Here is a 101,418-nt window from a genome sequence, read left to right as displayed (position 1 = left end):
TCTTTCAGGCGCACCGCCTCTTCAACGGCGATTTCGTCAAACGGGTTCATGCTCATCTTCACGTTGGCAATGTCCACTCCGCTGCCGTCCGATTTCACGCGGACTTTCACGTTGTAGTCCACCACGCGTTTGACTGGGACCAGGATTTTCATCAGAAGGTTTCCTTGTGGATTGGAGAAATAAATGCGGATATGCGCGCCGGCATGGCGGCCTTACTCGGAGGCAATTCCCTTGTCGCGGATCAGCTGGCCCCAGCGGGTGTAGTCCTGCTGCACGCGCTGGCCCATTTGCGCCGGGTCCTGGAAATTGGCGATGGCGCCCGCGTGCAGCAGCTTGTCCTGGATTTCCTTGTCGGCCAGGATCTGCTTGACCTCACCCGCAATGCGCTCGACCACGGCCTTGGGCGTGCCCGCTGGCGCCAGCAGGCCGCCCCACGACACGGCGTCGTAGCCCTTGATACCCTGCTCGGCAATGGTTTTCACATCGGGCAGCATGGCCACGCGCTGTGGCGAGCCCACGGCGATGGCGCGCAGCTTGCCCGCCTGGATGTGCGGCAGTGCAGCCACCAGGTCGGCATACATGATGGGCACCTGGCCGCCAATGGTGTCGGTGATGGCCGGCACGCCGCCCTTGTAGGGCACGTGCTGCATGTCAAAAGCCGCCATCTGCTTGAGCAGCTCCATGCTCAGGTGGCCAAAGCTGCCGGCGCCCGAGCTGGTGTAGTTGAGCGGCGTCTTTTGCGCCTTGGCGTTGGCGATAAGGCTCTTGAGGTCGGTCACATCGGGCAGCAGTTTGGGATTGACCACCACCACGATGGGCAGGTCATACACCGTGGCCACGGGGGTGAAGTCTTTCACCGTGTCGTAGCCTGCCTTCTTGTACAGGTGCGGCGCCAGCAGCGTGGGCGTGGCCAGCATCATCAGCGTGTAGCCGTCGGGAGCGCTTTTGCTGACCTGGGCGGCGGCAATCGACCCGGAGGCGCCCGCCTTGTTCTCGACGAGTACGGTCTGCTTGAGACGCTCGCCCAGCTTCTGGCCGACGATGCGCGACGCCGTATCGGTAGGCCCGCCCGCCGGGAAGGGCACGATCAGCTTGATCATCTTGTCGGGCCAGGCGGCCTGCTGCGCCATGGCGCTGCCCAGCAACAGCGGAACGGTGGCCAGCGCCAACGCGGCGCGGCGGGTGAATCGGGTCAACGATGGAGTGGGAGAAAAAGGCATGCTGCCTCCTTGTCAGTGGGTGGGATGGAACGGGTCAGTCGAGGCGGGTGCCAGCTACTTCAAAACAGACTCTGGCCACTCCCTGGAATGCGTCAGAAGCACTCATTTTTGAATCAATCCAGCGGCGGCAGCGTCAGCACGCCCTTGTCGCGCAGGGCCTGCAGTTCGCTCTCGGGCAGTTGCAGCAGCTGCTGCAGCACCTCGCGCGTGCCCTCGCCCAGCGTGGGCGGGGCGTTGCGGATGGGCAGGCGCTGGCCGTCCATGCGATAGGGCGGCGCAAACACCGGCGTGGTGCCCACCACCGGGTGGGGCATGTCCTGCACCAGCTGGCCGCGGCGGGTGCGCTCGCTGGTCAGGGCTTCGTGCAGGCCTGCCACCTTGCCGCAGGGGATGCCAGCGGCGGTGAGGCGCTGCAGCAGCACTTCGCGCGGGAAGCTGGCAACCAGCTCCTTGAGCTTGGGCCCCAGCTCCAGGCGGTTCTTGGCGCGCTCCACGTTGGTGGCAAAGCGCGGGTCTTCGACGATGTCGGGGCGCGCTATGACCTGGCGGCAGAACTTGTCGAACTGCGCGTTGTTGCCCACGGCGATGATCAGCGGGCCGTCGGCGGCTTCGTACATGCCGTAGGGCACGATGGACGGGTGGGCGTTGCCGTAACGCTCGGGGTCGTGGCCCAGCTTGAGCGCGTCCAGCCCGTAGTAGCCGGTCACCATCAGGCCGCAGTCGTACAGCGCCATCTCGATATGGCGGCCCAGGCCGGTGCGCGTGCGCTGGAACAGCGCGGCCAGCACGGCCTGGGCCGCGTACATGCCCGTCATCAAATCGACCACGGCCACGCCGAACTTCAGCGGCGGCTGGTTGGCCTCGCCGTTGAGGGCCATCAGGCCCGCCTCGCCCTGGATCACCAGGTCGTAGCCGGGGCGCTTGGCCTCGGGGCCGGAGCTGTCGTAACCGGCCACCGAGCAGTAGATCAGGCCGGGCTTGAGGGCCTTGAGCTGCTCGTAGCCCAGGCCCAGTTTTTCTGCACCACCGGTCTTGAAGTTCTGGATCACCACATCGCACCGGGGCAGCAGGTCGTGGATGATTTTCACCCCCTCGGGCGTCTGCAGATCGACGGTGATGGACCGCTTGCTGCGGTTCATGCTGTTGTAGTAGGTGGTTTCGGTCTTGCCGATGCGCAGGCCCCAGTCGCGCGTGTCGTCGCCGCGGCCGGGGTGTTCCACCTTGATGACGTCTGCGCCAAAGTCGGCCAGCACCATGCCGCACATGGGTCCTGCAAAAACGCGCGACAGATCCAGCACGCGCACGCCTTGCAGCGGCAGGTCTTGGGTCTTGGCTTCGGTCATGAAACGTCTCCTTGCAATGGTTTCAGCGGGGTGTGCGCAGCCGCGCAAAATCGGGGGTGCGCTTTTCCAGAAAGGCGCCTATGCCCTCGCGCGACTCTTCGGTCTCCTGCGACAGCGGCATGTACAGCGCCTCCAGATCGAGCTGCTGCTCCAGCGTGTTGCGCGGCGCCATGCGGCACAGGTGCTTGATGCGCGCGGTGGCCAGCTCGGGGCCTGCGGCAATCTGCTGCGCCAGGGCCAGCGCCGTGTGCAGCGCCTGGCCGGGTTCGGTCAGGCGGTTGACCACGCCCAGCTGGTGCATGCGCTCGCCGCTGACACGCTCACCCGTCAGGCACAGCTCGGTGAGCACCTGGCGCGACACAAACTCGGCCAGCAGCGCCGTGGCGCCACCGTCGGGCGTCAGGCCCACCTTGACGTAGGCCACCGAGAACTGTGCATTCTTCGCCGCCACCAGCATGTCGCCGGCCAGCGCCAGCGACAGGCCGGCACCTGCGGCGGCGCCCTCCACGGCCATGATCACGGGCTTGGGGCAGTCGCGCAGGGCGCGCACCAGGTTGTGCAGAAGCTCCAGGCGCTGGCGGCGCTCGGCAATGGGCAGCTCGCGCCGGTGGACGAGCTGGCGCAGGTCGCCGCCGGAGCAGAAATGCCCACCCTCGCCAGTCAACACCACGGCGCCTATGGAGGTGTCGCACGCCGCCGCGTGCAGCGCCTGCGTGAGTCCAGCATAGAAACCCGGCGTGAGCGCATTGCGCGCGCCGGGGTTGTTGTTGGACAGCACGAGCACCGCGCCATCGCGGCGGGTGAGCAGGGCGCTGTCCGGCGCGTTATCCAGGGCGTTGTCGGTCACGGGCATCTCCTATGCTATCCATTTTGTAGCTATTTGCGCTTTCTGCGAAAGGGCCTTGCGCTATTTTTATCTTGAACCCCCTCTTCAAACAAAGAGAGGGACTCAAGAGACCGGCCTCAGGCAGCCAGTGCCATCCAGCGCGCCAGATGGTGGTCCATGTCGCCAAGCTGGTGGTCGATCATCACCAGGCGCTTGGCGTAGTGGGCCAGCGGCAGCTCCCAGGTCACGCCGATGCCGCCGTGCAGCTGGATCGCCTCCTCGGCAATCAGCGTGCCGATCTTGCCCACGCTGTACTTGGCGGCAGACAAGACCTTTTCCCGCGCCACGCGGTCGGTGTCGTCCATGGCGGCGGCGGCGTTGATCACGGCCGAGCGCGCCTGCTCCACCTCCAGCAGCATGTCGGCCATGCGATGCTGCAGGGCCTGGAAGCTGCCAATCGGCACGCCAAACTGCTTGCGCGTGCGCAGGTATTCGAGCGTGTCGCCCTTGGCCTTGTCCGTGGCGCCCAGGCTCTCGGCCGCCAGCGCCAGCAGGCCAAAACCGGTGATGCGCTCCAGCAGCGCGTGGCCCGCGCCCTCTGCACCCAGCAGCGCGTCTGCACCCACCTGCACGCCGCTCAGGACCAGCTCGGCCGCGTGGCCGCCATCGATGCGGCCATAGCCGCGCGCCGTGATGCCCGGGGTGTTGCCCGGCACCAGGAACAGCGAGATGCCAGCCTGGTCGCCTACCGCGCCACTGGTGCGCGCGCTGACCAGCAGCAACTGCGCCTGGTCACCAAACAACACCACGGCCTTGGCGCCATCCAGCACCCAGCCGTTGCCGTTCTTCCTGGCGGTGGTGGCAACGCGATTGAGCTCGTAGTGGTTGGCGGGCTCGTCGTGCGCCAGCGCGGCCAGCGTGGAGCCACCGATGATGCCTTCGAGCTGCGCCTTTTGCGCCTCGCTGCCCGCCTCGGTCAAGGCACGGCCGACCAGCAGCGCGCCCAGCAGGGGCTCGGCCACCAGATGGTTGCCCAGGGCCTCGAACACCAGGGCGATGTCGGGGCCTTGCCCGCCAAAGCCGCCCTGCTCTTCCGTGAACAGCGCGCCGATGGCGCCGATCTCGGCCAGCTTGGCGTAGGTCTCGGCGCTGTAGCCGGTGCTGCCATAGGCCGTGGTGTTGCGGTATTCGGCCGGGTATTGCTCGCTCAGGTAGCGGCCCAGGGCGTCCGCCAGCATGCGGCGGTCTTCGTTGTGTTCAAAGTTCATGGCGATTCCTTCACAGCCCCAGGAGCATCTTGGAGATGATGTTGCGCTGGATTTCGTTGGAGCCGCCGAAGATCGACAGCTTGCGGTAGTTGAAGTAGGCGGCGGCGGCGGTGGCGGCCTCCTTGGGGCCGACGGGCGCATCCTGGTACTCGGCAAACTGCGCCTCTTCGATGAAGGGCAGCGCGTACGGCCCCATGGCGCGGCGCGTCAAAGACAGCAGCTCCTGGCGGATCACCGTGCCGCGGATCTTGAGCATGGAGCTCTCAGCCCCCGGCACGCCGCCGCCCTGCACCGCTGCGATCACACGCAGATTGGTCGTGGCCATGTTGTTCAGGTCGATCTCGACCTGCGCCATGCGCGTGGCGAACTGCGGGTCCTGGTTCAAAGGCTTGCCATTGCGCTGCACGCGGCTGGCGATGGCCTTGAGCTTTTCCAGCGCAGCCATGGAGAAACCCACACCGGCGATGCCCGTGCGCTCGTAGGTCAGCAGGTACTTGGCGTAGGTCCAGCCCTTGTTCTCCTCGCCCACCAGGTTCTCCAGGGGCACCTTCACGTCGGTCAGGAACACTTCGTTGACCTCGGCATCGCCGTCCAGGGTGCGGATGGGGCGCACCTCCACGCCGGGCTGGTTCATGTCGATCAGCACAAAGCTGATGCCCGACTGGGCCTTGGCCTGCTTGTCGGTGCGCACCAGGCAGAACATCATGTTGGCGTGCTGGCCCTGGGTGGTCCAGGTCTTCTGGCCGTTGACGATGTAATGGTCGCCCGCGCGCACCGCCGTGGTCTTGAGGCTGGCCAGGTCCGAACCCGCGCCGGGCTCGGAATAGCCCTGGCACCACCAGTCATCGCCGTTCAGGATGCGCGGCAGCCAGTGCTTTTTCTGGGCCTCGTTGCCAAACTTGATCAGCACCGGACCCAGCATGGACAGCCCAAAGGGCACCAGGCGCGGGGCGCCTGCCATGGCGCATTCATCGTCAAAGATGAACTTCTGGATGGCCGACCAGCCGGTGCCGCCATGCTCGGCTGGCCAGTGGTAGGCCAGCCAGCCCTTCTTGTTCAGGATGGCGTGCCAGCCCTCCTGGTCGGCGCGCGTCAGGCGCTGGCCAGCCTTGACCTTGGTGGCCAATGCGGGCGGCAGGTGGTCTGTGAGAAACGAGCGCACCGCGACGCGGAACGCCTCTTCTTCGGGAGTGAATTGCAAATCCATTTCTTGCCTCTTAGAAAATCTCGAACAAACCGGCCGCGCCCATGCCGCCGCCGATGCACATGGTGACCACGCCCCACTTGACCTGCTCGCCGCGCGCCTTGCGGCGCTGGCCTTCCAGCAGGATGTGGCCTGCCAGGCGCGCGCCCGTCATGCCGAAGGGGTGGCCAATGGAGATGGCGCCGCCGTTGACGTTCAGGCGATCCATGGGAATGTCCAGCCTGCGCTGGCAGTACAGCGCCTGCGAGGCAAACGCCTCGTTCAGCTCCCACAGGTCGATGTCCTGCACCGTCAGACCCGCGCGCTCCAGCAGGCGCGGCACGGCGAACACCGGGCCAATGCCCATCTCGTCGGGCTCGCAGCCCGCGATGGCAAAGCCGCGGAAGGCGCCCAGCGGTTGCAGGCCGCGGCGCTCGGCCTCGGCGGCCTCCATCATCACGCAGGCGGCCGCGCCATCCGACAGCTGCGAGGCGTTGCCCGCGGTGACGAACTTGCCCGCGCCCTTCACGGGCTCCAGCTTGGCCAGGCCGGCCAAGGTGGTGCCCGGGCGGTTGCAGTTGTCCATCCTGGCGACGACCTCGCGGTGGGTCACCTCGCCGGTTTCCTTGTTCTTCTCGGCCATGGTGGTGGCGCAGGGCACGATCTCGTTATCGAACACGCCGCTCGCCTGGGCCGCCGCGGTGCGCTGCTGGCTTTGCAGCGAGAACGCGTCCTGGTCCTCGCGCGTGATGCCGTAGCGCTGGGCCACCACGTCGGCGGTGTCGATCATTTCCATGAACAGCTCAGGCTTGTGCTCCACCAGCCAGGGGTCGAGGTGGGCGGCGCCGCTGCGACCGGCGGGGTTCATGAGCGAGATGCTCTCCACGCCGCCGGCGACCATGGCCGGAACGCCCTCCAGCACGATGCGCCCCGCCGCCACGGCAATCGCCTGCAGGCCCGAGGAGCAGAAGCGGTTGATCACCGTGCCGCCCACCGTCACCGGCAGGCCCGCGCGCAGCGCGGTCTGGCGGCCGATGTTGCGGCCCGTGGTGCCCTCGGGGTAGCCGCAGCCCCAGATCAGGTCCTCGATCAGGCCGGGCTCGATGCCAGCGCGCTCGACCGCGGCGCGCACCGCGTAGGCGCCAAGCTGGGGGCCTGGGGTGGTATTGAATTCGCCGCGGTGCGACTTGGCCAGCGGCGTGCGGGCGGTGGAGACGATGACGGCTTGGCGCATGGGATGCTCCTTGGATGGGTGGTTTTTCTCTTCAATCAATGGCTGCTTGCGCAGTGTGGACGGGCGCTGCATGCCACACTCCCCCTCTCCCGCCAGGGGGAGAAGGAGTGCGTGAACTCAGCCGCGCTGGTTCAGGCTGGCGAAGTTGCGGCCCTCGGCCACCAGCTTCTTGAGCAAGGCGGCGGGTTGCCAGAACTGCGCATCTTCCTTGGCAAAGGCCTCGATGTCGGCCAGCACCTTGTCCAGGCCCTGCATGTCGGCCCATTGCATGGGGCCGCCGCGATAGCGCGGAAAGCCATAGCCGGACAGGAAGGTCACGTCGATGTCGAGCGGGCGCAGGGCGATGCCCTCCTCCAGCACCTTGGCGCCTTCGTTGACCATGGCCGCCATGTAGCGGCGCATGATCTCCTCGTGCGAGAAGGTGCGCGGCGTGATGCCTTTCCTGGCGCGCTCGGCGTCCACAATGGCCAGCACTTCGGGGTCTTGCTGGCCCATGCGCGCGCCTTCGGGGTACAGGTACCAGCCGCGGCCGGTCTTCTGACCGTACCAGCCGCGCTCGGCGATGCGGTCGGCAATTTCCACATAGCGCGCCTTGGGGTCGCGCGTGGCGGCCTTGCGCTTGCGCGTGGCCCAGCCGATGTCACCGCCAGCCAGGTCCGACACCTGGAACGGGCCCATGGGATAGCCGAATTCGCGCACGGCAGCGTCGATCTCGTAGGGGCTGGCGCCGTCCTCCAGTACATGGTTGGCGGCGTCCCGGTACACAGCCAGGATGCGATTGCCGATGAAGCCATCGCATACACCGGCGCGCACCGGCACTTTCTTGAGCTTCTTGGCCAGCTCGAAGGCGGTGGCGACCACGTCGGCGCTGACCTTGGCGGGCACCACGATTTCCAGCAGCTTCATGATGTTGGCCGGGCTGAAGAAGTGCAGGCCGATCACGTCCTGCGGGCGGCGGGTGGCGGCGGCGATGGCGTCGATGTCCAGGTACGAAGTATTGGTGGCCAGCACCGCGCCGGGTTTGCACACGCGGTCCAGCTCCTTGAAAACGGCTTTCTTGACTTCGAGGTCTTCAAACACGGCCTCGATCACCAAGTCCACATTCGCCAGATCGTCGTAGGAAGTGCTGCCGGTGTAGCGCGCCATGACGGCGGCCTTGGCCTCTTCGGCCATGCGGCCCTTGGCAACCAGGCCGGTGTAAACCTTTTCCACATTGGCACGGCCCCGGGCGATGGATTCGGCATCGCGCTCGACCATGGTCACGGGGTAGCCCGCATCCAGGGCCGAGACGGCAATGCCCGCGCCCATGGTGCCGCCGCCAACGATGCCAATGCGGGCGAACGCGCGCGGCGCGGCGGCCTGGGCCTCGGGCACCTTGACCACTTCGCGCTCGGCAAAAAAGGCATGGATCAGGCCGGCGCGCTGCGGGCTGTCCAGGCATTCCAGAAACAGGGCACGCTCGCGGGCCATGCCTTCGTCAAACGGCAGCTGCACCGCCGCCTGTACGCATTCGATGATCTTGAGCGGCGAGAACAGGCCCCGGATCTTTTTCGCCGTGTCGGCCTTCAGCGCCGCAAGCTCGGCCAAAGCTGCGGCCGGGTCGGCAATGGCGATATCGCGCGTGCGCCGCACGGGCGCATTGCGCGCGAGCAGGCCGCTCAGGTAATCCAGGCCGACGGCCCGGGCATCATCGCCCTCGGCCAGTTGATCGACCAGGCCCGCAGCCAGCGCGGCCTTGGCCGACAGGTGCTGGCCGCTGAGCATCAGCTCGGTGGCGGCTTTCACGCCCATCAGGCGCGGCGCGCGCTGCGTGCCACCCGAGCCGGGCAGCAGGCCCAGCGTCACTTCGGGCAGACCCAGCTTGGCGGCGGGCAAGGCCAGGCGGTAGTGGGCCGACAGCGCCACTTCCAGGCCACCACCCAGGGCTGCGCCATGCAGCACCGCGACCACCGGCTTGGTGCAGTCTTCAATGCTGCGGCACACCTCGGGCAGCGATGGCGGCATGGTGGGTTTGCCAAATTCACGGATGTCGGCGCCCGCAATGAAAGCCTTGCCCGCGCCCACCAGCAGCACGCCGGCCACGCCGCTGTCGGCCTGCGCGGCCGCCATGGCGGCGGCGAGGCCCTGGCGCACGGCCACGCCCAGCGCGTTGACCGGCGGGTTATTCACCGTCACGGCCAGAATGGAACCCACGCGGGCGGTGGTGACAACGGAATCGGGGGTGGCTGCGCCCATGCGGGAGTCTCCTGGTGGTTGGGAAAGAGCCCACTATTGTTGATGCGCCAAACAATCTTGACAATTACATTAACGGTTGACAGACTGTCAAACAATCTTTGACATAAGCCGCTTTTTTAAGCATCCCACACATGGAAATCACCTCCCTGACCGTGCTGGTGGACATTCTGGATGCGGGCAACCTCAGCCAGGCGGCGCGCAACCTGAAGATGTCGCGCGCCAATGTGAGCTACCACCTGAGCCAGCTCGAAAAATCGGTGGGCGTGCAGCTGGTGCGCCGCACCACGCGCCGCGTCGAGCCCACCGAAGTGGGCCTGCGCCTGTACCAGCATGGCCGCGCCATCCAGAACGAGATGCTGGCCGCGCGCGAGACCATCGCCACGCTGGGCCAGGGCCTGCAGGGCCGCGTAGGCCTGAGCGTGCCCAGCGGCTACGGGCAGATGGTGATGTCGGACTGGCTGATCGACTTCAAGCGCCTGTACCCCGGCATCGTGCTCGATGTGCGCTTTGAAAACCGGGTGGACGATCTGATCCGCGACGAAGTGGACATCGCCATCCGCGTCATGCCCGAGCCCCCGCCCACGCTGGTGGCGCGCGACATGGGCACGGTGCGCTACCTCGCCTGCGCCTCGCGCGGCTATGCCCTGGCGCACGGCCTGCCCACGGGACTGGAGGCGCTGCGCACCGCACCACTGATCACGGCCGGCGTCGTGGGGCGCCAGCTGCGCCTGCGCGCCTACCAGGGCGAACGGCGTGAAGAGGTGACGCTGGAGCCCACGCTGATTTCGGAGCATTTTCCGTTCCTGCGCCAGGGCATTCTGGCCGGGCTGGGCGTGGGGCTGGTGCCCGACTATGTGGTGGAGGACGCCGTGGCCAGCGGCGAGGTGCTGACCACCCTGGACGAGTGGCGCCTGAGCATCTTCGGCACGCAGATGTTCATGCTCTACATGCCCGACCGCCACCAGACGCGGGCGGTGCGCACCTGCATCGACTACCTGCTGGGCCGCGCCCTGCCGGCAGCCGATCCGCCAGCACCGGGCCTGCCGGCACCGTGACCCCGCTGGTACGGGAAGCGCGAGCAACGCCCATTTCATGAGCAATCATCAGATCCGCCCCTCCTGCACCGCATGGCAGGCGATGCGGATGCCGCCCAGGCCCAGCAACTGGGGCCGCTCGGCGCGGCAGCGCTCGTTCGCATGCGGGCAGCGCGGGTTGAACGCGCAGCCGGACGGCGGGTTGAGCGGGTTGGGCACTTCGCCCTGCACGGGGTTGCGCGCCTTGCCGGTGTCGTGCATCTTGGGGATGGCATCGAGCAGCATGCGCGTGTAGGGGTGGCGCGGGGTGTCAAACAGGGTGTGCTTGTCGGCCAGCTCCACCAGGCGGCCCAGGTACATCACGCCCACCTGGTCGCTCACATGCCGCACCACGGCCAGGTTGTGGCTGATGAACAGATAAGTCAGGTGGCGCTGGCGCTGCAGGTCCTTCATGATGTTGAGCACCTGGGCCTGCACCGACACATCGAGCGCGCTGGTGGGCTCGTCGCAGACCAGAAACTCGGGCTCGGTAGCCAGGGCGCGCGCAATCGAGATGCGCTGGCGCTGCCCGCCCGAAAACTGGTGCGGGTACTTCACCATGTCGAGTGCCGACAGGCCCACCGATTGCAGCAGCTCGCCCACCCGTTGCTGGAGCACGGCCTTGTCGGTGATGAGGCCATGCTCGCGCAGCGGCTCGGCCACGATGTCTTCCACCAGCCAGCGCGGGTTCAGGCTGGCATAGGGGTCCTGGAAGATCATCTGGATGCGCCGGCGCATGGGCTTGGCGTTGCCGCTGTTGAAGGCGGCATGCGCATCCTGCCCGTCAAAGGTGAGGCCGCCGCGCGTGGGCTCGTACAGGCCCACGAGCAGGCGCGCCACGGTGCTCTTGCCGCAGCCCGATTCGCCCACCAGGGCCAGGGTCTTGCCTTTTTCGATTTCAAAGCTCACGCCATCCACCGCGTGCAGCAGCGTGCGCGGCTTGCCTTCGAGCACGCGGTTGAGCCAGGGCGCCGAAACGTCGAAGGTCTTGGCCAGGTCGTGTGCCTGCACCAGGGGCGTGCGGGCCGGTGTCGTTGCACTCATGCGGCCACCTCCGGGGCATGCAGCCAGCAGGCCGCGCGGGTGGCGCCTGCGGGCAGCAGCTCGGGGCGCTCGGCGGTGCAGCGGTCAAAGCGGCGCGGGCAGCGCGGGTTGAAGGCGCAGCCTGGTGGAATGGCGTTCAGGCGGGGCATGGCACCGTCGATCTGGTTCAGGCGCTCGCGGTCCTGCGCCATGTCGGGAATGGAGGCCATGAGGCCGGCGGTATAGGGATGGGCGGGGTGGTTGATGACCTCGTGCACCGGACCGATCTCGACCACACGCCCGGCGTACAGCACCGCCACGCGGTCACAGGTTTCGGCGATCACGCCCATGTCGTGGGTGATCAGCATCACGGCCGCGCCGCGCGAATGGCAGATGTTCTTGAGCAGCGTGATGATCTGCGCCTGGATGGACACATCGAGCGCCGTGGTGGGCTCGTCGGCCACTATGAGCTGGGGCTCGGCCGCCAGCGCCAGGGCAATCACCACGCGCTGGCGCATGCCCCCCGAGAACTGGTGCGGGTAATGGTCGATGCGCTGCCCGGCCGCCGGGATGCCGGTGTCCTGCAGCAGGGCAATGGCGCGCCGCCGGGCCTCGGCGGCATTCACTGGCAGGTGCGCCTGGATGGTTTCGGTGAGCTGCCGGCCCACGGTGTAGAGCGGATTCAGCGAAGTCAGCGGATCCTGGAAGATCGCGCCAATGCGCCGGCCCCGAATGTGGTGCATCTGCGCTTCGCTCAGCTGGTCGATGCGCTGGCCTTCCAGCCGGATCTCGCCCGACGCCACGCGCCCCGGCGATTCGAGCAGGCCAATGATGGCGGCGCCCGTGAGCGACTTGCCCGCCCCCGACTCGCCCACCACGCCCAGGATCTCGCCGGGGGCGATGGAAAACGAAATATCGTCCAGCGCGCGCAGTGTGCCGCGCCGGCCCGGAAATTCGACAACGAGGTTTTTGACTTCGAGGAGAGACATGAAATGGCGGCCTGCTTCGGAGAGGTGGCTGCGCCTTCAGCGCAACCGAGGATTGAGCGCGTCGCGCAGCCAGTCGCCCAGCAGGTTCACCGACAGCGCGATCAGCACCAGCATCAGCCCCGGGAACACGGTGATCCACCACTCCCCCGAGAACAGGTAGTCATTGCCCACGCGGATCAGCGTGCCCAGCGAGGGCGAGGTGGGCGGCGCGCCCACACCCAGAAACGACAGCGTGGCCTCGGTGATGATGGCCGTGGCCACCTGGATGGTGGCCAGCACCATCACCGGGCCCATCACATTGGGCAGCACATGCTTGCGCATGATGCGCAGCGGGGGCACACCGGTCACGCGCGCGGCCTGCACATATTCCTTGTTGCGCTCGACCAGGGTGGAGCCGCGCACCGTGCGCGCATATTGCACCCAGCCGGTCAGCGAGATGGAGAAAATCAGCACCCCAAAAGCCAGCGATTCGTGCGCATTGGGAAACAGCGCCCGGCCCACGCCCGCGATCAGCAGGGCCACCAAAATGGCGGGAAACGACAGCATCACGTCGCACAGGCGCATCAGCACGGCGTCGATCCAGCCGCCCCGAAAACCGGCCAGCAAGCCCAGCGCCACGCCCACCACCACCGACAGCAGCACCGACGCCAGCCCCACCACCAGCGAGATGCGGGCGCCATAGATCAGGGCCGAGAGAATGTCGCGCCCCTGGTCGTCGGTGCCCAGCAGGTATTTGCGCGAACCTTCGGCGCTCCAGGCCGGGGGCAGGCGTGCATCGCTGAGTTCCAGCGTGGACAAATCGAACGGGTTGTGCGGCGCCACCCAACCCGCAGCCAGCGCGCAGAACACGCACACCACGGCAATCGCGGCCGCCACCATGGCCATGGGCGAAGTGCGAAAGCTGTAGCCAACATCGCTGTCAAGCCAGCGCGCAAGGGTTTTTTTCATCAGAGGAAACCAGAAACAGGCAGCAAGGCCCGGCGCGCTGTGCGGCCCCGCCTTGCGGCCCCTTGGGAAGGTGCTGGGTGGCAGATCAGTTCTTGCTCATCCACTTGTAGAGCATGTAGTTGTCCGCCAATTGCACCAGCTTGACCTTCTTGCTCACGCCCCAGGCCAGGGCCTGCTGGTGCAGTGGCAGGTGCCCCACGTCGGCCGCATGCAGATCAAACGCCTCCTTGATCATGGCGTTGCGCTGGACCTTGTCGGTCTCGGCCTGGATCTTCTTGGTCAGCTCGTCCACCTTGGGGTTGCAATAGGCGCCCAGGTTGAACTGGCCCGCGCCCTTGTCGTCCACGCAGGCCATCAGGGCATTGAGGGCGTTGTGCGCGTCGTAGGTCGAAGGCGTCCAGCCCAGCATGTAAAAACCGGTATCGCGGCGCAGGATCTTGGGGAAATACGTGCCCTTGGTCTCGGCCTGCAGGTTGATCTTGACGTTGATGCGCGCCAGGTTGGCAGCCACCGCCTGGCAGATGCGGCCGTCGTTCACGTAGCGGTCGTTGGGGCAGTTCATGGCCACTTCAAAACCGTTGGGGTAGCCGGCCTCGACCATCAGCTTCTTGGCGGCTTCCACGTCATACGGCAGGCGCTTGGCGTCGGGCTGGAAGCCATTGATGCCCGGGCCCACCATCAGCGCGGACGGGTTGGAGGCGCCGCGCATCACGGTTTTCTTGATGCCCTCGATGTCGATGGCCTGGTAGAAGGCCTGGCGCACGCGCTTGTCCTTGAACGGGTTCTTGCCCTTCACGTTCGAATACAGCAGCTCGTCGCGTTTCTGGTCCATGCCCAGGAAAATGGTGCGCAGCTCCGGGCCGGTGATGGCGCGGGTGTTGGCGCCGCTGTTCACGCGCTCGATGTCCTGCACCGGCACGGGCTCCATCACATCCACCTCGCCCGACAGCAGGGCCGCCACGCGGGTGGCGTCGTTGCCGATGGGGGTGAAGATGACCTCGGCCGCGTTGCCCTCGATCTTGCCCCAGTAGGAACCATTGCGCGTGAACACCGTGCGCACGTTGGGCTGGCGCTCGCGCAGGCGGAACGGCCCCGTGCCATTGGCGCGGAACGATGCGGCGTTCTCGATGCCCTTGCGGCGGTCCACCGGCGTCAGGGCCTGGTTGGTCTCGCACCATTTCTTGCTCATCATGGCCACTTGCGAGATCACGTCCGGAAGAATGGGGAAAGGCGTCTTGGTCTCGATCTCCACCAGAAAGTCGTTGATCTTGCGCACTTGCTTGAAATCGTTGGTGTAGCTCTTCATGTCCGAGCCATCGGCCTGCGTGCGCGCAAAGCTGAACAGCACATCGTCGGCGGTGAACGGGGTGCCGTCATGGAATTGCACCCCCCGGCGCAACTCGAACTGCCACACGGTGGGCGAGGTCTGCTTCCATGCCGTGGCCAGCGCGGGCGCCAGGCTCAGGTCCTTGTTGCGCCCCACCAGCGGTTCGTACACATTGCTGGTCGTGCTCAGCTGCAGCGACTCGTTGAGCGAGTGCGGGTCCATCGAGAGCGCATCGCCCTGGTTGGCAATCCGGATTGTCTGGGCATGTGCTACCAGACTAGTAGCTGCCAGCGCAGACAGCACAAGGGCCAAGCTTGCTTTCTTCTGAAATTTCATGCGAATCTCCTGTGGATGGACGGGAACAAGAACTCAGGCGGTCAACCGCAACACGGCGGAAAATCAGGGTGTCTGCAAGGGCATGGCCTGCTCGATCAGGCTGGCATGCAAGGCCGACCCCAGTGGCAGAACCTCGTCGTTGAAGTCGTAGCGGCTGTTGTGCAGCGCGCTGCCACTGGCGCCCGTGCCCTGCCCCAGGCGCAGGTAGGCGCCGGGCCTGGTCTGCAGCATGAACGAAAAATCTTCTGCCCCCATGCTGGGCTCCAGGTCGCGCACCACATGGTCGGCACCCACCAGCGACTCGGCCACGTCGGCGGCAAACACGGCCTCGCTTTCGGTGTTGATGGTGGCGGGGTACATGCGCTCGTAATGCAGCGTGGCCGTGGCGCCAAACCCCAGGGCAATGGCGCTGCACAGCTCTTTGAGGCGCTGCTCCACCATCTCCTGCACCGCCGGATCGAAGGTGCGCACCGTTCCCACCAGCGTGGCGCTGCCCGGCAGCACGCTGAAAGCGCCCAGGTCGCCCGCCTGGATGGCGCACAGGCTGACCACGGCGCTGTCAATGGGCCGCACATTGCGCGACACAATGCTCTGCGCCGCGGTGATGATGTGCGCCGCCACCAGCACCACGTCCACCGTCTGGTAGGCATGCGCACCGTGGCCGCCGCGGCCGTTGATCTCGATGGTGATGCGGTCTGCCGCCGCCATCATGGGCCCCGGGTTGATGCCCACGGTGCCCGGCTTCATGGCCGGCCAGTTGTGCATGGCAAAAACGGATTGCACCGGGAATCGCTCGAACAAGCCGTCCTCCATCATCACGCGGGCGCCGGCAAAGCCCTCTTCGCCAGGCTGGAAGATCAGCACGGCGGTACCGTCAAAATTGCGGGTTTCGGCCAGGTAGCGGGCGGCACCCACCAGCATGGCGGTATGGCCGTCATGGCCGCAGCCATGCATGAGACCCTGTTTGCACGATTTCCAGGAAAAATCGTTGTGCTCGGTAATCGGCAGTGCGTCCATGTCGGCACGCAGGCCCACCATGCTTCCGCTCGATTGGCTGCGGCCCCGCACCACGGCCACCAGGCCCGTGCGGCCAATGCCCTCGTGGATTTCATCCACGCCGCACAGCTGCAGCGCCTCTTTCACGCGCCGCCCCGTGTACACCTCCTCAAAACCCAGCTCGGGGTGGGCATGCAGGTCACGCCGTAGCGCGGTCAGTTCGGGGTGGAATTGCGCAATATGGGCAAAGGCCCGGCCGCCAACTTTCCAGCGTGGGTTGTGCATCAGTGTCCTCCGGCATGGCCCACGCGCAGGCGCGGATCGACCACAAAATACAGCAGATCCACCACCAGGTTGATCACCACAAAAATCAGCGCAATCAGACACAGATAGGCGGCCATCACCGGAATGTCGGCAAACGTCACGGCCTGGATGAACAGCAGCCCCATGCCCGGCCACTGGAACACCGTCTCGGTGATGATGGCAAAGGCGATCAGCCCGCCCAGCTGCAGCCCGGTGATCGTCATCACCGGCACCAGCGTGTTCTTGAGTGCATGGCCGAAATGGATGGCCCGGCTGGACAGGCCGCGCGCGCGGGCAAACTTGATGTAGTCGGTGCGCAGCACCTCCAGCATCTCGGCGCGCACCAGCCGCATGATGAGCGTGAGCTGAAAAATCGCCAGCGTGATGGCCGGCAGCGTGATGTGGTGCCAGCCCTTGGCCGTCAGCAGCCCCGAGGTCCACCACCCGATCTGCACCACCTCGCCGCGCCCAAAGCTGGGAAACCAGCCCAGCATCACCGCAAACACCAGAATCAGCAGGATGCCGATCAAAAACGTGGGCAGCGACACGCCCAGCAGCGACAAGGTCATGAACGCCTGGCTGATGAAGGTACCGCGCTTGAGCGCCGCATACACCCCCATCGGCACCCCCACCAGCAGCGCCAGCGCGGCAGCCACCAGTGCCAGCTCCAGCGTGGCAGGAAACCGCTCGGCCATCAGGCGCGACACCTTGGCGCCCTGGCGCAGGCTCAGACCAAACTCACCCTGCGCGGCATTCACCAGAAAGTGCCAGAACTGCACAAAAAAGGGTTTGTCGAGCCCCAGATCAGCGCGCAAGCTGCGGATCTGCTCAGGCGTTGCATCCTGCCCCAGCAAAAACACCACCGGGTCGCCCACATACTGAAACAGCATGAAGGCAATGAAGGCCACGGTGACCATCACCATGACCGCCTGTATCAGGCGGCGCAAAATAAATGCAAGCATCGGTAAAGCAAAGAATGTTGGACCATGCTAACAGGGAAGTTTCTGACACCAAACGATGTTTTTCGAGTGCACCAGGCCCCAAACCGCCTGTGCAATTTGCCAACCCCCATGCAGGAACCAGACCAACCGCGCCCGGTCAGCGGGCAGATCAAGCGACAAGTCCGTTGTGGCCCATGCAGAAAAGAAAAAAACCGGATCACTATCGCTAGCGATCCGGCTTCCCCCTTGGAAACCCGCGCCACCCCGTTGCAAGAGCAGCGCTTTTCCCCCACCAGTGATTTAGAAGCGGTGACGCAGACCCACGGTGATACCGGTGCGGCTGCGGGCCTTGCTCGCTGCATCGAGCACCAGCGCGCTGCCGCCACTGATGCTGGTGTGGTCCACGCCGAAGTAGGCGTCGGTGCGCTTGCTGAAAGCATAGTCGGCCACGGCAACGTAGAAGTTGACATTGCCGTTGGATGCGCCCGTGGTCGAACCCGACTGCTTACCGCGGAAGTAGTGCGCACCCAGGTTCAGTTGAGGCGTCAGCTGGTAGCCCACACCCACCTTGAACAGCTGGCGCTTGTCGGCGTCACCCGGCTGGAAGCCGCCATTGCTCTGGCCAGCCCAGAACTGGCCCAGGATCGCTCGGTCTACGTTGTTACGGAAACCCTGGATCGTGCTGGTCACCGTTTCGTATTTCGCCTTGTTCAGGCCGTAGCCGGTGTTGAAGTACCAGGGGCCGGTGCGGTACGAACCACCCAGGGTCCAGGCATCGACATCGGTACCGCCAGGCAGCGTGGTGCGCATGTAACCGCCGCCCAATGCGAAGCCGTTGGCGGCGTAGCGCAGGTAGCCGCCCGCGGTCTTCCACGCGCCACCATTGAGCGTGCTCGCCACATAGGCAGGCACCTGCGCTGCAGAAGCAGGCAGCCCTGCTTCCAGCGCCTTGGTGTCGTTGTTCTCATCAAACGAATATTGCAGCGAACCCACGAAACTGCGGTCTGGCGTTGCAAAGGTGTACTTCAGCATATTGCTGGTACGCGCGCCCATGGCCATGCCCAGCTCAGGCTTGTAGGCTTCCATGTAAGGCGAATAGGGGAACGAAGCGTAGGTGCTGGTTACGACATCGAACAGCACGTTCCACTGGCGCCCGGCGGTCAGGCGGCCATAGGGGCCCTGCAGGCCCACATGGGCGAGCTGGAAAAACGGCGAATTGGCGGCGGGCGTGCCCGAATCGGCGTCGAAACGGTTTTCCAGCGTCACCAGGGCCTTGGAACCACCGCCCAGATCTTCCTCCACGTTGATACCCCAGCGGCTCTGCGACATGCCGCCACCAATCATCTTCGACAGGTTATCTTTGCCGACACCTTCGTTGTTGGTGTGGCGATAGGCCATGTCCACAATGCCCCACAGCTGCACGCTGCTCGTCGGAGCGGTGGCGGTCTGCGCGCAAGCGAAGCTGGAAGCCAGGGCAACGGCTCCGAAGGCGAACAGCTTCTGGATCTCGGTTTTTTTCATGGGTCGCGTCTCTTTCCGTGGTTGAGTGGATGCCAATTGAGTGTAGTAAAGGCACGCCCGTGCGAAAGCGCTTGTTGCACATTGCCTACACAGGCTTTCCCTAATAGAACGATCGTTCACTTATTGAAAAGCCAACCCTCAGCTGCTTCTCAAGTCGCGCATGAGACATGCATCCACCTGCTCTGCCGGCTCACACGCAACGCACCACAGTTGCGCACGCCAACTGGCCGGCACAGAAAAAAGTACGAACGGAAACACACGCCCATAAAAAAGCCGCCCGTCTTGCGACGGGCGGCTTTTGTCATACCTCTATGAAAGCTGGCTCACGCCAGCCATTCATTAGAAAGCGTGGGTGATACCGACTTGCACGCCTTGCTGCGAACCGTTGGTCTTCAAGCTACCTTGGCTGCTAGAGCCCAGGGTGTACAGGTTGGCGCCGTCCTTGTTCTTGATGTAGGCGTAGGTACCATACACCGAGGTGCGCTTGGACAGGCTGTACACATAGCCCAGACCAAACTGGTCAGCTTTTTCCTTGAAACCGGCGAGCTTGTTTTCGTAACGGTTGTACGAAGCACGCACCAGGCCAGGGCCCACAGGAGCGGTTGCAGCCACGTAGTAGCCAAGGCGCTTGTTCTCACCGGCAGCCACGTCAACCTTCGACTCACGGTAGCCAGCCAGCACCTTGGCCACGCCGAAGTCATACGAACCACCCAGGCTCCAGGCGTCGATGTCGCTGGTAGCAACCGAGTTTGCACCGCTCTTCAGGCGTTCCAGACCCAAGCCCAGGCTCAGGGGGCCGTTGTCATACATCAGGCCAGCGCCCATGTAACCGCTCTTGCTGTTGCCGCCAGCAACTTCACCAAAACCGTAGTTCACGCCGACCTTGAAGCCGCTGAAGCTGGGCGACACATAGGTCACAGCGTTGCTGATACGCTGGTTGGTCGTCACAGCCTTAGCGTTGGCGTTGGCATTGGCATTGGCATTGGCATCAACCACGCCGCCGTCAGCCCACAGGCGCGACTGGGCAAGACCCACGCTGCCGAACACGTCGTAACGGGCGGTAGCGTTGTAGGCAGCGGTCAGTTCGCGGCCCAGGCGCACTTCACCGAAGTTGCCTGCCAGGCCCACGGTGGATTGACGCTTGAACTGGAAACCGTTGTCGGTTGCACCGCCGGACTTGCCATCACCGGTGTCCAGGTTGATGCCGCCTTCCAGGACGAAGTTGGCCTTCAGGCCACCGCCCAGGTCTTCCACGCCGCGGAAGCCGAGGCGGCTGGTCTTGTTGTTGCCGGAGGTCACGCCGCTCCAGTTGGAGCCGCCATTCAGGTAGGTCACGCCAGCGTCAGCAATACCATACAGGGTCACGGAAGATTGGGCCATTGCGGCGCCGGAAGCAGCCAGCACAGCCAGGGCAATCAGGGATTTTTTCATTGCGAGTTACTCCAAGGTTAAACATGGGCACCGGTTCGGAGGTCTGGGGCGCAGCGCCAGCACAGTCCCACCGGTTCCCCGGGCCAACCTCCTGGTGGGGAAGTTGGTGTTATTGCACCAGACGGGGCGCGGTTGCGCAAAGGAAATCACCGCGCAGGGTCAATTTCGTTGCGGCATTGCAACAATACACCCTCGTCGCGGAAGCCCTGCGCAACACGGCACCATGCCAATACCAATCCTGGTGCGGCAGAAAATGTCGCAATACAGCGCCTCATTGGCGGCAGCCACCACAGAAGCCATCGCAAACTACCTCAAGACAACCACTTCTGTCTGTAACAACTGTCGCATTCTCTTCAGGCATTCTTGCAACAGACCCGGAACGTTGCAACACTTCGTCGCATTGCCCCTCGCCCAATGTGCAAGCGGGAATGCATTGGCAAAACGCCTGTTTCGCACCACCCTCGCCCATTTTTCTCCCAAGAAATTCCCATGGACCCATTCCTTTGCGCCGCAGACACCGCGCTGCGCACCCTGTTTGCCAAACCCCATGCCGTGGAGGCCTCGCCCGCCGAGCCCTTTGCCGAAACCGCGCTGAATCCCGCGCAAAAGCGCCTGGCGGGCGCGCTGATGCGGGTGAACCATGTGGGCGAGGTGTGCGCCCAGGCCCTTTACACGGCGCAGGCGGCGGTCACGCGCGATGCCCGGTTGCGCAGCCATCTGCTCGAATCGGCCCGCGAGGAAACCGACCACCTGGCCTGGACGCAGCAGCGGCTTGATGCCCTGGGCGCCAGGCCCAGCCTGCTCAATCCGCTGTGGTTTGCGGGCGCCTTCGCGCTGGGCCTGGTGGCCGCCAAGGTGAGCGACCGCGTGAGCCTGGGTTTTGTGGTGGAAACCGAAAACCAGGTGGCGGAGCACCTGCAGGGCCACCTGGAAAGGCTTCCGGCCGAGGATCTGGCCTCACGCGCCGTGGTCAGCCGCATGAAGAACGACGAAGAGCGCCACGCGGCCAATGCGCACGATGCCGGGGCTGTGACCCTGCCAGCGCCCGCCCGCCTGATGATGAAGATGGCCGCCAAGGTGATGACGACCACGGCGCACTACGTCTGAACCGGCGCGGCCACAGAGCCCGCTTACGATCTCAGGCCTCGACGATCTCGAACCCGGTGGTGATGCGTGCCGTTTTGCCCAGCATGATGCTGGCAGAGCAGTATTTTTCGTGGCTCATGGCAATGGCGCGCTCCACCACGGCGGGCGCAAGGCCCTTGCCCGTCACGGTGAACTGCATGTGGATGGCGGTGAACACCTTGGGCTCCACCTCGGCCCGTTGCGACGTGAGCCTGACGCTGCAGCCGCGTACATCGTGGCGGCCGCGCTTGAGGATCAGCACCACGTCGTAGGCGGTGCAGCCGCCCGTGCCCGCCAGCAGTGTTTCCATGGGCCGGGGCGCCAGGTTGAGCCCGCCATTGGCCGGGTTCGCCGCATCGGGGGCGCCATCCATGGCCAGGATGTGGCCACTGCCCGTTTCGGCCACAAAGCCCATCCCCGAGCGCGTTCCGGCGCCGCCGGTCCAGCTGACTGTGCATTCCATGTCTGTCACTCCTTGTTGGTGCGTGGCTTTTTTGACGAAATGGGCCGCCACTTCAAAAATATACGGTGAATTTTGCTGCATTGCAGCACCCGACGCGCTAGAATAGCGCCATGCGTTGCCCTTTCGGAAAGAAAGGGTTGGTAGCCCAAGGCAGCCAACCACTGCAATGCACCGATTGTCTCCTCCATCTCCTCAAAGGATGGATTCAGCCCTGGGCCTTACCGCCTGGGGCTTTTTTTTGCCTGTGCGACAAACACTGCGCCACGCCGGGCCGTCAGGCGTTGCGCCTATGATGGCTGCCCCGCCACCTTCGCTGCGGCGGCGCACACCCTGCCATCCCATGACCCAGCCTCTCACCCCCCTCGATTACCTGAAGAAGATCCTGACCGCGCGCGTCTATGACGTGGCCGTCGAGTCGGCCCTGGAGCCCGCCAGGAACCTCAGCCGCCGCCTGCACAACAAGGTGCTGCTAAAGCGCGAGGACCAGCAGCCGGTGTTCAGCTTCAAGCTGCGCGGCGCCTACAACAAGATGGCCCAGCTGGCGCCCGAACAGTTGCAAAAGGGCGTGATCTGCGCCTCGGCCGGCAACCACGCGCAGGGCGTGGCCATGAGCGCACGCAAGCTGGGCACGCGCGCGGTGGTGGTGATGCCCACCACCACGCCACAGCTCAAGATCGACGCCGTGCAGGCCCTGGGCGGCGAGGTGGTGCTGGCGGGCGACAGCTATACCGATGCCTACGATCACGCGGTGCGGCTGCAGCAAGAGCAGGGGCTGACCTTTGTGCACCCCTTTGACGATCCCGACGTGATCGCCGGCCAGGGCACGATTGCCATGGAAATCCTGCGCCAGCTGCAAAAGCTGGGCAGCAACCAGCTCGATGCCGTGTTCGTGGCGATTGGCGGCGGCGGCCTGGTGGCGGGAGTGGCCAACTACATCAAGGCCGTGCGGCCCGACATCAAGGTGATTGGCGTGCAGATGAACGACTCGGACGCCATGATCCAGTCGGTCAACGCGCACGAACGCGTCACGCTGGCCGATGTGGGCCTGTTTTCCGATGGCACGGCTGTCAAGCTGGTGGGCGAGGAGACCTTTCGCATCGCCCAGGGCCTGGTGGATGAATTCGTCACCGTGGACACCGACGCCGTGTGCGCCGCCATCAAGGACGTGTTCGTGGATACGCGCAGCATCGTCGAGCCCGCCGGAGCGCTGGCTGTGGCGGCCATCAAGCAGTACGTGGCCAAGAACAAGACCAAGGGCGAAACCTACGCCGCCATCCTGTGCGGCGCCAACATGAACTTCGACCGCCTGCGCTTCGTGGCCGAGCGCGCCGAGGTGGGCGAGGAGCGCGAGGCCCTGCTGGCCGTCACCATCCCCGAAGAGCGCGGCAGCTTCCGCCGCTTTTGCGAGGTGGTGGGCGGCCTGCCCGGCGGCCCGCGCAACGTGACCGAGTTCAACTACCGCATCAGCGACGCCCAGCGCGCCCATGTGTTCGTGGGCCTGGCCACGCACGGCAAGGGCGAGTCGGAGAAGATCACCAGGAACTTCGAGCGCCACGGCTTCGAGTCGCTCGACCTGACGCACGACGAGCTGGCCAAGGAGCACCTGCGCCACCTGGTGGGCGGCCATTCGGCGCTGGCGCAGGACGAGCGCCTGCTGCGTTTCGTGTTCCCCGAGCGGCCCGGCGCGCTGCTCAAGTTCCTGAGCCTGATGCAGCCCACCTGGAACATCAGCCTGTTCCACTACCGCAACCAGGGCGCCGACTACGGCCGCATCCTGGTGGGCCTGCAGGTGCCGCCCGAGGACGCTGCGGCGTTTGATGCATTCCTGGCCACGCTGGGCTACCCGTATGTTGAAGAAACGCTGAACCCGGCCTACCGGCTGTTTTTGCGCTCCAAGTAACCACAATATTGCGAAAAATGGCTGCTAGTGATTACCCAATAAGCGCTAGCAGCTATCAATTTTGATAGCCTCCCGGCCCCGCACCATGCAAGCCCTGCGCCACTACCTGCTGGCCGTGCAGTTTTTTACCCGCATTCCCGTTACCGGGCGGCTGGCCGGCTGGGTGGGCTACAGCCCGGCCATGCTGCGCGCCAGTGCCGCGCATTTCCCGGGCATCGGCTGGCTGGCGGCGGCGCTGGCGGCGGGCGTGTATGCCGCCCTGCACGCGGCCCTGGCGCCCAACCCGATGGCGCCGGCCGTGGCGGCGGTGTTCTGCACCATCGCCACGGTGCTGATGACCGGCGGCTTCCACGAGGATGGCCTGGCCGACGTGGCCGACGGCCTGGGCGGCAGCCATGACCGCGAGCGGGCGCTCGACATCATGAAAGACTCGCGCATCGGCGCCTTTGGTGCCATGGCCCTGGTGCTGGCGCTGCTGGCCAAGGTCAGCCTGCTGGCACTGCTGGGTGCGCACAGCCTGCTGGCGGCGGTGGCGGCGCTGGTGGGCGGCCATGTGCTGTCGCGCCTGTGGCCGCTGTTCATCGTGCGCGGACTGCCGCATGTGGGCGACACGGCCCGGTCCAAAAGCAAACCGCTGGCCGACCAGATCTCGGTTGGCGCCCTGGCGGCCGCGATGTGCTGGTGTTGGATGCCGCTGGCGCTGGTATGGCAAGCGCAATCAGCTACATACTTGATAGCATCCTTGACAGGAAGTGCGCTGGCTGCCGCGTGGCTGGCGCACTGGTTCGCGCGGCGCCTGCAGGGTTTCACGGGCGACTGCCTGGGCGCCACGCAGCAGGTCAGCGAGATCGGTTTTTACCTGGGCGCGGCGCTGGCCCTGCGATGGATGTAATTCCGTTTCCAGATCCTTCGTGTCTAGGCGCGAAGCCGCAGACAGTGCTGCAGCACGGCAAGGCGAAGCAACAACGACACGGAGGGTCTGGAAATGGAATGAGCCCGCCCACCGGCGCCCGCCTGTGGCTGGTGCGCCATGCACGACCCCTGGTGGCACCGGGCACCTGCTACGGTGCGCTCGATGTGCCAGCCGACGCCGCAGCCACCCGCGTGGCAGCGCAGCGCCTGGCAGACGCCCTGCCGCCGAAGGCGCAGGTCTTTCATTCAACGCTACAAAGATGTGAGCTGCTGGCACATGACCTTCAAGCGCTCAGGCCCGATTTGACCTCCAATCCCGACGCCCGCCTGCGTGAAATGGACTTTGGCCACTGGGAAGGGCGGACCTGGGAGCACATCGGCAAAACGGCCATCGACGCGTGGACGGCAGCCTTTGCCACCCACGCACCCGGCGGCGGCGAGAGCCTGAGCGCCATGCTGGCCCGCGTTTCGCTGGCCTTGCGCGCCACGCAGCCACAGCCCGCAAAGCAGGCCGCGCAGGATGTGGTGTGGATCACCCACGCCGGCGTGGCGCGCTGCGTGGCCTGGCTGCAGGCCCATGGCGACGGCGTCTGGCCCCGGCCGGAACAATGGCCGGCGGCTGCGCCCGCGTGGGGCGAATGGGAAATCCGGAACCTGGACCGGTTCAGTTCTTGAGGGACATGTCCAGCGTCAGCGTGGCCGGCCCATCGACGCTCGCGCCCAGCCGGGCCTGGCGCGGGTCCAGCGACTGCAGCACCAGCCCCTCGTCCACTGCGGCGCCCACGCGGAACGGCTTGGCCGGCTTGCCGTCCACCGCAATCAGCGCGGCACCACCGCCGCTGCTGCGGCCCGCCAGCACACCGATCAGCGCAAAGCGGCTGGCCAGCGAGGCCACGGGCGCCCGGCCCGCCACCGCATCGGTCGCTGCCGGCACACCCAGCAGGCGCGCCATGGCCTGGGCATCGGGTGCCACGGGCGCGGGGGCCACGGCCGGCACCGCCAGCCCCACGGGCCGTGCCGACAGGCGCAGCCCCCAATAGACCACGCTGGCGCCCGCCAGGGCCCAGAGAGCCAGAGTCCCCAGGCGCACGCCCCATTTGCTGTGTGTATTGGTCACCATGCGGGGATTATGATTCACGCGATCCGACCCTCCCGAGACCGCCTGCAGTGAACAAATCCTCCACCCTCCCCCTGCGCCCCGCCCGCAGCCGCCTGGCCACGCACCTTGCGCGGGGCTTCACCCTGATCGAGCTGATGGTGGTGCTGGTCATCATCGGCGTGCTGGCCGCGCTGATCGTGCCCAACGTGCTCGACCGCGCCGACGATGCGCGCAGCACCGCCGCCCGCACCGACGTCACCAATGTGATGCAGGCGCTCAAGCTGTACCGCCTGGACAACCAGCGCTACCCCACGGCCGAACAGGGCCTGCAGGCGCTGGTCGCCAAGCCCACGGCCGCCCCCATCCCCGGCAACTGGAAACCCTACCTCGAAAAGCTGCCCAACGACCCCTGGGGCCGCCCTTACCAGTACCTGAACCCCGGCATCAAGGGCGAGATCGACGTGATGTCGTTCGGTGCCGATGGTCAGTCGGGCGGCGAGGGCAAGAACGCGGATATCGGCAGCTGGCAGTGACCGGTCTTCTTTCTCCACGCATCCCAGGCCCATGAAACCGGCGCGCCCCCGGCCAGGGACGCCGTGGAACTGGCTTTGCCAGGCCACTGGCGCCGTCCCCCTTCCCGCGCGCAGCGCGAGCCGCGCAGCGGCTCAGGGGGGCTTTACCCTGCTGGAATTGCTGGTGGTCATCAGCATCATGGCACTGGCCACGGCGGGCGTCAGCCTGGCGCTGCGCGACGGCGGGCAGACGCAGCTGGAGCGCGAAGCGGCACGGCTGGCGGCCCTGCTGGAATCTGGCCGGGCCCAGTCGCGCGGCACGGGCGTGCCGGTACGCTGGCGCGCCGATGCGCAGGGTTTCCGGTTCGAGGGCCTGCCCGCCGGCACGCTTCCCACCCGGTGGCTGGATGCCGGCACCACGGTGCGCGGCCCCGCCACCCTGCAACTGGGGCCCGAGCCGCTGATCGGGCCGCAGCAGGTGCTGCTGACCCACCAGGCCCACCCCGAACGCACGCTGCGCGTGGCCACCGACGGCCTGCGGCCTTTCGCGGTGGAGCCACTGCCATGAAAACGCCAGAACAGGGCTTTACCCTGGTCGAGGTGCTGGTGGCGCTGGCCATTGTGGCCATTGCCCTTCTGGCGGGCTTGCAGGCCACCACGGCGCTGACGCGCAATGCCCTGCGGCAATCGGACATCGTGCTGGCCCAGCTCTGCGCCGAGAACGAACTGGTCAAGGCCCGCCTGTCGCGCCAGATGCCGGGGGTGGGCGACAGCAGCCAGCCCTGCGAGCAGGCGGGGCGGCGCTTCGATGTGGCGGTGATCGTGCGGCCCACGCCCAACCCGAGTTTCCGGCGCGTGGATGCGCAGGTGTTCGATGGCGAAAACTCCGTGCTTCGCCTGTCCACCATCGTGGGCAGATATTGATATGGGAATGGCTGGCATGACGCACTGGGGCGCGCGCCGCGCACGCTCTCCCAACGGCTTCACCCTGATCGAGCTGCTGGTGGCCATTGCCATCATGGCGCTGATGGCCATCCTGGGGTGGCGCGGGCTGGACGGCATGGCGCGGGCGCAAGAGACGACACGCCAGCGGGCCGATGAACTGCTGGTGGTGCAGGCCGCGCTCGCGCAGTGGGGCGCGGATCTGGACGCCATCGTGTCCGTGCCCTACACCACGCCGCTGAACTGGGACGGCCAGGTGCTGCGCATGACGCGGCGCAGCAGCGCCCGGCCCGACGAAGGCGCCCTGGTGGTGGCCTGGACCCGGCGCGATGTGCAGGGCGCCAGCCACTGGCTGCGCTGGCAATCGCCCCCGGTGCGCACCCATGCCGACTGGCAACAGGCCTGGCAGCAGGCGGCCCAGTGGGCCGGCAACCCCGGCGAAGCCGAGCGGCGCAGGGAAGTGGTGCTGCTGCCCCTGGACAACTGGCAAATCTATTTTTACCGCGGCGGCGCCTGGTCGAACCCGCAGTCCAGCGGCAATAGCGCGCCCGGCGAGGCCAACGCCGCGCTGCCCGATGGCGTGCGCCTGCAGATCACCATCAGCCCGGGCCAGGCTCTGGCAGGGCAGATCACGCGCGACTGGGTCAACCCGGTGCTGGGCGGCGGCAAGTCATGAGGCACCGCACCGGCTCTTTGCACAACGCCGCAGGCCCGGCCCGCCAGCGCGGTGCGGCCCTGCTGGCGGCCATGCTCACGGTGACGCTGGTGGCCACCTTTGCCGCCGCCGCCCTGTGGCAGCAGTGGCGCGCGGTCGAGGTCGAAACGGCCGAACGCGCCCGGCTGCAGTCGGCCTGGATTCTGGTGGGCGCGCTCGACTGGTCGCGCCTGATCCTGCGCGAGGACGGCATCACCGGCGGTGCCGACCACCTGGCCGAACCCTGGGCCGTGCCGCTGCAGGAGGCGCGCCTGTCCACCTTTCTGGCGGCCGACCGCAACATGACCCAGGTGGACGACGCCAGCACCGACACCACCGACGCCTTTCTGTCCGGCCAGATCACCGACCTGCAGGGGCGGCTGAACCTGAGCAACCTGATCGATGGCGACAAGGTCAACGCAGGCGCCTTGCGCCAGTTTTCTCGCCTGTTCGAGCGCCTGGGCCTGCCTGCGCAGCAACTGAGCCTGCTGGTGCAGGGCCTGCGCGAAGCCAAGGCCAGCCAGGGCGCCAACAGCAGCGCGCCCCTGCTGCCGCCGACCCTGGCCCAGCTGGGCTGGCTGGGCCTGCCCCCCGCCACACTGGCCGTGCTGGCGCCGCATGTCACGCTGTTGCCGGTGCGCACCCCGGTGAACCTGAACACGGCCGACGTGGATGTGCTGTTGGCCGCGATCGACGGGCTGGACATGGCGGACGCGCAAAAGCTGGTGCAGGCCCGGCAGGCGCGCCATTTCCGGGCGTTGACCGATGCCTCCGACCAGCTGGGCGCCAGCATTGCGCTGAACGCCGACGACCATGCCATCGCCTCGCGCTACTTCGAGGTGCGCGGACGCCTGCGCCTGGGCTCCAGCGTGGTGGAAGAACGCTCGCTGGTGATGCGCCAGGGCACCACCGTCACCACGCTGTGGCGCGAACGCGGCGCTTTTGACAGCGCAGGCGCGACCGCTGCGGCGCGCTGAGCGGCCTTGCCGCACGCAGCACTGTCAACTCTGCCCCCTAAAATGGCCCGCAAATCCCGCCCATGAGCACCCTGATCCTTTTCCTGCCCCAGGCACCTTCCGGGTCCGCCACCGCCTACAGCTACACGCTGACCGCCGACGGCCACACCGCACTTCGCCACGCCAGCGCCCCGGCGCCGCTGCTGCCCGAGCCTGCCCGGCCGGGCGGCGAGGTGGTGGCGGTGGTGCCGGCAGCGGCGCTGTCGTGGCAGCGCGTGCAATTGCCCCAGGGTGTGCCGCTGGAGGTGGGCCAGCAGACACCGCGCCTGCGCTCGGTGCTCGAAGGCCTGCTGGAAGACCAACTGCTCGACGAACCTTCCCAGCTGCACTTTGCCCTGCAACCGGGTGCCCGCGCTGGCGAGCCGGTATGGGTGGCCGTGTGCGACCGTGCCTGGCTGCGCGAAGCGCTGCAGACACTGGAGGCCGCAGGCCGGCGCGTCGCACGCGTGGTGCCCGAATTTGCACCGGGCCCCACCGCCAGCGGCGGGCCCGAGCTGTTTGCGCTGGGCAGCCCCGAGGATGCCCAGCTTGTGGTTTACGGCCACGGACCCGATCAGGGCGTGGCCGTGCTGCCCCTGTCCGCTGCGGCATTGGGTCTGATCGGCCCGGCCCCCCGTCCCGGAGACCCCGACGAAGCGATGGCGCCGGTGCGCGCCGAGCCCGCCGTGGCGACACTGGCCGAGCGCACGCTGGGCCGGTCGGTGGTGCTGCACACCACCAGCCAGCGCGCACTCGATGCGGCGCGCAGCGACTGGGACCTGGCGCAGTTCGACCTGGCCAGCACCGGGCGCACCCGTGCCCTGCGCAAGGCTGGCAGCGCCGCCAGCGCCTTTCTGCATGCACCGCAGTGGCGCGCGGCACGCTGGGGCGCAGGCCTGCTGGCCGCCGCCCATCTGGTGGGCCTGAACGCATGGGCCTGGCAGGAGCGCGGTGCGCTCGCCGCCAAGCAGGCGGGTGTGCGCAATGCGCTCACCCAGACCTTTCCCAAGGTGCAGGTGGTGGTCGATGCCCCCGTGCAGATGGAACGCGAACTGGCCACGCTGCGCCAGGCCGCCGGCAGCGTGTCGCCGCGCGACCTGGAGCCCCTGCTCGCGGCGGCAGGCGCTGCCCTGCCCGCAGGCCAGCTGCCCAATGCACTCGAATACACCGCGGGCGAGCTGCGCCTGCGCGGCGTGACGCTGACGGCCGAAGAGCAGGCGGCCCTGGCCACCCGGCTGCAAGCGGCAGGCTACAGTGCCCGCCTGGACGACGGCAGCCTGTTGCTGCGCCCGGAGACCACACCATGAACACCCCCCTCCACACCGTCGTACAAGACCGCTGGAAGGCCCTGGCCCCGCGCGAGCAGAACCTGCTGCTGGCCGCGGGCGCCGTGGTGGCCCTGGCGCTGCTGTGGTGGGTGGCCCTGGCGCCAGCCCTGGCCACGCTGCGCACGGCCCCCGCGCGCCATGCGGCCCTGGATGCCCAGCTGCAGCGCATGCAAAGCCTGCAGGCCGAAGCCCTGCAACTGCAGGCCGCACCCCGCAGCGCCCCCGGCGATGCCGTGGCCAGCCTGCGCGGCACGCTGACCGAGCGCCTGGGCGCCACGGCCCAGCTCACGCTGGCGGGCGACCGCGCCACCATCACGCTCAAGGGTGCGCCCGCCGACGCCCTGGCCCCATGGCTGGCCCAGGCGCGCAGCAATGCGCTGGCGGTGCCGGTCGAGGCCCGCCTCGCACGCAGCGCGCCAGCAGCCAGCCCTGCGGCCCCCACCCCCCTCGGCAATGGGCCCGCTGCAGCCGCACCGCGCTGGGATGGCAGCCTGGTGCTGCTCCTGCCAGCCCGCTGACCGGTTGCCACTTCCGTGTTCCGCAACGTGTCCCTTCCCCAGCGCTCCCGGCCCCGGCGCACCGCCGACGCAGCCCCGCGCGCGCCCTGGGGTTGGGCTACGGCCGGCGTGCTCGCGGGTGTGCTGCCGGCATTGGTGGTTTTTGCGCCGGCGCAGTGGCTGGCCGGGGCGGTGGACCGCGCCAGCCAGGGGCAAGTGCTGCTGGCCCAGGCGCGCGGCACCGTGTGGACCGGGTCGGCCCAGCTGGTCCTGACCGGCGGCGGCGCCAGCCAGGACCGCACCGCCCTGCCCGGGCGCCTGGAGTGGCGCTTGCGCCCCCGCTGGACCGGCCTGCGCGCCCAGGTGCACGCCGCCTGCTGCATGGCTGCGCCCCTGCAGGCCCGCGTGGACGCGCGCTGGGGCGGCGCGCGCCTGGCCATCGCCGATGGCCAGAGCCAGTTCCCCGCCGGCCTGCTGACCGGCCTGGGAACGCCCTGGAACACCCTGCAACCCCAGGGCCAGCTGGCCCTGCAGACCCGGGGCCTCGAAGCCCTGTGGACCGCAGGCCGCCTGGTACTGGCGGGCACGGCGCAACTGGACGCGCGGGCCATGTCCTCGCGCCTGTCCACCCTGCGCCCCATGGGCAGCTACCGGCTCGTGCTGCAGGGCGGCGAAGTGCCCACGCTCACCCTGAACACACTCGATGGCGACCTGCAGCTGAACGGCAGCGGCCAATGGGTGGGCCAGCGCCTGCGCTTTACCGGCGAGGCCAGCGCCACGCCCGAGCGCGAGGCGGCCCTGGCCAATCTTCTGAACATCATCGGACGGCGCAATGGCGCGCGCTCCATCATCACCGTGGGTTGACGCTATGACTTCCAATCTTTCACCCCGACTGCAATTTGCTATCAACACAATAGCTGCATGCGCTTTTTTGGTATGCACAAGCGGTCCAGTTCATGCCCAAACGGCGATAGGAACCGGCACCAGCAGCGTGCGCCCGGGCGAGCCCGTCACGCTGAACTTCGCCAACGCCGAGATCGAGGCCGTGGCCCGCACCATGGCCACCATCACCGGCCGCAACGTGGTGGTGGACCCGCGCGTGAAAGGCCAGCTCACGCTGATCACCGAGCGGGCCGTGACGCCTGCGGCCGCTTTCCAGCAATTTCTGGCGGCGCTGCGGCTGCAGGGCTTCACGGTGGTCGAGTCCGCCGGCCTGTACAAGGTGGTGCCCGAGGCCGATGCCAAGCTGCAGGGCGGCAGCGTGAGCGTTTCGCGGGGCGGTGCGGCGGGACCCGGCGGCGGACAGATCGTCACGCAGATCTTCAAGCTCAACTATGAGAACGCGGCCAACCTGGTGCCGGTGCTGCGCCCGCTGATCAGCCCCAACAACACCATCAACGTGAACCCCGGCAACAACTCGCTGGTGATCACCGATTACGCCGACAACCTGCAGCGCCTGGCGCGCATCGTGGCGGCCATGGATGTCTCGAACGCCAGCGATGTGGAGGTGATCCCGCTCAAGAATGCCGTGGCCGCCGACCTGGCGCCGCTGGTGGCACGGCTCATCGATGGTGGCGGCGCAGCCGGCCCGGCCGCGGCCCAGGGCCAGACCGACACCTCGTTCAAGACCACGCTGCTGCCCGAGGCGCGCAGCAACTCGCTGATCCTGCGCGCCGCCAACCCGGCCCGCGTGGCCCAGGTGCGCGCGCTGGTGGACAAGCTCGACCAGCCGCCCGTGCCCGGCAGCAGCGCGGCCAGCGGCAACATCCATGTGGTCTACCTCAAGAATGCCGATGCCACCAAGCTGGCGACCACGCTGCGCGCAGCCATCTCGGCCACGGGGGGCGGCAACGCCGTGTCGTCGGGCTCTGCGGGAACGAGCGGCCTGTCCACCACGGTGGCGTCCTCCGGCACGGCCGGCACCAGCAGCGCCGGCAACAGCGCCGGGCTGGGCGCCGGCAGCGGCAGCGGCGGCGGCGGCCTGGGCATGGGTGCGGGCGCGGGCTCCAGCAGCAGCGCCAGCGGCAACCAGCCCTCCACCGGCGGGCAGATCCAGGCCGACCCCACGACCAACTCGCTCATCATCACCGCGCCCGAGCCCCAGTACCGGCAGCTGCGCGCCGTGATCGACAAGCTCGACGGCCGCCGCGCGCAGGTGCTGGTGGAAAGCCTGATCGTGGAAGTCACGGCCAGCAAGCTGGCCGAGTTCGGCATCCAGTGGCAGAGCGTGCTGGGCAGCAAGGGCGACGGCGTGGTGGGCGCCATCGGCACCAACTCGGCGGTGTCGGGCGGCAACATCCTGGGCCTGGCCGCCGGCATTGCCACCGGCAGCGCCACGGCCCTGGCATCGCTGGGCGGGGGCCTGAACATTGCACTGGCGCCGCGCGTCAACGGCCAGTACTACCTGGGCGCGCTGGCCAACTTCTTGCAAAACAGCGGCGATGCCAATGTGCTCTCCACCCCCAACCTGATGACGCTGGACAACGAAGAGGCCCGCATCGTCATCGGCAACAACGTGCCCTTCGTCACGGGCTCGTACGCCAACACCACCGGCAACAACTCGGTCAATCCCTTCACCACCGTGGAGCGCAAGGACGTGGGTCTGATGCTGCGCGTGCGCCCCCAGATCAACGAGAACGGCACCGTCAAGATGGCCATCTACCAGGAGGTCTCCAAAATCGACGGCAACACCCTCAAGGACGTGAACGGCCCCACCACCAGCAAGCGCTCCATCGAATCGAACGTGCTGGTCGAGGACGGCAGCATCATCGTGCTCGGCGGCCTGCTGGAAGACAGCTACCAGCAGGCCGAGGACAAGGTGCCGTTGATGGGGGACATCCCCGTGCTGGGCAATCTGTTCCGCAGCGAGAACCGCTCGCGCAAGAAGACCAACCTGATGGTGTTTTTGCGCCCCGTGGTAGTGCGCGATGCCGCCGCCAGCGATGCGCTGATGCTCGACCGCTACGAAGCCATCCGTGCGCTGCAGCAGGTCGCGCAACCCGCGCCCAGCGCCGTGATGGGCTCGGTCTCGGCGGCCCCGGTACTGCCCGCGCTGCGCCCCGAAGCCACACCGCCCGCACCCACGCCCGCGTCGTACGAACCCGCTCCCGTCAGCGCACCCTGAGGCGGCACCACCATGCGCCATCCCCTGCCTTATGCCTTTGCGCGCACCGCCCAGTTGCTGCTGGAGGACGACGGCCAGCAGCTGGTGCTGTGGCACGGCCCCCAGCCCAATGCCAGCGCGCTGTCGGAGGTGCTGCGCAAGCACCCCGTGCAGCAGTTGCTGCCGCTCGACGCCCATGGCCTGGCCCAGCGCATCAGCGCCGCCTATGCGCAGGGTGAATCGAGCGCCGCCACGGTGGTGAGCGAGGTCGAATCCGACGCCGATCTCTCGCGCATGATGCAGGAGCTGCCCGCCGTGGAGGACCTGCTGGAAACGGCAGACGACGCGCCCATCATCCGCATGCTCAACGCCCTGCTCACGCAGGCCGCGCGCGATGGCGCCAGCGACATCCACATCGAGCCCTACGAGCGCCATTCCAGCGTGCGCTTTCGCGTGGACGGCAGCCTGCGCGAGGTGGTGCAGCCCAACCGCGCGCTGCACGCAGCGCTGATCTCGCGCCTGAAGATCATGGCCGACCTCGACATTTCCGAAAAGCGCCTGCCGCAGGACGGCCGCATCAGCCTGCGCCTGGGTACCCGGGCCATCGATGTGCGCGTGTCCACCCTGCCCAGCGCCCATGGCGAGCGCGCCGTGCTGCGCCTGCTGGACAAGAGCGAAAGCAAGATCAGCCTCGAAGCCGTGGGCATGCAGGGGGACACCTTGCAGCGCTTCACCAGCCTGATCGCCCAGCCCCACGGCATCGTGCTGGTGACCGGCCCCACGGGATCGGGCAAGACCACCACGCTGTATGCCGCGCTGAGCCGACTCGACGCCACGCGCAACAACATCATGACGGTGGAAGACCCCATCGAGTACGAACTGCCCGGCGTGGGCCAGACCCAGGTCAACAGCAAGATCGAGCTGACCTTTGCCAAGGCCCTGCGCGCCATCCTGCGCCAGGACCCGGACATCATCATGATCGGCGAGATCCGCGATTTCGAAACCGCGCAGATCGCCATTCAGGCCTCGCTCACGGGCCACCTGGTGCTGGCCACGCTGCACACCAACGATGCCGCCAGCGCCGTCACGCGCCTGACCGACATGGGCGTGGAGCCGTTCCTGCTGAGTTCGTCCCTGCTGGGCGTGCTGGCCCAGCGCCTGGTGCGCAAGATCTGCCCCCACTGCGCCGGCCAGGGCTGCGACGCCTGCGGCCAGACCGGCTACGCGGGCCGCACGGGGGTGTTCGAGATGCTGGTGACCAATGACACCATCCGCGCGCAAATCCACAGCCAGGCTTCCGAGGCCGACATCCGCGCCGCGGCACTGGCCAACGGCATGGCGCTGATGCGCGACGACGGGGAGCGCCTGATCGCCGCCGGCATCACCAGCCGCGAAGAAGTGGTGCGGGTGACGAGGGACTGATCGCCAGGTGCGCGCCGGTGGCCGGCGCCGTTGGACCCCGGTACCGCCACGGGAAGTTCGGGCGTGCAATGCGACATGTTCAACAGCGGCAAGCACCTACGGCATAAGCGCCATTCGCCAAAAAGAGCGTCCAGCGCTTATACAGAAAGCGCCAGAAGCTCTTTTTAGTAGCAACCGTCAGACCGGCTGGATCGGCACATACAGGCTGCCACCGCCGCGCTGGAACTCCTCGGCCTTGGTCTCCATGCCCGCCGCCAGCGCCTCGGCCTCGGCCACCCCCTTCTGCGCAGCGAAGTCGCGCACTTCCTGCGTGATCTTCATCGAGCAGAACTTGGGGCCGCACATGGAGCAGAAATGCGCCACCTTGGCCGAGTCCTTGGGCAGGGTTTCGTCGTGGTATTCCTTGGCCGTCTCGGGGTCCAGGCCCAGGTTGAACTGGTCCTGCCAGCGGAAGTCGAAGCGCGCCTGGGAGAGTGCATCGTCGCGCGAGCGGGCGCCGGGGTGGCCCTTGGCCACGTCGGCCGCGTGGGCGGCGATCTTGTAGGCGATGATGCCCTGCTTCACGTCATCACGGTCGGGCAGGCCCAGGTGCTCCTTGGGGGTCACGTAGCACAGCATGGCCGTGCCCATCCAGCCGATCATGGCCGCGCCGATGGCGGACGCAATGTGGTCGTAGCCCGGTGCGATGTCGATGGTCAGCGGGCCCAGGGTGTAGAACGGCGCCTCGTGGCAGGTCTTGAGCTGCTCGGTCATGTTGGCCTGGATCATGTGCATGGGCACATGGCCGGGGCCTTCGATCATGGTCTGGACGTCGTGCTTCCAGGCGATCTGGGTGAGTTCGCCCAGCGTGTGCAGCTCGGCGAACTGCGCTTCGTCGTTGGCGTCCGAAGCACAGCCGGGGCGCAGGCCATCGCCCAGGCTGAACGACACGTCGTACGCCTTCATGATGTCGCAGATGTCCTCGAAGTGCTCGTACAAAAAGCTCTCGCGGTGGTGCGCCATGCACCACTTGGCCATGATGGAGCCGCCGCGCGAGACGATGCCGGTGCGCCGCTGCGCCGTGAGGTGGATGTAGGCCAGGCGCACGCCGGCGTGGATGGTGAAGTAGTCCACGCCCTGCTCGGCCTGCTCGATCAGCGTGTCACGGAAGATTTCCCAGGTCAGGTCTTCGGCGATGCCGCCCACCTTCTCCAGCGCCTGGTAAATCGGCACGGTGCCAATCGGCACGGGCGAGTTGCGCACGATCCAGTCGCGCGTGGTGTGGATGTTCTTGCCGGTCGAGAGGTCCATCACGTTGTCGGCACCCCAGCGGATCGCCCACACGAGCTTTTCCACTTCTTCTTCAATGCTCGACGTGACGGCCGAGTTGCCGATGTTGGCGTTGATCTTGACCAGGAAGTTGCGGCCAATCGCCATCGGCTCCACCTCGGGGTGGTTGATATTGGCGGGAATGATGGCGCGGCCCCGGGCCACTTCGTCGCGCACGAACTCGGGCGTGATGATGCGCGGGATGCTCGCGCCCATGGGGTTGCCCATCAGGCGCTGCTCACGGCCTGCGTCGGCCATGTACTGCTGCATCCACTCGCGCTTGCCGTTTTCACGGATGGCCACGTACTCCATCTCGGGGGTGATGATGCCTTTGCGTGCGTAGTGCATCTGCGTGACGTTGGCGCCAGCCTTGGCGCGCAACGGCTTGCGCTGCAGGGCAGCGGCTTCGGCGCGCAGCTGGGCCAGGCGGGTGGCGTCCTCGCTCTTTTGCCCGTCGTCCAGCGCCACGGGAGCGCGGCCTTCGTAGTGCTCCACGTCACCGCGGCCGGTGATCCAGCCGCCGCGCACGCTGGCCAGGCCCTGGCGCACATCGATCACGGCGTTCGGGTCGGTGTAGGGGCCCGAGGTGTCGTACACGCTGACCTGCTCGCCGTTGGTCAGCGCAATGTCGCGCACGGGCACGCGCAGATCGGCGTGCAGCTGGCCGGGGATGTAGGCCTTGCGCGAGGCAGGGAATGGTTCGCGGGTGAGGGCGAGCAGTTCGGCGAATTTCTCGCGGGCGACAGGTTCGGGGGCATTCATGGGGCAGTCTCCTGGTTCCGGTGGCGGGGCTGCTCCGGAATGGACCTGCTCCCCCGCAGCTGCACGGGACAGCTGGGGCATGGCGCCCGCGCCAGGCAGCTGGCATGGGGCATGGAGGGATCGGCTCTTCTTCCGCCGGAATGAACCGGATCAAGTTCGTCGGGTTCGCGTCTGGGCCCGCATTTCAGGCCTCCGCATCTCAGTGCATCAGCACACCCCGGAGCAGGCGCGAGTATAGGCCAGCGCGGCGGCGGCTGCTGCCGTGCCGGTTTTCATGCCAGGCGCCCGATGAACAGCACGGCAAAGAAAAAGACCGTCGCGATGAGGGTCCACTTCAGCACCACCAGGCCAAAGCGCTTGTAGCGCGCCTGGCCCGTGCCGGCATAGAACGCAAAGGAAACCGCTGCAGCCAGCAGCAGTGCCATGGCCAGCCAGCGAAACAGCAGCATTTCAGCGACTCCCTGCGCGGCGAAAACTTGCGCAGCGCAAGCCAGGGACGCCAGGCAAGGGCCACCCCGCAGCGAGGGTATCTTCCCCCTGGGGAGAAGCCGCGAAGCGGCTCAGGGGGGATCTCATATTCACCAGGCCCGCGCGGGTTGCAGGAAGCCGCTGGGCGCCTGGCGCTCGTCCTCGAACGTCACTTCTTCCCAGGCGTCGCGCTGCGCCAGCAGCTCGCGCAACAGCAGGTTGTTCATGGCGTGGCCCGAACGGAAGGCACTGTAGGCAGCCAGCAGGGGCTTGCCAACCAGGTACAGGTCGCCCATGGCGTCAAGGATCTTGTGTTTGACGAACTCGTCGTCGTAGCGCAAGCCGTCGCTGTTGAGCACCTTGTAGTCGTCCATCACGATGGCGTTGTCCAGCCCGCCGCCCAGCGCCAGGCCGCTGGAGCGCATCATTTCCACGTCGCGCGTGAAGCCAAAGGTGCGCGCGCGCGCAATGTCACGGCTGTAGTTGCCGGTCCCCAGGTCGAACTCGACCCGCTGGCCCGTGGAGTCGACCGCCGGGTGATCGAAATCGATCTCGAAACTGAGCTTGTAGCCATGGTAGGGCGTGAGCCTTGCCCATTTGGCTGCGGCCCCCTCGCCCTGGCGCACCTCGACCGGCCGGGTCACGCGAATGAAGCGGCGCGGCGCGTTCTGCAACGCTATGCCTGCGCTTTGCAGCAGAAAGACAAACGATGCCGAGGAACCGTCGAGGATGGGGACCTCTTCTGCCGTGATGTCCACATACAGATTGTCGATGCCGAGGCCGGCGCAGGCCGACATCAGGTGCTCCACGGTGTGCACCTTGGCATTGCCCGTGCCAATGGTCGATGCCAGGCGGGTATCGGTCACCGCCGTCGCGCAGATGGGGATGTCCACGGGCTGGGGCAGATCCACGCGGCGAAACACGATGCCCGTGTCGGGCTGTGCCGGCCGCAGGGTCAACTCGACCCGCTGGCCGCTGTGCAGCCCCACGCCAACAGCGCGGGTGATCGTCTTGAGGGTGCGTTGCTGAAGCATCTGAGGATTTTAGTGGGCCAGCCCTGCACAAGCCACCCAGGCCCTTGCTATGACCCTGATAGAAAACGGAGTGCTTCCAACCGGCACGATCCCGACCAGAGACACCGCGCCAGGGCCGCCCCGCAGCGAGGGCATCGTCCCCCTTTCCGGAGCGCGTAGCGAGGCGAGAGAAGGGGCTGAGGGCCGCGGCTCCAAGCCTGCCTGCGCAGGTTTGGACGGTCCCGAAGAGCAGCCACCTCTGGGGGCTGCCCCGAGCGGCGCAGCCGCTCAGGGGGATGGACCGGATCAATCCGCCTGCTTGCGCAGGAAAGCCGGGATCTCCAGATCGTCCATGCCACCCGACGAGAGCGCATCCACGCGGGCGGCCGCCTGCGTGCGGTTGGTGCGCCAGACGCTGGGCACCGACATGCCGCCGTAATCGGCCTGGGAACCACCGACCATGCCACCGGCCACCCCGACGGCACCGCCCATGCCACCGCCAACAGTCATGGGCATCTGGTAGGCCATGTTGTCCGTGCCGGTGCGCAGGCCGCCCTGCACCACCGAAATGGGCTGGCGGCGTGCGTTGGGGCGCGACAGGCCCGTGGCCACCACGGTGACGCGGATCTCGTCGCCCAGGCTGTCGTCGTAGGCGGCGCCGTAGATGACATGCGCATCAGGCGATGCGTAGGCATTGATGGTGCTCATGGCCAGGCGCGACTCGGACAGTTTCAGGCTGCCCTTGGCGGCCGTCACCAGCACCAGCACGCCCTTGGCGCCCGACAGATCGATGCCTTCGAGCAGCGGGCAGGCCACGGCCTGCTCGGCAGCGATGCGGGCGCGGTCGGGGCCGCTGGCGGTGGCCGTGCCCATCATGGCCTTGCCGGGTTCGCCCATCACGGTGCGCACGTCTTCGAAGTCGACGTTCACATGGCCGTATTCGTTGATGATCTCGGCAATGCCGCCCACGGCGTTTTTCAGCACGTCGTTGGCATGCGCAAACGCTTCGTCCTGGGTGATGTCATCGCCCAGCACTTCGAGCAGCTTCTCGTTGAGCACCACGATCAGCGAATCGACATTGGCTTCGAGTTCGGCCAGGCCGTTGTCGGCATTGGTCATGCGGCGGCCGCCTTCCCAGTCGAAGGGCTTGGTGACCACGCCCACGGTGAGAATGCCCATTTCCTTGGCCACGCGCGCGATCACGGGCGCTGCGCCGGTGCCCGTGCCGCCGCCCATGCCCGCGGTGATGAACAGCATGTGGGCGCCCTGGATGGCGGCACGGATGTCGTCCACCGCCGCCTCGGCAGCGTCCCGCCCCTTGTCGGGCTTGCTGCCCGCGCCCAGGCCGCTCTGGCCCAGCTGGATGGTGCGATGGGCCGAGCTGCGGGTGAGCGCCTGCGCGTCGGTGTTGGCGCTGACGAACTCCACGCCCTGCACGCTGCGGGCAATCATGTGTTCGACGGCATTGCTGCCGCCACCGCCCACGCCGATCACCTTGATCTGGGTGCCCTGGTTGAATTCTTCGGCTTCGATCATTTCGATGGTCATGTTGGAGCTCCTGGTTCTAGATTCGTATGCAATTGCCAAATGGGAAAAGGGGGTTGGGTGGAAGAGCATGGCGGTCCGGTACATCGCCATCGCTCACGCGGCAGGAGATGAGGGCTTCCCCGCGCTAACCAGAGTGGATATTTCATGGTCAGAAATTCCCCACGATGAAATCCTTGAAGCGCCCGAACGCGGTCTTCATCGACCCGCTCTTTTGCGCCACCTTGAAGCCACGCAGCCGCGCCAGCCGGGCCTCTTCGAGCAAGCCCATGACGGTGGCGGCACGCGGCTGGGCCACCATGTCCGACAGGGCGCTGGAATACTTGGGGATGCCGCGGCGCACGGGCTTCAGGAAAATATCTTCACCCAGTTCGATCATTCCGGGCATCACCGAACTGCCGCCCGTGAGCACGATGCCAGAGGACAGCACTTCTTCGTAACCCGACTCACGCACCACCTGCTGCACCAGCGAGAAGATCTCCTCGACACGCGGCTCGATCACGCCGGCCAGCGCCTGCTTGGACAACATGCGCGGGCTGCGGTCGCCCAGGCCAGGCACTTCCACCTGCGCCTCGGGGTCGGCCAGCAACTGCTTGGCGTAGCCGCTTTCGACCTTGATGTCCTCGGCGTCCTTCGTGGGCGTGCGCAGCGCCATGGCGATGTCGCTGGTGATCAGGTCGCCGGCGATCGGGATCACGGCGGTGTGGCGGATGGCGCCACCGGTGAAAATGGCCACGTCGGTGGTGCCGGCGCCGATGTCCACCAGCACCACGCCGAGTTCGCGCTCGTCGTCGGTCAGCACGGCCTGGCTGCTGGCCAGCGGGTTGAGCATGAGCTGCTCGACTTCCAGGCCGCAGCGGCGCACGCACTTGATGATGTTCTCGGCGGCACTTTGGGCGCCGGTCACGATATGGATCTTGGCCTCCAGGCGGATGCCGCTCATGCCGATGGGCTCTTTCACATCCTGACCATCGATCACGAATTCCTGCGGCTCCACCAGCAAGAGGCGCTGGTCGCTGCTGATGTTGATGGCCTTGGCCGTCTCGACCACGCGGGCCACGTCGGCAGCGGTGACTTCCTTGTCCTTCACGGCCACCATGCCGCTGGAGTTGAGCCCCCGGATATGGCTGCCCGTGATGCCGGTATAGACGCGCTGGATCTTGCAGTCGGCCATCAGCTCGGCCTCTTTCAGCGCCTGCTGGATGCTCTGCACCGTGGCATCGATGTTCACCACCACGCCGCGCTTGAGGCCATTGCTCGGCGCCACGCCCAGGCCGGCCAGCTTGAGTTCGCCATTGGGCAGCACCTCGGCCACCACGGCCATGACCTTGGCCGTGCCGATGTCCAGCCCCACCACCACGTCTTTGTATTCTCTTGCCATATCAGTGTCTACCCTTCGTTGTCCTGTCCAGTCGCGGCCGCTCCCCGCGGCTATTTCTTCTTTGCGGCCGCTTCCGCGGTCACGGTCGTCACCCCGCGCAGGCGCAGCGCGTAGCCCCCGGCATGGCGCAGGTCGGCCGACTCCAGCGCGTCGGCGCGGCGCCGGTATTGCGCCGCCACCTGCGTCAGCGTGCGGGTGAAGCGCTGCGTGCGCTCCACCACCTCCTGCGGCGTGCCGCCCCCCAGCTCCAGCACGGCGTTGCTGTCGAGCGTGGCGCGCCAGCCACCGCGCCCCGTCAGCTCCAGCGCCTCCACCGCCATGCCCAGCGGCTCGAACACCGGCTGCAGCAGGCCATGCATCCGCAGCACTTCGGCCGAACTGCCCTGGGGGCCCATCAGACGGGGCAAGCCTTCTTGCTCCACATCGCCCACGTTGGCCTCGAACACCTCGCCCTCGCGGTTGACCAGTGCCGCGCCCGTGTCGGGCCCCCAGTAGGCGGCGGCATCGTGTTCCTGCAGCACCACCCGCAGGCCGCGCGGGAATTCGCGCCGCACCAGGGCCTTGCGCACCCAGGGCGCCTGCTCGAAGGCGGCGCGCGCCGCGCGCAGGTCGATGGTGAAAAAGTTGCCCACCAGCTGCGGCGCTACGTTGGCCCGCAAGGTCACGGCGTTGTTGTGCACCAGCTCCCCCTGGACCACGATGCGCGCCACCGAAAAACCGGGGTAGCGCAACACCCAGCGCGTCCCCGCTGCCAGCAGCAGCAGGACGCAGCACAGGAACAGGACCGATGCGGTCAGGTTCATGAGCTTGACGTCCAGCGGTGCGGGCAGCGACTGGTTCATGGCGCGGTGGTCTCCTGCGGTTGGCCTTGCGCGGGGCTGAGCGTGGCGCCCGGCGGCGTGTCCAGCGTGGCCGTGGCGAGCACGCCCACACACAGGTTTTCGTAACTGATGCCCAGGGCGCGGGCCGACATGGGCACCAGCGAATGCCCGGTCATGCCCGGCGAGGTGTTGATTTCCAGCAAAAAGGGCTTGCGGTCACTGGCGCGGATCATGATGTCGGCCCGCGCCCAGCCACGGCAGCCCAGCGAACGGAAGGCCTGCACCACCAGGCGCTGGATCTCGCGCTCCTCGGCTTCGGGCAGGCCGCTCGGGCAGTGGTATTGCGTGTCGTCGGTGAAATACTTGTTCTGGTAGTCGTAGTTGCCCTGGGGCGCGACGATGCGGATCACCGGCAGGGCATAGGCACCGGCGCCTTCGCCCAGCACCGGACAGGTGGTTTCGTCGCCCTCGATGAATTGCTCGCACAGCACCTCGGGGTCGTAGCGCGACGCCAGCGCATAGGCCTGCGCGCACGCCTCGGGCGTGGAGACCTTGGTCAGCCCGAGGGTCGAGCCCTCGCGCGCCGGCTTGACGATCATGGGCGTGCCCAGCGCCTGCAGGGCCTGCGCGGTTTCCTCGGTGCTGGCCACGAGACGCCAGTCGGGCGTGGGCAGCCCTTCGGCGCGCCAGATGCGCTTGGTCATGATCTTGTCCATCGACATGCTGGACGCCATCACGCCAGGGCCGGTGTACGGAATGCCCAGCAATTCCAGCGCACCCTGCACCGTGCCGTCTTCGCCATGGCGCCCGTGCAGGGCAATGAAGCAACGGTCATAGCCGCCGCGCTGGAGTTCGCCCAGATCGCTGTGCGCGGGGTCGAACGCGTGGGCATCCACGCCGCGCGAGCGCAGTGCCTGCAGCACGCCGCGGCCGGACATCAGCGACACATCGCGCTCGGCCGACGCGCCGCCCATCAGCACCGCCACCTTGCCCAGTGCACGCGCATCAATATTGGAACCAAATGTATTCATTACGCTTTCCCTGCCTGCGACAGTAGCTCATTATTTTGTAGCATTTCAACGATTTTTCCGGGCACGGCACCGATGGTCCCCGCGCCCATGCACATCACCACGTCGCCGTCTTTGGCGTTGTCGGCAATGACCTGGGGCATGTCGGTCACGCTGTCGACAAAAAGTGGCTCCACCCGGCCCGCCACACGCAGCGCGCGCGCCAGCGAGCGGCCATCGGCGGCCACCACGGGGGCTTCACCAGCGGCGTACACCTCGGTGAGCAGCACGGCGTCGGCCGAACCGATGACCTTGACGAAATCCTCGAAGCAGTCGCGCGTGCGGCTGTAGCGGTGCGGCTGGAAGGCCAGCACCAGGCGCCGCCCGGGGAAGGCACCGCGCGCCGCCGCCAGCGTGGCGGCCATCTCGACGGGGTGGTGGCCGTAGTCGTCGATCACGGTGAACTGGCCACCGCCCTTGGCGGGCAGGTCGCCATAGCGCTGAAAGCGCCGCCCCACGCCCTTGAAGCCGGCCAGCGCGCGCTGCACGGCGTCGTCGGGGATGTTCAGCTCCACGGCCACCGCAATGGCCGACAGGGCGTTGAGCACGTTGTGCTCGCCCGCCAGGTTGAGCACCACTTCCATGTCGGGCAGCGTGACGCCGTTGCGCCGCTGCACCGTGAAGCGCATCTGGCCGGCATCGGCCCGCACGTTGATGGCGCGCACCTGGGCATCCTCGGAGAAGCCGTAGCTGGTGACAGGGCAGGTCACGCTGGGCAGGATGTCGCGCACCGCCGGGCTGTCCACGCACAGAATGGCGGTGCCATAGAAAGGCATGCGGTGCAGGAAATCGATGAACGCCTTCTTGAGCCGGCCGAAATCGTGCCCGTAGGTCTCCATGTGGTCGGCGTCGATATTGGTCACCACCGCCATCACGGGCAGCAGGTTGAGGAAGGACGCATCGGACTCGTCGGCCTCCACCACGATGTAGTCGCCGCTGCCCAGCTTGGCATTGGCGCCCGCGCTGTTCAGGCGCCCGCCGATCACGAAGGTGGGATCGAGCCCCGCCTCGGCCAGCACGCTGGTCACCAGGCTGGTGGTAGTGGTCTTGCCGTGCGTGCCGGCAATGGCGATGCCCTGCTTGAGGCGCATGAGTTCGGCCAGCATGAGCGCGCGGGGCACCACGGGAATCTTCTTCTCGCGCGCAGCCAGCACCTCGGGGTTGTCGGCCGTGACGGCGGTGGAGGTGACCACGGCGTCCGCGCCTTCGATGTGGGCCGCCGCATGGCCCAGGCAGGTCTGGATGCCCAGCGCTTGCAAACGGCGCAGTGTGGCGCTGTCGGCCAGGTCAGAGCCCGAGATGCGGTAGCCCAGGTTGAACAGCACCTCGGCGATGCCGCTCATGCCGGCGCCGCCCAGGCCGACGAAATGGATGTGGCGAATCGCGTGTTTCATGATCTGGCGAGCTCCTCGCAGGCTGTCACCACTTCGCGCGTGGCGTTGATTTTTTGCATTTTTTGGGCCTTGAGCGCCACATCCGCAAGCATGGATCGCTCCAATTTCAATAGCATTTCAGACAACCCCTGGGGCGTCAGGTCGCGCTGCTGCACCAGCCAGCCGCCACCCGCGTTCACGAGGAACTGCGCATTGGTGGTCTGGTGGTCGTCTACGGCCGACGGGAAGGGCACGAAGATGGACGCTGCCCCCACGGCAGCGATCTCGGTGACCGTGCTGGCACCCGCGCGGCAGACGATGATGTCGGCCGCCGCAAACGCGCTGGCGGTGTCGTCGATGAAAGGCGTCAGTTCCGCCTCCACCCCCGCCGCGGCGTAGTTGGCACGCAGCGCATCGATCTGCGTCGCCCCGCTCTGGTGGAGCACGGCGGGGCGTTGTGCAGCAGGCATGAGCGCAATGGCCTGCGGCACGATTTCGTTGAGCGCGCGCGCGCCCAAGCTACCGCCCACCACCAGCAGGCGCAGAGGGCCGGTGCGGCCCGCAAAACGTTCCGCCGGGCCCGGCTGTTGCGTGAAGGCGGTGCGCAGGGGGTTGCCCACCCACTGGCCCTTCCTGAAGACGTTGGGGAATGCGGTGAACACCCGGTCGGCCACACCGGCCAGCACCTTGTTGGCCATGCCAGCCACCGAGTTCTGCTCGTGCAGCACCAGCGGCTTGCCCGCCAGCACCCCCATCATGCCACCCGGGAAGGTGATGTAGCCGCCCAGGCCCACCACCACGTCGGGCTTCACACGCCGCACCACCTGCAGGGCTTGCCAGAAGGCACGCAGCAGGCGCAACGGCAGCAAGGCCAGCGTGACCAGACCCTTGCCGCGCACGCCCGAGAAATCGATGAGTTCCAGCGCAAAACCATGGGTTGGCACGATGCGCGACTCCATGCTGCCCGGTGCGCCCAGCCAGTGCACGCGCCAGCCGCGTGCACGCAATTCTTCGGCCACGGCGAGGCCCGGGAAGATGTGGCCGCCGGTGCCGCCGGCCATGATGAGCGCGGTTTTCTGACTCATACGCGGCCTCCCCTCATGAGGAGCTTGTTCTCATAATCCACCCTCAGCACCACTGCCAATGCCACCAGATTCATCAGGATCGCCGAGCCGCCAAAGCTCATCAGCGGCAGCGTGAGCCCCTTGGTGGGTAGCGCGCCCAGGTTCACCCCCATGTTGATGAAGGCCTGAAAGCCGATCCAGATGGCCACGCCCTGTGCCACCAGGCCGGCGAACACGCGATCGAGCGCGATGGCCTGGCGGCCGATGTGCATGATGCGGCGCGTCATCCAGACAAACAGCAGGATCAGCGTGAGCACGCCCACCAGGCCGAATTCCTCGCCGATCACGGCCAGCAGGAAGTCGGTATGGGCTTCAGGCAGCCAGTGCAGCTTTTCCACACTGCCACCCAGCCCCACGCCGAAGATTTCGCCGCGCCCGATGGCAATGAGCGAGTGCGAGAGCTGGTAGCCCTTGCCCAGTGCATGCTGCTCGCTGAAAGGATCGAGGTAGGCAAACACGCGTTCGCGGCGCCAGGGCGAGGTGGCGATCATGAGGCCGAAGGCCGCCACCAGCACGCCCGCGATCAGGAAGAACATGCGGGCATTGACGCCGCCCAGGAACAGGATGCCCATGGCGATCACGGCCACCACCATGAAGGCCCCCATGTCCGGCTCGGCCAGCAGCAGCACGCCCACGATGGCCACTGCCGCGCCCATGGGCAGCACCGCGCGAAAGAAGCGCTCCTTCACCTCCATCTTGCGCACCATGTAGTCGGACGCATACACCAGCACGGCAAACTTGGCCAGTTCCGAGGGCTGGAAGTTCATGATGCCCAGGGACAGCCAGCGCCGCGCGCCATTGACCACCGTGCCTACATGCGGAATCAGCACCGCGACCAGCAGCACGATGGACACCACGAACAGCCAGGGCGCCACGCGCTCCCAGGTGGCCATGGACACCTGGAACGCCAGCAACGCCACCACGAAGCCGACGATCAGGGCGAACACATGGCGCGTCAGAAAATGGGTGGCGGCAATCTTGCCGAAACGGGGGTTGTCCGGCATGGCGATGGACGCCGAGTACACCATCACCAGCCCCCAGGCCAGCAGCGCCACCACCACCCACAGCAGGGCCTGGTCAAAACCCAGCACCGTGGCGGGCGTGCTGTGGCGCTGGCGGTAGTCGGTGCCGCCCACGCGCACCGGCAGCACATCGGCGGCCTTGCCCGACAGCCCTTTCAGCCAGGCCGTGACGCGCGACCAGGTACCGGTGGCGGCGGTCATGGCATGCCCCCCAGTTCCTGCCCGGCGTCGTGTGCCATGTCGCGCACCGCGTCGCAGAACACCTGGGCGCGGTGGGCGTAGTCGCGGAACATGTCAAAGCTGGCACAGGCGGGCGACATCAGCACCGCATCGCCCGCGTGGGCGCGCTGCGCGGCCAGCTGCACGGCCTGCGGCAGGGTCTGCGCATCGACCAGTGGCACACCCGCACCTTCCAGGGCCGCGTGGATCAGCGGTGCATCGCGCCCCATCAGCACCACGGCGCGCGCATACCGCGCCACCGGCGCTGCCAGCGGCGAAAAATCCTGCCCCTTGCCCTCGCCCCCCAGGATGACCACAAGGCGCCGGTCGGCGCCCAGCCCGGCCAGGGCCGCCACCGTAGCCCCCACATTCGTGCCCTTGCTGTCGTCGAAATACTCCACGCCCGACACCATGCCGATGGGCTCCACGCGGTGCGGCTCGCCGCGGTATTCGCGCAGGCCATACAGCATGGGCGACAGCGCGCAGCCGGCCTCGCAGGCCAGCGCCAGGGCGGCCAGGGCGTTGATGGCGTTGTGGCGCCCCCGGATGCGCAGCGCATCGGCCGGCATCAGGCGCTGGATGTGCAGCTCTGGTTCTTCGCTGCGCCCGCGCTTGCGGGTTTCTTCCGATTCGTGGGCACGCACCAGCCAGGCCATGCCACCGACCATCTCGATGCCGAAATCGCCCGGGCGCCTGGGCATGTCGCCGCCAAAGGTGGTGTGCGCACGCTGCTGCGGCTTTTGCAGCTTCACGCGCACCGGCTCCGGCAGCATGGCCATCACGGCAGCGTCTTCGCGGTTGAGCACCATCACGCCGTGCTGCCCGAAGATGCGGGCCTTGGCGCCGGCATAGGCCCGCATGTCGCCATGCCAGTCCAGGTGATCCTGCGTGATGTTGAGCACCGCAGCAGCCGTGGGTTCGAAACCCGCCACGCCGTCGAGCTGGAAGCTCGACAGCTCCAGCACCCACACCTGGGGCAGCGTGCCCGCGTCGATGCGGGCCGCCAGCGTGTCGAGCAGCGTCGGGCCGATATTGCCCGCCACGGCCACCGTCTTGCCTGCGCGCTCGACCAGCTGGCCCGTGAGCGAGGTGACCGTGGTCTTGCCGTTGGTGCCGGTGATGGCCAGTACCGCCGGCGCATAGCCGTGCGCGGTGCGCAGCGTGTCCAGCGCCATGGAGTAGAGGCTCAGTTCGCCGCCAGTGCTGATGCCCATTGCGTGGGCAGCTGCCAATACAGCCGCAATCGATGCAGGACTCAGGCCCGGCGAACGGTACACCGCGTGCAGGCCCTGCCCCTCGACCAGATGGGCACCGAACTCGCCCGCCACGAAACGCACCTGCGGCAGCTCCTGCTGCAATGCGGCGAGCTGGGGCGGGGCTTGCCGCGTATCGGCCACGGTGACCTGCGCGCCGCAGCGCACGCACCAGCGCGCCATCGCCAGGCCCGAAGCACCCAGGCCGAGGATGAGGATGTTCCGGCCCTGCAGCGGCACCATGCCTTCGCCGGGCCGCCCCAGCGGCTCGGCGGGTTCGTCGGCGGACACCTTTTCGGTGGCATCCACGGCCTGCGGGACCGGGGCGGACACTGCCTCGGACGCGGTCACGTCCGCAAAAATCTGCGCCACAAAATCGGCAGCCGCCTGGGCGGCAGAGACCGCAGGCGGCGCTTCGGGGTCCCATGCGGGCGCGGCCGCACGCTTGCCCGCGGCCGGCAGGCCTGGGCCAGCCTCCACCTCGGGCGGCGTGACCACCGGTGACTCGGCGGCTGCGGGGATGAGGGGATCGTCCGGGTTCATCGCAGTTTCAGCGTGGACAGGCCGACGAGGCACAGCAGCATGGTGATGATCCAGAAGCGCACGACCACCTGCGTTTCCTTCCAGCCGCTCTTTTCGAAATGGTGGTGCAGCGGCGCCATCTTCAGCAGGCGCCGGCCTTCACCGTAGCGGCGCTTGGTGTACTTGAACCAGGTCACCTGCAGCATCACCGACAGCGCCTCGACCACGAAGATGCCGCCCATGATGGCCAGCACGATCTCCTGGCGCACGATGACGGCGATGGTGCCCAGTGCCGCGCCCAGGGCCAGCGCGCCCACATCGCCCATGAACACCTGGGCCGGGTGCGCGTTGAACCACAGGAAGGCCAGGCCCGCGCCCGCCATGGCCGCGCAGAAGATCAGCAGTTCGCCCGAGCCGGGAATGTGCGGAAAGAACAGGTATTTGGAATACACCGAGCTGCCCGTGACGTAGGCAAACACCCCCAGCGCCGAACCCACCATCACCACCGGCATGATGGCCAGGCCATCAAGCCCGTCGGTCAGATTGACGGCGTTGCTGGAGCCCACGATCACGAGGTAGGTCAGGATAACGAAACCCAGCACACCGAGCGGGTAGCTGATTTCCTTGAAGAACGGCAGTTGCAGGCCGGCCTTGGGGGGCAGATCGAGCGAGAAACCCGACTGCACCCAGCTGATGAACAGCTCCAGCACCCGGGCGTTGGAACTCTCGGAGATGCTGAACACCAGGTACAGCGCGGCCACCAGGCCGATCACCGATTGCCAGAAATATTTCTCGCGCGAGCGCATGCCCTCGGGGTCCTTGTTGACCACCTTGCGCCAGTCGTCCACCCAGCCGATGGCGCCAAAGCCCAGCGTGACCAGCAGCACGATCCAGACGAAGCGGTTCGACAGGTCGAACCACAGCAGCGTCGAGATCGCGATCGACAGCAGGATGAGCACGCCGCCCATGGTGGGCGTGCCGCTCTTGGACAGGTGCGACTGCATCGCATAACCCCGGATCGGCTGGCCGATCTTGAGCGAGGCGAGCACGCGGATCACGCGCGGCCCCGCCACCAGACCGATGAGCAGCGCCGTCAGGGCCGCCATCACCGCACGGAACGTGAGGTACTGGAACACCCGGAAGAAGCCGAACTCGGGCGACAGGCCCTGCAGCCATTGCGACAGCATCAGCAGCATGCTGCACCTCCCTGCGGTGGGCGGCGGACATCAATGGCTTGCATCTGGGCGTCCCTCCGGGTGAGCGGTTGGCTTTGCTTGTTGTTCTGCGGTGGCAACCATCGCCTCCACCACCTGTTCCATCTTCATGAACCGCGATCCCTTCACCAGCACGCTGCCCACCTGGGGCAGCATCTCCAGCACCGCCGCCTGCAGCGATGCCATGTTGTCAAAATGCCGCGCAGCCCCGAAGGCGCGGGCCGCGTTGGCCGACTGCGCACCCAGCGCATACAGGTGCGCAATGCCCGCAGCGTGCGCGTGTTCGCCGGCCTCGGCGTGGAACTGCGGACCCTGGTCGCCCACCTCGCCCATGTCGCCCATCACCAGCAGCTGCGGCGCGGGCAGCGCGGCCAGCACGTCGATGGCGGCGCGCATGGAATCGGGGTTGGCGTTGTAGGTGTCGTCCACCACGGTGATGCCACGGCCCGCCAGCAGCAGATTGAGCGCGCGCGAGCGCCCCTTGACGGGTGTGAAACCGCTCAGCCCGCGTGCTATCGCGTCCAGCGGAGCCCCTGCCGCCAGGGCACAGGCCGCCGCAGCCAGCGCGTTGGTGACGTTGTGCTGGCCGGCGATCTGCAGGGTGCATGACAGCGCGCCCGCGGGCGTGGCCATCTCCACCGCCCAGGCGCCCTGCTGCCAGCGGGCGTGCAGACATTGCACGTCACCGCCCTCGCCGAACGTGATGCAGCGGCGCGGCGCGGCCAGGCGGCTCCACAGTGCGGTGTAGGCATCGCCTGCGGGAAACACGGCCACGCCATTGGCCGGCAGCGCCGCGAAGACCGAACCGTTTTCCTCGGCCACGGCCTGCACGGTGTGCATGAATTCGAGGTGTTCGCGCTGGGCGTTGTTCACCAGCGCGACCGTGGGCTGCGCCATGGCCGCCAGGGTGACGATCTCGCCCGGATGGTTCATGCCCATCTCGATCACCGCGGCGGCATGGCCGGCGCGCAGGCGCAGCAGCATCAAGGGCACGCCGATATCGTTGTTGAAATTGCCCTGCGTGGCAAACGCGGCCTCGCCCTTCCAGCCGCGCAGGATGGATGCCACCATCTGCGTCACCGTCGTCTTGCCGTTGCTGCCCGTGATGCCGATCAGCGGCAGGCCGAACTGGGCGCGCCACCCGGCCGCCAGGGCACCCAGCGCCGCCAGGCTGTCGGGCACCTCGATGCCGGACAACCCTGCGGCTTGCAGCCCGCCATGGGCGATGGCGGCCATGGCGCCGCCTGCACGGGCATCGGCCAGGAAGGCATTGGCATCGAAGCGCTCGCCCTTGAGCGCCACGAACAAGTCGCCCGCCTGCAGGGTGCGGGTGTCCGTATGCACCCGTGCCAGCGGCGTTGCCCCATCGCCCACCAGGCGTGCCTGGGGAATGGCGGGGCGAATCCAGTCGAATGCCTGCTGCAGGTTCATCATGCCCATGCGCTGGCTCCCCGGGCGGCCAGCGCTGCCCGCGCCTGCGCCATGTCATCGAACGGCCGGCGCACGCCGGCGGTTTCCTGGTAATCCTCGTGGCCCTTGCCGGCAATCAGCACCACATCGGCCGCATCGGCCTCGCCGATGGCCAGCGCAATGGCGGCCGCCCGATCCGGTTCGGCGCGGACGGTTTCGCCGGCAATCGTGCCCTGCAGGATCTGGTGCAGGATGGCCACCGGCGCTTCGCTGCGCGGGTTGTCGCTGGTCACCACCACCCAGTCGGCATGCTGCTGGGCCACGGCGCCCATCAGCGGGCGCTTGCCGGCATCGCGGTCGCCGCCGCAGCCGAACACGCACCAGAGCTGGCCGCCACGCTCGGCCGCCAGCGGGCGCAGCGCCTGCAAGGCCTTGTCCAGCGCGTCGGGGGTGTGGGCGTAATCCACCGCCACCAGCGGCTGCCCCGGCGCCACCAGCCGCTGCATGCGGCCGGGCACGGGCTGCAGGCTGGTGCAGGCATGCACGGCATCCAGCAGCGGCACGCCCTGGCTGCGCAGCGTGGCCAGCACGCCGAGCAGGTTCAGCACGTTGTAGTGGCCGATCACGCGGGTCTGCAGCGGCAGCCGCTGCGCCCCCTCCACCACCGTGAAACGCAGGCCCTGGTCACCCAGGGCAATGTCCTGCGCCACCAGCCGTGCCGTGCCCTGGGCAGAAATGCTCCACAGGTCGAGCGCGCCACCCGCGAGTTCGGCGTGCAGTTGCACACCGGCGGGGTCGTCCACGTTGATGACGGCGGCCTGCAGGCCGGGCCAGTCGAACAGGGCCCGCTTGGCCAGCCAGTAGTCGGCCATGCTGCCGTGGTAATCGAGGTGGTCTTGTGTGAAATTGGTGAAGACGGCCACGCGGATCGGCGTGCCATCCAGGCGCGCCTCGGCCAGCCCGATGGAAGACGCCTCGATGGCGCAAGCGCCCAGCCCCTGGTCGGCATACCGGCGAAACGCGCGCTGCAGGCGCACGGGGTCGGGGGTGGTCATGCCCGTGGCTTCGAGCCCAGGCGGAACCCCCATGCCCAAAGTGCCAACCAGCGCACACCCGGCACGCACATGCGGCGCTTGATTCGATAGCGCATTCCAGGCATCCGCCAGCCACCAGGCGGTGCTGGTCTTGCCATTGGTGCCCGTCACGGCCAGCACCGCCAGCTGCTGCGCGGGGTGGCCAAACCACTGTGCGGCGATCGGCCCCGTGGCGGCCTTGAGGCCATGCAATGCGGCCATGTGGTCGCCCGTGAACCCAAACGCCTCCACGCCGGCCTGTTCCACGAGGCAGGCCGTGGCGCCCCGCACCATGGCATCGGCCACATGGGCACGCCCGTCGGTCGCGGCTCCGGGCCAGGCAATGAAGCCATCGCCCGGTACCACCAGGCGGCTGTCGGTCTGCAAGGTGCCGGTGACGCGCGCGCGCAGCCATTGCACGGCATCATGGGCAGAGGTCAGCACATGCATCACAGCGACTCCTCCACCCCGTTGGTGACGATCTGCGGCTTGACGGCCATGTCCGGCTGCACGCCCATCATGCGCAGGGTCTGCTGCACCACCTCGCTGAACACCGGCGCGGCCACGAGGCCGCCGTACACCTGGCCATTGCTGGGCTCGTCGATCATCACGGCCACGATGATGCGCGGCTTGTCGATGGGCGCCATGCCGGTGAACCAGGCGCGGTACTTGCCGGCGGCATAGTTTTTTCCGACCTGCTTGCGCGCCGTGCCCGACTTGCCACCCACCGAGTAGCCCACGGTCTGCGCTTTCTGCCCCGTGCCGCCGGGGCCTGCGGCCATCTGCAGCATCTTGCGCACCTGGTCGGCCGTGCGCTCGGAGAACACGGGCACGCCCACCGCCGCCGTGTCGGTCTTGAGCATGGTGGCAGGAATCACGCGGCCACCATTGGCAAACACGGTATACGAGCGCGCCATCTGGAACAGGCTGGCCGACAGACCGTAGCCGTAGGACATGGTGGCCTGCTCCACCGGGCGCCAGCTCTTGTAGGGACGCAAACGGCCGGTGACCGCGCCGGGAAAATGCAGCTGCGGCTTTTGTCCGAAGCCGGCCGCCGAAAAGGTTTCCCACATCTCGCGTGCAGGCATCTGCATGGCCAGCTTGGTCGTGCCAACGTTGCTGGATTTCTGGATCACACCTTCCACGGTGAGCACACCGTAGTTGTGCGTGTCCGAAATGGTGGAACCCGTAATGGTGATGCGCCCGGGGCTCGTGTCCACGATGGTCTCGGGGCGCACGCGACCTGATTCAAGCGCCAGCCCGATGGTGAAGGGTTTCATGGTCGAACCGGGCTCGAACACGTCGGTGAGCGCACGGTTGCGCAGCTGCTCGCCGGTGAGGTTCTGGCGTTTGTCGGGCACGTAGCTGGGGTAGTTGGCCAGCGCCAGCAGCTCGCCCGTGTGCGCATCGAGCACCACCACGCTGCCCGCCTTGGCCTTGTGCGCGGCGACCTGGTCACGCAGCTTCTGGTAGGCGAAGAACTGCACCTTGCTGTCGATGGACAGCTGCATGTCGCGGCCGTCCACCGGTGGCACGGTTTCGCCCACGCCTTCGACCACGCGGCCCAGGCGGTCCTTGATCACGCGGCGCGAGCCGGCACGCCCGGCCAGCTCGCTGTTGAAGGCCAGCTCCATGCCCTCCTGGCCCTTGTCTTCCACATTGGTGAAACCCACCACATGCGCGGCCGATTCGCCTTCGGGATACTGGCGCTTGTATTCCTTGCGCTGGTAGATGCCCTTGATGTCGAGGGCGGCGATCTGCTGGCCCAGCTCCCAGTCCAGCTGGCGCTTGATCCAGACGAAAGTCTTGTCTTCGTCGGCCAGCTTGGCATTCAGCTCCGACGCAGGCATGTCGAGCAGCCGTGCCAGCTGCTTGAGCTTGGCGCGCACCTCGGGCTTGTCCTGCTCCACATCTTCGGGGATGGCCCAGATGCTGGCCGCCGGCACGCTGGAGGCCAGGATGAGCCCGTTGCGATCGAGGATCTTGCCCCGGTTGGCGGGCAACTCCAGCGTGCGCGCAAAGCGCACCTCGCCCTGGCGCTGGAAGAAATCGTTGCCGAATACCTGCACATAGGCCGCGCGCGCGCCCAGCCCCACGAATCCCAGCGCAATCATCGCCACGATGAACTTGCTGCGCCACACGGGTGTCTTGCTGGCCAGCAGCGGGCTGGAGGTGTAGAGAACGCTGCGGCTCACGGCTGCACCCCCGAAGCGGTCGTCGCGGCACCGGCAGGGTCGGCCACATACTGGGTGATGGCCGGGGTGGCCGTGCGCATCTGCAACTGCGCCCGCGCGATTTTCTCCACCCGCAGGGGGGTGGCCTGCGCGCGTTTTTCCACCTGCAGGCGCTGGTGCTCGGTCTCCAGCCGGCGCGCCTCGGAGTTGGCCCGGTCCAGCTGCGTGAACAGGCGGCGCGACTCATACTGCGTGTGCACCAGATACAGGGCGCTGGCCATCACCGCCACCAGCAGGACGAGGCTGAGCCGGGTCATGCGGGCGCCTCCGTGCGCTCGGCCACGCGCATGATGGCGCTGCGCGAGCGGGGATTGGCCGCCACTTCGGCGGCGCTGGGCTTGATGCGGTCCAGCGCGACCAGCTTCATGACCTTGGGCGATGCAAACGGCGCACGGCGGTCGTACACCTCCTTGGAATGCTGCGCGATGAACTGCTTGACGATGCGATCTTCGAGCGAATGAAAGCTGATCACCACCAGCCGCCCACCTGGCTGGAGCACCGACAGGCTGGCTTCTAGCGCCTGCTGCAGCTCTTCAAGTTCAGCGTTGATGAAAATCCGTAAAGCCTGAAATGTGCGCGTTGCAGGGTTCTGGCCCGACTCGCGGGTTTTGACCGCACCAGCCACGAGATCGGCCAGTTCGGCGGTGGTTGCAAGAGGCCCCCGCTCCTCGCGCCGAGCAACAATCGCCTTTGCAATGGGGCCAGCAAACCGTTCTTCACCGTAGTCACGTATCACCTCCGCAATCTGTTGCACCTCGGCAGTGGCCAGCCACTGGGCCACACTGGTCCCCCGCGTGGTGTCCATGCGCATGTCCAGCGGGCCATCGAAACGGAAACTGAAACCCCGCTCGGGACTGTCGATCTGGGGCGAGCTCACCCCCAGGTCCATCAGCACGCCGGCCGCACTGCCCGGCGGCAAATCCGCCAGATGGCGAAAACCTTCATGCCGAATGGAAAAACGCGCATCAGTGATGCGCGTTGCCTCCTGGATGGCTTGCGGGTCCTTGTCGAACGCCACAAGACGCCCTTGCGGCCCCAGCCGCAGCAGGATGTGCCGCGAATGCCCCCCGCGACCAAAGGTGGCGTCGACCCAGGTGCCGGCAGGCTCGGGGCCCGCGCCACCCAGCAGCGCGTCCACCGCTTCATCGAGCAGGACCGTGGTGTGTTGCAAATCAGGGGTCACCACGGGCCTTAGAAAGAGAAATCCTTGAACACATCGGGCATTTCGCCCTGCATGGCCTGCGCTTCCTGCGCGTCGTAGGTGGCCTTGTCCCACAGTTCGAAATGGTTGCCCATGCCCAGCAGGATGGCGTCCTTGGCGATGCCGGCCGCCTCGCGCAGCTCGGGCGACACCAGCACCCGGCCGGTGGCATCCATTTCCACATCCATCGCATTGCCCAGGAAGATGCGCTTCCACCACTGGGCAGACATCGGCAGCTGGCCGATGCGCTCGCGGAACTTCTCCCATTCGGGACGGGGAAACACCATGAGGCAGCCGTGGGGGTGCTTGGTGATCGTGAGTTGGCCGGCCGCGGTCGCGCTCAGGACGTCACGATGCCGGGTCGGCACGGACAGCCGACCTTTCGCATCGAGACTCAGCGACGAGGCACCTTGAAACACGGAACGATTCCCCTAGCAGGACGATGAACCCTTGAACCCAGAACTGGCGTTTCAAGGCACTTTTCACCACTTAATTGCACTTTTTTGCACTGTAGCAGGAAAAACATTCCATGCAAGGGCGCCTGCAACAAACTTTTGCAATGGAATCAAGGACTTAGAAGCGTTTTCGAAGGATTCGAAACCCTAAAATCCGTTGCTCAGCAAGCACTTAGAACTGCCTATGCAAGTGATACCTGAAGGCAGGACGGGCACGCATTTGGTTTTGCCCCGCCAGCAAGAGCAGGGCGCGGCAACGCAGTTCTCGTTGGGAGCGCGAATCCGTCTCAGAGGATGTAGCGCGACAGGTCTTCGTCCTGGCTCAGGGTTTGCAGCCGCGTGTCGACATAGGCCGCGTCCACGGTGACCTTCTGGCCGGCCAGGCGCGCCGCGTCGAAGCTGACATCGTCCAGCAGCCGCTCCATCACGGTGGACAGGCGGCGCGCACCGATGTTTTCCGTGCGCTCGTTCACCTCGAAGGCAATGTGTGCCAGGCGCGTGATGCCCTCGGGCTGAAAGTCGAGCGCCACCCCTTCGGTGGCCAGCAGCGCCTGGTATTGCTTGACCAGCGAGGCGTGGGTTTGCGTGAGGATGGCTTCAAAGTCCTGCACCGACAGGGATTCCAGTTCCACCCGGATCGGAAAGCGCCCCTGCAGCTCGGGAATCAGGTCGCTGGGCTTGGACAGATGGAATGCGCCGGAGGCGATGAACAGGATGTGGTCCGTCTTGACCATGCCGTATTTGGTGGACACCGTGGTGCCTTCCACCAGCGGCAGCAGATCGCGCTGCACCCCCTGGCGCGACACATCGGCGCCGCTGGTTTCCTGGCGTGCCGCGACCTTGTCGATCTCGTCGATGAAGACGATGCCGTTCTGCTCGGCATTCTGGATGGCGCGGGCACGGATCTCTTCCTCATTCACCAGCTTGCCCGCCTCTTCTTCGGTGAGCAGCTTGAGCGCTTCGGCAATCCTGAGCTTGCGGGTGTGGCGCTTGCCCTGCCCCATCTGGCTGAACATGCCGCGCAGCTGCTCGGTCATTTCCTCCATGCCGGCCGGGCCCATGAGCTCCACCTGGGGGCGGCTCTCGGCCAGGTCGATCTCGATCTCCTTATCGTCCAGGCTGCCTTCGCGCAGCTTCTTGCGAAACACCTGGCGCGCCGTGCTGTCCGCCGCCGGTTCGGCGCCCGTCGCGGCACGGGCCGGCGGAATCAGCACATCCAGGATGCGCTCTTCGGCCGCGTCCTCGGCGCGGGCCCGCACCTTCTTCGTCTCAGACTCGCGCGTCTGCTTGACGGCCATCTCGGCCAGATCGCGGATGATGGCGTCCACATCCTTGCCCACATAGCCCACCTCGGTGAACTTGGTGGCCTCGACCTTGATGAAAGGCGCGTCGGCCAGGCGCGCCAGGCGCCGGGCGATCTCGGTCTTGCCCACGCCGGTGGGGCCGATCATGAGGATGTTCTTGGGCGTGATCTCGTGGCGCAGGCTGCCTTCGACCTGCTGGCGGCGCCAGCGGTTGCGCAGCGCAATGGCCACGGCGCGCTTGGCGCTGGCCTGGCCGACGATGTGGCGGTCGAGTTCAGAGACGATTTCCTGGGGGGTCATGGACGACATAGGGCTGATCCACTGTCAAAAATGGCTGCCGCGCTTATCCATCAAACGCAAACAGCTACAAACAAAATAGCAATCACACACCCGCCGTCACAGCGTCTCGATGGTGTGGTTCATGTTGGTGTAGATGCACAGTTCGCCGGCGATTTCCAGCGACCGCTTCACGATGTCCTGGGCCGACAGGTCGGTGTGGTTCAGCAATGCCTTGGCAGCCGAATGCGCATACGCACCGCCCGAGCCGATCGCCACGATGCCCTGCTCGGGCTCCAGCACATCGCCATTGCCCGTGATGATGAGCGAGGCACTCGCGTCGGCCACAGCCAGCATGGCCTCCAGGCGGCGCAGCACGCGGTCGGTGCGCCAGTCCTTGGTGAGCTCGATGGCGGCGCGGGTGAGGTGGCCCTGGTGCTTCTCCAGCTTGGCCTCGAAACGCTCGAACAGCGTGAAGGCATCTGCCGTGGCGCCGGCGAAACCCGCCAGCACCTTGCCGTGGTAGAGCTTGCGCACCTTGCGCGCCGTGCCCTTGACGACGATATTGCCCAGAGTCACCTGGCCGTCGCCGCCGATGGCGACCTGTACGCCCTGGGGTGTCTGGCGGCGCACGCTCAGGATGGTGGTGCCGTGAAAAACAGGGTTTTGACGAGATGAATCCATAGCCATCCCAGCTGGGGGCGACGCGGTATTTTGCAAGCCACCGCCCCGGCCACGATCGCCCCGTGCGCCGGTTCAGTTCTTGCGCGGGACGACCCAGGCGTGCTCGTTGACGCCAATCACATTGAAGAAAATCGCCACCAGGCGGTGCAGATTGTGGAACTGCACCACATGGCCGCGGGACTGCTGCTCGGCAGCCCAGTTGAGCACCGATCCGGCAGCGCCAAAATCGATGCGGATCAGGCGGTCGCAGGCAATGACCAGGGGTTCTCCGGGCCGCATCAGCGCCTGGAAAGGCTCCAGCTGTGGCGTGGCATCGCCGTCGATGTGGCCACTCAGCGTCGCCGCCGGAGTCGATTCGGGCGCCACAGGCACGGCGGCCTCGGGGGCCAGCAGATCGTGGCCGGCAGCCTCTGCGGCATGCGCCGCTGCGTTTTCGCTGTCCGCGTAGCTGCAGCGCGGTACCGTCCACGAAGGGGGCGACACCTCATAGGTCACGCAGTAATCCAGTGCGACCAGTTCGAACTCATCGGGGCTGGCCATGAGCCGCAGGGCCGCCATGCGCAGGCGCCACCACTCGGGGCTGCTGGACCGGTCGCCCGATTGGGTCTTGCTCTCCAGCAGCGCGTTGAGCGCAGACACGCCGGAGAACACGAACTGTCCTCTGCGCTCCGCCCACTGCGTGAACTGGTCGGCCAGCAGCGGCACGGCCGCGTCCTCGATGGCCACCAGCCGCCCCCAGGCCAGGGTCCAGGGCGAGGCGGCGCGCCCCAGCGCGGCCTGCAACGCGGCCACGGACGACACCGCCATGGTCGAAGGTGCCGTCCAGCTGAAATCGCGCCGTGCAGCCACCGGCGCTTCGGCGGGCGCCGCAGAAGATGCCAGCCCCAGCTGCTCGGGTATCGAGAACCACAGCGGCGCCGAGCGGTTGAAGCGCGCGGCAAAATCAATCGCCAGCGTGTCAAAACGGTCCTGCTGACCTGTCGCGCGGTACAGGTCAAACAGCGTCATCCAGATTTCCAGTTGCTGCTGCGGGTCGTCCTGCTGGTGTTGTGCGAGTACCTCCCGCAAACCTGACTCGGCGCCGGCATGGTCGCCATTGGCAAACCGGATGGCGGCTTCTTCTAGATCGGGTTCGTGCACGAATTCCTCCGGTTCGACGGCGTATTCAGGTTCGGCGGCGGGCGCCGCAGGGCTGAAGGACGCCGCAGGTGCATGGGCCCGCATGGAGGCATCCGTGCCGCCAGCGCCTGCAATGGCCATGCTGTCATCTGCAAACAAGGGCGCGACCGAGGGCTTGGCCTCCAGCGGTACCTGCAAAGTGCCCGGCCTGGTGGGCGCATACGCACGCGCGGCGGCGTTTTCATCCCCCTGGGGCTGCATATCCAAAGGCTGGGTGGGCGCATCTGCATGCTGCTTGCCCTTCCACCACTGCTGCGACATCTGCGCTTCGATTTCGTCGATTTTCTTGAGCGTGACCGCACGCTCGTCGGGCGAAGTCATGCTGCTCTGGAAGAAAGACGGACGACCCGCAGGGTCTTCGGCGCCATGGCCCTGCAGCACCTCGCGCTGGCGCAGTTTGCGCAGCTGATCGAACTCGCGGCGACGAACGAAGTCGTTGCGCCGCTTGCGCTCGATCATCTCCTTGAGCATCTGCTTGCTGTACTGGCTCTCCCGATCGGCCTGGATCGAGTCGAGCTCTGTCCAGTTGACCGTGGGGTTGCGCACAAACCGCACCACCTTGGACAGCAGACCGCCGAGTGTGGTGTCTTGCTTGCTCATAGGCAGTCAGGTCGGGTGCGCATAAAGAGTTCAGGCCCGCTCGCCTTCAGTCGCCAAACATCTTCTGCTTGAGTTCACGGCGTTGCTGCGCTTCCAGCGACAGCGTGGCGGTGGGACGGGCGATCAGGCGGCCCACCCCGATGGGTTCGCCGGTTTCATCGCAATAGCCGTAGTCACCCGAGTCGATGCGGGCAATGGATTGCTCGATTTTCTTGAGCAGCTTGCGTTCGCGATCACGGGTACGCAACTCCAGCGCATGCTCTTCCTCAATGGTGGCGCGGTCGGCAGGATCGGGCACCACCACGGTGTCTTCGCGCAGGTGCTCGGTGGTTTCACCGGCACTGTTGTGGATGTCCTGCTTGAGCTGGACAAGCTTGAGGCGGAAAAACGCCATCTGCTTGTCGTTCATGTACTCGCTGTCGGGCATCGCCATCACTTCGGCGTCGGTCAGCTCTTCGGCGCTCTTGTCTTTCCAGTTGTTCGCCAGTTTGGGGTCTTTCTTGGCAGCCGTGTAAACAGGGTGCGCTTGCGCGGTCGTGGGCATGGTGTGTAGATAACTGGCTTTGGCAGCGGTGGAAGCCACTGCCTGGGCCATGGATGGTACGGTCAATTGGGCCAGCCGGGAAGAAGGCCGGGTGCTGCGCACGGGTACTTGGCTGCCGGCCCGCAAGGCCTGCTCGGAGGCCTCTGCGACGGCAGGGCTGGCGGCTTTGGGGGCGACCTGGGCAGTAGCCTTTGCAGCAGCCTTGCTTGCCGCTGGGGCGGCGGCATTTTTTGCCGCGGTTGGGGCCGCTTTTGCGGCCGCCTTGGGTTTGCTGGTTTCGGCTTTCACTGACAGAACTCCTCGCGTAACGGGCTGGCCCGGGCTGCGCAGGCAGCCAAGGGCGGGTGGCAAGCCTTCCGGGGTTTTGCCGGGGCGCGATTGTATCGACCTGCGCGGACGCAAACGGGAACGTTGCAGATACAACACAAAAGGATGTGGGGCCATCCCTGCCCGTTCCGGTGCAAACCGTTCAAACGAGACTCTGCTCCAGCCCCTGCAGAAAGATGTCCTTGGGCAGGTCGATGCCGATGAAGACCATCTTGCTGGTGCGCGCCTCCCCTTCGGCCCACTGGGGGCCCAGGTCGCTGCCCATGAGCTGGTGCACGCCCTGGAAGATCACCTTGCGATCGGTGCCCTGCATGTTCAGCACGCCCTTGTAGCGCAGCATGCGCGGGCCATAGATGTTGACGATGGCACCCAGAAAATCCTCCAGCTTGGCCGGATCGAACGGGCGATCCGAACGGTAGACGAAGCTCTTGACATCGTCGTCATGGTGGTGATGGTGCCCATGGCCCTCGTGTCCGTGCTGGTGCGAAGGGTGGTTGCAGTGCTCGCCGTGCACATGGTCGTGGTGCCCATGCCCATGGCCGTGGTGGTCGTGCTCCTCCTCTTCCTTGAGGAAGTCGGGGTCGATATCCAGCTTGGCATTGAGGTTGAAGCCCCGCAGGTCCAGCACCTCCTTGAGCGGCACCTCGCCAAAGTGCACGGCCTTGATGGGCGCGCGCGGGTTCATGTGTTTCAAGCGATGGATCAGCGCCTCGGTGTCCTCGGCGCTCACGAGGTCGGTCTTGGACAGGAAGATCTGGTCCGCAAAGCCCACCTGGCGGCGTGCCTCCTGGCGGTCGTTGAGCTGCTGGGCCGCGTGCTTGGCATCGACCAGCGTGATGATGGAGTCGATCAGGTAGGTTTCGGCGATCTCCTCGTCCATGAAGAAGGTCTGCGCCACGGGGCCGGGGTCGGCCACGCCGGTGGTCTCGATCACGATGCGATCGAACTCCAGCAGATTCTTGCGCCGTTTGGCAGCCAGCAACTGCAGGGTTTCGCGCAGGTCTTCGCGGATGGTGCAGCAGATGCAGCCATTGCTCATCTGCACGATCTGCTCCTTGGAGTCGGTCACCAGGATGTCGTTGTCGATGTTCTCTTCGCCAAATTCGTTCTCGATCACGGCGATCTTCTGGCCATGGGCTTCGCTCAGCAGGCGCTTGAGCAGCGTGGTCTTTCCGGAACCCAGAAAACCGGTGAGGATGGTGACAGGAATGAGGGACATGGGGAGTAGCCTTGGGAGATGCAATGGGCCGTGCAGCCCGTTGGACGGAGCACCAGACCGCGAAGGGGTGAGTTTAGCGGGGCACAAAAGCCCGCGCCGGACGCGGCGCAACCGGGCCACCAGCGGAAAAGGCCGTCGTCTATGCCACCGGCTGCTCGTCCACCGCGCGCAGCATGCGCAGACCGTTGAACACCACGATCAGGCTGGCACCCATGTCGGCAAATACCGCCATCCACATCGAGGCGCCGTTGAACAGCGCCAGCCACAGAAATACCAGCTTGATGCCCAGCGCCAGCGCAATGTTCTGCCACAGCACGGCGCGCGTGCGGCGCGACAGCCGCATGAGCTCTGGAATGCGCCGCAGATCGTCGTTCATGATGACCACATCGGCCGCCTCCATGGCCGTGTCGGTGCCTGCCGCCCCCATGGCGATGCCGATGTCCGCGCGGGCCAGCGCGGGGGCATCGTTGATGCCGTCCCCCACCATGGCGGTGAGGCCGTGGCGCGCCTGCAGGGCTTCGATGGCCGCCAGCTTGTCTTGTGGCAGCAGGTTGCCCTGCACCTCCTCCACGCCCGCCTGGGCGGCGATGGTGCCAGCCGTCACCTGGTTGTCGCCTGTCAGCATCACCGGGGCCACGCCCATGGCACGCAGCGCGGCCAGCGCCTGGCGGGAGCTGTCCTTGATCGTGTCGGCCACCGCAAAAATGGCCAGCACGGCGGTATCGGTTGCCAACAGCGTCACGGTGCGGCCCTGGGCCTCGTGGGCGGCCAGCCGCGCCTCGATGTCGGCACAGCACAAGCCGCGCTCCTCGATCAGGCGATGGTTGCCCAGCACCAGTGCCTGCCCGGCAATGCGGGCCTGCACGCCGCGCCCGGGCAGGGCCGTCAAGGCCTCCAGCGCCGCGCCCGTTGGCGCACCCTGGACGGCATCCAGCCCCTGCGCAATGGCCCGCGACACCGGGTGGTCGGAATGCCCTGCCAGACTGGCCGCCCAGCGCAGCACCTGCGCCGGCACCACCGGGGCACGCCCCTCGGGCAGCGGCAGAACCTCGGTCGCCACCAGCCGGGGCCGGCCTTCGGTGATGGTGCCGGTCTTGTCGAGCGCTATCGCCTGGATCTGGTGGGCGGTCTCCAGATAGACCCCGCCCTTGATGAGAATGCCGCGCCGCGCAGCGGCGGCCAGCCCGCTCACCACCGTGACCGGCGTGGCAATGACCAGCGCGCAAGGGCAGGCAATCACGAGCAGCACCAGGGCCTTGTACAGCGCCTGCGTCCAGGGCACATCCATCAGCCAGGGCATGAGCAGCGCCACCGCCACGGCCAGCGCAAACACCACCGGCGTGTAGATGGCGGCAAACCGGTCCACCAGCTGCTGCGTGGGCGCGCGGCTGCCCTGGGCCTGCTCCACCGCATGGATGATGCGGGCCAACGTGGTATGGCTGGCCGTGGCCGTCACCCGCATTTCCAGGGTGCCGGTGTCGTTGATGGTGCCGGCAAACAGGGTGTCGCCCGCAGCCTTGTCCACGGGCAGGCTTTCGCCCGTCACCGAGGCCTGGTTGACCGCGCTGGTGCCCGCGATGACCACGCCATCGAGCGGTACGCGCGCGCCCGGCCGGATGCGCACCACCGCGTCCAGCGCCACAGCGGCCGCGGCGGCTGGCTGCCAGGCACCGTCGGGCTGGCACACCTCGGCCGTATCGGGCGCCAGGTCGAGCAGGCTTTTGATGGCGTTGCGGGCACGATCCACCGAACGTGCCTCGATCAGCTCCGCAATGGCATACAGCGCCATCACCATGGCGGCCTCGGGCCACTGGCCGATGACAAACGCGCCGCTCACGGCCACGGTCATCAGCGCATTGATGTTGAGCCGTCCGCGCCCCAGTGCAGCCAGGCCCTTGCGGTAGGTGGAAAAACCGGCCAGCCCGATGGCAGCAGCGGCCAGTGCCATGCCGGCCGCCTGCAACACCCGCGTGTCTGGCGCCAGAAAGGCCAGCAGATCGGCCGCAATGGCCAGTCCCAGCGCCCACCCCAAACGCCACAGCCCCTGCGCGCCCGGCAGATGGGCATATGCCTGCGCCACAGGCTGCGGATCAAACCCCGCCTGCCGGATGGCCGCCAGAATTTGCGGCATCGCCGCGGGCGCCGCATCAATGGCCAGCGTGCGGGCCGCCAGCTGGAAGCGCAGGCCGTGCAGGCCAGAAATGCCCGCCAGGGCGTGGCGGATCTCGCTTTCCTCGGCCGCACAGTCCATGCTGGCGATGCGGAAAACCGCCCCGTGGGCGGCCCCACGCGCGACGCCTTCGGCGCCCTGCACGGCGGTGGGCCCAAGGGCCGGCGCGCAGGAACAATGGCCGCAGGCATCCGCCGGGGCGGGAGAAGTGTGGGGGGGTGTGCTCATGCTGGCTTTCCTTGCTTGACCCTATTGGAAACCCTGATGCCACTTCAGAGTCAAGCACGCGCGCGGCGTACCATGGCCACACCACCCCACGAGCAGCACACCCCCATGAAAATCGGCGAGCTGGCCGCCCTGGCCCACACCCCGGTCGCAACCATCCGGTATTACGAACGCGAAGGCCTGTTGCCCGAGGCCGCCCGCAACGGGAGCAACTACCGCATCTACGACGAAGCCCAGGCCACGCGCCTGTCGTTCATACGGCACTGCCGGGGCCTGGACATGACGCTGGACGAAATCCGCACCCTGCTGCGCTTCAAAGACGCGCCCACGCGCAGCTGCGGCGATGTCAACGCCCTGCTGGACGCGCACATCGGCCACGTCGCGGCGCGCATCCGCGAACTGCGCCAGCTCGAAAAGCAGCTCAAGCAGCTGCGCAAGCAGTGCCACGAAGCCCAGGATGCCGCCCACTGCGGCATCCTCAATGGGCTGACCGACATCGCCAGCCGGCCGGGCCAGGTGCATGCGGGCCATGTGCACGGCACGCACGCCCAAACGACCACACCCAAGGCCAGGTCGGTGTCGAAAAAATCTGGTGGCTAGGAGCCTGTCGGACTTGGAGCGCCGATGCAGATTGCGCAACAAGCTATGAAAACAGAAGCATTCATGTACCGCAGCTTGCGCTCGTTGCCCCGGCGTGAACTGCGGATTCATGGCCCCCTGGGCCGTAGCGGCCTCAGCGGCTACTTGCGCCGCGCGCGCGGGTGCGCCGCGTCGTACACCTTGGCCAGGTGCTGGAAATCCAGCCGCGTATAGACCTGCGTGGTGGTGATGTTAGCGTGGCCCAGCAGCTCCTGCACGGCACGCAGGTCGCCGCTGCTTTGCAGCAGGTGGCTGGCGAACGAGTGGCGCAGCATGTGCGGGTGCACCGGCGTGGTCAGCCCCGCCTGCTGGCTGCGCTGGCGCAGGCGCAGCCAGACCGACTGGGCCGTGAGCCGCGCACCGCGCTGGCCCACGAACAGCGCCGCATCGAGCCGCGCAGAGCCATCTCCACCAAATGGCGCGGCGCGCAGCGCCAGCCAGGCCTGCAGCGCGGCCACGGCGGCAGCGCCCACGGGCACGCTGCGGCGCTTGCTGCCCTTGCCGAACACATGGGCCTCGCCAGCCTGCAGGTCGATCCAGCCACGGCCCTGGCGCTGCGTGTCGGGGCCGGGCACGGCATCCAGCCCCACCAGCTCGCCCACCCGCAGGCCGCAGCCATATAGCAGCTCGACCATGGCCGCATCCCGCGCTTCCAGCCAGGGGTCGGCGCCGGCATGGTCGAACTCGGCCAGGCGCACGGCGTCGTCCACGCCCAGCGCCTTGGGCAAGGGTTTGGGGGCCTTGGGTGCGCGCACGTCCTGCACGGGGTTGTGCCCTATCAGGCCCTGCCGCCCGGCCCAGGTGAAAAAACCGCGCCAGCCCGACAGGATGAGCGCAATGCCCCGCCCACTGCGCCCCGCACTGTGCATCTGCGCCACGAAACGGCGGATGTGGGCGCTGGTCAGTTGCAGCAGGGGCAACTGCACGCCCGCCGCCAGCTGCGCCAGTTTTTCCAGATCGAGGGTGTACAGCGTGAGCGTGCGCGCGGCCAGGCGTTTTTCGACCCGCACATGCTCCAGATACCGCAGCACATGGGGGTCGGCAGGCAACGGCACGCTCGACACGTCAGACATGGCGACTCAGAAAGATTGCAGTGGAGAGTCCACCGCCGTGAGAACCACGCGCAATGTCGGCAACTGGCGCGCCGCCATACCAGCGCCACCGCGGAACCGGCTTTGCCGGGCCGGGGGTGGCGTCCCCCCTCGGGGGGGATGACGCGCAGCGTCTCAGGGGGGAGGTCATCGCAGGCGCATCAGCGCCGCGCTCGCCAGTTCGGCCATGCGCGCCAGGAATTCGGTGCCCAGGGTGGCATCAAAGCGCTGCGGGTCGTGCGAGCCCAGCACCAGCAGGCCAAAAGCGGGGGTGGCGCTGTCGATGGCGCCTTCGCGCAGCGGCAGCAGGGCCAGGGACTGGGGTGGTTCGCCCGCCTCGCCGGCCAGCCAGGCGGCGGGCTCAAAACCCAGGTTGGGGCCGCAGAACGGCATGGTCAGCGAGGAGGCGAAGGCCTGGGCGTCCTCGCTGGCGCCCTGGGTGAAGTCGGCGTCGATATAAGGCCCTGCAACACCCCACACGCGCACGGCAGCCTGCGGCACATCGAACAGCGTGCGCAGCCCGTCCACCACGGCCTGGGGCAGGTCCATGGGGTCGCGTACCTGCAGCAGGGCGCTGGTCCAGTGGTCCACCTTGGCGGAGATGGCGGCGTTCTCGTTGCCGTGGCGCACCATTTCCATGATGCGCTGCTCAAGGCCCTTGATCTTCTCGCGCAGCATTTCTGCCTGGCGCTCTTGCAGGCTTACGGCGCGGGTGCCATGCGGGCTGGAGATCTGCACGCTGGCCAGCACCTCGGCGTGGCGCTCGAAAAAACCGGGTGTCTGGGTGAGAAACTGGGCGATGTCGTCTTCGGTGATCGGAGGAATGTGGGAGCTGGTGGTCATGGCGTGTCAGGGAGTTCGATCTGGCCGTCAAAAACAGCGGTGGCTGGGCCGGTCATGAAAACGGAGTCGGCCTCCTGGCCGCTCCAGGCAATGGTGAGCAGGCCGCCGCGGGTCTGCACGTCCACCTGGGCGTCGAGCAGCCCCAGCCGGATGCCCGCTGCCACGGCAGCGCAGGCGCCGGAGCCGCACGCCAGGGTTTCCCCCGCGCCGCGCTCGAACACACGCAGGCGCACATGGCTGCGGTCCACGATCTGCAGGTAACCGGCGTTCACCCGCCGCGGAAAGCGCGGGTGCGATTCGATCAGCGGGCCGGTCTCGGCCACGGGCGCGGCGTCCACATCCTCCACCAGTTGCACGGCATGCGGGTTGCCCATGGACACCACCGCGACCAGGACAGAAGCATCTTGCGCAGACCCAGAGAGCGCCAGAGGCCATTTTTGCCCCACACCCTGGGCCACCGGCGTGAGGCCAGTCGCGTCAAAAGGCACCAGCGCCGCGTCAAACACCGGGCGGCCCATGTCCACCGTCACGCGGCCATCAGGATTGAGACGGGGAGCAATCACGCCGGCCAGCGTCTGTACGCGAATCGTGTCCTTGTGCGTCAGGCCCTTGTCATGCACATAACGCGCAAAGCAGCGCGCGCCGTTGCCGCACTGTTCCACCTCGCCGCCGTCGGCGTTGTGGATCACGTATTCGAAATCGATGCCCTCGCCCGGCGAGGGCCGCACGGTGAGAATCTGGTCGGCGCCCACGCCAAAGTGGCGGTCGGCCAGCCAGCGGTAGTGCGCCGGAGTCAGCCCCAGCCGGCCCCGCGTTTCGTCGAGCACCACGAAATCGTTGCCCGCGCCCTGCATTTTGGTGAAGCGAATCTTCATGGGCTGGATTATCGTCGGTGGGCTCCATCCACCCACAATAGCCCCGACACTCCCTGCCCCCATGGCCCGATTGCAAGCTTTTTCCGAGCCAGTGCCATCCGGATATGTACGGCCGAAAAGCAACCCGCGCCCTGCCCATAATTCAAGCATGCCCCGCACCACCCAACAACTGCACACCCACCGCGAACCCGTTGCCACCCGCCCTGCCGCCACCGTGCTGTTGCTGCGCGATGCACCGGACAACGGCGGGTTCGAAATCCTCATGACCCGGCGCTCGGGCACGGCCAGCTTTGCGCCTGGCGCCTATGTGTTTCCGGGCGGTGGCATCGATGCACTCGACGCGCAATCGCACGCCGCGGCCGACCGCCGCCCCGCGCAGGACGACCTGCACCTCACGCAGGCCATTGCCGCCATCCGCGAGAGCTTTGAAGAGCTGGGGGTGCTGCTGGCGCGCCATGCGGATGGCCCCCGCAAGGGTTGGATGGCCGATGCGCAGGACATCGCCGCCATCGACCGCCACCAGCCGTTTGCCGTGCAGTGCGCCGCACGCGGCCTGCGCCTGGCGGCCGACAGCGTGTACCTGCTGGCCCACTGGACCGGCGACCGCGACCTGCCCCGGCGCTTTGACGTGCCGTTTCTCGTGGCCCGCATGCCCGAGGGCCAGGAGCCCGTGGCCGACGAGGCCGAGCAGTTCGAGCCCGTGTGGGTGCGCCCTGCCGATGCCCTGGCGCGGCACGAGGCCGGACAGTTCTTCATGATCTTCCCCACCATCCGCACGCTGCAGCGGCTGGCCCAATTCGCCAGCACCCAGGCGGTGCTCGACGCCGTGGCGCACGAGCAGCCGCTGTGGGTGAGCTGCCCGCGCGCCGGCATCCTGGCGGGCAAGGAAGCGCGCTACATGGAAGACGAAGCGCCGTTTGGCGAGCTGGCCCTGGTCTGCCCCGACGGGCAGATCGTGCACCCGCTCGACTGGCAGGCCGAGCGCCCCGTGCCGCTGCTGCGCAACGTGATGCGCCTCACGGCCCCCAACCCCGGCGTGATGACCGGCCCCGGCACCAACAGCTACCTGGTGGGCGACCCGGCCACGGGCTTCATCGCCATCGACCCCGGCCCGGCCGATGCCGAGCACCTGGACAAGCTCTGGCGTGCCGCCGGGGGCGATATCCGCATGATCGTGTGCACCCATTCGCATGCCGACCACTCGCCCGGCGCCGCGCCGCTGCAGGCGCTGTGCGTGCAGGCGGGCCAGGCCAGGCCGCCCATCCTGGGCCTGCCATCGGCGCCCACGGCCCGCGCCGCCAGCCAGTTCACGCCCGACCGTTCGCTACAAAACAATGAGCTGCTCGCGCTGACCGGACAAACGCCAGAGGGAAAAATAACGCACACCCTGCAGGTCATCCACACCCCCGGCCATGCCGCCAACCACCTGTGCCTGCTGCTGCAGGAAGACGGCCTGCTGTTCAGCGGCGACCACATCCTGAACGGCAGCACCACCGTGATCGACCCGCCCGACGGCAACATGGCCGACTACCTCGATTCGCTCGACCGGCTGGATGCGGTGTGCGCCGAACACGGCGCGGAATTCATCCTGCCCGCCCACGGCTACGTGCTGGGCGGACCGATCCATGGGGCGCGCAGCGCGATTGCCCGGCTCAAGGCCCACCGCCTGGCGCGCGAGGCCAAGGTGCTGGCCGCCATGCAGGCGCTGCCCGATGGCAGCATGGAGGACTGGGTGCAGCGCGCCTACGACGACGTGCCCCCGCGCCTGTGGCCCGTGGCCCAGCGCTCGCTGCTGGCGCATGTCGAGCGCATCCGTTCGCTGCAGCCTGGCAATAACTGAACGACAAAAACACCTCACACCACCCATTCAATGACCGACAAGAACCCCGACCCCACCCACATCCGCCTGGCCAAACGCGTGGCCGACCAACTGAACTGCTCGCGCAGCACGGCCGAGCAGTTCATCGAAGGCGGCTTTGTGCGCGTGGACGGCCAGGTGGTGGAAGCCCCCGGTGCCCGCGTGCGCCCCGACCAGGCCGTGGCGGTGGCGCCAGACGCCAGCCTGCTGGAGCTCACGCCGGTCACGCTGCTGCTGCACAAGCCGGCGGGGTTCGAGGCTGGCCTGGGACTTCCGGCCGGGCAAGCCGCCCACGCCAGCCGCAGCCAGGGCGCGCCACAGGCCGCCACGCTGCTCGGTGCTGCCTCGCACCTGGCCGAAGACGCCTCGGGCATCCGCGTGCTGCAGCGCCATTTCCGGCAGCTCGAATGCTTCACGCCGCTGCCCACCGAGGCCAGCGGCCTGGTGGTCTACACGCAGGACAAACGCATCGCGCGCAAGCTGGCGGAAGACATCGAATCGCTGGAGCAGGAATGCATCGTCGAGGTGAAAGGCGAGATCGCCCCCAATGGACTGCAGCGCCTGTGCCACGGCCTCACGTTCAACGGCCGCCCGCTGCCGCCCATCAAGGTGAGCTGGCAAAACGAGACCCGGCTGCGCTTTGCGCTGAAGGGCATCCGCCCCGGGCAGGTCCCGGCGATGTGCGAGGCCGTGGGCCTGTCGGTGGTGGCCCTCAAGCGCATCCGCATCGGCCGCGTGCCGCTGGCCAAGGTGCCCGAGGGGCAGTGGCGCTATCTGCAGCCGTGGGAACGGTTCTAACCCACTGCGCGGCTGCGCGCTGCCCGGGGAAAGGATTCAAAAACAATAGCTGCCAGCGCTTGATTGACAAGCACTGGCAGCCATCTTTATCAATGTGTGAAGCGCGCCGATAAGCCGGATTCTGTGCACTGCCGGCCCTCTTGCGAAGACCCGCAGCGTGACCGCCATTACTCTGGGCCGGGTGTCGCCACCACGGCTCGATGCTACCTACCCGCCAGCTCTGCGGAACCACATCAACGCTGGCCTACTTGGTATTGCTGCGCGTAGAGATTGCCCGTTTCACCCCGAGCGGGCTTGCCCGCTCGGGGTGGCTGTTCGGACCCGGCTTTCGCCGGGTTCGGACAGCTCTCGCTGTCCTCTCGCCAGCTTGCGCTGGCGCCTCACAGAACACTCCGTGGCAGGTAGTTTCCACCCGGACTCGTCTCTGTTGCTCTGATCCTCACCTCACGGTGGGCAGCCGTTAGCTGCTACGCTGTCCTGTGCAGTCCGGACGTTCCTCCAGTGCCTGGTTTCCCAGATTGCACCAGCGGCGGTCTGGCGCGCTTCACAGGAGTGATTATCGCCCCGATCGGCATATCCATATGCTGCACACCCACGATGAACTGGGCCAGAATGCGTGGGCAACCCCTCTTTTCCCAGGAGACTTCCCATGAAAACCGACAACATTCTGCAAGCCATCGGCAACACCCCGCATGTGCGCATCAATCGCCTGTTTGGTTCGGGTGCCAACGTGTGGATCAAGTCCGAGCGCAGCAACCCCGGCGGCTCCATCAAGGACCGCATTGCGCTGGCCATGGTGGAAGACGCCGAAAAATCCGGTGCGCTGAAGCCCGGCGGCACCATCATCGAGCCCACCAGCGGCAACACCGGCGTGGGCCTGGCCATGGTGGCGGCCGTCAAGGGCTACAAGCTCATCCTCGTGATGCCCGACAGCATGAGCATCGAACGCCGCCGCCTGATGCTGGCCTACGGCGCCAGCTTTGACCTGACGCCGCGCGAAAAGGGCATGAAGGGCTCGATCGCCCGCGCGCAGGAGCTGCAGGCCCAGACGCCCAACTCATGGATTCCGCAGCAGTTCGAGAACCCGGCCAACATCGAAGTGCATGCGCGCACCACGGCGCAGGAAATTTTGGCCGACTTCCCCGACGGACTCGATGCGCTCATCACCGGTGTGGGAACGGGTGGCCACCTCACCGGCGTGGCGCGCGTGCTGAAAGCCAAGTTTCCCCAGCTCAAGGTGTTCGCGGTGGAGCCCACGCTATCGCCCGTCATCAGCGGCGGAGCTCCTGCGCCCCATCCCATCCAGGGCATTGGCGCGGGCTTCATCCCCAAGAACCTGGACACCAGCGTGCTCGACGGCGTGATCCAGGTCGATGCCGAACCGGCGCGTGAATACGCGCGCCGCAGCGCGCGCGAGGAAGGCATGCTGGTGGGCATCTCCAGCGGCGCCACGCTGGCGGCCATTGCGCAAAAGCTGCCCGAACTGCCCGCCGGCAGCCGCGTGCTGGGCTTCAACTACGACACGGGTGAGCGCTACCTGTCGGTCGAAGGCTTTTTGCCCACGGCTTGACGACCCACGCCGGGGGGCGCAGCAAGGCACAATCTCGCCCCACCATGGCCACCCAACACCACGCTCCCGTCCACATCCCAGCGGCGCACCCCGGTGCGCCGCTGAGCGCACAGCAAAAGAAGTTCAACCGCCACATCGAGCGCATCGCCCAGCAGCGTGCGTTGCTTGACGACTGGCAGCAGGCCATCGCCGCCTACCGCGAGCGCCATGCGCGCGAGGCCGTGCCGCTGCAAAAGATGCACCAGGAGCTGATGGTCGAGCTGGTGCAGTACCTGGACGCGGCCAGCGACAACACGAAGCTCACCAAGGCCGAGCGCCGCACCCTCGGCGAGGCCATCACCGACCGGCTCGCCGTGCTGATCGACACCCTCCCCGACGAGGCCATGCGCACCAGCCTCAAGGAGATCTACAACCGCCACAGCGGCAGCGACTACGACGCAGAAGAGGCCGCGGGCAACGACGTTGCCAAGGAGATGGCGCAGGCCATGGCGCGGCAGGTTTTCGGCGTGGACGTGGACCTGCAGGATGCCGACATGGAATCTCCCGAGGACTTCCTGCGCCGCCTGCAAGAGCAGTTGCAGGCCCAGCAGGAACGGCATGAACAGGCCGGGCAGCAGCGCGAGGCCCGCCGCGCCGCGCGGCCGCGCAAGCCCAGCGCCCGCGAGCTCAAGGCCCAGGAAGAGGCGGCGCAAGCCACGCAGTCGGTGCGCGAGATCTACCGCAAGCTCGCCAGCCACCTGCACCCCGACCGCGAAACCGACCCCGCCGAGCGCGAGCGCAAGACGGTGCTGATGCAGCGCGTGAACCAGGCCTATCAGGACAACAAGCTGCTCGACCTGCTGCAACTGCAGCTGGAAATCGAGCAGATCGACTCCGAGCACATCGCAGGCCTGAGCGAGCAGCGCCTGCAACACTACAACCGCGTGCTGGCCGAGCAGTTGAAGGAACTGCAGCAGGAGGTGCGGGACGTGCAAGACCATTTCCTGATGGCGTTCGGGCTCGACCCCTACCAAAACCTCAAGCCCGCGGGCCTCTTGCGCGAGCTGCGTGCGCACCTGCAGATCGTCGAGTACGAGAACCTGCAGCTGCGCAAGGCGCTGAACGCCTTGCGCGCCGACCCGGCCACGCTCAAGGGCTGGATCAAGGCCGAGCGCCAACAGCAAAAGGCGCAGCAGGACGACATGGGCGAGTGGTTCTGACGCCGCCCTTCAGGCGCTGTCCCGATAGCGGCCCGGGCGTGCCGACAAACCGCCACCATCACCAGAAACACCAGCAGGCGCTTACTGGAAAATCGTTTTATGCTATCAATAGCATTGCAAATATGGCGATCAGAACTGGGATTGCTGCGCGCACGCGGGCCTTGCCACGGGCCCATAGGCCGCCATGAACGCAGCCACCGCGCGCTGCACGGTGGCGCCGATTTCTTCGGCTGACATCGGCTCCAGGGTCTGGAACAGAAAGCGGTCCAGCCATTCGGCCTCCAGCAGCCCCCGCAGGTGCAGGGCGGCAATGCGGGCATCGGCCTGGCGCAACTGGCCCGCGTCCATGGCCTGCTGCAAAAACGCTGCCGTCACCGCCTCGCTGCGCACGGGACCGAGTTCGTAGCACTGGCGTCCCAGCTCCGAGCGCCCGGCCTCGGCAACGATGAGGCGGCGCACCGCCTGCACCTGGGGCGAATACAGCAGCGTGAGCAGGCCCTGGCCGAACTTTTGCAGCGCCTCGGTCATGTCCCCCACGGTGGCATCCAGGGCGGCGAGGGTGGCCTGGAACTCGGCCTCGGTGGCACCGAACACCACGGCCAAAAACAGCTCTTCCTTCGACGCGAAGTAGTTGTACAGCGTGGCCTTGGAATAACCCAGGCGCTCGCAGATGGCCGACATCGTGGCCCGCTCGAACCCCGTTTCCTGAAAAACCTCGGCGGCGGTCTCCAGGATGGCCTGCCGTCTTGTCTCGGTTTTGGCGCGCATGTCAACCTCTTTATTTTTGAACCAATGGGTTCAGTTTATCTTGATTTCACCAAAAACCAAAGCTAAACTAAACCGATCAGTTCATTTAATGGAGTATGAATGCTTCACCACAGCACGCAGCCCGCGCCCACCTTGCGCCGGCTGGTCTCGCCCCTCACGGCCCTGGGCGCCGCCCTGTTTCTGGCCGGATGTGCCCAGTTGCCCGACCTGGGCGCCACGCCCCAGCCCCAATCGGCCGACACTTTCCAGTCCACCGCCTCCCTGCAGGCGCCCAGCGCCCTATGGCCCGCCGAGCAATGGTGGTCAGCCTACGGCGACGCCCAGCTCAACGCGCTGATCGACGAGGCGCTGGCCGACGCGCCCGACCTGGCTGCCGCCGCGGCGCGGCTGCAACGGGCGGACGCCGTGATGCAGATCACGGGTTCTGCCAACCAACCGCAGGTCAGCGCCAATGCGTCCGTCACCGGCGACAAACTCAGCTACAACCACCTGATCCCCCGCTCGCCCGCCACCGAGGGCCTGAACGACTACGGCCGCGCCACGCTGGATGTGCGCTGGGAGCTCGATTTCTGGGGCAAGAACCGCGCCGCGCTGGCCGCCGCCACGTCGGACGTCGAGGCCAGCCGCGCCGAGCTGGCGCAGGCGCGCCTGTGGCTGGCTACGGGCGTGGCCGCCAATTACGCCGAACTGAGCCGCCTGTATGCCAACCGTGACACCGCCGCCCGCGCGGTGGAGATTCGCCGCAAGACCGCCAGCCTGTTTGCCCAGCGCTTTGACAACGGCCTGGAAACGCGCGGTGGCCTGCGCAATGCCGACGCCCGCCGCGCCGTGACCGAAGGCGAGCTGCTGGCCATTGACGAGCAGATCGCGCTGCAGCGCAACCGCCTGGCCGCCCTGCTGGGCGCGGGCCCCGACCGGGGCCTGGCGCTGCAGCGGCCCACCCTGGTGCTGAACCGCGCTTTTGGCCTGCCCGCCGAGCTGTCGGCCGACCTGCTGGGCCGCCGCCCCGACGTGGTGGCCACGCGCCTGCGGGCCGAGGCCCAGGCCCGCCGCATCGACCAGAAGAAGGCCGAGTTCTACCCCAACGTGAACCTGTCGGCGCTGATCGGCGTGCAGTCGCTGGGGCTGGACATGCTGGCCAAGGGCGGCTCGGGCATTGCCAGCTTCGGCCCGGCGATTTCGCTGCCGATCTTCAGCGGCGGCCGCCTGCAGGGCGAGCTGCGCGGCGCGCACGCCGGTTATGCCGAAGCCGTGGCGCAGTACAACGCCACCGTGGCACGCGCGCTGCAGGACGTGGCCGACAACGCGGTCAGCCAGAAGGCCCTGGGCCAGCGCCTCATCAAGGCGCAAGAGGCCGTGGACGCCGCTACCGAGGCGCACCGCGTGGCCAGCAACCGCTACGAAGGCGGGCTGGCGACCTACCTGGAAGTGCTGACGGCCGAAGACGGCCTGCTGAGCGCCCTGAGCGCCCAGACCAACCTGCGCTCGGCCTCGCTCACGCTCGACATCGGCCTGCAGCGTGCCCTGGGTGGTGGCTACCAAGCCGCCCCGGCCCGCACGCTGGCCAGCGCCGCCAAGTAAGCCCCCCCCATCCACACAAGTACAACGCACAAGGAATTCCCATGTCTGACAACACCACCAGCTCCACCGCCGCCGACGCCATCGTCAAAAAGCGCCGCAATACCCGTCTGGCCATGCTGGGCGGCGTGGTGGCGCTGGCCGCCGTGGGCTCCACCGCCTACTGGAAGCTGCACGCCTCGCATTTCGTCTCCACCGACAACGCCTATGCCGCCGCTGAAGTGGCGCAAATCACGCCCGCCGTGGGCGGCACGGTGATGGAGGTGAAGGTGAGCGACACCGACGCGGTGAAGCAAGGCGATGTGCTGCTGGTCATCGACCCCACCGACGCCCAGCTGGCCGTGGCCCAGGCCACGGCGGAACTCGACCGCGCCACGCGCCGCGTGAAGAGCCTCATGGCCAACGACACCAACCTCAGCGCGCAGATCAGCGCCCGCGAGGCCGATGCCCAGCGCGCCAGCGCCCAGCTGGCGGCCGCGCAGGCCGACTTCGAGCGCGCCAAGGTCGATCTGCAGCGCCGCCAGGCGCTGGTGGCCTCGGGCTCGGTCTCGGGTGACGAGCTGACGCGCGCCAAGAATGGCTTTGACGCCGCCACCGCGCAGCTGGCCGCCGCCAAGGCCGCCGCCGCGCAGGTCACGGCCAACCAGCGCTCGGCCGTGGCCGCCAAGGAGGCCAATGCCGCCCTGATCAGCCAGAGCACCGTGGACACCAACCCCGAAGTGCTTGCGGCCCGCGCGCGCCTGGACCAGGCCAAGGTCGATCTGGCGCGCACCGTGATCCGCGCGCCGCTCGGCGGCGTGGTGGCCAAGCGCATGGTGCAGCTGGGCCAGCGCGTGCAGCCCGGCATGCCGCTGATGGCGGTGGTGCCCGTGGATGAGATCTACGTCGATGCCAACTTCAAGGAAGTGCAGCTGGAAAAAGTGCGCGTGGGCCAGAGCGTCACGCTGCACGCCGACATCTACGGCAAGGGCGTGACCTACCAGGGCGTGGTCGAAGGCTTCTCGGGCGGCTCTGGCTCGGCCTTCTCGGCCATTCCGGCGCAGAACGCCACGGGCAACTGGATCAAGGTGGTGCAGCGCCTGCCGGTGCGCGTGAAGCTCGATCCAGCCCAGCTGCAGGCCAACCCGCTGAAGGTGGGCCTGTCGATGCATGCTGAAATCGACACCCGCACGGGCGGCCAGCAAGCCGCTGCCGCCGCCCAAGCCCCCCGCACCGCCGCAGCGAACTGAGCGGGACCGCCACCATGAGTCAAGCGACGACGGCGCCCGACGCGCCGGCCCCCCTGGCCCACGACGGTGTGGCGCCCCTGAAGGGCCCTATGCTGGCCGTGGCCGCCCTGATGCTGGCTGCTGCCAACTTCATCGCGGTCCTCAACATGACCATCGCCAACGTGGCGGTGCCCAACATTGCCGGCGCGCTCGGTGCCGCCGCCAGCCAGGGCACCTGGGTCATCACCTCGTTCGCCGTGGGCGAGGCCATCACGGTGCCGCTGACCGGCTGGTTTGCGGCGCGCTTCGGCCCCGTGCGCGTGTTCGTGGTGTCGATGGTCCTGTTTGGCATCTTCTCCATCCTGTGCGGCCTGTCCACCTCGATCGGCATGCTGGTGGTGGCGCGCGTGTTCCAGGGCCTGAGCGGCGGCCCGCTGATGCCGCTGTCGCAAACGCTGATGCTGCGCATCTTCCCCAAGGACAAGGCCGGGGCCGCCATCGGCATCTGGTCGATGACGACGCTGGTGGCGCCCGTGGTCGGCCCCATCCTGGGCGGCTGGCTGGTCGATGACTTCACCTGGAACTGGGTGTTTTTGATCAACGCCCCCATTGCCATCGGCTTCGGCCTGGGCGCCTGGAAGCTGCTCCAGCACATGCAGGATGCCCCCGTGCGCAACCCGTTCGACAAGGTGGGCCTGGTGCTGCTGCTGGTGTGGGTGGTGGCGCTGCAGCTGGTGCTGGACGAGGGCAAGAACCTCGACTGGTTTGCCTCCAGCCAGATCGTGGCGCTGACCATCATCGCCGTGGTGGGCTTTGCCGCCTTCCTGATCTGGGAGCTGCACGAGAAGCACCCGGTGGTGGACTTGCGCGTGTTCCGCCACCGGGGCTTCAACGCTGCCGTGATCACCGTCAGCGTGGCCTACGCCGCCTTCTTCGGCGTCAGCGTGCTCACGCCGCTGTGGCTGCAGAGCTTCATGGGCTATACCGCCACCACGGCGGGCCTGGCCACCGCCTGGACGGGCGTCACCGCGCTGCTGGTCGCGCCCATCGTGGCGTCGAGCAAGCGCGACCCGCGCGCGCTGGTGTTCTTTGGCGTGCTCTGGATGGGCCTGGTGACGCTGTGGCGCACGCTGGCCAACAGCGACATGGCGTTCTGGGACATTGCCATTCCGCTGGCCGTGATGGGCTTTGCGCTGCCGTTCTTCTTCATCCCGACCACGGGCATCGCCCTGGGCAGCGTGGACGAGCGCGAGATGGACTCGGCCGCCGGCCTGATGAACTTTTTGCGCACCCTCTCGGGGGCGTTCGCCACCTCGGTGGTGACCACCGTGTGGGCCAACCAGACCACGCGCAACCATGCCGAACTGGTGGGCCTGGCCGACCGCGATGGCAGCGTGCACGCCATGCTGACGCAGTCGGGCACACCGTCCGACGCGGCCACACAGGTGGTGGATTACCTGATCGTTTCGCAAAGCGGCATGTTGTCCACCAACCAGGTCATGACGGGCATTGCCGTGATGTTCTTCATCGCCGCCGCGATCATCTGGATCGCCCCGAAACCCACCCGTGTCATCGAACCGGGGGCCGGTGGGCATTGACCTCAGAAAGGAGCAAACCATGTTCAAACACATTCTGGTTCCCACCGATGGCTCGGAGCTGTCCTTGGGCAATGTGGTGCGGGCTGCTGCTTACGCCAAGGAAACCGGCGCCCGCATCACGCTGTTCTACGCCCAGCCCGAGGCGCCTTCGGCCTATGCCGGGATGGGCGCGGTCAGCAACGCGCACCTCGGCCAGGAACTCCAGACCCGGCTGGACGAAGCCGCCACGGAAATCCTGGATGCGGCAGAAAAGCAGGTGCTTGCGGCCGGCGCCAGCTGCCAGCGCGTGGTGCGGGTGGGCAACAAGCCGTATGAGCTCATCATCGCGGCGGCCGACGAGCATGGCTGCGACCTGATCTTCATGGCATCGCACGGGCGCTCGGGCGTCAGCGCCCTGTTGCTGGGCAGCGAGACGCAGAAGGTGCTGGCGCATTCGAAGATTCCGGTGCTGGTGTACCGGTAGAAAGTTCTGCGGCACGGCCGGTAAAATCGGCCTCTCCCGCATTGCCCCTCGCCCGATAACCACGGGCCCGCAAGACCATGATCCGCCTTTCTGAAATCCGGCTGCCCTTCACGGTGGCCGAAGCCCCCGAGGCGCCCCTGCGCGCCGCCACCACCCGCATCCTGGGTCTGGCAGATGCCGATATCGCCCAGCTGCAGGTCTTCAAGCGCAGTTTCGATGCGCGCAAGGCCGATCTGCTGGCGGTGTACATCGTCGACATCGCACTGGCCGATCCCGCGCAGGAAGCCGCCCTGCTCGAACGATGCGCGGGCAACCCGCACATCCAGCCCACGCCCGACATGGCCTGGCGCCCCGTGGGCCAGGCACCTGCCGACCTGCCCCTGCGCCCCGTGGTGGTGGGCTTTGGCCCCTGCGGCATCTTTGCGGCCCTGGTGCTGGCGCAGATGGGTTTCAGGCCCATCGTGCTGGAACGCGGCAAGAACGTGCGCGAGCGCACCCAGGACACCTGGGGCCTGTGGCGCAAGCGCGAGTTGAACCCCGAAAGCAATGTGCAGTTCGGCGAAGGCGGCGCGGGCACCTTCAGCGACGGCAAGCTCTACAGCCAGATCAAGGACCCGCGCCACCTGGGCCGCAAGGTGATGGCCGAATTCGTCAAGGCCGGCGCCCCCGAGGAAATCCTGTACGTGGCGCACCCGCACATCGGCACCTTCAAGCTGGTGAAGGTGGTGGAGAGCCTGCGCGCGCAGATCATCGCGCTGGGCGGCGAGATCCGCTTTGAACAGCGCGTGACCGACCTGATCGTGGAAAACGGCCCGCAAGGCCGCCATGTGCGCGGCCTGAAGGTGCTGAACCAGGCGACGGGCGCTACCACCGAGCTCGCGGCCTCCCATGTGGTGATGGCGCTGGGCCACAGTTCGCGCGACACCTTCGCCATGCTGTACGAGCGGGGTGTGCAGATGGAAGCCAAACCGTTTTCCATCGGCTTTCGCATCGAGCACCCGCAGGGCGTGATCGACCGCGCGCGCTGGGGCCGCCACGCGGGCCACCCACTGCTGGGCGCGGCCGACTACAAGCTGGTGCACCACGCCGCCAACGGCCGCGCGGTGTACAGCTTCTGCATGTGCCCCGGCGGCACCGTGGTGGCCGCCACCAGCGAGCCGGGCCGCGTGGTCACCAACGGCATGAGCCAGTATTCGCGCAACGAGCGCAATGCCAATGCCGGCATGGTGGTGGGCATCGACCCGCACGACTATCCGCGCGACCCCGATGCCTACGCGGCCGCACTGGGCGCCACCCACGGGGTCGAGGCCCTGGCCGCCGACCGGCACCATCCGCTGGCGGGCATCGTGCTGCAGCGCCAGCTGGAATCGGGCGCCTATGTGCAGGGCGGCAGCAATTACAGCGCGCCCGGCCAGCTGGTAGGCGATTTCATCGCAGGCCGGCCCTCCAAGGATCTGGGCAGCGTGGAGCCCTCGTACAAGCCCGGCGTGGCGCTGGGCGATCTGCACGCCGCCCTGCCCGGCTATGCGATCACAGCCCTGCGCGAGGCCCTGCCGGTGTTCGGCCGCAAGATCAAGGGTTTTGACATGCACGACGCCGTGCTCACCGGCGTGGAAACACGCACGTCGGCGCCGCTGCGCATCGACCGCGGCGACCACCTGCAAAGCCCCAACACCCCCGGCCTGTACCCGGCCGGCGAAGGGGCGGGCTACGCGGGGGGCATTCTTTCGGCGGGCGTGGACGGCATCAAGGTGGGCGAGGCCGTGGCCCGCAGCCTGCTGGGCTTGGGCTGATACGCGCCGCCATGAAAAAACCGCCAGGGACCTGGGCCCACTGGCGGTTCGTGAAAGAAGCGGCCGCAATCAGCTGTTGGGCTGGCTGTTCTGCAGCGCAGCGATGCGCTCTTCGATCGGCGGGTGGGTGCTGAACAGCTTGCCGATGCCGCCGGCAATGCCCATGGCCGCCATGCTTTTCGGCAGCTCGGCCGGGTGCATGCCGCCCAGGCGGGCCAGGGCGTTGATCATGGGCTGGCGGCGCCCCATGAGCTGGGTGGCGCCCGCGTCGGCGCGGAACTCACGCTGGCGCGAGAACCAGGCCACGATGATGGCCGCCACGAAGCCCAGCACGATGTCGAGCACCACGGTAGTGACCATGTAGCCGATGCCGGGGCCCGAACGGTTCTCGTTGTTCTTGTTGAGGAAGCTGTCCACCGCGTAGCCGATCACGCGCGACAGGAACACCACGAAGGTGTTCATCACGCCCTGGATCAGCGTCATGGTGACCATGTCGCCGTTGGCAACGTGGGCCACTTCGTGGCCGATCACGGCCTCGACTTCCTCGCGCGTCATGCCCTGCAGCAGGCCCGTGGAAACGGCCACCAAGGCCGAATTCTTGAACGCGCCCGTGGCAAAGGCGTTGGGATCGCCCTCGAAGATGCCGACCTCGGGCATGCCGATGCCGGCCTTGTCGGCGAACTTGCGCACGGTCTCGACGATCCAGGCCTCATCGGCGTTGCGCGGCTGCTCGATGATCTGCACGCCCGCACTCCACTTGGCCATGGGCTTGCTGATCAGCAGCGAGATGATGGCACCGCCAAAGCCCATGACAAAGGCAAAACCAAGCAACGCGCCCAGATTCAGGCCGTTGGCCGTGAGGTAGCGGTTGACGCCCAGCAGGCTGGCAACAATGCCCAGCACGGCCACCACGGCCACGTTGGTCAAGAGGAACAAAATAATGCGTTTCATGGGTTCTCCACAGAGGTGCGGGGGACTGGAACGGCACACATGGGGGTGGCTGCGCGCTCCTTCAAGCCGGGGTCACAGCGCTGCAGATCCCATGGTGTGGTTGTTTTTGCGGGGCGCGCTGCGGAATACGAGGGAATCATCATAGAAGGAAAAGTTCTCATTCCCGGGCCACCAGCCCGGTATCCCCAGCACGGGCAATGGCACAAAGGGCTTGGCCACCAGGTGCTCGGGCTGCAGCTGCTGCGCCAGCCAGGCATCGAGAGATGCCGCTGAATCCATCGCTGCCTGCGCTTGATAGACATGCGCGGTGATGGGTTTGCGCGGATAAACCAGTTTTTCCAGCAGCGCGTGGCCGAACAACACCAGCCGGGCCTCGCACCACAGCGGGCGCAGTTCCACAAATAGCCGCCGCCAATCGCGCGCATTCAGCGCCTGCCACAGCGGCGCCGGAGCATCAAGCACGGCACCGTTTTCATCGAACACCGTGAGCGCATCCCGCAGCGCCCCCCGCACCGCCTGAACGCCATCGGCCGCGATCGCCCGGGCCTGCAACTGGTTCAGCCGCCGCTTGGTCAGCGGAAACTGCAGCCACACCAGGCCGTTGAAGAAGTCATGCAGGTTGTCGCGCGTGGGCACACGGCGGGTGTCGAAGATGAACTGTTCGTAGGCGGTGCCATCGGGCAGTTCGGACTGGGGGACAAAACGCATTGGCCCCCTGCCCGCACCCAGTGCCGCCTGGAGCGCACTGTGCACGGTATCGCCCCGCACAATCCGCTGCGCCACCGGTTCTCCCGTGGCCCGCCAGGGCGCAAGCCAGGCAGCGCCCCAATCCACGGCGGCTACACCAGCCGCCACGGCAGCGCTTCACCCGCGCGCAAAGGCTTGAGCTCGGCTTCGCCAAACGCAAAGCTGTCAGGCGGGGTCCACGATTCGCGGCGCAGGGTGATGGTGCCGGTGTTGCGCGGCAGGCTGTAGAAGTCGGGGCCATGGAAGCTGGCGAAGCCTTCCAGCTTGTCGAGCGCACCGGCGTTGTCGAACGCCTCGGCGTACATCTCGATGGCGGCGTGGGCCGTGTAGCAGCCCGCGCAGCCGGTGGCGTGTTCCTTGAGGTGCGCGGGGTGCGGCGCGCTGTCGGTACCCAGAAAGAACTTGCTGCTGCCGCTGGTGGCGGCCTGCACCAGGGCCACGCGGTGGGTTTCGCGCTTGAGCACGGGCAGGCAGTAGTAGTGCGGGCGGATGCCGCCCGTGAAGATGGCGTTGCGGTTGTAGAGCAGGTGGTGCGCCGTGATGGTGGCGGCGGTGAAGCGGTCGGCGCCTGCCACGTAGTCGGCGGCGTCCTTGGTGGTGATGTGCTCGAAGACGATTTTCAGCTCGGGGAAATCGCGGCGCAGCGGGATGAGCTGCTGCTCGATGAACACGGCCTCGCGGTCGAACAGGTCGATGTCGCTGCTGGTCACTTCGCCATGCACCAGCAGCAGCAAACCGGCCTTCTGCATGGCTTCGAGCGTCTTGTAGGTCTTGCGCAGGTCGGTCACGCCCGCGTCGCTGTTGGTGGTGGCGCCAGCGGGGTAGAGCTTGCAGGCCACCACGCCCGCCGCCTGGGCACGCACGATCTCTTCGGGCGGCAGGTTGTCGGTGAGGTACAGCGTCATCAGCGGCTCGAACTGCACACCACCATCTTCACGTGGAGGCACGGCCGCCAGGATGCGCTGCTGGTAATCGAGCGCCTGCGCGGCCGTGGTCACGGGCGGGCGCAGGTTGGGCATGATGATCGCGCGGCCGAACTGGGCGGCGGTGTGCGGCACCACGGTGTGCAGGGGCTCGCCGTCGCGCACATGCAGGTGCCAGTCGTCGGGGCGGGTGATGGTGAGGGTGTCAAGGGCGGCAGTCATGGCCGCCATTGTCCCATCCCTGCCCGCTATCGGGAATTTGCCATCGCGTCCCGGATGGCGGCAGCCATGGGTTTATTCAGGGTCGTAACCGGCGAGATCCAGCGCCTCACGCAGCGAATCGAGCGCATCGCGCACGAGGAAGGTTTCCGCATCGTCCCGGGAACACGCCCGGATGCCCTCATGGCCGATGTTCTTGACGAAGCGCGCCAGCGCCTGGGCGTTTTCGGGTGTCAGCTCAGCGGTGATGACCACGGGTTGTTTCATTGTCAGTATCTCGTTCAGGCTTCAGGCCATTGCGGCCGCATGCCGGGAGATTCCGGCCAGGGGCATCTTACCGGCGGATGGGACGCGCATGGCACAGCCCGCCCCGGCCTGAAAAGGCCAACGGCACCCGAAGGTGCCGCTGGGCGACGGGACGTGCAGTGCCCTCAGTGCTGCAGGATCTTGTTGAGGAATTCCTTGGTGCGTGGCTGGCGGTTCTCGGGGTGGCCGAAGAACTCGTCCCTGGAGCAGTCCTCCAGGATCTTGCCGCCCACGTCCATGAAGATCACGCGGCTGGCGACCTTGCGCGCGAAGCCCATTTCGTGGGTCACGCACATCATGGTCATGCCTTCGTGGGCCAGGCCCACCATCACATCCAGCACCTCACCCACCATTTCGGGGTCGAGGGCCGAGGTGGGCTCGTCGAACAGCATCACGATGGGGTCCATGCTCAGCGCCCGCGCAATGGCCACGCGCTGCTGCTGGCCGCCCGAGAGCTGGCCCGGGAACTTGTCCTTGTGCGCCATCAGGCCCACGCGCTCCAGCATCTTGAGGCCGCGCTTCCTGGCTTCGTCGGCGCTGCGGCCCAGCACCTTGACCTGGGCGATGGTCAGGTTGTCCGTCACCGACAGGTGCGGAAACAGCTCGAAGTGCTGGAACACCATGCCCACGCGGCTGCGCAGCTTGGGCAGGTCGGTCTTGGGGTCGTGCACGGCCACGCCATCCACATAGATTTCGCCCTCCTGGAAGGGCTCCAGTGCATTGATGGTCTTGATCAGCGTGGACTTGCCGGAACCCGAAGGACCGCACACCACCACCACCTCGCCTTTCTGGATGGTGGTGGAGCAATCGGTCAGCACCTGCACGGGGCCATACCACTTGGATACATTTTTGAGTTCGATCATTTCTTTCTCCAATCTCTTCTCTCGTCACTTGTTCAGGGCACTGGCCGCCCAACCGGCACGGCCGTCGCCAGCAGACACCGTGGAACTGGCTTTGCCAGGCCACCGGTGTCGTCCCCCTGGAGGGGGAAGGCACGAAGCGACTCAGGGGGTGTCATCGAATAATTGCGATCTTCTGGTGCAGGCGCTTGACCATCCAGGACAAGGCATAGCACATCGCAAAGTACAGCACCGCCGCAGCCAGATAGGCCTCGATGGGGCGGCCAAAGTTCTTGCCGGCCACTTCAAAGCCCTTGAGCATGTCGTAGGCGCCAATGGCATAGACCAGCGAGGTGTCCTGGAACAGGATGATGGTCTGCGTCAGCAGCACCGGCAGCATGTTGCGAAACGCCTGCGGCAGGATCACCAGCTTCATGTTCTGGCTGTAGGTCATGCCCATCGCTTGGCCCGCATACACCTGCCCCCGCGGCACCGACTGGATGCCCGCGCGCATGATTTCGCTGAAATACGCGGCTTCAAAAGCGATGAAGGTGACCACCGCCGACACTTCGGCGCCGATGGGACGGCCAATGATGGCGGGCACCAGCAGGAAGAACCACAGGATCACCATCACCAGCGGAATGCTGCGCATGCCGTTGACATAGATGGTGGCGGGAATATCGAGCCACTTCTTGCCCGACAGGCGCATCAGCGCCAGCACGGTGCCGAACAGCACGCCGCCAACCGTGGCCACCAGCGTGAGCACGAGGCTGAAATACAGCCCCTTGAGCACGAAGTTGGAGATCAGGTCCCAGTTGTAGAAGGAGAAGTCAAGATTCATGTCAGTGACCTCCCGATCCGCCGGCCACGACCATGCCCGGCACGCGGGCACGCTTTTCGATGAAAGCCATGATGCGGTTGATGGCAAATGCCGAGACGATGTAGCAGGCCGTGACGGCCAGGTAGACCTCGATGCCGCGCGAGGTTTCTTCCTGTGCCTGCATGGCGAACATCGTGAGTTCGGCCACCGACACGGCAAACGCCACCGACGAGTTCTTGAAGATGTTCATCGTCTCGCTGGTCAGCGGCGGAATGATGATGCGAAACGCCATGGGCAGCAGCACGTAGCGGTAGGTCTGGAAGGTTGTGAAGCCCATCGCCAGGCCTGCATAGCGCTGGCCGCGCGGCAGGGCCTGGATGCCCGAGCGCACCTGCTCGGCAATACGCGCCGACGTGAAAAAGCCCAGCGCCAGCACCACCAGCACGAAGCCGGGCACGCCCTGCATCACCGGAAACAGCGTCGGTACCACGTGGTACCACAGGAAAATCTGCACCAGCAACGGGATGTTGCGGAACAGTTCCACCCAGGCATTGCCCAGGCGCACGACCACCGGCCGCCCCTGCAATGTGCGCAGCGTGCCAATGACCGACCCCAGCACCAGCGCCAGCAACAGTGCCAACAGCGAAACCGACACGGTCCAGCCCCAGGCCGACAGCATCCAGTCCAGATAAGTGATGTCACCGCCCTTGCCGAAGCAGCCTTGCACCACCTCTTTATCCAAGGTGTCCTGGCAGAACACCTGCCAATCCCAACTCATAGGAGTACCCCCCAATTTCTGCATGAAGCCGGACAGCGCATGGCGCGCGTCCAACAAAAAAAGCCCCCCCGAACACGCATGGCTCGAAGGGGCGTTGCCGAGTGCCGATTATTTCTTGGCGTAGTCTTCCATGGGCTTGTCGTTGGGGTGGGCCCAGGCCGCCTTGGTGGCTTCCGACAGGGGCAGGCCGATCTTGGTGTTGGTGGGCGGCACGGGCTGCATGAACCACTTGTCGTACAGCTTGGCCAGCGAACCGTCGGCGATCTGGCGTTTGATGCTGTCGTCCACGGCCTTCTTGAAGGCCGGGTCGTTCTTGCGCAACATGCAGGCAATCGGCTCGACCGACAGCACTTCACCGACGATCTTGAAATCGGCCGGGTTCTTGGACTTGGAGATGTTGGCGGCCAGGATGGAGCCGTCCATCACGAACGCATCGGCACGGCCGGTTTCCAGCAGCAGGAAGCTGTCGGCATGGTCCTTGCCATAGACTTCCTTGAAGTCGATGCCGCCGGCGCGCTCGTTCTTGCGCAGGGTCTGCACCGAGGTGGTGCCGGTGGTGGTGGCCACGCTCCTGCCGTTCAGGTCCTTGATCGAAGTGATGCCCGAATTGGCCTTGACGACCATGCGCACCTCTTCCACATAGGTGGTCACGGCAAAGGCCACGTCCTTCTGGCGGGCCGCGTTGTTGGTGGTGGAGCCGCACTCCAGATCCACCGTGCCGTTGGTCACCAGCGGGATACGGTTTTGCGAGGTGACAGGCTGGTACTTGGTTTCCAGCGCGGACAGACCCAGCTGCTTGCGGATGTCGGAGATGATGACTTCGGCCATCTCGGTATGGAAGCCCACGTACTTGCCGTTGCCCAGCGTGTAGGACAGGCCCGAGGATTCACGCACGCCCAGCGTGATGCTGCCCGAAGACTTGATCTTGGCCAGCGTATCACCAGCCTGCGCAAAAGCGCTACCGGCCGCGAGTGTGACCACGGCCATCGCGAAAATGTGCTTCTTCATTTCAATCTCCTAGTTGTCATGTAAAAAAGGAATTCTAGAGACTTGCGTCCACCCGCATTGTGTGCGGGTGGCACAGTCCAGAACAGGGGGTTTACCTGCCGTGCCGTTCAGAACGGCACCTGGTCGGAAGGGTATTTCCAGAAATCGCGCGAAAGGCAGGGCCCTCGGCGGCCAAGCCCCATGCCCCCACCCATTGCCCAATCTGCATGCCGTGATGCCCTTGTGAATACCTGCCATGAGAACTTGCAATCTTTGTGCCACAGCGATGTTTTGCTGCAAGCTCCGCGGCCTGTTCCGACCCGCCCTGGACTGTTGCTGACAGTCCTGTGAATTTTCACTGCAGAAGGCCCGAAAAACCAACCGAGCAGTTTATATCTGCATGGAACCTTGCGCCTGCAAATAGGCCCACAAGGCCTGGGCTGTGCCTTTCGGCGCTTCTTTTGCGCCAGGTTTCTCGCGGTAGGCGCGCACGTCCATCACGATCTGCAGGCCCGCCTGGTCTTCAGGTACCGCGCTCACCAGTTTGCGCTCGCGCACATCCTTCCTGACGGCACTGTGCGGCAGGAACGCCACGCCATGCCCCTCCAGCGCCATGGCCTTGAGGCCTTCGGCCATGTCGGTTTCATAGACCCGCTCCAGATGGATGGCGGTGCCCGACTCCTTGAGGATGAGCTCGGTCATGCGCCCCAGGTAGGCGCCAGGCGCGTAACCCAGGTAGGGCAGCGGCTGGCCGGCGCGGCCGGGCAGGCGAAACAGCGGCTGCCCATCGGCGTCGGCCTTGCTGTAGGGCGACAGCACCTCTTGCCCCAGGTTCACCATCTCGTAGCGGTCGGTGTCCAGCTGGAAAGGTTGCGAAGCGTGGTGGTAGGCGATCATCAGATCGCAGCCCCCTTCCACCAGGCGCATCACCGCATCGTGCACATTGAGCGCAATCAGGCGGCTCTTGAAGGGGCCGAATTTCCCGTGCAGGCTTGACACCCACGCCGGGAAAAAAGTGAAGGCCAGCGTGTGCGGCACCGCAAACTCGATCATGTCCCGGCTGGCGCTGGTGTGCGCGCGCAGCATGGCACGCGTGTTCTGCATGGCTTGCAGCATCTCCAGCGCCTGGTCGTACAGCGTCTTGCCCGCCGATGTCAGCCGGGTGGGATAGGAACTGCGATCGACCAGATCGGTTCCGGCCCACGCTTCCAGCGCCTGGATACGGCGTGAAAAGGCCGGTTGCGTCACATGCCTCAGCTGGGCAGACCGGCTGAAGCTGCGCGTCTCGGCCAGGCTGACAAAATCTTCAAGCCACTTGGTTTCCATCGCCGCATTATCCGCGCGCGCAGGCGCTTTCGCCCCGGTTACTCGAAGGCAAGTGACCTCAGCAACACGCCCCATAATATGCAGCGGCGCACACAGCGCCCGCCCCGTCCAAGGCCCCTGGTGCACAACACTGCCGGGCAGAGCGACAGCATTCGCCCTGTTTGTTTCCCCGAGACTCTGCCCCATGCCACCCTCCTCCCCTCCCGGGCCGACGGCCTCTGCGCCCGCGCCCACGGCGCCCGAAGACAACGCTCCCCGCTCGCTGCGCATCGAAGACTGGCTCACGGTGATCGTGATGGCCGCCCTGGCCCTCATCACCTTCGCCAACGTGCTGGTGCGCTACTTCACCAATTCCTCGTTTGCCTGGACCGAAGAGATTTCAGTCTTCCTGATGATCGTGCTGGCACTGGTGGCCGGCTCGGCTGCAGTGGCACGCGACCAGCACATCCGCATCGAATACTTTGCCGAAGGCGGCTCCGTTGCCCGCCGCAAGCTGCTGGCACGGTTTGGCGCGCTCATGGTGGCGCTGCTGTTCGGCCTGATCGCCGTGCTGAGCGTGCGCGTGGTGTGGGACGACTACCGCTTTGGCGAAACTTCACCCGGCATCGGCGTGCCCCAGTGGTGGTATTCGATCTGGCTGCCCCTGATCTCGGCGCTGATTGCCGCGCGCGCCATCGGCCTGTTCATCCGGCGCGGCCGCCAGGCGCCGCCCGCAGACCACCACGGAGACTTCCAGGCATGATCGCTACGCTCTTGTTCGTGGCCTTCCTGGCCATGATGTTCGTCGGCGTGCCGATTGGTGCCGCCCTGGGCCTGGCCGGTGCCGCCGCCATTGCGCTGGCCAATGCCGACAGCCAGTGGTTCGGCCTGCTGGCCGTGCCGCAGAACTTCTACGCCGGCCTGGGCAAATACCCGCTGCTGGCCATTCCCATGTTCGTGCTGGTCGGTTCCATCTTCGACCGCTCTGGCGTGGCGCTGCGCCTGGTGAACTTTGCCGTGGCCATCGTCGGGCGCGGCCCCGGCATGCTGCCGCTGGTGGCGATTGCCGTGGCCATGTTCCTGGGCGGCATCTCGGGCTCGGGCCCGGCCAACGCCGCCGCCGTGGGCGGCGTGATGATTGCCGCCATGTCGCGCGCGGGCTACCCGCCCTCGTTCTCGGCCAGTGTCGTGGGGGCTGCGGCCGCCACCGACATCCTGATCCCGCCCTCGGTGGCTTTCATCATCTACTCGGTGCTGGTGCCCGGCGCCTCGGTGCCGGCGCTGTTTGCAGCCGGCATGGTGCCGGGCGTGCTGGCCGGCATTGCGCTGATCGTTCCGGCCGTGTGGATGGCGCGCCAGCACAAGATGGGCGCGCTCGAAGCCACCCTGCCCCGCCCCCCCTTCTGGCAGAGCCTGCGCGAAGCCCTGTGGGGCTTGGCCGCGCCGGTGCTCATCCTGGGCGGCATGCGCGCGGGCTGGTTCACCCCCACCGAAGCCGCCGTGGTGGCGGTGTTCTACGGCCTGTTCGTGGGCATGGTCATCCACCGCACTATCTCCGTGCGTGACCTGTTCCCCATCCTGCGCGAATCGGGCGAGCTGTCGGCGGTGATCCTCATCGTGGTGTCGCTGGCAGGCATCTTTGCCTATTCGCTGTCCACCCTGGGCGTGATCGACCCGGTGGCCAACGCCATCGTGAATTCGGGCCTGGGTGAATACGGTGTGCTGGCGCTGCTGATCGTGCTGCTGATCACCGTGGGCATGTTCCTCGACGGCATCTCGATCTTTTTGATCTTTGTGCCGCTGCTGCTGCCCATCATGAACCACTACCACTGGGACCCGGTGTGGTTCGGCGTGATCCTGACCCTCAAGGTGGCGCTGGGCCAGTTCACCCCGCCGCTGGCCGTGAACCTGATGGTGTCCTGCCGCATCGCCGGCGTGCGCATGGAATCCACCGTGCGCTGGGTCGGCTGGATGCTGCTCGCCATGTTCCTCGTCATGGTGCTGGTGATTGCCTTCCCGCCACTGGCGCTGTGGCTGCCTGCCAAACTTGGCTATTGATTTCAACAAGGAGACTGAAAAATGAAACTGCGTACGTTCCTCACCTCGGCCGTGGCCGCTGCGGCCGCCCTGGCCTTTACCGCGCCCGCGGCCATCGCCCAAACCGCGTACAAGAGCGAATACCGCATGTCGCTGGTGCTGGGCACCGCCTTCCCCTGGGGCAAGGGCGGCGAGCTGTGGGCCAACAAGGTGCGCGAGCGCACCAACGGCCGCATCAACATCAAGCTCTACCCTGGCGTCTCGCTGATCCAGGGCGACCAGACACGCGAATTCAGCGCACTGCGCCAGGGCGTGATCGACATGGCCGTGGGCTCGACCATCAACTGGTCGCCCCAGGTCAAGCAGCTCAACCTGTTCTCGCTGCCCTTCCTGATGCCCGACTACGCCGCCGCCGATGCGCTCACGCAGGGCGAAGTGGGCAAGAGCCTGTTCCAGACGCTGGAAAAAGCCGGCGTGGTGCCGCTGGCCTGGGGCGAAAACGGCTACCGCGAGATCTCCAACTCCAAGAAGGCCATCAAGACGCCCGAAGACCTCAAGGGCATGAAGATCCGCGTGGTGGGCTCGCCCCTGTTCCTGGACACCTTCACCGCCCTGGGCGCCAACCCCACGCAGATGAGCTGGGCCGACGCCCAGCCGGCCATGGCCAGCAGCGCCGTCGATGGACAAGAGAACCCCCTGTCGGTCTATATGGCTGCCAAGCTGTACACCGTGGCGCAAAAGCACCTGACGCTGTGGGGCTACATGAATGATCCGCTGATCTTCGTGGTGAACAAGGACATCTGGAACAGCTGGACACCCGCCGACCGCGAGATCGTCAAACAGGCCGCCATCGACGCGGGCAAAGAGCAGATCGCCATTGCGCGCAAGGGCGTGGTCGAGGCCGACAAGCCGCTGCTGAAAGAGATCGCCAGCCATGGCGTCACCGTGACGCAGCTCACGCCCGCCGAGCGCGAAGCCTTCGTGAAGGCCACGCGCCCCGTGGTCGAAAAGTGGAAGGGCCAGATCGGTGCCGACCTGGTGAACCTGGCAGAAAAGTCGATTGCGGCACGCAAGTAAGCCAATTACTCCTGAAACCATAGCTTCTAGCGCTTGTGTATCAAGCGCTAGAAGCTTTTTTTATGCCAACTCTCGGTCTATCGCCTAGACCCCGGGGGCCAGCAACGCCGCGCACATCCGCCACAACGGCGGCTCACACACCGTACTGGCACCGTTAAGTCCCAGGCAGCACATCGCGCTCAAGGAAATTGGTATAACCAATAAACAAAAATTCAAACAAAAGACCACAACTAAGTATTTACCCTATAAATATCGCCCACTACAAGACACAAAATCCAGCCAATTCGCATGGATTGGCTATATTGGTCATACCAATTAAGTCCAACGTTTACCAATGAAGGCAAAGCACCAAGCCTGCTTTCATGCCAGCCCATCCCTCAGGCCCCCTGACCTGCGGGGCCAGCGGCCGGAGACTACGCCGCCCCAATGCGGCGCATCCACTGCGGTGAAGAAAGCCATGGGCCCCTGGCCTTTGTCTGCGTTTCAATGCCTCACTTACCGTTATGCAAACCCTCTGGCAACAAAACTACGACCCGGCCGGGAACATCTGGCTGTCAGCGCTCGTAGCCCTCATCCCCATCGTCTTTTTCTTTCTGGCCCTGACCAAACTGCGGCTCAAGGGCTACCAGGCGGGCACCGTGACGGTGCTGCTGGCCCTGGGCGTGGCACTGCTGTTCTACAAGATGCCGGTCAGCGCCGCGCTGGCATCGGCGGTGTATGGCTTCTTCTACGGCCTGTGGCCCATCGCCTGGATCATTGTGGCGGCGGTGTTCCTGTACAAGCTGTCGGTCAAGACCGGGCAGTTCGATGTCATCCGCAGTTCCATCCTGTCGGTCACGCACGACCAGCGCCTGCAGCTCATCCTGGTGGGCTTTTGCTTTGGTGCTTTCCTGGAAGGCGCGGCCGGTTTTGGCGCCCCCGTGGCCATCACCGCTGCACTGCTGGTGGGCCTGGGCTTCAAGCCGCTGTACGCCGCCGGCCTGTGCCTGATCGCCAACACCGCCCCCGTGGCCTTTGGCGCGATGGGCATTCCCATCATCGTGGCGGGCCAGGTGTCGGGCATCGATCCCTTCATCATCGGCCAGATGGCCGGGCGCCAGCTGCCCTTCATGACCATTCTGGTGCTGTTCTGGATCATGGCCATCATGGACGGCTGGCGCGGCGTGAAGGAGACCTGGCCTGCCGTGCTGGTGGGCGGCGGCTCGTTCGCCCTGACGCAGTTCCTGACCGCCAACTTCATTGGCCCCGAGCTGCCCGACATCACTTCGGCCATCGTCTCGCTGATCGCACTCACCGCCTTCCTCAAGGTGTGGCAGCCCAAACGCATCTTCCGTTTTGAGAACAGCGACAGCGCCCCGCAAGGCAAAGCCGCGGCCGGGCATGCCGCCTCGTCGACCAAGGCAGAGGCACCCCTCACCGCGGGCGCCATCGTCAAGGCCTGGTCGCCCTTCATCATCCTGACCGGCATGGTCACGCTGTGGAGCATCAAGCCCTTCAAGGCGCTGTTCGCCGCAGGCGGCCCCCTGGCCTCCACCATCATCAACATCCCCGTGCCCATGCTGGACAAGCTGGTCGCCAAGATGCCGCCGGTGGTGGCGCAGGCCACGCCCTATGGCGCGGTGTACACCTTCAACTGGCTCGCTGCCACCGGCACCGCCATCCTGATTGCCGCCATCCTGACCATGGCCTTCGCCCGCTTCTCCCCCGCCAAGGCCGTGGTCACGCTGGGCGAGACGGTGCGGGAGCTGCTTATCCCGATCTACTCCATCGGCATGGTGCTGGCCTTTGCGTTCGTGGCCAACTACTCGGGCCTGTCGGCCACGCTGGCGCTGGCGCTGGCCCACACCGGCCAGGCGTTTGCGTTCTTCTCGCCCTTCCTGGGCTGGATCGGCGTATTCCTCACGGGCTCTGACACCTCGGCCAACGCCCTGTTTGGCGCACTGCAGGCCACCACGGCGCACCAGCTGGGCCTGCCACCCGTGCTCACGGTGGCGGCCAACACCACCGGCGGCGTCACAGGCAAGATGATTTCGCCCCAATCCATCGCCATTGCCTGCGCGGCCGTGGGCCTGTCAGGCAAGGAATCGGACCTGTTCCGCTTCACCGTCAAGCACAGCCTGACGTTCGCCGCCATCATCGGCATCATCACCACGCTGCAGGCCTATGTGTTTACGTGGATGATTCCGGGTCATTGAAACCCTGAATCCGAGAGCCCCCATGCGCCTAGCCGATCACGTTGTCGAAAAACTGCTGGCCCTGGTACAGACACGCGGGCTGCAGCCCGGCCAGCGCCTGCCAGCCGAACGCCAGTTGGCCGAAGATCTGGGCGTTTCGCGCACCTCGGTGCGCGAAGCCATCCAGAAGCTCACCAGCCAGGGTGTGCTCTCGGCCCGGCGCGGCGATGGCACCTACGTGCAGCAGTCCAACAAACCCGCGGAGTGGCTGCAGGAAGCCATGGTGCCGCTGGCGGGCCTGATCGAGTCCGACCCCCAGTACCGCTATGACGTGCTGGAAACGCGCCACGCCCTGGAGACCAGCACCGCCTGGCTGGCTGCGCAGCGCGCCACCGCCCAGGACAAGGTGCACATCCAGCGCTGCTTTGACGTGATGCTGCAGCACCAGCAAGGCGGCCACGCCGAGCTGGCAGCGCGCGCCGACGCGCAGTTCCACCTGGCCATCGCAGAAGCCTCGCACAACCTGGTGCTGGTGCAGGTGATGCACAGCCTGTTCACCGTGGTGCTCTCCACCGTGGAGCGCAACCGCCACGACATGTTCCGCCTGAGCGCACCCGTCACCCTGCAGGCGCTCACCGCGCAGCACCAGGCGCTGATGCAGGCCATTCTGGACGGCGACCCGCAACGCGCGCGCGAATGCATTGGTGAACACCTGGAGCATGTGCGCACCACCATCCAGCGCATGGACGAAGACCGCGCACGGCGCGAACGTTCCACGCGCCTTCCCCTTGACCTGGCGCCGACGCTGCTGCCTGCAGCGCAGCCGCCCCAACCGATTTGAGAGAGCCATCATGATCATCTCCTCCAGCGACGACTACCGCGCAGCGGCGCAAAAGTTTCTCCCGCCCTTCCTGTTCCACTACGTAGACGGCGGCGCCTATGCCGAGCAGACGCTGCGCCGCAATGTGGATGACTTCGCCGCCGTCGCGCTGCGCCAGCGCGTGCTCAAGGACATGAGCCGCCTCGACACCGGCATCGAGCTGTTCGGCGAAAAGCTCTCGATTCCCGTGGCCCTGTCGCCCGTGGGCCTGACCGGCATGTTCCGCCGCCGCGGCGAAGTGCAGGCCGCGCGTGCGGCCGACGCGCATGGCATTCCCTTCACCATGTCCAGCGTGTCGGTCTGCCCCATTGAAGAAGTGGCGCCCAAGCTCCAACGCCCCATGTGGTTCCAGCTCTACGTGCTGAAAGACCGGGGTTTCATGCAGAACGCGCTGGAGCGCGCGCAGGCCGCGGGCTGCACCACCCTGGTGTTCACGGTGGACATGCCCGTGCCCGGCGCGCGCTACCGCGACGCGCATTCGGGCATGAGCGGCCCCAACGCCGCCCTGCGCCGCTACTGGCAGGCGGTGACGCACCCCCGCTGGGCCGTGGACGTGGGCCTGCTGGGCCGCCCGCACGATCTGGGCAACATCTCGGCCTACCGCGGCAGCCCCACGGGCCTGGAGGACTACATGGGCTACCTGGGCGCCAACTTCGACCCATCCATCTCGTGGAAAGACCTGGAGTGGATCCGCGCCTTCTGGAAGGGCCCGATGGTCATCAAGGGCATCCTCGACCCCGAGGACGCCAAGGATGCCGTGCGCTTTGGCGCGGACGGCATCATCGTCTCCAACCACGGCGGCCGCCAGCTCGACGGCGTGCTGTCGTCGGCCCGCGCCCTGCCGGCCATTGCCGACGCGGTGAAGGGCCAGATCAAGATCCTGGCCGACTCTGGCATCCGCAACGGGCTGGACGTGGTGCGCGCCATTGCCCTGGGCGCGGACTGCGCCATGATTGGCCGCGCTTTCATCTACGCGCTGGCCACAGCGGGCGAGGCGGGCGTCAAACACCTGCTGGAGCTGCTGGAGAAAGAAATGCGCGTGGCCATGACCCTGACCAGCGTGGCCCGCGTGGCCGACATCACCGGCGACCTGCTGGTACGGGAAGCATGAGCGACGCCCCGCAAATCACCCGCGATGTCTTGCTGACGCAGTTGCGCGAGGCCGTGGGCGCCGCCCATGTACTGACCGACGACCAGGCCACCCGGCGCTTTCGCAAGGGCCACCGCACCGGCGAAGGCCCGGTGCTGGCCGTGGTGCGCCCCGGCACGCTGCTGGAGCAATGGAAGGTGCTGCAGGCCGCCGTGGCGGCCGACCGCATCGTCATCATGCAGGCGGCCAACACCGGCCTCACGGGCGGCTCCACGCCCGATGGCAGCGGCTACGACCGCGAGATCGTGCTCATCAACACGCTGCGCATCGCGGGCGTGCAGGTGGTGCGCGGCGGCGAGCAGGTGGTGTGCCTGCCCGGCGCCACGCTCGACCGGCTGGAGCAGACACTGATCCCCTTCAACCGCGAGCCGCATTCGGTCATCGGCTCGTCGTGCATCGGCGCCTCGGTGCTGGGCGGCATCTGCAACAACTCGGGCGGCGCGCTGGTGCGCCGGGGCCCGGCCTATACCGAGCTGGCGCTGTACGCCCGCGTGCGCGATGACGGCACGCTGGAGTTGGTGAACCACCTGGGCATCGCGCTGGGCGACACACCCGAAGACATCCTGACCCGCCTGCAAAACGGCAGCTACACCGAAGCCGACGTGCGCCACGAGCCCGAGCGCGCCGCATCGGACGCCCGCTACGCCCAGGACGTGCGCGCCGTGGACGCCGACAGCCCCGCCCGCTTCAATGCCGACCCGTCCCGCCTGTTCGAGGCCTCGGGCTCGGCTGGCAAGGTGTGCCTGTTTGCCGTGCGGCTCGACACCTTCCCCAAAGAACCCAGCACGGTGTTCTACATCGGCAGCAACACGCCCGATGACCTCACGGCCGTGCGCCGCCACCTGCTCACGGCGCTACCGCGCCCGCCCATTGCGGGCGAGTACATCCACCGCACCGCGTTCGACATTGGCGAGAAATACGGCAAGGACACCTTCCTGCTCATCGACCGCTTTGGCACGGCCCGCGTGCCTGCGGCGTTTGCACTGAAGAGCCGATTCGACGGCTTCTTTGAACGCCTCGGGATGCGCGGTTTTGTGGACCACGCCATCCAGGCCGTGACCCGGTTGCTGCCCAGCCACCTGCCGCGGCGCGTGCGCCAGTGGCGCGACCTGTACGAGCACCACCTGCTGGTGCGCGTATCGAACGACCAGGTGGACGCCACGCGCACGTTCCTGACGGAGCACTTTGCGAACAGCACCCAGGGCGGCTGGTTCGAGTGCGATGCCGACGAAGGGCGCAAGGCCTTCCTGCACCGCTTTGCGATTGCGGGCGCCGCCATCCGCTACCGCGAAGTGCACCGCAGCGAGGTGGAAGACATCGTGGCGCTGGACATTGCCCTGCGCCGCAACGACCGCGCATGGGTGGAACAACTGCCGCAGGACGTGGAGCGCGATGTGGTGCACAAGCTGTACTACGGCCACTTCTTCTGCCATGTGTTCCACCAGGACTACATCGTGAAGAAGGGCGTGGACCCGCTGGCCATGGAGCACCGCATGTGGGAGCTGCTGGACGAGCGCCGCGCCGAGTACCCGGCCGAGCACAACGTGGGCCACCTTTATGTGGCCAAGCCCGCACTGGCGGGCTTCTACCAGTCGCTGGACCCGACCAACACCTTCAACCCTGGCATTGGCCACACCCCGCGCGGACGCGACTGGCAGGAGTGCAACCACGCCAGCGGCGGCTGGCCCAAGGGGTATTCAGAGAACGCGTGAGCACCCCCGCCCGGCTTGGGTCAATCGACAGAAGCCGGGCCACCGGGAGGCACCGGGTGCTTGATGGCGTTCATCACCAGCTTGCGCTCCACGGCATCGCGCAGGTCCACGCCGGTGTGGTCGGCCAGTTGTAGCAGGTAGGGCGGATTCAAGTCCAAGCGCCAGAGGTTATTTTCAGGCTCTTCTAGCGAATCCACCCACACAGCCTGCTGACATAGGCATTGCCGTTCTGCACATGTCAGGGACCGCGCACGCCCTGGCTGATGTTCACGGCCTGGGCTACGCTGGCCAGCGTGACACGGCCATCGGTGCACAGGATGGTGTCGTGTGGCAGCAAGGGCTTGAGTGCAGCCTGCACGCTCACCGCCTTGTTCGCCTCCAGGATGAGGCTGGCCGTTACCCTCCGCGCGGTCCCGCGCCATGAGCACGGGTGTGTACTCAGAACCCTTGCAGCCTGCCTGCGCTTTGCCCCCTCGGTGGCGCGCCTTGCGCAGCAACCCTCTTTGTCCCTTGCAAGAGACCGGGAAAGAGGACTCGTCGGCCTCGGCAATACCGAGAAGCTGGCGAGCCTGCACGCTCTTGGTGCAGGCCAGGAAGCGGTGACTCCGGCGAAAGGCAGTGCTTTGTGCCACGCTCAGGCGGCTGGGCCATCTGGTTGAGCGTGAGCCCTTCGACGCCCGTCACTAGCATTCGCTAGACGAGCCTATATTTTCTTGAAATCTCAATGGATGAATTCCGCCTGCACGGTCTCGGCCAGGAACTGGACAAAGGCCTTGACCTGCGGCGGTGAATGGATGCCTGGCAGGGTCATGGCGTACAAGGTGCTGCCAGGCGTGGGCTCGATCTGGTAGTCAGCCAACACCTGGACCAGGCCGCCCTGGGGCAGGCCGCGGGACGCGACATAGACGGGCAGCAGGCACACGCCCAGCCCATCGCGGGCCATCTGCCCCAGCAGGGCGTAATCGGGGCAGGCGACGCGCGAGCGCAGCACCACGCGGTGCAGGGCGGCCTCCTTGCGCAACTGCAGCTCCATGCGGGTGCGCATACCCAGCCATGCATGGTGTGCAAGATCCTCGGGAAACTGCGGGGCGCCATGCTCGGCCAGGTAGTCCGGGCTGGCACAAAAAATCCAGTGTGTCTGCCCCAAGACCCTGGCCACCTGGTGTGGCGATGGCTCGTTGGTGAAACGGATCGCCACATCGATCCGCTCATCGATCAAATCCACCGCGCCCGACTTCAAGGTGATCTGCAGGGACACCGCAGGGTAACGGCGACAGAACGCCTCGAACAAAGACACCAGGTACAGCCGGCCAATCGCCGGCGGGCAACTGACATGCAGGGGTCCACGCACCCCATCGCCATGCGACAGCAGAAGGTTCTTGGCCTGCTCGATTTCGCTGCGCACCGCCAGGCACTGCTCGTAGAACGCAGCGCCCAGATCGGTCAGCACCATCTTGCGGGTGGTGCGGCGCAGCAATTGCACACCCGCGGTGTGCTCCAGCTCCTTGATACGGCGGCTGACATTCGAGCGGTCCATGCCCAGGCGCCGGGCCGCAATCGCAAAACTGCCAGCCTCCACCACTTCCGCAAAAAACAAATACGGCGACTGATCCACCGGCCCCTCCTTCGAACCGCGAGCATAAGGCTTCGTCATCGTGCCACCGCCCTGAACCTGGAAAGCGCCAGACGTCAACCCGTGCAAATGCGTGCGCGGGCCAGGTCGTATTCGGCGCGCAGCCTGGCCACGATCTCGCGCACTTCGGGCAGGTCGTGGATCTGGCCCACGCCCTGGCCTGCGCCCCAGATGTCTTTCCAGGCCTTGGCCTTGGATCGGCCATCGGCAAAGCTCATGTTGGCCTTGTCACCCACCGGCAGGTTTTCCGGGTCCAGGCCCACGCGCTCGATGCTCTCGCGCAGATAGTTGCCATGCACGCCCGAGAACCAGTTGCTGTAGATGATGTCCGACGCACCCGCCTTCACGATGGCCTGCTTGTATTCCTCGCTGGCGTTGGCTTCCTTGCTGGCGATAAAGCGCGTGCCCATGTAGGCAAAGTCCGCACCCATGGCACGGGCAGCCAGCACGGCGCCGCCGGTGGCCATGGCACCAGACAGGGCCAGGGGGCCATCAAAAATGCGCCGCACCTCGCCCACCAAGGCAAAGGGCGACTGGGTACCCGCATGCCCCCCCGCCCCTGCGGCCACGACGATCAGGCCGTCCACCCCCGCCTCCAGCGCCTTTTGCGCGTGGCGCACATTGACCACGTCATGAAAGATCACGCCGCCGTAGCTGTGCACGGCATCCACGACTTCGCGCGCAGGCGCGCGCAGCGACGTGATGATGACGGGCACCTGGTGCTGGATGCAGGTTTCCATGTCCTGCATCAGGCGCACGTTGGAGCTGTGCGCAATCTGGTTGACCGCGATGGGGCCGACCGGCTGGCCGGGGTGGGCGCTGCGGTAGGCATCCAGGTCGGCCTTCATCTGGTGCAGCCACTCGCCCAGCAGCTCGGGCTGGCGGGCATTGAGCGCCGGGAACGAGCCCACGATGCCCGCCTTGCACTGGGCCAGCACCAGCTCGGGGTAGCTGACGGTGAACATTGGCGAGGCAATGATGGGCAGCGCCAGGTTCTGCAGCGCGGCGGGGATTCGGGACGTGATGGCGTTCATGGTCAATCGCTCAGAAGGTCAGGAAACGAAGGGAAGACAGATGGGGCTCAGTCCAGCGTCACGCCAGAGGCCTTGACCCGCTCGGCCTGCAGCTTGCTGTTGCTGCTCAGATAGGTCTTGAACTCCACCGGAGTCGAGGCCACGGGCACGTAGCTGAAGGCATCGATGTTTTTCTGGCGAAAGTCCGGTGTGGCGATGATGGCCTTGGCGCTGGCGGCAACCTTGTCCACCACCGCCACCGGGGTGCCCTTGGGCGCCAGCAGGCCGATGCTGAAGATGGCGTGGATGTCCTTGACGCCCGCCTCCTTGAAAGTGGGCACCTGGGGCAAGGCCGCGCTGCGGGTCTCGGACGACACGGCCAGGGGCTTGAGCACGCCGGTCTT

90 protein-coding genes, 1 other RNA gene, 2 pseudogenes and 1 riboswitch (1 of these 94 running past the window's edge) are annotated in these 101,418 nt (G+C 66.6%); of the genes and pseudogenes, 32 read left to right on the top strand and 61 right to left on the bottom strand.

Translation table 11 applies throughout. The annotated features are described in order from the left end of the window. The 8 genes and pseudogenes from BLW02_RS07200 to BLW02_RS07165 form a co-directional block, all read right to left on the bottom strand. Positions 1–152 (bottom strand): annotated as a pseudogene (locus tag BLW02_RS07200) (electron transfer flavoprotein subunit beta/FixA family protein); the annotation flags it as partial. A 60-nt stretch (positions 153–212) separates the two neighbouring features. After that, positions 213–1,220 (bottom strand): Bug family tripartite tricarboxylate transporter substrate binding protein, encoded by a 1,008-nt coding sequence (locus tag BLW02_RS07195; RefSeq protein WP_092697680.1) that lies wholly within the window; start codon positions 1,218–1,220, stop codon positions 213–215. A gap of 113 nt (positions 1,221–1,333) precedes the next feature. Next, positions 1,334–2,563, bottom strand: coding sequence for a CaiB/BaiF CoA transferase family protein (locus tag BLW02_RS07190; protein WP_092697679.1), 1,230 nt, complete (start codon positions 2,561–2,563; stop codon positions 1,334–1,336). A gap of 22 nt (positions 2,564–2,585) precedes the next feature. Further along, a complete protein-coding gene (locus tag BLW02_RS07185) occupies positions 2,586–3,416 on the bottom strand; it encodes an oxepin-CoA hydrolase, alternative type (RefSeq protein WP_092697678.1) in 831 nt (276 codons plus the stop codon). Positions 3,417–3,526: 110 nt separating this feature from the next. Then, positions 3,527–4,657: an acyl-CoA dehydrogenase family protein gene (locus BLW02_RS07180; protein ID WP_092697677.1), complete on the bottom strand. Its 1,131-nt coding sequence runs from the start codon at positions 4,655–4,657 to the stop codon at positions 3,527–3,529. A 10-nt stretch (positions 4,658–4,667) separates the two neighbouring features. Continuing rightward, entirely contained in the window at positions 4,668–5,864 is a 1,197-nt protein-coding gene (locus tag BLW02_RS07175) for an acyl-CoA dehydrogenase family protein (RefSeq protein WP_092697676.1), read from the bottom strand. 10 nt (positions 5,865–5,874) lie between these two features. Further along, on the bottom strand, positions 5,875–7,074 hold the full coding sequence (locus BLW02_RS07170) for an acetyl-CoA C-acyltransferase (protein WP_092697690.1): 1,200 nt from the start codon (positions 7,072–7,074) through the stop codon (positions 5,875–5,877). Positions 7,075–7,191: 117 nt separating this feature from the next. Then, entirely contained in the window at positions 7,192–9,309 is a 2,118-nt protein-coding gene (locus BLW02_RS07165) for a 3-hydroxyacyl-CoA dehydrogenase NAD-binding domain-containing protein (RefSeq protein WP_092697675.1), read from the bottom strand. Between the two features lie 131 nt (positions 9,310–9,440). On the opposite strand from BLW02_RS07165, the gene BLW02_RS07160 reads away from it, so the two are divergent. Further along, the gene (locus tag BLW02_RS07160; protein WP_092697674.1) at positions 9,441–10,364 is read left to right on the top strand and encodes a LysR family transcriptional regulator; all 924 of its coding nucleotides are present in this window, start codon (positions 9,441–9,443) and stop codon (positions 10,362–10,364) included. 48 nt (positions 10,365–10,412) lie between these two features. Here the strand turns inward: BLW02_RS07160 and BLW02_RS07155 are convergent, their stop codons facing one another. The 8 genes from BLW02_RS07155 to BLW02_RS07120 all read right to left on the bottom strand — a co-directional run bounded on the left by BLW02_RS07155 (position 10,413) and on the right by BLW02_RS07120 (position 20,197). Continuing rightward, positions 10,413–11,426 carry an ABC transporter ATP-binding protein gene (locus BLW02_RS07155; protein ID WP_092697673.1) on the bottom strand — a complete coding sequence of 338 codons (1,014 nt, stop codon included), beginning with the start codon at positions 11,424–11,426 and terminating at the stop codon, positions 10,413–10,415. After that, positions 11,423–12,394 carry an ABC transporter ATP-binding protein gene (locus BLW02_RS07150; protein ID WP_092697672.1) on the bottom strand — a complete coding sequence of 324 codons (972 nt, stop codon included), beginning with the start codon at positions 12,392–12,394 and terminating at the stop codon, positions 11,423–11,425. Before BLW02_RS07150 ends, BLW02_RS07155 begins: the two co-directional genes overlap by 4 nt. A 36-nt stretch (positions 12,395–12,430) precedes the next feature. Beyond that, positions 12,431–13,342, bottom strand: a complete 912-nt coding sequence (locus BLW02_RS07145; RefSeq protein ID WP_092697671.1) for an ABC transporter permease — start codon at positions 13,340–13,342, stop codon at positions 12,431–12,433. Positions 13,343–13,427: 85 nt separating this feature from the next. Next, complete coding sequence (locus tag BLW02_RS07140; RefSeq protein ID WP_092697670.1) at positions 13,428–15,005, bottom strand: ABC transporter substrate-binding protein; 1,578 nt, start codon at positions 15,003–15,005, stop codon at positions 13,428–13,430. A gap of 63 nt (positions 15,006–15,068) precedes the next feature. After that, entirely contained in the window at positions 15,069–16,286 is a 1,218-nt protein-coding gene (locus BLW02_RS07135) for a M20 aminoacylase family protein (RefSeq protein ID WP_092697669.1), read from the bottom strand. Then, the gene (locus tag BLW02_RS07130) at positions 16,286–17,266 is read right to left on the bottom strand and encodes an ABC transporter permease (RefSeq protein ID WP_092697668.1); all 981 of its coding nucleotides are present in this window, start codon (positions 17,264–17,266) and stop codon (positions 16,286–16,288) included. Before BLW02_RS07130 ends, BLW02_RS07135 begins: the two co-directional genes overlap by 1 nt. 279 nt (positions 17,267–17,545) lie before the next feature. Then, a complete protein-coding gene (locus BLW02_RS07125; protein WP_092697667.1) occupies positions 17,546–18,766 on the bottom strand; it encodes a porin in 1,221 nt (406 codons plus the stop codon). Positions 18,767–19,105: 339 nt separating this feature from the next. Then, entirely contained in the window at positions 19,106–20,197 is a 1,092-nt protein-coding gene (locus BLW02_RS07120; protein ID WP_092697666.1) for a porin, read from the bottom strand. A gap of 489 nt (positions 20,198–20,686) precedes the next feature. On the opposite strand from BLW02_RS07120, the gene coq7 reads away from it, so the two are divergent. After that, entirely contained in the window at positions 20,687–21,304 is a 618-nt protein-coding gene (coq7, locus tag BLW02_RS07115; RefSeq protein ID WP_092697665.1) for a 2-polyprenyl-3-methyl-6-methoxy-1,4-benzoquinone monooxygenase, read from the top strand. A 31-nt stretch (positions 21,305–21,335) separates the two neighbouring features. On the opposite strand, the gene BLW02_RS07110 is transcribed toward coq7, so the two are convergent. Next, positions 21,336–21,785, bottom strand: a complete 450-nt coding sequence (locus tag BLW02_RS07110; RefSeq protein ID WP_092697689.1) for an OsmC family protein — start codon at positions 21,783–21,785, stop codon at positions 21,336–21,338. Between the two features lie 340 nt (positions 21,786–22,125). On the opposite strand from BLW02_RS07110, the gene ilvA reads away from it, so the two are divergent. The 3 genes from ilvA to BLW02_RS07095 all read left to right on the top strand — a co-directional run bounded on the left by ilvA (position 22,126) and on the right by BLW02_RS07095 (position 25,272). After that, a complete protein-coding gene (gene ilvA / locus BLW02_RS07105; RefSeq protein WP_092697664.1) occupies positions 22,126–23,685 on the top strand; it encodes a threonine ammonia-lyase, biosynthetic in 1,560 nt (519 codons plus the stop codon). 85 nt (positions 23,686–23,770) lie between these two features. Further along, positions 23,771–24,577: an adenosylcobinamide-GDP ribazoletransferase gene (locus tag BLW02_RS07100; protein WP_092697663.1), complete on the top strand. Its 807-nt coding sequence runs from the start codon at positions 23,771–23,773 to the stop codon at positions 24,575–24,577. 98 nt (positions 24,578–24,675) lie between these two features. Beyond that, positions 24,676–25,272, top strand: a complete 597-nt coding sequence (locus BLW02_RS07095; RefSeq protein ID WP_092697662.1) for a histidine phosphatase family protein — start codon at positions 24,676–24,678, stop codon at positions 25,270–25,272. On the opposite strand, the gene BLW02_RS07090 is transcribed toward BLW02_RS07095, so the two are convergent. After that, on the bottom strand, positions 25,262–25,717 hold the full coding sequence (locus BLW02_RS07090) for a type II secretion system protein N (RefSeq protein ID WP_092697661.1): 456 nt from the start codon (positions 25,715–25,717) through the stop codon (positions 25,262–25,264). The genes BLW02_RS07095 and BLW02_RS07090 overlap by 11 nt on opposite strands. Before the next feature lie 71 nt (positions 25,718–25,788). Here BLW02_RS07090 and gspG point away from each other — a divergent pair, with 71 nt between their 5' ends. The 10 genes from gspG (at position 25,789) to BLW02_RS07040 (ending at position 35,189) form a co-directional block, all read left to right on the top strand. Then, positions 25,789–26,229 (top strand): type II secretion system major pseudopilin GspG, encoded by a 441-nt coding sequence (gene gspG, locus BLW02_RS07085; protein WP_208859699.1) that lies wholly within the window; start codon positions 25,789–25,791, stop codon positions 26,227–26,229. Between the two features lie 31 nt (positions 26,230–26,260). Further along, complete coding sequence (locus tag BLW02_RS07080; protein ID WP_092697659.1) at positions 26,261–26,776, top strand: prepilin-type N-terminal cleavage/methylation domain-containing protein; 516 nt, start codon at positions 26,261–26,263, stop codon at positions 26,774–26,776. Then, positions 26,773–27,132 carry a type II secretion system minor pseudopilin GspI gene (gspI, locus tag BLW02_RS07075; protein WP_092697658.1) on the top strand — a complete coding sequence of 120 codons (360 nt, stop codon included), beginning with the start codon at positions 26,773–26,775 and terminating at the stop codon, positions 27,130–27,132. Before BLW02_RS07080 ends, gspI begins: the two co-directional genes overlap by 4 nt. A gap of 16 nt (positions 27,133–27,148) precedes the next feature. Further along, positions 27,149–27,826: a PulJ/GspJ family protein gene (locus tag BLW02_RS07070; protein ID WP_092697688.1), complete on the top strand. Its 678-nt coding sequence runs from the start codon at positions 27,149–27,151 to the stop codon at positions 27,824–27,826. Beyond that, the gene (gspK, locus tag BLW02_RS07065) at positions 27,823–28,821 is read left to right on the top strand and encodes a type II secretion system minor pseudopilin GspK (RefSeq protein ID WP_159433773.1); all 999 of its coding nucleotides are present in this window, start codon (positions 27,823–27,825) and stop codon (positions 28,819–28,821) included. The genes BLW02_RS07070 and gspK overlap by 4 nt, the downstream gene beginning before the upstream one ends. A 62-nt stretch (positions 28,822–28,883) precedes the next feature. Next, positions 28,884–30,146 (top strand): type II secretion system protein GspL, encoded by a 1,263-nt coding sequence (gene gspL, locus BLW02_RS07060; protein WP_092697657.1) that lies wholly within the window; start codon positions 28,884–28,886, stop codon positions 30,144–30,146. Further along, positions 30,143–30,685, top strand: a complete 543-nt coding sequence (gene gspM, locus BLW02_RS07055) for a type II secretion system protein GspM (RefSeq protein ID WP_092697656.1) — start codon at positions 30,143–30,145, stop codon at positions 30,683–30,685. The genes gspL and gspM overlap by 4 nt, the downstream gene beginning before the upstream one ends. A gap of 27 nt (positions 30,686–30,712) precedes the next feature. Further along, complete coding sequence (gspN, locus tag BLW02_RS07050) at positions 30,713–31,528, top strand: type II secretion system protein N (RefSeq protein WP_244273637.1); 816 nt, start codon at positions 30,713–30,715, stop codon at positions 31,526–31,528. A gap of 4 nt (positions 31,529–31,532) precedes the next feature. Beyond that, on the top strand, positions 31,533–33,788 hold the full coding sequence (gene gspD, locus BLW02_RS07045) for a type II secretion system secretin GspD (RefSeq protein ID WP_092697655.1): 2,256 nt from the start codon (positions 31,533–31,535) through the stop codon (positions 33,786–33,788). Between the two features lie 12 nt (positions 33,789–33,800). Continuing rightward, positions 33,801–35,189, top strand: a complete 1,389-nt coding sequence (locus BLW02_RS07040) for a GspE/PulE family protein (protein WP_092697654.1) — start codon at positions 33,801–33,803, stop codon at positions 35,187–35,189. Positions 35,190–35,366: 177 nt separating this feature from the next. Here BLW02_RS07040 and thiC read toward each other — a convergent pair whose 3' ends face one another. From thiC to BLW02_RS06925, 24 genes are all read right to left on the bottom strand, one after another. After that, complete coding sequence (gene thiC, locus BLW02_RS07035) at positions 35,367–37,259, bottom strand: phosphomethylpyrimidine synthase ThiC (RefSeq protein WP_092697653.1); 1,893 nt, start codon at positions 37,257–37,259, stop codon at positions 35,367–35,369. A 110-nt stretch (positions 37,260–37,369) separates the two neighbouring features. Continuing rightward, positions 37,370–37,489, bottom strand: a riboswitch (TPP riboswitch). Between the two features lie 42 nt (positions 37,490–37,531). Beyond that, positions 37,532–37,708 carry a hypothetical protein gene (locus tag BLW02_RS20010; protein ID WP_167544066.1) on the bottom strand — a complete coding sequence of 59 codons (177 nt, stop codon included), beginning with the start codon at positions 37,706–37,708 and terminating at the stop codon, positions 37,532–37,534. Between the two features lie 129 nt (positions 37,709–37,837). After that, the gene (gene lpxC / locus BLW02_RS07030; RefSeq protein WP_092697652.1) at positions 37,838–38,761 is read right to left on the bottom strand and encodes a UDP-3-O-acyl-N-acetylglucosamine deacetylase; all 924 of its coding nucleotides are present in this window, start codon (positions 38,759–38,761) and stop codon (positions 37,838–37,840) included. Positions 38,762–39,046: 285 nt separating this feature from the next. Beyond that, positions 39,047–40,288 carry a cell division protein FtsZ gene (ftsZ, locus tag BLW02_RS07025; RefSeq protein ID WP_092697651.1) on the bottom strand — a complete coding sequence of 414 codons (1,242 nt, stop codon included), beginning with the start codon at positions 40,286–40,288 and terminating at the stop codon, positions 39,047–39,049. Positions 40,289–40,436: 148 nt separating this feature from the next. After that, complete coding sequence (gene ftsA, locus BLW02_RS07020; protein ID WP_026436629.1) at positions 40,437–41,666, bottom strand: cell division protein FtsA; 1,230 nt, start codon at positions 41,664–41,666, stop codon at positions 40,437–40,439. A 50-nt stretch (positions 41,667–41,716) separates the two neighbouring features. Continuing rightward, the gene (locus tag BLW02_RS07015; protein WP_092697650.1) at positions 41,717–42,508 is read right to left on the bottom strand and encodes a cell division protein FtsQ/DivIB; all 792 of its coding nucleotides are present in this window, start codon (positions 42,506–42,508) and stop codon (positions 41,717–41,719) included. Then, positions 42,505–43,518, bottom strand: coding sequence for a D-alanine--D-alanine ligase (locus BLW02_RS07010; protein WP_092697649.1), 1,014 nt, complete (start codon positions 43,516–43,518; stop codon positions 42,505–42,507). Before BLW02_RS07010 ends, BLW02_RS07015 begins: the two co-directional genes overlap by 4 nt. Beyond that, positions 43,518–44,948: a UDP-N-acetylmuramate--L-alanine ligase gene (murC, locus tag BLW02_RS07005; protein ID WP_092697648.1), complete on the bottom strand. Its 1,431-nt coding sequence runs from the start codon at positions 44,946–44,948 to the stop codon at positions 43,518–43,520. The genes BLW02_RS07010 and murC overlap by 1 nt, the downstream gene beginning before the upstream one ends. Next, positions 44,945–46,012 (bottom strand): undecaprenyldiphospho-muramoylpentapeptide beta-N-acetylglucosaminyltransferase, encoded by a 1,068-nt coding sequence (murG, locus tag BLW02_RS07000; protein ID WP_092697647.1) that lies wholly within the window; start codon positions 46,010–46,012, stop codon positions 44,945–44,947. The genes murC and murG overlap by 4 nt, the downstream gene beginning before the upstream one ends. Further along, the gene (gene ftsW, locus BLW02_RS06995; RefSeq protein WP_092697646.1) at positions 46,009–47,274 is read right to left on the bottom strand and encodes a putative lipid II flippase FtsW; all 1,266 of its coding nucleotides are present in this window, start codon (positions 47,272–47,274) and stop codon (positions 46,009–46,011) included. The genes murG and ftsW overlap by 4 nt, the downstream gene beginning before the upstream one ends. Then, the gene (murD, locus tag BLW02_RS06990; RefSeq protein ID WP_425285651.1) at positions 47,271–48,788 is read right to left on the bottom strand and encodes a UDP-N-acetylmuramoyl-L-alanine--D-glutamate ligase; all 1,518 of its coding nucleotides are present in this window, start codon (positions 48,786–48,788) and stop codon (positions 47,271–47,273) included. The genes ftsW and murD overlap by 4 nt, the downstream gene beginning before the upstream one ends. 296 nt (positions 48,789–49,084) lie before the next feature. After that, positions 49,085–50,263 (bottom strand): phospho-N-acetylmuramoyl-pentapeptide-transferase, encoded by a 1,179-nt coding sequence (mraY, locus tag BLW02_RS06985; RefSeq protein WP_092697644.1) that lies wholly within the window; start codon positions 50,261–50,263, stop codon positions 49,085–49,087. A 30-nt stretch (positions 50,264–50,293) separates the two neighbouring features. Further along, positions 50,294–51,721, bottom strand: coding sequence for a UDP-N-acetylmuramoyl-tripeptide--D-alanyl-D-alanine ligase (locus BLW02_RS06980; protein WP_092697643.1), 1,428 nt, complete (start codon positions 51,719–51,721; stop codon positions 50,294–50,296). After that, positions 51,712–53,214, bottom strand: a complete 1,503-nt coding sequence (locus BLW02_RS06975) for a UDP-N-acetylmuramoyl-L-alanyl-D-glutamate--2,6-diaminopimelate ligase (protein WP_092697642.1) — start codon at positions 53,212–53,214, stop codon at positions 51,712–51,714. The genes BLW02_RS06980 and BLW02_RS06975 overlap by 10 nt, the downstream gene beginning before the upstream one ends. Further along, a complete protein-coding gene (locus BLW02_RS06970) occupies positions 53,214–54,959 on the bottom strand; it encodes a peptidoglycan D,D-transpeptidase FtsI family protein (protein WP_092697641.1) in 1,746 nt (581 codons plus the stop codon). Before BLW02_RS06970 ends, BLW02_RS06975 begins: the two co-directional genes overlap by 1 nt. Next, entirely contained in the window at positions 54,956–55,255 is a 300-nt protein-coding gene (gene ftsL / locus BLW02_RS06965; RefSeq protein ID WP_092697640.1) for a cell division protein FtsL, read from the bottom strand. Before ftsL ends, BLW02_RS06970 begins: the two co-directional genes overlap by 4 nt. Further along, on the bottom strand, positions 55,252–56,181 hold the full coding sequence (gene rsmH, locus BLW02_RS06960) for a 16S rRNA (cytosine(1402)-N(4))-methyltransferase RsmH (RefSeq protein ID WP_092697685.1): 930 nt from the start codon (positions 56,179–56,181) through the stop codon (positions 55,252–55,254). Before rsmH ends, ftsL begins: the two co-directional genes overlap by 4 nt. Before the next feature lie 8 nt (positions 56,182–56,189). Continuing rightward, entirely contained in the window at positions 56,190–56,618 is a 429-nt protein-coding gene (gene mraZ / locus BLW02_RS06955; RefSeq protein ID WP_026436642.1) for a division/cell wall cluster transcriptional repressor MraZ, read from the bottom strand. Between the two features lie 323 nt (positions 56,619–56,941). Continuing rightward, complete coding sequence (gene hslU, locus BLW02_RS06950; RefSeq protein ID WP_092697639.1) at positions 56,942–58,267, bottom strand: ATP-dependent protease ATPase subunit HslU; 1,326 nt, start codon at positions 58,265–58,267, stop codon at positions 56,942–56,944. 87 nt (positions 58,268–58,354) lie between these two features. Next, positions 58,355–58,918 carry an ATP-dependent protease subunit HslV gene (gene hslV, locus BLW02_RS06945; RefSeq protein WP_092697638.1) on the bottom strand — a complete coding sequence of 188 codons (564 nt, stop codon included), beginning with the start codon at positions 58,916–58,918 and terminating at the stop codon, positions 58,355–58,357. A 72-nt stretch (positions 58,919–58,990) separates the two neighbouring features. Beyond that, positions 58,991–60,697, bottom strand: coding sequence for an STAS domain-containing protein (locus BLW02_RS06940; protein ID WP_092697637.1), 1,707 nt, complete (start codon positions 60,695–60,697; stop codon positions 58,991–58,993). Positions 60,698–60,743: 46 nt separating this feature from the next. Continuing rightward, entirely contained in the window at positions 60,744–61,241 is a 498-nt protein-coding gene (gene dksA / locus BLW02_RS20405; RefSeq protein ID WP_425285650.1) for an RNA polymerase-binding protein DksA, read from the bottom strand. 469 nt (positions 61,242–61,710) lie between these two features. Further along, positions 61,711–62,787 (bottom strand): CobW family GTP-binding protein, encoded by a 1,077-nt coding sequence (locus BLW02_RS06930; protein ID WP_092697635.1) that lies wholly within the window; start codon positions 62,785–62,787, stop codon positions 61,711–61,713. 139 nt (positions 62,788–62,926) lie between these two features. Next, positions 62,927–65,185 carry a heavy metal translocating P-type ATPase gene (locus BLW02_RS06925; RefSeq protein ID WP_092697634.1) on the bottom strand — a complete coding sequence of 753 codons (2,259 nt, stop codon included), beginning with the start codon at positions 65,183–65,185 and terminating at the stop codon, positions 62,927–62,929. Between the two features lie 105 nt (positions 65,186–65,290). Between BLW02_RS06925 and cadR the strand changes: the two genes are divergently transcribed. Beyond that, complete coding sequence (gene cadR / locus BLW02_RS06920; RefSeq protein WP_092697684.1) at positions 65,291–65,782, top strand: Cd(II)/Pb(II)-responsive transcriptional regulator; 492 nt, start codon at positions 65,291–65,293, stop codon at positions 65,780–65,782. A 140-nt stretch (positions 65,783–65,922) separates the two neighbouring features. On the opposite strand, the gene BLW02_RS06915 is transcribed toward cadR, so the two are convergent. From BLW02_RS06915 to dapF, 3 genes are all read right to left on the bottom strand, one after another. Continuing rightward, positions 65,923–66,894 carry a tyrosine-type recombinase/integrase gene (locus BLW02_RS06915; RefSeq protein WP_092697633.1) on the bottom strand — a complete coding sequence of 324 codons (972 nt, stop codon included), beginning with the start codon at positions 66,892–66,894 and terminating at the stop codon, positions 65,923–65,925. A gap of 165 nt (positions 66,895–67,059) precedes the next feature. Then, positions 67,060–67,755, bottom strand: a complete 696-nt coding sequence (locus BLW02_RS06910) for a DUF484 family protein (RefSeq protein ID WP_092697632.1) — start codon at positions 67,753–67,755, stop codon at positions 67,060–67,062. Then, positions 67,752–68,630 (bottom strand): diaminopimelate epimerase, encoded by an 879-nt coding sequence (gene dapF / locus BLW02_RS06905; protein ID WP_092697631.1) that lies wholly within the window; start codon positions 68,628–68,630, stop codon positions 67,752–67,754. Before dapF ends, BLW02_RS06910 begins: the two co-directional genes overlap by 4 nt. A 148-nt stretch (positions 68,631–68,778) precedes the next feature. On the opposite strand from dapF, the gene BLW02_RS06900 reads away from it, so the two are divergent. Together BLW02_RS06900 and BLW02_RS06895 are read left to right on the top strand one after the other, a co-directional pair. Next, on the top strand, positions 68,779–70,470 hold the full coding sequence (locus BLW02_RS06900; protein ID WP_092697630.1) for an MBL fold metallo-hydrolase: 1,692 nt from the start codon (positions 68,779–68,781) through the stop codon (positions 70,468–70,470). A 30-nt stretch (positions 70,471–70,500) separates the two neighbouring features. After that, a complete protein-coding gene (locus tag BLW02_RS06895) occupies positions 70,501–71,286 on the top strand; it encodes an rRNA pseudouridine synthase (protein ID WP_092697629.1) in 786 nt (261 codons plus the stop codon). Between the two features lie 94 nt (positions 71,287–71,380). Here BLW02_RS06895 and rnpB read toward each other — a convergent pair. After that, positions 71,381–71,832: RNase P RNA component class A (gene rnpB / locus BLW02_RS06890), an RNA gene on the bottom strand. A 103-nt stretch (positions 71,833–71,935) separates the two neighbouring features. On the opposite strand from rnpB, the gene cysK reads away from it, so the two are divergent. Both cysK and BLW02_RS06880 read left to right on the top strand, forming a co-directional pair. After that, positions 71,936–72,856 carry a cysteine synthase A gene (cysK, locus tag BLW02_RS06885; protein WP_092697628.1) on the top strand — a complete coding sequence of 307 codons (921 nt, stop codon included), beginning with the start codon at positions 71,936–71,938 and terminating at the stop codon, positions 72,854–72,856. A gap of 44 nt (positions 72,857–72,900) precedes the next feature. After that, entirely contained in the window at positions 72,901–74,055 is a 1,155-nt protein-coding gene (locus tag BLW02_RS06880) for a J domain-containing protein (RefSeq protein ID WP_092697627.1), read from the top strand. Between the two features lie 129 nt (positions 74,056–74,184). On the opposite strand, the gene BLW02_RS06875 is transcribed toward BLW02_RS06880, so the two are convergent. Beyond that, positions 74,185–74,823, bottom strand: a complete 639-nt coding sequence (locus BLW02_RS06875; RefSeq protein ID WP_092697626.1) for a TetR/AcrR family transcriptional regulator — start codon at positions 74,821–74,823, stop codon at positions 74,185–74,187. Positions 74,824–74,922: 99 nt separating this feature from the next. Here BLW02_RS06875 and BLW02_RS06870 point away from each other — a divergent pair, with 99 nt between their 5' ends. The 5 genes from BLW02_RS06870 (at position 74,923) to BLW02_RS06850 (ending at position 81,463) form a co-directional block, all read left to right on the top strand. Next, complete coding sequence (locus BLW02_RS06870) at positions 74,923–76,404, top strand: efflux transporter outer membrane subunit (protein ID WP_092697625.1); 1,482 nt, start codon at positions 74,923–74,925, stop codon at positions 76,402–76,404. Positions 76,405–76,445: 41 nt separating this feature from the next. Next, the gene (locus BLW02_RS06865; RefSeq protein ID WP_092697624.1) at positions 76,446–77,630 is read left to right on the top strand and encodes an HlyD family secretion protein; all 1,185 of its coding nucleotides are present in this window, start codon (positions 76,446–76,448) and stop codon (positions 77,628–77,630) included. 14 nt (positions 77,631–77,644) lie between these two features. Continuing rightward, positions 77,645–79,207, top strand: a complete 1,563-nt coding sequence (locus BLW02_RS06860; protein WP_342029663.1) for a DHA2 family efflux MFS transporter permease subunit — start codon at positions 77,645–77,647, stop codon at positions 79,205–79,207. A 19-nt stretch (positions 79,208–79,226) separates the two neighbouring features. Then, a complete protein-coding gene (locus BLW02_RS06855) occupies positions 79,227–79,670 on the top strand; it encodes a universal stress protein (RefSeq protein ID WP_092697622.1) in 444 nt (147 codons plus the stop codon). 77 nt (positions 79,671–79,747) lie between these two features. Beyond that, on the top strand, positions 79,748–81,463 hold the full coding sequence (locus BLW02_RS06850; protein WP_092697621.1) for an NAD(P)/FAD-dependent oxidoreductase: 1,716 nt from the start codon (positions 79,748–79,750) through the stop codon (positions 81,461–81,463). A gap of 69 nt (positions 81,464–81,532) precedes the next feature. Here BLW02_RS06850 and htpX read toward each other — a convergent pair whose 3' ends face one another. The 9 genes from htpX to BLW02_RS06805 form a co-directional block, all read right to left on the bottom strand. Then, positions 81,533–82,414, bottom strand: coding sequence for a protease HtpX (gene htpX / locus BLW02_RS06845; protein WP_092697620.1), 882 nt, complete (start codon positions 82,412–82,414; stop codon positions 81,533–81,535). Between the two features lie 72 nt (positions 82,415–82,486). After that, entirely contained in the window at positions 82,487–83,269 is a 783-nt protein-coding gene (locus BLW02_RS06840) for a DUF3025 domain-containing protein (RefSeq protein WP_092697619.1), read from the bottom strand. Beyond that, a complete protein-coding gene (pyrC, locus tag BLW02_RS06835) occupies positions 83,254–84,306 on the bottom strand; it encodes a dihydroorotase (RefSeq protein WP_092697683.1) in 1,053 nt (350 codons plus the stop codon). Before pyrC ends, BLW02_RS06840 begins: the two co-directional genes overlap by 16 nt. Positions 84,307–84,378: 72 nt before the next feature. Then, a complete protein-coding gene (locus tag BLW02_RS06830; RefSeq protein WP_026436664.1) occupies positions 84,379–84,570 on the bottom strand; it encodes a DUF7706 family protein in 192 nt (63 codons plus the stop codon). Positions 84,571–84,734: 164 nt separating this feature from the next. Further along, positions 84,735–85,472 (bottom strand): amino acid ABC transporter ATP-binding protein, encoded by a 738-nt coding sequence (locus BLW02_RS06825; protein ID WP_092697618.1) that lies wholly within the window; start codon positions 85,470–85,472, stop codon positions 84,735–84,737. A 151-nt stretch (positions 85,473–85,623) separates the two neighbouring features. Then, the gene (locus tag BLW02_RS06820) at positions 85,624–86,289 is read right to left on the bottom strand and encodes an amino acid ABC transporter permease (protein WP_092697617.1); all 666 of its coding nucleotides are present in this window, start codon (positions 86,287–86,289) and stop codon (positions 85,624–85,626) included. 1 nt (position 86,290) lies between these two features. After that, the gene (locus BLW02_RS06815) at positions 86,291–87,046 is read right to left on the bottom strand and encodes an amino acid ABC transporter permease (protein ID WP_092697616.1); all 756 of its coding nucleotides are present in this window, start codon (positions 87,044–87,046) and stop codon (positions 86,291–86,293) included. A gap of 108 nt (positions 87,047–87,154) precedes the next feature. Further along, the gene (locus BLW02_RS06810; protein ID WP_092697615.1) at positions 87,155–88,054 is read right to left on the bottom strand and encodes an amino acid ABC transporter substrate-binding protein; all 900 of its coding nucleotides are present in this window, start codon (positions 88,052–88,054) and stop codon (positions 87,155–87,157) included. 369 nt (positions 88,055–88,423) lie between these two features. Further along, positions 88,424–89,359: a LysR family transcriptional regulator gene (locus BLW02_RS06805; protein ID WP_092697614.1), complete on the bottom strand. Its 936-nt coding sequence runs from the start codon at positions 89,357–89,359 to the stop codon at positions 88,424–88,426. Positions 89,360–89,543: 184 nt separating this feature from the next. On the opposite strand from BLW02_RS06805, the gene BLW02_RS06800 reads away from it, so the two are divergent. The 7 genes from BLW02_RS06800 to dld all read left to right on the top strand — a co-directional run bounded on the left by BLW02_RS06800 (position 89,544) and on the right by dld (position 98,368). Further along, a complete protein-coding gene (locus BLW02_RS06800; RefSeq protein ID WP_092697613.1) occupies positions 89,544–90,101 on the top strand; it encodes a TRAP transporter small permease in 558 nt (185 codons plus the stop codon). Beyond that, complete coding sequence (locus BLW02_RS06795) at positions 90,098–91,396, top strand: TRAP transporter large permease (protein ID WP_092697612.1); 1,299 nt, start codon at positions 90,098–90,100, stop codon at positions 91,394–91,396. The genes BLW02_RS06800 and BLW02_RS06795 overlap by 4 nt, the downstream gene beginning before the upstream one ends. A 21-nt stretch (positions 91,397–91,417) precedes the next feature. Next, positions 91,418–92,452, top strand: coding sequence for a DctP family TRAP transporter solute-binding subunit (locus BLW02_RS06790; RefSeq protein ID WP_092697611.1), 1,035 nt, complete (start codon positions 91,418–91,420; stop codon positions 92,450–92,452). A 503-nt stretch (positions 92,453–92,955) separates the two neighbouring features. After that, a complete protein-coding gene (gene lldP, locus BLW02_RS06785) occupies positions 92,956–94,647 on the top strand; it encodes an L-lactate permease (protein ID WP_092697610.1) in 1,692 nt (563 codons plus the stop codon). A gap of 22 nt (positions 94,648–94,669) precedes the next feature. Further along, entirely contained in the window at positions 94,670–95,467 is a 798-nt protein-coding gene (lldR, locus tag BLW02_RS06780) for a transcriptional regulator LldR (RefSeq protein WP_092697609.1), read from the top strand. Between the two features lie 10 nt (positions 95,468–95,477). Then, the gene (gene lldD, locus BLW02_RS06775; protein WP_092697608.1) at positions 95,478–96,617 is read left to right on the top strand and encodes an FMN-dependent L-lactate dehydrogenase LldD; all 1,140 of its coding nucleotides are present in this window, start codon (positions 95,478–95,480) and stop codon (positions 96,615–96,617) included. After that, entirely contained in the window at positions 96,614–98,368 is a 1,755-nt protein-coding gene (gene dld / locus BLW02_RS06770; RefSeq protein WP_092697607.1) for a D-lactate dehydrogenase, read from the top strand. Before lldD ends, dld begins: the two co-directional genes overlap by 4 nt. Before the next feature lie 20 nt (positions 98,369–98,388). Here the strand turns inward: dld and BLW02_RS06765 are convergent, their stop codons facing one another. From BLW02_RS06765 to BLW02_RS06750, 5 genes and pseudogenes are all read right to left on the bottom strand, one after another. Further along, positions 98,389–98,520 (bottom strand): hypothetical protein, encoded by a 132-nt coding sequence (locus BLW02_RS06765; RefSeq protein ID WP_425285649.1) that lies wholly within the window; start codon positions 98,518–98,520, stop codon positions 98,389–98,391. Between the two features lie 89 nt (positions 98,521–98,609). Further along, positions 98,610–99,040 (bottom strand): annotated as a pseudogene (locus tag BLW02_RS19600) (IS1595-like element ISAte2 family transposase); the annotation flags it as partial. Between the two features lie 49 nt (positions 99,041–99,089). After that, positions 99,090–100,022 carry a LysR family transcriptional regulator gene (locus BLW02_RS06760; RefSeq protein ID WP_092697606.1) on the bottom strand — a complete coding sequence of 311 codons (933 nt, stop codon included), beginning with the start codon at positions 100,020–100,022 and terminating at the stop codon, positions 99,090–99,092. A 35-nt stretch (positions 100,023–100,057) separates the two neighbouring features. After that, on the bottom strand, positions 100,058–101,035 hold the full coding sequence (locus BLW02_RS06755) for an NAD(P)H-dependent flavin oxidoreductase (protein WP_092697605.1): 978 nt from the start codon (positions 101,033–101,035) through the stop codon (positions 100,058–100,060). Positions 101,036–101,082: 47 nt separating this feature from the next. Continuing rightward, positions 101,083–101,418: the end of a Bug family tripartite tricarboxylate transporter substrate binding protein gene (locus BLW02_RS06750; RefSeq protein WP_092697604.1), read on the bottom strand. The gene runs 657 nt beyond the window's last position; the window shows 336 of its 993 coding nt (coding positions 658–993); its start codon lies beyond the right edge, outside the window — the gene reads right to left on this strand; it ends in the stop codon at positions 101,083–101,085.

Source organism: Acidovorax soli (assembly GCF_900107605.1).
GTDB classification, from domain to species: domain Bacteria; phylum Pseudomonadota; class Gammaproteobacteria; order Burkholderiales; family Burkholderiaceae_C; genus Acidovorax; species Acidovorax soli.
The sequence above is the reverse complement of the archived record's forward strand: the minus strand, read 5'-3'. Positions and strand labels throughout refer to the sequence as shown.

Excerpts from the sequence above, each read along its gene's own strand:
- BLW02_RS07195 (WP_092697680.1), bottom strand. The coding sequence starts at position 1,220 with ATGCCTTTTTCTCCCACTCCATCGTTGACCCGATTCACCCGCCGCGCC.
- BLW02_RS07190 (WP_092697679.1), bottom strand. The coding sequence starts at position 2,563 with ATGACCGAAGCCAAGACCCAAGACCTGCCGCTGCAAGGCGTGCGCGTG.
- BLW02_RS07185 (WP_092697678.1), bottom strand. The coding sequence starts at position 3,416 with ATGCCCGTGACCGACAACGCCCTGGATAACGCGCCGGACAGCGCCCTG.
- BLW02_RS07180 (WP_092697677.1), bottom strand. The coding sequence starts at position 4,657 with ATGAACTTTGAACACAACGAAGACCGCCGCATGCTGGCGGACGCCCTG.
- BLW02_RS07175 (WP_092697676.1), bottom strand. The coding sequence starts at position 5,864 with ATGGATTTGCAATTCACTCCCGAAGAAGAGGCGTTCCGCGTCGCGGTG.
- BLW02_RS07170 (WP_092697690.1), bottom strand. The coding sequence starts at position 7,074 with ATGCGCCAAGCCGTCATCGTCTCCACCGCCCGCACGCCGCTGGCCAAG.
- BLW02_RS07165 (WP_092697675.1), bottom strand. The coding sequence starts at position 9,309 with ATGGGCGCAGCCACCCCCGATTCCGTTGTCACCACCGCCCGCGTGGGT.
- BLW02_RS07160 (WP_092697674.1), top strand. The coding sequence starts at position 9,441 with ATGGAAATCACCTCCCTGACCGTGCTGGTGGACATTCTGGATGCGGGC.
- BLW02_RS07155 (WP_092697673.1), bottom strand. The coding sequence starts at position 11,426 with ATGAGTGCAACGACACCGGCCCGCACGCCCCTGGTGCAGGCACACGAC.
- BLW02_RS07150 (WP_092697672.1), bottom strand. The coding sequence starts at position 12,394 with ATGTCTCTCCTCGAAGTCAAAAACCTCGTTGTCGAATTTCCGGGCCGG.
- BLW02_RS07145 (WP_092697671.1), bottom strand. The coding sequence starts at position 13,342 with ATGAAAAAAACCCTTGCGCGCTGGCTTGACAGCGATGTTGGCTACAGC.
- BLW02_RS07140 (WP_092697670.1), bottom strand. The coding sequence starts at position 15,005 with ATGAAATTTCAGAAGAAAGCAAGCTTGGCCCTTGTGCTGTCTGCGCTG.
- BLW02_RS07135 (WP_092697669.1), bottom strand. The coding sequence starts at position 16,286 with ATGCACAACCCACGCTGGAAAGTTGGCGGCCGGGCCTTTGCCCATATT.
- BLW02_RS07130 (WP_092697668.1), bottom strand. The coding sequence starts at position 17,266 with ATGCTTGCATTTATTTTGCGCCGCCTGATACAGGCGGTCATGGTGATG.
- BLW02_RS07125 (WP_092697667.1), bottom strand. The coding sequence starts at position 18,766 with ATGAAAAAAACCGAGATCCAGAAGCTGTTCGCCTTCGGAGCCGTTGCC.
- BLW02_RS07120 (WP_092697666.1), bottom strand. The coding sequence starts at position 20,197 with ATGAAAAAATCCCTGATTGCCCTGGCTGTGCTGGCTGCTTCCGGCGCC.
- coq7 (WP_092697665.1), top strand. The coding sequence starts at position 20,687 with ATGGACCCATTCCTTTGCGCCGCAGACACCGCGCTGCGCACCCTGTTT.
- BLW02_RS07110 (WP_092697689.1), bottom strand. The coding sequence starts at position 21,785 with ATGGAATGCACAGTCAGCTGGACCGGCGGCGCCGGAACGCGCTCGGGG.
- ilvA (WP_092697664.1), top strand. The coding sequence starts at position 22,126 with ATGACCCAGCCTCTCACCCCCCTCGATTACCTGAAGAAGATCCTGACC.
- BLW02_RS07100 (WP_092697663.1), top strand. The coding sequence starts at position 23,771 with ATGCAAGCCCTGCGCCACTACCTGCTGGCCGTGCAGTTTTTTACCCGC.
- BLW02_RS07095 (WP_092697662.1), top strand. The coding sequence starts at position 24,676 with ATGAGCCCGCCCACCGGCGCCCGCCTGTGGCTGGTGCGCCATGCACGA.
- BLW02_RS07090 (WP_092697661.1), bottom strand. The coding sequence starts at position 25,717 with ATGGTGACCAATACACACAGCAAATGGGGCGTGCGCCTGGGGACTCTG.
- BLW02_RS07080 (WP_092697659.1), top strand. The coding sequence starts at position 26,261 with ATGAAACCGGCGCGCCCCCGGCCAGGGACGCCGTGGAACTGGCTTTGC.
- gspI (WP_092697658.1), top strand. The coding sequence starts at position 26,773 with ATGAAAACGCCAGAACAGGGCTTTACCCTGGTCGAGGTGCTGGTGGCG.
- BLW02_RS07070 (WP_092697688.1), top strand. The coding sequence starts at position 27,149 with ATGACGCACTGGGGCGCGCGCCGCGCACGCTCTCCCAACGGCTTCACC.
- gspK (WP_159433773.1), top strand. The coding sequence starts at position 27,823 with ATGAGGCACCGCACCGGCTCTTTGCACAACGCCGCAGGCCCGGCCCGC.
- gspL (WP_092697657.1), top strand. The coding sequence starts at position 28,884 with ATGAGCACCCTGATCCTTTTCCTGCCCCAGGCACCTTCCGGGTCCGCC.
- gspM (WP_092697656.1), top strand. The coding sequence starts at position 30,143 with ATGAACACCCCCCTCCACACCGTCGTACAAGACCGCTGGAAGGCCCTG.
- gspD (WP_092697655.1), top strand. The coding sequence starts at position 31,533 with ATGACTTCCAATCTTTCACCCCGACTGCAATTTGCTATCAACACAATA.
- BLW02_RS07040 (WP_092697654.1), top strand. The coding sequence starts at position 33,801 with ATGCGCCATCCCCTGCCTTATGCCTTTGCGCGCACCGCCCAGTTGCTG.
- thiC (WP_092697653.1), bottom strand. The coding sequence starts at position 37,259 with ATGAATGCCCCCGAACCTGTCGCCCGCGAGAAATTCGCCGAACTGCTC.
- BLW02_RS20010 (WP_167544066.1), bottom strand. The coding sequence starts at position 37,708 with ATGCTGCTGTTTCGCTGGCTGGCCATGGCACTGCTGCTGGCTGCAGCG.
- lpxC (WP_092697652.1), bottom strand. The coding sequence starts at position 38,761 with ATGCTTCAGCAACGCACCCTCAAGACGATCACCCGCGCTGTTGGCGTG.
- ftsZ (WP_092697651.1), bottom strand. The coding sequence starts at position 40,288 with ATGACCATCGAAATGATCGAAGCCGAAGAATTCAACCAGGGCACCCAG.
- ftsA (WP_026436629.1), bottom strand. The coding sequence starts at position 41,666 with ATGGCAAGAGAATACAAAGACGTGGTGGTGGGGCTGGACATCGGCACG.
- BLW02_RS07015 (WP_092697650.1), bottom strand. The coding sequence starts at position 42,508 with ATGAACCAGTCGCTGCCCGCACCGCTGGACGTCAAGCTCATGAACCTG.
- BLW02_RS07010 (WP_092697649.1), bottom strand. The coding sequence starts at position 43,518 with ATGAATACATTTGGTTCCAATATTGATGCGCGTGCACTGGGCAAGGTG.
- murC (WP_092697648.1), bottom strand. The coding sequence starts at position 44,948 with ATGAAACACGCGATTCGCCACATCCATTTCGTCGGCCTGGGCGGCGCC.
- murG (WP_092697647.1), bottom strand. The coding sequence starts at position 46,012 with ATGAGTCAGAAAACCGCGCTCATCATGGCCGGCGGCACCGGCGGCCAC.
- ftsW (WP_092697646.1), bottom strand. The coding sequence starts at position 47,274 with ATGACCGCCGCCACCGGTACCTGGTCGCGCGTCACGGCCTGGCTGAAA.
- murD (WP_425285651.1), bottom strand. The coding sequence starts at position 48,788 with ATGGTGCCGCTGCAGGGCCGGAACATCCTCATCCTCGGCCTGGGTGCT.
- mraY (WP_092697644.1), bottom strand. The coding sequence starts at position 50,263 with ATGCTGCTGATGCTGTCGCAATGGCTGCAGGGCCTGTCGCCCGAGTTC.
- BLW02_RS06980 (WP_092697643.1), bottom strand. The coding sequence starts at position 51,721 with ATGGGCATGATGAACCTGCAGCAGGCATTCGACTGGATTCGCCCCGCC.
- BLW02_RS06975 (WP_092697642.1), bottom strand. The coding sequence starts at position 53,214 with ATGCATGTGCTGACCTCTGCCCATGATGCCGTGCAATGGCTGCGCGCG.
- ftsL (WP_092697640.1), bottom strand. The coding sequence starts at position 55,255 with ATGACCCGGCTCAGCCTCGTCCTGCTGGTGGCGGTGATGGCCAGCGCC.
- hslU (WP_092697639.1), bottom strand. The coding sequence starts at position 58,267 with ATGTCGTCCATGACCCCCCAGGAAATCGTCTCTGAACTCGACCGCCAC.
- hslV (WP_092697638.1), bottom strand. The coding sequence starts at position 58,918 with ATGGATTCATCTCGTCAAAACCCTGTTTTTCACGGCACCACCATCCTG.
- BLW02_RS06940 (WP_092697637.1), bottom strand. The coding sequence starts at position 60,697 with ATGAGCAAGCAAGACACCACACTCGGCGGTCTGCTGTCCAAGGTGGTG.
- dksA (WP_425285650.1), bottom strand. The coding sequence starts at position 61,241 with ATGCCCACGACCGCGCAAGCGCACCCTGTTTACACGGCTGCCAAGAAA.
- BLW02_RS06930 (WP_092697635.1), bottom strand. The coding sequence starts at position 62,787 with ATGTCCCTCATTCCTGTCACCATCCTCACCGGTTTTCTGGGTTCCGGA.
- BLW02_RS06925 (WP_092697634.1), bottom strand. The coding sequence starts at position 65,185 with ATGAGCACACCCCCCCACACTTCTCCCGCCCCGGCGGATGCCTGCGGC.
- cadR (WP_092697684.1), top strand. The coding sequence starts at position 65,291 with ATGAAAATCGGCGAGCTGGCCGCCCTGGCCCACACCCCGGTCGCAACC.
- BLW02_RS06915 (WP_092697633.1), bottom strand. The coding sequence starts at position 66,894 with ATGTCTGACGTGTCGAGCGTGCCGTTGCCTGCCGACCCCCATGTGCTG.
- BLW02_RS06910 (WP_092697632.1), bottom strand. The coding sequence starts at position 67,755 with ATGACCACCAGCTCCCACATTCCTCCGATCACCGAAGACGACATCGCC.
- dapF (WP_092697631.1), bottom strand. The coding sequence starts at position 68,630 with ATGAAGATTCGCTTCACCAAAATGCAGGGCGCGGGCAACGATTTCGTG.
- BLW02_RS06900 (WP_092697630.1), top strand. The coding sequence starts at position 68,779 with ATGCCCCGCACCACCCAACAACTGCACACCCACCGCGAACCCGTTGCC.
- BLW02_RS06895 (WP_092697629.1), top strand. The coding sequence starts at position 70,501 with ATGACCGACAAGAACCCCGACCCCACCCACATCCGCCTGGCCAAACGC.
- cysK (WP_092697628.1), top strand. The coding sequence starts at position 71,936 with ATGAAAACCGACAACATTCTGCAAGCCATCGGCAACACCCCGCATGTG.
- BLW02_RS06880 (WP_092697627.1), top strand. The coding sequence starts at position 72,901 with ATGGCCACCCAACACCACGCTCCCGTCCACATCCCAGCGGCGCACCCC.
- BLW02_RS06875 (WP_092697626.1), bottom strand. The coding sequence starts at position 74,823 with ATGCGCGCCAAAACCGAGACAAGACGGCAGGCCATCCTGGAGACCGCC.
- BLW02_RS06870 (WP_092697625.1), top strand. The coding sequence starts at position 74,923 with ATGCTTCACCACAGCACGCAGCCCGCGCCCACCTTGCGCCGGCTGGTC.
- BLW02_RS06865 (WP_092697624.1), top strand. The coding sequence starts at position 76,446 with ATGTCTGACAACACCACCAGCTCCACCGCCGCCGACGCCATCGTCAAA.
- BLW02_RS06860 (WP_342029663.1), top strand. The coding sequence starts at position 77,645 with ATGAGTCAAGCGACGACGGCGCCCGACGCGCCGGCCCCCCTGGCCCAC.
- BLW02_RS06855 (WP_092697622.1), top strand. The coding sequence starts at position 79,227 with ATGTTCAAACACATTCTGGTTCCCACCGATGGCTCGGAGCTGTCCTTG.
- BLW02_RS06850 (WP_092697621.1), top strand. The coding sequence starts at position 79,748 with ATGATCCGCCTTTCTGAAATCCGGCTGCCCTTCACGGTGGCCGAAGCC.
- htpX (WP_092697620.1), bottom strand. The coding sequence starts at position 82,414 with ATGAAACGCATTATTTTGTTCCTCTTGACCAACGTGGCCGTGGTGGCC.
- pyrC (WP_092697683.1), bottom strand. The coding sequence starts at position 84,306 with ATGACTGCCGCCCTTGACACCCTCACCATCACCCGCCCCGACGACTGG.
- BLW02_RS06830 (WP_026436664.1), bottom strand. The coding sequence starts at position 84,570 with ATGAAACAACCCGTGGTCATCACCGCTGAGCTGACACCCGAAAACGCC.
- BLW02_RS06825 (WP_092697618.1), bottom strand. The coding sequence starts at position 85,472 with ATGATCGAACTCAAAAATGTATCCAAGTGGTATGGCCCCGTGCAGGTG.
- BLW02_RS06820 (WP_092697617.1), bottom strand. The coding sequence starts at position 86,289 with ATGAATCTTGACTTCTCCTTCTACAACTGGGACCTGATCTCCAACTTC.
- BLW02_RS06815 (WP_092697616.1), bottom strand. The coding sequence starts at position 87,046 with ATGAGTTGGGATTGGCAGGTGTTCTGCCAGGACACCTTGGATAAAGAG.
- BLW02_RS06810 (WP_092697615.1), bottom strand. The coding sequence starts at position 88,054 with ATGAAGAAGCACATTTTCGCGATGGCCGTGGTCACACTCGCGGCCGGT.
- BLW02_RS06805 (WP_092697614.1), bottom strand. The coding sequence starts at position 89,359 with ATGGAAACCAAGTGGCTTGAAGATTTTGTCAGCCTGGCCGAGACGCGC.
- BLW02_RS06800 (WP_092697613.1), top strand. The coding sequence starts at position 89,544 with ATGCCACCCTCCTCCCCTCCCGGGCCGACGGCCTCTGCGCCCGCGCCC.
- BLW02_RS06795 (WP_092697612.1), top strand. The coding sequence starts at position 90,098 with ATGATCGCTACGCTCTTGTTCGTGGCCTTCCTGGCCATGATGTTCGTC.
- BLW02_RS06790 (WP_092697611.1), top strand. The coding sequence starts at position 91,418 with ATGAAACTGCGTACGTTCCTCACCTCGGCCGTGGCCGCTGCGGCCGCC.
- lldP (WP_092697610.1), top strand. The coding sequence starts at position 92,956 with ATGCAAACCCTCTGGCAACAAAACTACGACCCGGCCGGGAACATCTGG.
- lldR (WP_092697609.1), top strand. The coding sequence starts at position 94,670 with ATGCGCCTAGCCGATCACGTTGTCGAAAAACTGCTGGCCCTGGTACAG.
- lldD (WP_092697608.1), top strand. The coding sequence starts at position 95,478 with ATGATCATCTCCTCCAGCGACGACTACCGCGCAGCGGCGCAAAAGTTT.
- dld (WP_092697607.1), top strand. The coding sequence starts at position 96,614 with ATGAGCGACGCCCCGCAAATCACCCGCGATGTCTTGCTGACGCAGTTG.
- BLW02_RS06760 (WP_092697606.1), bottom strand. The coding sequence starts at position 100,022 with ATGACGAAGCCTTATGCTCGCGGTTCGAAGGAGGGGCCGGTGGATCAG.
- BLW02_RS06755 (WP_092697605.1), bottom strand. The coding sequence starts at position 101,035 with ATGAACGCCATCACGTCCCGAATCCCCGCCGCGCTGCAGAACCTGGCG.